Source organism: Pseudomonas sp. S06B 330, from assembly GCF_002845275.2.
GTDB lineage: Bacteria > Pseudomonadota > Gammaproteobacteria > Pseudomonadales > Pseudomonadaceae > Aquipseudomonas.
Genome location: NZ_CP088149.1, coordinates 2860622 through 2975964, shown reverse-complemented (window position 1 = coordinate 2975964; position 115343 = coordinate 2860622). Strand labels below are relative to the sequence as shown.

Below are 115343 nucleotides of genomic sequence, written 5' to 3'. Positions count from 1 at the left end.
TTTATCCAGATGCTGCTGGTGGGTGTCGGCTTCGTGCTCATGGGGGTGCCCGGTGCCGGGCTGCTGGCCATGGTTGCGTTGTTGATGGGGATCATGCAGTTGCCGGTGATTCTCGTGAGTTTGCCGGTAATCGCCTATGTCTTTGCCACTGAAGGCACCACGCTTGCCACCATCATATTCGGTATCTACAGCCTGATTGCTGGCATGGCCGACAATATCCTCAAGCCGTTGATGCTCGGCCGCGGCGTCGATGTGCCGATGCCGGTGATTCTGATTGGCGCCTTGGGCGGTATGGTCAGCGGCGGTTTCATCGGCCTGTTCATCGGGCCGGTGGCACTGGCAGTCGCCTATCAACTGTTCTGGCAATGGGTTGAGGACCAACCGCATATCGAGGTACTGGATGAACTACCGCGCGATGAGCAACCGCGACTTGAGGAAACGAACGAGCATCCACCGGCCTGAGGAGTGTGCGCTTGATGTCGTGTCCTGCTCGCATGAGTCGGCTGCTGCTGTGTGGCGCCCTGGGCCTGGGCGGCTGTGTGCGCCTGGGCCCGGACTTCCAGTCACCGACCCAGCCCTGGGTTGAGCACTGGAACACTCAGGCCCTGGAGCTTGCCAGCCAGCAACATACACAACCCGATAGCCGGCAATGGTGGCAGGTATTCACCGACCCGGTGCTCGACCATCTGATCGCCGAGGCCGACGCTCACAACGCCGACCTGGAAATCGCCGGCCTGCGGGTGATGGAAGCGCGCGCGCAATTGGGCATTGCGCTAAGTAATCGCTACCCGCAGTTCCAACAGGTCAGTGCCGACAGCCTCTACCTCAAGCGTCGCCAATGGGGCGGCGACAATCCGCAGGACAGCCATCTGTGGCAACACAGCGCGGGTTTCGACGTCGGCTGGGAACTGGATTTCTGGGGCCGATTCAGCCGCGCCATCGAGTCGGCCGATGCGTCCTGGTTCGCCGCCCAGAGCAACTATGAAAACGTGCTGGTGCTGCTGCACGCGCAAGTGGCGCAAACCTACTACGCGCTACGCACCGCCGAGGCGCGCCTGCTCATCGCCAAGAACAACGCCAAACTGCAGAAGCGCAGCTATGAGATCACCGAGCGCCTGTTCACCAGCGGTGATAATGCCGAGCTCGATCTGCAACAGGCCAAGACCCAATACCTGGGAACCCTGAGCACCATCCCCGACTTCGAGGCGCAGGTCGCAAGCACACGCAATGCGTTGTCCACCTTGATCGGTCGCCCGCCTGGCGCAATACCGGAACTCCATAACAATACCGGTGTGGTGCCCCTGGTCGACCGTGCCGTACTGCAGGCTGTACCGGTTGACCTGCTGTTGCGCCGCCCGGACGTGCGTACCGCAGAAGCGCAAGTCGCGGCCCAGTCGGCGCTGATCGGTGTCGCCGAGGCCGACCTGTACCCCTCCATCAGCCTGTTGGGCAGCATTGTCTGGTCAGCAAGCTCGCTTGACGGCACGTCCAATACCCTGGACCTGATCGGCGGGCCGAGCCTGCGCTGGGACGTGTTCGATCATGGTCGAATCACCAACAACGTGCGCATCCAGGATGCCCGCCTGCAGCAATTGATCGTGGTCTACCAGGACAGCGTTCGCCAGGCAGCGCGTGAGGCTGACGATGCCGCGACCGGCCTGCTCAAAGCCCTGGAGCGCGACCGTATCCTCAGCGAGGCGTCGATTGCCGCCGAGCGCTCGGTATCCCTGGCCAATACCCAGTACCGTGAAGGTTATTCGGATTTCCAGCGGGTACTCGATGCCCAGGCGTCCCTGTTCGCCCAGCAGGATAACTACCTGGTCAATCGCAATACCGCGGTCAACAGCCTGATCGCGCTGTACAAGGCCCTTGGCGGCGGTTGGTACAGTAACCGTCCGCTGCTCGATCCCGCCACCCGCCAACAGATGCAGCAACGCACCGACTGGGGCGACCTGCTCGATGAAGCGAAGGAAGGTGTCAATTGAGTGACCGCCAACAAGAGATGGAAGAACCCGCGCCTGCGCCCGACCCGGCCAAAAAAGCGGTGAATTGGGTGGCCGTGCTGATCCTTTCGAGCCTGGTTTGGTACCTGCTGGCCGACCGCTATACCCCCTACACGCAACAGGCACGGGTGCAGACGTTTGTCGTTCCGGTGGCGTCGGAGGTCGCCGGCAGGGTGACCAAAGTCAACGTGCGCAACAACCAGGACGTCAAGGCCGGCGAAGTGCTGTTCGAAGTCAACCCACAGCACTACCAGATCGCTGTCGATCGCGCGCGTGCCGACTTGCAGACCACCCGCAAGCAGATCGGCGCCAATACCGCAGGCATTGACTCCAAGGTGGCGTCGCTCAAAGCAGCGCAGGCCAACGAAGTCATGTCCCGTCAGGACCTGCAACGCCTGGAACGCCTGTACAAGGAAGATCCCGGAACCATCTCCCTGCGTCGCCTGGAAGTTTCCCGGTCCACCCTCGATGCGGCCGTCGCCCATGTCGCCGCCGCGCGGGCAGAAGTAGAACGCGCCCGCGAAACCCAAGGTGGCAGTGACGAAAAAAATGCCCAGTTGCTCGCCGCCATCGCCAATGTGGACAAGGCCGAACTGGACTTGGCCAACAGCATCGTACGTGCCCGCTCGGACGGCCTGGTCACCGACCTGCGCACCGATGTCGGCCAGTTCGCCGCAGCCGGTGCGCCCTTGATGACCTTGATCGCCATTCACGATGTGTGGGTCACGGCCGACATGACCGAGAACAACCTGGGCAAGGTCAGACCCGGGACCCCGGTCCGCATCGTGCTGGATACCCTGCCCGGTACGATATTCGAAGGCCATGTGCGCAGCATCGGCTATGGCGTCAGTACCGGCCAGAGCACGCCAGCCGGAACCTTGCCCACGGTGCAGAACAGCCGTGACTGGCTGCGCCCGGCCCAACGTTTTCCAGTGATCATTGAGCTTGTGCCCGGCCAGTTGGCCGACATCAGTGGCATCCGTGTCGGTGGCCAGGCCGAGGTCATGGCGTTCCCCAGCGAAGGTAACCCGCTGAACCTGCTCGGCCGCCTGTTCCTGCGGGTGATGAGCTGGATGTCGTATGTCTACTGAGCAACAAGTCCGTGCCAGGCGAGCCCTGCGCCTGGCCACTGGCACTGCGCTGTGCCTGGCTGCAAGCTTCGGCCTGGCCCTGCCGATCCCCTTCATTGCACCGATGCTGGCGCTGACGATTCTGGCGGCGATGAATCGGCCGCTGCCGTTCAAGGCCACCCTGGGCTTGACCGTGGTGCTGATGGTGACTACCGGCAGCGGCTTGCTGTTGATACCGCTGTTGCACTACTACGCGGCAACCGGCGTGATGCTGGTCGGCCTGTGCCTGTTCCTGGTCTTCCGCTACGGCATGAGTGGAGGCAACTCGCTGGTCGCTACGTTCATGGTGGTTGGCTTGACGATGATCAGCGCGGCCGGCGCTACCGAGTTCGACCTGGCGCTGGAGGTGATCCTATCGCTGGTCAAGGGCTTGCTCCTGGCCGTCACGGCGGTGTCGATCAGCCACTGGCTGTTCCCTGACCCGGTAGGTACCAAGCCGCCCGCCCCCACACCTGCCCTGTCGGCCGATGAAGTCAGCTGGCTGGCATTGCGCGCAGCATTGGTGGTGATGCCTGCCTTCTTGTTAGCGCTGATCGATCCGGCCAGCTACATGCCGATCATCATGAAGTCGGTCAACCTCGGCCAGCAGAGCACCGCCACCAATGCGCGCACTGCCGGGCGGGAGCTGCTCGGCTCGACCCTGCTCGGCGGCCTGATGGCGATTCTGTTTTGGTTCGCCCTGGGCCTGTTCGTCAACCTGTGGATGTTCTTCCTGTGGATGCTGCTGTTCGGCCTGGTGCTGGCCCGAAAACTCTACGGGCTGAGCCCAGGCAACTACAAGCCGGGCTTTTGGCTCAACAGCCTGACGACCATGATCATTTTGCTTGGCCAGTCGGTGCAGGACAGCGCCGCCGGCAAGGATGTCTACACCGCCTTCGCCATCCGCATGGGCCTGTTCATTCTGGTCACCCTGTATGCCTGTGCGATGGTGTATCTGCTTGATAAGCGTCGGCAACGTCGAAATATGTCCAACCCAACCGCTGAAGAGGGTCACCCATGCTGATCAACTTTCTGGTAGGCCTACCGGTGATCGTGCTCTGCGTAGTGTTGCAAGCGTGGTTTTTAGCCCTGTGTGCGCGCCGCTATGTGTCGCTGCGCCGCAAGATGAACGCAAGCCCTTCCTGGAGCGATGACGTGCGTTTGCTGTCGATGGTCATGGTGGTGATGCTCATCGGCAACTATGTGCAAATGGCCCTGTGGGCGGTGCTGTTCCTGCTGCTGGGTGAATTCGAGGACTTCATCACCGCGCTGTATTTTTCTGGCGTGACCTTCGCTACCCTGGGCTATGGCGATGTGGTCCTGAGCCAGCAATGGCGCCTGCTCAGCCCTCTGGAGGCGGCCAATGGCATTCTGATGTTCGGCGTTTCTACCGCAATCATGACTGCTGCGGTAATGGACATCATCAAACAGCACGCGCCGGGTGAGCATGAAGAACGGTAACGGCAAGCGTTAAAGCAGTTTTTCCATCACGATAGTGCGCTCAGTCCCATGAAACGCGTCACGGATTTTCCGATAACCCAACGCAGCGTAAAACTTCTCCGCTGTGACCGACGACGGCACCCGTAAAGCGCCAACACCAGCGCTGGCAGCGGTGGCATGTATGACATCCATCAACTGCCGACCGATACCGCAACCTTGGTATGCAGGATCGACGAATACGCTTCTGACTACATCTCTGTCGAGGCTTGCAGTGCCAGTAATATTTTCGCCTCGCATGGCTACGAAAACCTTGCGCTGATCGAGCAGTGCGCAAACGACTTCCGGCGCAAAACTGCGCTCAACCTGAGCGATAACGTCAGGTGAGTAATCCTGTGAATTTGACTCACGCAGAGCGGCGATCACTACACGGCTAATCGCTGCTGCATCGTGACTAGTTGCGGGGCGAACCCGACCTTCCATGTTGGCAAATCTCAATTTTAACGATCACCGCTTAGCCCATCATAATGTGCTGTCACCGCACGCTTACTCAACGTCGACGCAACGAGCCTCAGCTCAGACGCATCAAAACAGTCTATAGATCTCAGTAATCACCTGCATCGTTGCGTCTTCAATCGTTCCTTCATTGCGGCATAAAACCCAGCCGTGATCTTCAACCGCTCGCTCGAACGCCTTGGTAGAAGCGACATGCTCTTCGAGCTTATGCATCACAGTACTACCCAGCCCACGCGAGCGTGCCGCTGCCCTCGCCCATGAAGTATCTGGGGCGGTGACAACCCCGACATGCAGGTCCGGCGCTCGCACGTTGCGATCAATGTTCATTTGCAGAATCTCTGCAAACGGGATTAACCGGCGAAACGCGGCATCTGAAGGGTACCAGCGATCAATCAAAACGATGCTGCCCGGTGGCTGTTTAGTCAGCACATGCTGGGAAATCCAAGCACGGCTATCAGCAAAACGCTGACAAACCCTCACCTCCAAATCCCGGCTGGGGTTTCTGACGAGCTGATTGACGAGGGCCATTGTTTCACCCCGGTAGGGATCACTTTTTTTCTCGCAAAGGCGAATCACCTTCTTGTTCTCTGCCCTCAGCGCTTTGGTGACGGCCTCCAACAGTGTGGTTTTGCCAGTGCCCTTGGGCCCATCTAGAGAAACAAACAACGGACGATTCATGCTTAAACTAACGATTGATGATTGATGAACACTCTAACCTAGTTTCTGGCTAGCGGCCCCCAAAATCCAGGGAGGCAGCCGCCCTGGCTCACCTGGGCCACGAGGCCCAATTTCCTGTATACAAAAATAAATTATTCTGGTTACATTACCCCACGCCTACGACACCGGTAATCGCCGATGCGTATTGCGACGGTCTCACGCCATGCAACACCCATTGCTGCTCGCCCCCCTCGAGCGTCATTCACGAACGTCCTCCTGCGACGAATTCGTTTATATCCCATTTCCCAACACTTCCTGGACCACCCCCGACTGCCTGCCGATGCGCCAGGGTTCTGCCGGTGGCCTGGATCATGTGCTCATTACCGATAAGCCCAGGACAAGCGCCTCAATGGCGTCCCTGCGTGCGTATCTGCCAGCAAGTAATTGACCCAAGCAGTGCCTGGTTGACAGGGCTTCGCGCAAGCCGCAAACCGTGCCTGCAACACAACCACGTTGAAACCGGACTTCAAGCCGGAGAGGAACATCTATGCCCAAGACATTACTGGTCAAGAACGCCGAACTTGTGGTGACCATGGACGGTGAGCGCCGAGAAATCAGGCGCGGTGGCCTGTACATCGAGGACAACCTGATCAAGCAGGTCGGCCCTAGCGAAACGCTACCGCAAGAGGCCGATGTGGTGCTGGACATGACCGGGAAAGTGGTCATTCCAGGCCTGGTCAACACGCACCACCATATGTACCAGAGCCTCACCCGCGTCGTACCGGCGGCCCAGGATGGCGAGTTGTTCAATTGGCTGACCAACCTGTACCCCATCTGGGCACGCCTGACGCCAGAAATGATCGCGGTGTCGACCCAGACGGCGATGGCTGAACTGATACTCTCCGGCTGCACCACCTCTAGCGACCATCTCTACATCTACCCCAACGGCTGCAAGCTCGATGACAGTATCCATGCCGCCGAGGAAATCGGCATGCGCTTTCACGCTGCACGCGGAAGCATGAGCGTAGGCCAGAGCCAGGGCGGTCTGCCGCCTGACTCAGTGGTAGAGAAAGAAAGCGACATCCTCAAGGAGTCCCAGCGCCTGATCGAGGACTACCATGACGCCCGTCATGGCTCGATGCTGCGCGTGGTCGTGGCACCTTGCTCGCCTTTTTCGGTGAGCCGCGACCTGATGCGCGAAGCCGCGGTGCTGGCGCGCCAGTACGGTGTGTCGATGCACACGCACCTTGCCGAGAACGTCAATGACATCGCCTACAGCCGCGAGAAATTCGGTATGACGCCAGCCGAGTACGCCGAGGACCTGGGCTGGGTCGGCCACGATGTCTGGCATGCCCATTGTGTGCAACTTGACCAGCACGGCATCGAACTGTTCGCCCGTACCGGTACCGGGGTCGCCCACTGCCCGTGCTCGAACATGCGCCTGGCCTCGGGAATCGCGCCAATCCGTAAGATGCGCGACCACGGTGTACCGGTAGGCCTGGGTGTCGACGGTTCGGCCTCCAACGATGGCGCCAGCATGATCGGTGAGGTACGCCAAGCGCTGCTGTTGCAGCGTGTCGGTTTCGGCCCCGATGCGATGACTGCCCGCGAGGCGCTGGAAATCGCCACATTGGGTGGCGCCAAGGTACTCAACCGTAATGACATCGGTGCCCTGGCCCCGGGCATGGTTGCCGACTTCGTCGCTTTCGACCTTGGCCACGTGGCCTATGCTGGCGCCCATCACGACCCACTGGCAGCGCTGGTGTTCTGCACCCCGACCCACGTTGACACCAGCGTGATCAATGGCCGTGTCGTGGTCAAGGACGGCCGTATCACCACCGTCGATCTGCCCCTGGTGCTAGAGCGCCACAATCAGTTGGCCCGCCAGTTGGTCGGCGGCGACTGACCTGTTCAGGTCGTTGCGCTCAACGCTGAGTGCAACGGCCAGACTCTTGTTCCACACCAGAACGCATCCAATGCGACTGAGACCGTGCTGTTAGACGCATCAAAATAACAAAAGCGAGCTACTCACCATGACATCTCCCGCTTCATCTCGCCCAGAGGACGAGAACCTTGGTATTGGCGCCAACCTGGCCTACGGCCTGCAGCATGTGCTGACGATGTACGGAGGCATCATCGCGGTTCCCCTGATCATCGGCCAGGCTGCCGGCCTTTCGTCGACCGAGGTTGGCCTGCTGATCGCCGCATCGCTGTTCGCCGGTGGCCTGGCCACCTTGCTACAGACACTGGGTATTCCCTTCTTCGGCTGCCGCCTGCCCTTGGTCCAGGGGGTGTCCTTCGCCAGCGTCGCGACCATGGTCGCCATTCTTGGCAATGACGGCTCGGGGGGCATGCCTGTGGTGTTCGGGGCGGTGATCGTGTCGTCGTTGGTCGGTTTACTGATCACACCGCTGTTCTCACGCATCATCAAATTCTTTCCACCGCTGGTGACGGGCATCGTTATTACCACCATCGGCCTGACCCTAATGCCCGTCACGGCGCGCTGGGCCATGGGCGGCAACAGCCAGGCCGCCGACTTTGGCAGTACGGCCAACATATCCCTGGCGGCATTCACCCTGGTTACCGTGCTGCTGCTCAGCAAACTGGGAAGTGCCAGTCTCTCGCGCCTATCGATCCTACTAGCAATCGTCATCGGCACTCTGGGCGCGATGGCCTTTGGCATGACCGACTTCTCCCAAGCGCTTGAAGGTCCGCTGGTCGCCTTGCCCGAGGTCCTGCATTACGGCGCTCCGCAGTTCCAGATCGCCGCCATTCTGTCGATGCTGATCGTGATTGTGGTGACCATGGTCGAGACCTCCGCCGACATTCTCGCCGTTGGCGAGATCATCGGCACCAAAGTCGACTCTAAGCGCCTTGGTAACGGCCTGCGCGCAGACATGATCTCCAGCGCCCTGGCGCCATTGTTTGGTTCCTTTACCCAGAGCGCCTTTGCGCAGAACGTTGGCCTGGTCGCCGTGACCGGCGTGAAGAGCCGCTACGTGGTGGCCACCGCAGGCCTGATTTTGGTGACGCTCGGGCTGCTGCCGGTGATGGGACGGGTGGTCGCTGCCGTGCCCACTGCCGTCCTCGGAGGAGCAGGCCTGGTACTGTTCGGCACCGTCGCGGCCAGCGGCATCCGCACCCTGGCCCAAGTGGATTATCGCAACAACATGAACCTGATCATCGTCGCCACATCGATCGGTTTCGGCATGATTCCCATTGCAGCGCCGGGCTTCTACCAACATTTCCCGAGCTGGTTCGAAACTATTTTCCACTCCGGCATCAGCTCGGCAGCGATCATGGCCATCCTGCTCAACCTGCTGTTCAACCATTTACGGGCCGGCAACTCCGACCAACAGTCGGTTTTCGTCGCCGCCAGTGACCGCACCCTGCGCTACCGGGATATCGCCGGGCTCAACGAGGGTGACTTCTTCCGCGATGGCAAGTTGTTCGACTGCGACGGTAACGAAGTGCCGATCATGGAGAGTGACGAGCACCCCGAGCCTGCCCCAGCACGCCGTAAAGCAACCCTCGAGCAGGTGCACTGACCCGGCAATCAGTTAAACAAAGCGGCGCGCCAGCGCCGCTTTCAACGCTTCGTAATTGCTGATGGATCCGGCCCGAACGCAATACCAACAGTGCACGGCGCCTGACACTGGCTGTGCGCTCCCAGTCGGTGCGGTCAATACCGCCAGCATTGCCCATCGGCTATGATGACCGCCCGTCTGACAGCTGGAAGTCCGATCCTCATGCTCAAGCCCCTGGCCGTCCTGGCCCTCGCCAGTGCTGCTGGCTACGCCAACGCTGCGCCCAACGACCTCGCCGGTGTTTGGCAAGGTACCCTCGGCAAGTCCCCGATCACCGCCTGCTTTAACGCCGCCCCCGACAGCAATGGCAGCTACTACTACCAGCGCTTCCTCACGCCGATTCAGCTAAGTCAGGAAAAGGCCGGTGAACCCTGGGCTGAAGACGGCAACACGGGGCTCTGGCAACTGGACGCCCGCCAAGGCGATACGTTGACCGGAACCTGGAGCAAGGCCGCAGGCGGCACGCCGTTGCCCTTGGCCCTGACACGCTCAAGTGCCGAAGGCTGCGGCGGCGATGCCTTTAACGCGCCAATGGAGGCGGCACCCCTGCCCGTCAAGGTTGAGAAAAACACCTTCGGCGAGCGCGCCTATCAGGTCAGGACCCAAGGCGCCCAGGTCACCTTAAAGCTGGAGGGGGATGAGCCGGCTATTCACAAGATCAATCAACACCTGGCACGTCTGGCCATCAGCCCCGAGGGCCAGAACGCGTTCTTCAGCGAGCGACGTGAATACCTGGGCCGCAATGGCTCCGCCTACACCAGCGAGATCAGCGTTGCCCCCACGTACTGGTCGTCTCAGTGGATCACCGTCAGGTTTTACCGCTGGAGCGCAGGCTTTGGTCGCAACGGCATCAGTTGGGGCTTGCACACCTGGAACCTGCAAACCGGTGAAAGCGTCGATCCCTGGACCTGGCTCGGTACGCGTTTTGAGTGGTATAGCCCCTTCTCCGGGTATGTCAATCTGCCGACAAATGTCGCCACCTGGCTCAAGACCCAGGCCACGGCGGACAGCGACTGCCCCGACGTGGCGAGCTACGAGAACTACGACCTGAGTTTCGACACCCAAGGCATGCGCCTGGCCAATCAGCCCACCGGCGATGGCTGTGACGTTGACCTGACCTTCAGTTGGAAACAGCTGGAACCGATGTTCTCGGCACAGGGTCGGGCAGCGCTGCCGAGCTTGCAGGTGCCGTGAGCAACACCTGGATGTAGCCGGTCAGCCGTTCTTCTCGCGAGCCTTGCGAACGATCCTGGCTGTTATGGGCCAGGCGCACGGCCTGTCCCACACAGTGCATCATCTGCTTGGCATCGCCCGCAAACGCAGCGCGCAGCGCCAGGCAGCGCGGCCGGAAGCTTGGCGAGTACCAGTCGGTTTCGGCGTTGAACAGATAGCCCTGCAGCTCGCCGGCATCGCCCTTAAGCATCGCCCGGGAGAAGGTCAGCTCCGCACGCACAATGGCAAGCAGTAGCATGCAGTGCTTCAGCGCCAGGGGGTGCGATGCCAACAGGGCATCCAACTCATCCCCAAGCGCCACGGCACCTGCCCAATCCGCCCGGTTTTGCCGGGCATACACGCGATAACCCAGCGCACTCAACGACGCTGGCAGCGGCTCGGCACCCAGGTAGTCAAGATCGGCACCGGGCAAATCCTCAGCCTGCGTACCCGCAACACTCAGGGCGATCAGACGCACATGGGCCAGCGCCTGGCCCTGTTCATCTGGTTTGTGCAGCCAGGCTAGAAATCCCGCACCATCACTGACCCGCCCCGCCCCGACCGTGGGCACCAGGTTGGCCAACCCTGTGCTCAGATTGCACACCCCGAGCGCCAACACCAGCGCGGCGAACGCGCCGCCAAGCAGCGGATAAAGAACCAGGCACAAGCCTGCGAGCAACAGGTTGAGCAACGGCCCCATCACCGTGAACACCAGCATGGTCCGACGCAATGGCTGGTGCGGCGGATGCGCTGCCATGACATAGCCGCCCAGTGGCTGGCCTTTGGCGCGGCGCGACCAGCGCACCTTCCAACCACGTCGCAGCGGTTGAATCTCCATGGCCAGCACCCGCACCGACAGCACCGTCATGCCACACCATTTGGCGCCCAGATAATGCCCGCCTTCATGCACGCAGAGGCTGACCACCCCGAGGAGGAAGGCCATGAACATGGCTGAAAACGGCTGCAGGCCGATATCAATACTTTCGCCCAAGATGAGCGCTGGCAGAAAAAAGCCTACGGCGCCAATGGCCAGTTGCAGCAGTACCAACAGCCGATGTATCCCTTTGAACAGCATTATCGAGTCCTTTATAAACGGCCACGCCGGCGTGCCGGGTCAAGCGGGCCGCGCATTGAAACACCGGTATTGGAGCCAGATCAATTTTCATTCTCAGACCAATCGACTGGGCGCTGCTTCACCTCACATCAGGCAATAAAAGTCGCTGACTTCTGCAACAATCTCACGCTTGTCGTTGTACAACCGCCCTTCAGGCGTGAACGCCATCGAGCGCCCCTCAAGCACATAACGTTTGCCCGCTTCGAAATGCGCGTAATTGAGGGTCAGGTAACAAAGGCGTACGGACGGGCCGCCCATCAAACCTACGCCCGCGCCGCCGGCCACTTCGAAGTTAAACCGAACGATCAGTTCATGGCTGCCAGGGGTGACTTGGAAAAAGCGCCCGTCGCTCAGCCTCTGCTTATCCAGGCGCTCAGCCAAGAGCAATCGGTCATTAGGGAATGGCGTAGAGAAATCGACCCAGGCCATCTGTGGATTCGCCACCGGCAACGGCGCCTGACAACCTGCGACAACACAGGCAGCGAGTAACAGCATCAAGGTACGCATGTTGAATGTCCAAGGGTTAGGCGCTCAGCATAACGCCGACCAGAAAGGTTGGCAGCCCGTTTGCGGGGGCTTGCTCGTCACTCCCCTGTGACGCTTCGTACAATTGCACAGCCTTGATAAAAATGAGATATTCGCGACTGTGAACCATTCTCATTAAATCAAAGAAATCATGCCCCCTAACCTGCTTTTGGTAGAAGACGACGCTAGGCTGCGCAACGATCTGACCGCGCACTTCCGCCAGCGCAACTTTGTCGTCACCGCCTGCGCAGACGGCTCCCTTGGGCTGGTTGCTGTACAGACCAAGCGCTTCGACCTGGTACTGCTGGATATCATGCTGCCCGGTCTGGACGGGTTATCGCTGCTCGAATCCTTGCGCAGCAACCAGAACATACCGGTGATGCTGATGTCGGCGCTGGGTGCCGAGCAGCACCGGATTACCGGTTTTACCCGGGGCGCCGACGACTACCTGCCCAAGCCGTTCAGCCTGGCTGAACTGGATGCCCGCGTCGATGCGCTGCTGCGGCGCATGGCGATGGTACAACGTGCACCGACGACCCGGCAGGACGGCGCGCTGCGGTTCGACGAACCCGCTCAGGACATCACCCATCAAGGCCGCTACGCTGGCTTGACTGCTTCCGAATACCGTTTGCTGGTCACCCTGTACGAGCACCCGGGTGAGGCATTGAGTAAGGTGTTTCTCTATCAGCACGTGCTGCACCGGATCTACACCCGTCTCGATCGCGGGCTTGATGTGCATGTCTGCAACCTGCGGCGCAAGCTAAGCGCGGTCGGCGCGCACCATGTGCAGATCCAGGCAGTGCGCAGCCAGGGTTATCTGCTGATGGAAACGGAAAACACCTGATGCGCCGTCACCCCCTGCTGTGGAAGCTGGCCCTGTTGCAAGTCTGCTTCTGCCTGTTGCTGACCTGGATCATCTGGATCTGGGGCCTGTCAGCGGAACGCCAGACCTATTTTCTCGACCCCGCTGACCGTGTCTATCTGGCGCGTTACGCGCAGCAGGCACAGGACATCTGGCGCCGTGAAGGCGAAGCCGGAATAGAGCGTTATCGCGCCGAACTGGCGGCCAAAGAAGACACCTGGGTGGCGATCATAGGCCCGCACCTGCAAAGCCTGGGCAGCACACCGCTGAGTGCCGAAGAAGCCGGCCACCTGACCTTTATGCGCAAGCTCGACTGGCCAATGAGCCGTCGCCTGCAGGATGAGTTGCCCTATGTCAGCATTGAGTTTCCGCAGCACCCGGAACAGGGGCGTTTGGTCTTGCAGTTGCCCGAGCACTTGCTGCCCGGTGGCCTCACGCCCTGGACCCACCTGATCAGCCACGGCTTGCTGCCAACCCTGCTGGCCGCCCTCCTCGGCCTGCTGATCTATCGCCACCTGGTGGTACCGCTCAACCGCCTGCGTAACCGCGCCGATGCCCTACGCGCCGACGACCTGGACAGCGACGGGCCGGGTATGCCACTGCTCGACCGACGTGACGAACTCGGTGAGCTGGCGCAGGCCTTCGAGCACATGGCCGAGCGTCTGCGCCAGAGCCTGGGCCAGCAGCGGATGTTGTTGCGCACCCTGTCCCACGAGCTGCGTACGCCATTGGCCCGCCTGCGCATTGCCCATGACAGCGGCCTCGCGCCGGAACAGCTGCGCCAGCGCCTGGACCGCGAAATCGATGATATGCAGCGCCTGCTGGAAAACACCCTGGACCTGGCGTGGATGGACACCGAACGCCCGCAACTGCCTACCGAACCGGTGTTGCTGCTCTCGGTATGGGAAGCGCTTCGCGAAGACGCGTGCTTCGAGAGCGCCTGGGACCCCGCGCGCCTGCCCTGCTCCCTGGGCCTGGACTGTTACGTGCAGGTACACCTCGACAGCCTGGCTCAGGCCTTGGAAAACCTGTTGCGCAACGCCATCCGCCACTCGCCGGTAGACGGCCAGGTAAGCTTGAGCGGACGCCGCGAGGGTGACTGCTGGCACCTGTGCCTGAGGGATCACGGTCCCGGAGTCGACGAGCAGGACCTGGAACGGATCTTCCTGCCCTACCAACGCCTGGCCAACCACAGCAGCGAGGGCTTCGGCCTCGGCCTGGCCATTGCCCGCCGCGCTATCGAGCTGCAGCAGGGCCGTTTATGGGCCAGCAATGGCCAGCCCGGGCTGTGCCTACACCTGTTGTTACCCGCGGCAGGAGGCGAGAAGTGTTTAGAAAGTTAATGCGCTTTACTATCAAATAACAGTCATTATCATTCGTGATCTTCCCGTTCCAAGCTGTCCCCGGAGATCAACGATGTCGTCCCGTTCGCTGCGCCCTTTGGTTCCCTTCCTGCTGTCCAGCTGCTACCTGCTGTCCTGCGCCGTACACGCCGCCACCGAAAGCCCAGAGAACGGCCAACCGCCAGCGTTGGTACTACAGACCCAGACCATCGTCGCCACCGCCAAAGAAGAGACCAAACAGGCCCCAGGCGTGTCGGTGATCACGGCTGAAGACATCCAGAAGCGCCCGCCCGCCAACGACCTGTCGCAAATCATCCGCACCATGCCGGGAGTCAACCTGACCGGCAACTCCACCAGCGGCCAGCGTGGCAACAACCGCCAGATCGACATTCGTGGCATGGGCCCGGAGAACACCCTGATTCTGGTCGACGGCAAGCCGGTCGGCAGCCGCAACTCCGTGCGCTACGGCTGGCGCGGCGAGCGTGACAGCCGTGGCGACACCAACTGGGTGCCGGCCGACCAGGTCGAGCGAATCGAGGTCATCCGTGGCCCCGCTGCTGCCCGTTACGGTAACGGCGCGGCCGGCGGGGTGATCAACATCATCACCAAGCAGGCCGGGACCGAAACCCACGGCAACGCCACGGTGTACACCTCCTTCCCGACGCACAAGGACGAAGGCGCGACCAAGCGCATGAGCTTCGGCCTCAATGGCCCGCTGACCGAGAACCTCAGTTACCGGGTCTATGGCAATGTGGCCAAGACCGACGCCGATGATTGGGACATCAACCAAGGCCACGAATCGGAGCGCACCGGTAATCAGGCTGGAACCCTGCCCGCTGGCCGCGAAGGCGTGCGCAACAAGGACCTCAACGGTTTGCTCAGCTGGCGTTTGACCCCGGAGCAGACGGTGGATATCGAGGCCGGGTTCAGCCGCCAGGGCAACCTCTATACCGGCGATACCCAGAACACCAACAGCAACGCCAATGTAAAGAGCATGCTCGGCCACGAAACCAACCGCACCTACCGTGAAAACTACTCGCTGACCCATCGCGGCGAATGGGACTTCGGCAGCTCCATGGCCTACCTGCAATACGAAAAAACCCGTAACAGCCGCATCAACGAGGGCCTGGCTGGCGGCACCGAGGGCATTTTCAGCGATACCAGCTTCTACACCGCGGTGCTGCGCGACCTCACCGCCCACGGCGAGGTCAATTTGCCCCTGCGCGTCGGCCTTGACCAGACCCTGACCCTGGGCAGCGAGTGGATGCAGCAGAAACTCGACGACCCCAGCGCCAACACCCAGAGCACCAGCGAAGGCGGCGCGGTCGACGGCCTGGCCAGCAGCGGGCGCGACACGTCGTCGGCGGCGCAGATCTTCTCGCTGTTCGCCGAGGACAATATCGAGCTGGCGCCCGGTACCATGCTCACCCCAGGCCTGCGCTTCGACCACCACAGCATCGTCGGCGACAACTGGAGCCCCTCGCTCAACCTGTCCCATGCCCTGAGCCAGACCCTGACCCTCAAGGCGGGTATCGCCCGGGCCTACAAGGCACCGAACCTGTACCAATTGAACCCTGACTACCTGCTCTACAGCCGTGGCCAGGGCTGCTATGGACAAACCACCAGTTGCTACCTGCAGGGCAACGAGAACCTCAAGGCCGAGACCAGCATCAACAAGGAACTGGGGCTGGAGTACAAGGCCAATGGCTGGGTGGCTGGCCTGACGTACTTTCGCAACGACTACAAGAACAAGGTCGAGTCCGGCCTGGCACCCGTAGACCAAGCCTCAGGTGGCAGCGGCAGCAATGCCAACGCAGCGGTGTACCAGTGGGAGAACGTGCCCAAGGCACTGGTCGAAGGCCTGGAAGGCACCTTGACCATTCCACTGGCCACGCAACTGACCTGGAACAACAACTTCACCTACATGCTGCAATCGAAAAACAAGGAGACCGGCGATTATCTCTCGGTGACCCCGCGCTTCACCCTCAATTCAATGCTCGATTGGCAGGCCAGCGAAGACCTGTCACTGCAGGCGAGCGTCGCCTGGTACGGCAAGCAGACGCCGAAAAAATACGACTACCACGGCGACCGCGTGACGGGCAGCGCCAACAACCAACTGTCGCCCTACGCCATTGCCGGCGTCAGTGGCACCTATGCCATTACCCGCAACCTGAGCCTGACCGCCGGGGTCGACAACCTGTTCGACAAACGCCTGTACCGCGAAGGCAACGCCCAAGGCGTGAACAACATCGCAGGCGCTGGCGCAGCGACCTATAACGAACCCGGGCGCACCCTGTACACCAGCCTGACCGCATCGTTCTGAACCTATAACGAGATCGCCTGATGAGACCTTTTACCCGGCCCCTGGCCTGGGCCTTCGCGATGCTGTTGCCTGGGCTTGCGCCCCAGGCGCAGCCGGCGCCGGACCAGCCGATGGACAGCCAACTGCTACAACGCCAGGATCTGTCCTACCGCTTCAGCAGTCTGCAACTGGACTCGGCCGACGGCCAGCGCCATTACCAGCTTTGGATCGGCCAACCGCGCCACCCTGCCCCGAAGGACGGCTACCCGGTGCTGTGGATGCTCGATGGCAACGCTGCGATCGGTGCGCTGGATGCCGAGCAGCTCAAGCGGCTGGAGCCAAGCCGTGCGCCGCTGCTGGTGGCCATCGGTTACCAGACACCGCTGCGCATCGAGCGCAACGCCCGCACCTTCGATTACACCCCACGTGTTGCAGGCGTGGCGACCCAGCAAGACCCACTGACGGGACAACCCAGCGGCGGTGCCGACGCGTTTCTCGACCTCTTGCGCCAACGCATTCGCCCGGCCGTGGCCGCACAGGTGCCGATCAATACCCGCGAGCAAACGCTATGGGGGCACTCCTACGGTGGCCTGTTGGTACTGCAGGCGTTGTTCAAGCAACCGGGAGAGTTCCGTCACTATGCGGCGGCCAGCCCGTCGTTGTGGTGGGGTGAGCAAGCGATCCTCGCGCAAACCAGGGGCCTTGAACAACGCCTGCACGGACAGCAGGCTCAGCTGTTGCTGATGCGCGGCAGCGCCGAGCCGACATCTCCGCGTGGGCCGGCTGACCCGCACGCGGATCGCCTGGCGCGACAGTTGGTGACGGATCTGCAAGGGCTACCTGGTTTGACGCTGAAATATCACAGTTTCGATGGACTGAGCCATGGCCAAACCCTGGCAGCGTCACTGGGGTATGTGCTGAAAACGCTTTACTCGCGGGATACCCCCGCCCCTTGAACAGCGGAACCGTGCAGGCCTCTCAGGCGTGCACAGGTTCAGTATCCTTGCCCAATTGGCGCTGTTCATCGATAACCGGTGTGGGCCGTAGTGCTCAACTGAGCATCAGCAACCTGGACGATTCTCCCTTGATCGCTTGGATGAACAGCGCCAACAATTCGGACTGACTGCCAATACCCAGCTTCTCATATAGATTTTTCCGGTGAACCTTTACCGTCGCCGGGCTGATTCGCAACTTCTGCGCAATGGATTGACTGGAGTGTCCTTGTAACAACAGCCGGACGACTTCACACTCACGCTCAGTCAAAGAGCCACGTCCAAAGTTAGCAAACGCTTCCTGGACCAGATGGTCATGGTCATCCACCGGTCTGGCAGTGGCCTGACTGTTTGCCTCCCACGCTGCGCGCACAGCCGCGCCGACAACCGGGAGAGCGCTTTCCAGTTGTCTTATTTCATCATCATAGAACCTCGTTCGCCCTCGTCGCCGCATCAGCGACAGCACGGCATGGGTGCCAGGGCGCAAGGTGATGAAGAAGCCGACTTCTTCGCACAAGCCCAGATGGTGATAGTAGGTAAGAAAGTATTCGCTGTTGTAGAACTGGTCGGGTGCCAGCTGACGCATGCTGTACACGCCGTCTGCCTGGTCCGGGTGGCTGGCCAGGTAGAACGGATCCAGCAGGTAAGGACCGGTCTGGTACTCATCAATGAAAATACAGCGCTGCTCGGGGGTAAAGGTGTCAAACAGCGCGAGCGGGCGATAGCTGCCTTCATAAATGAAAAGTACGAAGTGATCGGCGATGCTCAATCGCCTCAGCCAGGCGGCTAGCGCCCGCAGCTGATGGCCACCGGGAGGCTGCGTCAGCACATCGACAACGCTACGAGTCCAATCAGTCAGATGCAGTTGCATGACAGCAAACCTCAAAGGATTCGGGAAGACCAGTGGAGTAACACGGTGGCGCTTGAGGGTATCTTCAATGACGCCACCGTTGCATCGGTTTTATTTAAGGTACCAGCCCCAGTCCTGATCACTGTCGTAGCGGGTGATCTGTTTGATTTCCAGGTAGTTGTTCAATCCCCACTCGCCCAACTCGCGACCGATACCACTCTGTTTGTAGCCGCCCCAGGGTGCCTCGGTGAAGGTCGGCTGTGAGCAATTGATCCAGACAATGCCAGCGCGCAGCTTACGCGCCACTCGCTCAGCACGTGCCAGGTCTTTAGACATCACGGCTGCCGCCAGACCGAAACGCGAGCTGTTGGCTGAACGCACCGCCTCAGTTTCATCGTCAAACGGGCGGATGCACACCACCGGACCGAAAATTTCCTCGCGCCAGATCCAGCTGTCTGGCGGCACATCAGCAAAGATGGTCGGTTGCAGGTAAAAGCCTTTGTCGAAGCCGGCCGGACGTGTACCACCATAAACAAGTCGAGCGCCCTCCTCTTTCCCGGCGGCGATGGCGGTCAATACCTTATCGTACTGCCCCTTGCTCACCAGCGGTCCGAGCAACACGCCGCCTTCCAGGCCATTACCGATGCGGACTTTTTCGGCCTCTTGCCGTAAGCGTTCGAGCAATGGTGCGTAGAGATCTCGCTGGACCAGCACCCGAGACGTGGCTGAGCACACCTGCCCCTGATTCCAGAAAATGCCAAACATGATCCACTCGACAGCCGCCTCGATATCGCTGTCTGCAAAAATGATGAATGGCGATTTGCCGCCCAGCTCCAGGCTGATGTTCTTGATGTCGTTCGCGGCCGCCTGCATGATCCTGCTGCCGGTGGGCACGCTGCCGGTGAAGGCCAATTTGTCGATACCCGGATGCTCGGCCAGCGCAGCGCCGGCGTCCTGGCCCAAGCCTGGAAGCACATTCAACACCCCGGCAGGCAGCCCGGCAGCATCAGCGATGCGCGCCAGCTCTAGCGCAGTCAAAGGGGTCAGCTCGGACGGCTTGAGGACCATGCAACAACCGGCGGCCAAGGCCGGAGCCACTTTCCAGGCTGCCATCAGCATGGGGAAGTTCCACGGGATGATCGCACCGGCCACGCCCACCGGCTCCTTGCGCACCACCGAGCTGAAGCGCTCATCGGCCAAGGCCACGGTTTGTTCTTGGTTAGCATCCAGGCCTTCGGCGAGATCGGCATAAAAATCAAAACAGCCAGCGCTGTCACCGATATCCCAAAGGGCCTCGGGCAGCGGTTTGCCGTTGTCGCGCACCTCCAGCTCGGCCAGCGCCTGCTGACGTTCACGGATGCCTTGGGCAATTCGACGCAGTACGGTGGCGCGAGCTGCGCCGTTCATGTGTGGCCAAGGCCCCTCATCGAAGGCGTGGCGTGCAGCCTGCACCGCCAGGTCGACGTCGGCAGCGGTGGCAGCGGCAACCTTGGCGATCGGTGCCTCGCTGCTCGGATCGAACGTATCGAAGGTCCCACCTTCGACCGGATCTACCCATTGGCCATTGATGTAAAGCTGAGTATCGGCATTCATGATTGAGCTCCAAGCAAGCAACGCAGTTGGCGCTTGCGCGCCAACCGGACCCGGTTCAGGAAATTTTCAGCACTTTGCGGCCCACCACCGTTCCTTGGCGAATCTGCGCGAAAATCTCGCCGATCTCTTCCAGGGTGGTCAAGCTCGCCTGAACCGCGACCAAGCCATTGGCGGCGAACTCCACCGCCTCATGCAGGTCTTGCCGGGTGCCGACGTTGGAGCCGCGGATAGTTAGCTCCCAGTTGACGATGCGGTCGATGGAGCTGCGTACCTCATCGGCAGCGCCGCCCGGTTGGCCAATGTAGATCGCGGTACCGCCGGGACGCAGCAGTTTCACTGCCAACTCGAATGCCTTGTTGGACGTGGCCGTCACCAGCACGCCATGCACCCCGCCCAGCTCTGCGTGAATCGCACTTTCAGGGTCTTTCAACACGTTGTAAACGCGCTCGGCGCCCAAGCGGTGGGCCAGTTCCAGTTTTTCATCGCTGACGTCAACGGCGACAACTCTCAGGCCCATGGCCTTGGCATACTGCACCGCCACATGGCCCAGGCCACCAATCCCGATAACAGCCATCCACTGCCCCGGACGGGCTCCCGAACGCTTAAGCCCGCGATAGGTCGTAACCCCGGCGCAGAGAATCGGGGCAAGGGCGTACAAGTCAGCGCCCTCCGGTACTTTTGCCACGAACGCCGCCGGTGCAATCATGTACTCGGCATAGCCTCCCGGTTTGCTGTAGCCGGTGGCCTCGCCTTGTTTGCAAATAGTCTCCATGCCGGCACGGCAATACTCACAAGCGCCGCAGGCGCTGTACATCCATGGCACGCCCACCGTGTCGCCGACCGAATAGCCAGTGACCCCCTCGCCCACCTGGGCAATATGTCCGGTTACTTCATGGCCGGGAATCAACGGCAGATTGGGCGGTGTAGGCCAGTCGCCATCGCAAGCATGCACATCACTGTGGCATACGCCACAGGCCACGACTTTGATCAGTATTTCACCGATGCCTGGCTGTGGAATCGGTACTTGCTCAAGGTTCAGCGGCCCGCCCAACTCACGAAGAATAGCGGCTGTCATGGTTTTCTTGTTTGAGTCCAACATAACTACGTCCTCATGAAGTAACGTTTTTTGGCAACACTGCCCCTCGCGCACGGGTGGAAGCCTGTGCACGGGTGGCTGATTGATGAATACGCTCAGCTTGCTAATGCTAGGGAACTAGTGGCTTGAACAATCAAAGAGATGTGTTGGATGAGCAGCACCGTGCTGTCCACCTCAGCGGGTGTCGGTTGGCGGCCGTATTTCACCGGTGGTATGAGCATCCAGACAAAGTCCCCATAGTTCGGGCTCAACTCCACCTCACAGGTTTTGTCCACCGCGTGGTAACGGATACACAAGCCCCCCAGTTCCATGGCCACACACAGGGGAAGCACAACCGCACTGGCACTCAGTTGATCACGCAAGCCTCTACTGCCCGGATTGCCGACGAAACTCGCTGTTCGGCTTGAAGGCTTCCAACCGCGGTAGCGCAGACGAATCACCATAGAGGCGGCGCCTAAGTCCACCGCAACTTTCCAACGCCAGCGACAGGTGTAAATGCGTCCAATCACCTTGCTGGACAAGCGATGTTCAAGAACCAGATCATTTGCCGCCAGACAATGGTCAAGGGCCGACACGGCGCGTACACCCTCAGCACCGTCATAACCCATGTACTGGTCAAAGCGTGAAACCGTATCCCGAAGCATCTGTTGCGCGCGACGGTCGATGATCGAATAAAGATCCATGCCCTACTCCGATGTCTGGTTACTGGCGTTTCAACTGGGCAAGTAAGGCGCTCTCGGCCCCGTCACCAGGCTCATCGATAGACTCGGAACGATGCACAATCCGGCGCAGCACCTCATCAAGGGGCACCGGCTGGAACAAGGCCTGCCCGGTCTTCTTCAGGTAGATAACGCCAAACGCCAGGATCAACGCCGAGCACACCACGGCAATACCCAGTACCTGGGCATCGGCAACCAGTGAGCCAATCATGTACAGGCATGCCCCGATCCCAATCAATTGGGGTAGCGGGTAAAGCGGCGTACGGAAAGGACGGTGGGCATTGGGGTACTTCACGCGCAGTACCAGCACATTGACCTGAGCGATCAGGTACGACATCAGCCACGTAGTACAGGCCACGCTGATCATCATGGTGATCAGCGCGATGTCAGCATGATTGGCCATGGCGTAGACCAACACGATAAGGATCAGCGCCACAACAAAGAAGATACTGAACCAGGGGGTTCTTGCCGTGGGGTGCAGCCAGGAAAAGATCTTCGGCAGCATGCCTTCCCGTGACAGACCGTAGAGCATGCGCGGCACGGCGATCAGGTAGGTGTCACAGGTAGTGACCGCCGCCAGAATCGAGATACTGCCCATGAGGATCAACCCAGGTTGTCCGAGCATGGCCGCAGCCCCATCAACATGGGGGATTGTCGAGGCCGCCAGTTCTTCCAGCGACAAGTAGCGGGTGATGCTCAAGCCAAACAACAGATCGACCAACCAGATGCTTGCACAGCCGAAAATCATTGCCAGGGGGATGGTTCGACCCGGATTTTTGACTTCCTCGGCCAAGGGCGCTACGAACTCCATTCCGATGAAAAGCCAGATCGCCAGGCTCAAATGGCCGAGTTGATCTTGCCAGGAGGCTACTGAGAAAGCGGGTTGTTCGACCAGCTGCGGGGCCGTTTCGAAGCCGGACAAGCCCCAGGCTCCTACGAGGCCAAGCATCAGCATCATGGCGATGGCCAGCGTCGTTTGTACGCGACCGAACAGGTCCACACCTTTCAGATTGATTGCCACCAGTACTGCCAGGATCCCCAGGGAAAACAGATACCACGGCCACCCGGTCAATCGCTCCAGTGACTGGCCACCGATGATCATGTTGGTGCCGCCGTCGGTGCCGACCAGGACGATGTAGCCAGCCAGTACCGCAAACAGGGCTGGTAGTTTGCCCAGTGCAGGCAGTGTGTACTCGCCCACCATGCCGGCTCCCGGCAGCATCGCAGCCAGTTCGGAATAGGACATGGCAATGCACAGAATCACCACCAGAGCCACCAGCGCTACGATGCTGAAGGCAGGCCCGGAAACACCGTAGCCATTACCCAGCGCCACCATGGCCGTACCCGAAACGACCAAGCCCACCGATGTGGAGTAGGCGGCCCAGAACCCCAGGCTGCGGCTCAACTTCAAACTACTCATAACGCACCTCTCCACTATTGTTTTTTTAATGAAAAGCGGTGTGACGTAAACAGGAAGTGGAGGTAACGCTATCAATGCAGCATTGAGGTTGTACATACACCGCCGGGGGTAGACGGGTGCTTATCGGTTGTTTGCGTATCAGCTGAAGCAACGCGCCATACTGGGTCTTCGTGACAGCACCAGCGTACGGCCACAACTCGCTATCGATGCTTCATGACCAAAGACCTTCGCTATCGGCATCAAGCGCCGCTAAGACGTGTTCTGTATGTTCGCCGCGGGTGGGCGTTGCCCTCGGAGTCAGCACTTGACCGTCGAAGCGTGGTGCAGGGTGAGCCTGTAACATGCCGTCGCGCCTGAAGTACACGTCTCGCGCGGTCATATGCGGATGCTCGGAAGATTCACGCGGGCTGAGCACCGGCGCGAAACACACGTCTGTACCTTCGAACAGCTCGCACCACTGCGCACGGGTACGGCTGCCAAAGATGCTCTCGAATGCCGCGCGCTGTTCGCTCCAGCGATCCGTGTCCCATTGCCGTACGAAGCGGGCGTCTTCACTGAGGTCCAACTTTTCCAGCAGCAACGCATAAAACTGTGGCTCCATCGCCCCCAAGGAAATGTAATGGCCATCGGCACAGCGGTACGTGGCGTAGAAATGCGAGCCATCGTGCATACTCTTGCCGCGCTGCTCTAGAATTGCGCCACGTGACGCCATCGACATCAACAGCTGCATCATGTGCGCCGAGCCGTCGACGATGGCCGCATCGACCACAGTGCCTTTGCCGGTCGTGCGCGCATTGAGGATCCCGGCCAGCAGCCCGACCGCAAGATAAAGCGCCCCACCGCCAATGTCGCCGATCATGGTTATCGGCGAAGATGGCGCTTGGCCCTCGGTACCGCAGTAGTACAGCGCCCCAGACAGGGAAATGTAGTTGTTGTCGTGGCCTGCCGCCTTGGCCAACGGGCCATCCTGGCCCCAACCGGTCATACGCCCGTAGACCAGCTTCGGGTTGCGCGCCAGGAGCACCTCTGGGCCCAGACCCAGCCGTTCCATCACCCCAGGACGCATACCTTCGATCAACGCGTCTGCGCTTTCGATCAGCTTGAGCACGGCCGCGCGCCCCTCGGGTGTTTTCAGGTCGGCAATCACCGAGCGTTTGCCCCGATTCATCGCGTTTTTCGCCGCACTCTGGCCTGTGGCAGAAGACGCTTCGCCGCGCTCAACGGCGATGACCTGGGCGCCCAGATCTGCCAGATGCATGGCGCAGAACGGTCCGGGCCCGATGCCACAGATTTCTACAATCTTGATGTCAGCTAACATGCCTATTCTCTTGCCTCGTTCAGTGGTGTGTTTGCCGAGTAGGGCCAGGCCAACACCGCACGGGTATGCCATGCCCTACTCGAACCCTGATCAGCCACTCACTGATCGAAGACAATCACCGAACGGGCGAGCTCGCCACGGCGCATTTCGTCGAAGGCAACATTGATGTCTTCAAGTTTGATGCGCTGCGAAATCATCTCGTCGAGTTTGAGGCGCCCCTGCATGTAGAAATCGGTCAGGCGTGGCAGGTCCACCGGGAAGCGGTTAGCGCCCATGATCGACCCTTGAATGCGCCGTGCTTGCAGAAGCTGGAACGGGTCGAGCTCAAGTTTGGTGCCCGGTTTCATCATGCCGATGATCGTGGCGCAACCACCGCGCTTGAGCATGCCGAAGGCCTGCTCGGCGGTTTGCTTGAGGCCGATGCATTCGAACGAGTGATCGACCCCGCCTCTGCTCAGTTCTATCACCTGTTGTACGGTATCGCCATCTTTGGCGTTGATCACATCGGTGGCACCAAACTGCCGGGCCAGCTCCAGCTTCGAGTCGAGCATGTCGATGGCGATGATCCGGCCCGCCCCAGCCAGTGCCGCACCGTTGATCGCCGCCAGGCCAATGCCGCCGCACCCCAGAACAGCCACGGTCTCCCCGGGGCGCACGTTGGCACTGTTGAAAACCGCACCGGTCCCGGTGGTGACCGCGCAACCGAGCAAGGCGGCGCGGTCAAGCGGCATGTCACGGCGAATGGCAACCAGCGCATGCTCATGCACCAGCATCTGTTCGGCATAGGCGGACAGGTTGGCAAATTGCGGCATCGGCTTTTGCACGTAGGTCAGGCGTGGTTCGTCACCCTTGGCGCGGCGGGTTTCTGCTGACACGCACAATGACAGGTGGCCGGTGACGCAATGGGCACAATGGCCACAATAGACCGACAGACAGGTAACCACGTGATCGCCAGGCTTGACCGTACGCACGTCCGAGCCCACTTGCTCGACGATACCGGCAGCCTCGTGGCCCAGCACCACAGGGGCTGGATGCGGATACATGCCGTCGACAACATGCAGGTCCGAATGACAGACGCCGACGGCGACGGTGCGCACCAACACTTCACGCGGGCCGGGTTTGCTGATTCCGACTTCTTCGATGACCAGCGGGGAGCCTGGGGTGTGGAATACGGCAGCTTTCATGATTGACCTCGATAAAATTTATTGTTGTCTTGGCGTAGTCGCTCGGGCTGTTCACCTTGGCAATGAACAAGCCAGGCAGTGCTTCACAAGCTTCGTTCAGTTAGACCAGCCCAGAATCCCTCGGAACCTGCGGCAATGGCCGCCTGCCCCAGCACCTTGGCCCAATGCGCATCACTGCCGAACTCGTCACGCCAGGACCACAGGCGTCGCGTGGCAAAATGCAGGGTATGTTCATGGGTAAAGCCAATCGCGCCATGCACCTGATGCGCCACCGACGCAGCCAGCGTCGCGGCTTCGCCGGCACACACCTTGGCCGCCGCGATGTCGAATGCCAACGGGCTTGGGCCGTCGCAGGTGCCAGCAAACACCTCGCTCGCGCTGCGCAAGGCGACCTGCACCGCCATGCGCGCGGCACCGGTGGCGCCGGCAATCTGCGCAAGGTATTGCTGCAGTACCTGCTGCTTGCCAATCGGCTTGCCAAACTGCTCGCGCTCATTGGCATACAGCACTGCCTTGTCGAGTGCGGCTTCCAGTGCGCCAAGCAACATGCAGGCACGTAGCAATGCACCGAGGTGCCACACCGGCTCATGCAGATCGGTCAGTTGCAGCCGACCGACGGCGTGGATGGCCGCGTTGGCAAAAACCAGGGTGTCGCGCTCTTCGCCAGCAAGGTTGCTACCGGCCGCAAGGGTGACAGCTACCTGGCGCAGGTCGACCAACGCCAGGTGCTCGGCACCGGCAACCACAGCCCAGCGGCAGCTGCGTGCCCACGGCACGTTAATGGCTCGACCGTCGAGGCGCTGAGCGTCGTGGTCAAATTGCAGGTCATTGCGACGGCCGGCCTGGATCAGGGTAATCGGCCCTTCTGGCACCTGCATCCCGGCGTGGGCCAGCAATGCTGCGCTGAGCATGGTTTCGGCCAGCGGCAAAGGTGCCTGCCAATAGCCGATGGCATGCAGAACCGCACTGGCATCGAGCCAACTGGCACCACTGCCACCTGCGGCCTCAGGCACCAACGCCCCGGGCAAGCCGTTGTCGACGACCAATTGCCAGAGCGAATCAGCCCCATGGCCGGCATCAAAGCGCTCGAGCACTTCACGGGTGACCTGTTGGGCAAACAGCCGCTCGACGCTGTCGGCGATCATGGTTTGCAGTTCAGAAGGCGTGCCATCGTCCACGCCCTGATAGTTGATTGCAGTATTCATCGCAGTCCCAGCCCCCCAGCAATAATGCCGCGTAGAATTTCACGCGTACCGCCTCGCAGCGAGAAGGACGGCGCGCTCTGGGTCAGGAATCGCATCACCTGGTCGAGATCGGAACCGGGCTCTCGCTGATCGCCGAACAGATCGTGAGCGACGTCCGGAATGGCCTGTTCAAGCAGCGCCCCCTGGTCCTTGACCACCGTCGCCGGAATCGCCGGATTCTCGCCACGGGCGAGCATTCCGGCGATGCCCAGCGACATCTGCCGCAGCGCCGCATAACGTGCCGCCAGACGACCAAGGCTGACCGCATGGCGACTGTCTTGCGGGTCGGCCTCGTCGAGCATTGCCAGGTACAACTGGGTGCTGCTCAGGTAGCGCTCCGGGCCACTGCGCTCCAACGCCAGTTCTGCGGTGACCTGTTGCCAGCCATTACCTACCTGGCCAATGACGTAATCGTCGGCAACAAAGACGTTATCCAAAAACACTTCGTTGAAATCATGCTCGCCGAGCATGTTGTAAATCGGCCGTATGGTCACGCCCGGCGCCTTGAGGTCAATCAGCAGCTGCGACAGCCCGGCGCGGCGATTGCCCTCCTCCTTCGGCCCGGTGCGCAGCAGCGTGATCATGTAGTGCGCCAGGTGCGCTCCGGAGGTCCACACTTTGCTGCCGTTGACGATCCAGCCACCCTCGGTTTTTTCCGCACGAGTGCGCACGGCTGCCAGGTCGGAGCCGACATCAGGCTCGCTCATGCCGATCGCCAGCAGAGTTTCGCCACGGGTGATGCCCGGAACGATCTGCGGGGCCAATACCTGCGCAGAAAACTTGATCAGTAGCGGACCACTCTGACGCTCGGCGACCCAATGCGCGCCCACTGGCGCGCCTGCCGCGAGCAACTCTTCGAGCACCACATAGCGCTCCAGCGCACTACGTTCCTGCCCGCCGTAGCGCTTGGGCCAGGTCATGCCCAGCCAGCCACGCTCACCGAGTTTGCGGGTGAACTGCGGCACCAGGCCGACAAGCCCTTTGGCACGTTCAGCCGGTGAATAGTGTTTGAGCTCTTCGGCAAGAAAAGCACGGACCTCGGCGCGCAGCGTTTGCGTCTTGGCGTCCAGCCTACAAGGCCTGATATCGAGTGCCTGCATGGTTTCTGCTCATTAGATTTTTTAGGGACAGGCGACCAAAGTCACTTGTTGGCCGACCAACAAGTGAATAAGCTAGCAGCATTCCCGTAACCGGATCAAGCGCCATCGATCCCGCCGATTCCGCCCTCCATAAGGAACTTCCAATGACAACCCTCGCCCCCTTCACTCCCGGCCGTGGCTTGACCCTTGAACTGCAAGGGCCTATTGCCACCCTCGAGTTCAGCCGCCCACCCCTGAACTTCTTTGATCAGGAACTGATCATTGATCTGCTGGCGGCGCTGGCGTATCTGGATCAGCTACCGGCATGCCGGGTGGTCATCCTGCAGGCCGAAGGCAAGACGTTCTGTGCGGGCGCTGACTTCAATGGATTGGCGCAGAGCGGGGAGAAAGTTCTGCCCCGCCAGCTGTACAAACACGCCGTAGGCCTGTTGCGCACGGCCAAGCCACTGATCGTTGTGGTAGAAGGCGCCGCCATCGGTGGCGGCCTGGGCCTGGCGCTGGTGGGCGACTATCGGGTGACCAGCGAGAAGGCCCGTTTCTCGGCCAACTTCAACCGCTTGGGCATGCACCAGGGTTTTGGCATTTCTGTTACCCTGCCGCGCGTCGTCGGCCTGCAAATGGCCTCCCTGTTGATCGCCACCGGCCGGCGTATCGATGGCGCACACGCGGTACGCATCGGCCTGGCGGATATTCTTGCCGAGCCGGGTGAAGAACGTCAGGCAGCTCGCGCCCTGGCTGAGGAAATCGCCATCAGTGCCCCTCTTGCTGTCATGTCGAGCCGCCAAACGTTACGTGCTGGCCTTGCCGACGCAGTGGATGCGATCATTGATCGCGAGGCCAGCGAGCAAGAGTGGCAGGTCCTCACCCGCGACTTTGCCGAGGGCAACAAGGCGATGCGTGAGCGTCGCATTCCTCAATTCACCGGTACTTGATCAAACGTCTATGGATACTCCCGAGCCAAGCACAGCCAACAGCCCCCGTCGAACCAAGCTGCAAATGCGCACCCAGGCAGAACACTGCATGCTGGAGGCTGCACGCCAGATCGTCGCGCGCAAAGGCTGGATCGGCATCACCCTGGCCGAGGTAGGGCTGCAGGCGGGTTACAGCCGCGGCCTGGCAGCGCATCACTTCGGGACCAAGGCAGGTTTGCTTCGCGCGTTGGCCGGGTTCGTCAATACCACCTTCATGGACACCGTCGAAGACCAAGCGCCCCAGCGCCAGCCAGGGCTGGAGACCTTGCTCGGCTACATCGATGCGTACTTCCTGCGCGACGATGCCGAATGGACCAACACCCGCGCGTTGCTGGCATTGATGGCTGAGGGCGTGACGGTTGAATCAGAGTCCGCAGCGATTCTGGCCGAGTACAACCAGTCAGTGCGAATGACCCTGGCCAGGCAGGTAGAAATTGGCATCGCCAATGGTGAGATCCATGCCAGCACCGATCCGTTGGAAGCTGCCACCCTGATGCTAGGTACGCTGCGCGGCATGATGATGCAATTGCTGCTCGATCCTGCGGCGGTTGACCCGACGCTGCTGCACAAACAGCTGCGTCGGCTCATCGAGGCCTTGCTGACATTGCCCAGCGCTTGAGCTGAACTAAATAGGCTCTTCGCATGCTCACACACGAAGCGCCTCAGCCCCTTCCCTGAAACGACCTAGCGTTTGATCATCGCATCAACCATCTGCCGTACCTGCTCGGTGAAGGGTGGTCGGGTAATGTCCGGCCCCTCTGCCGCGCGCAATACCGGCTTAGGATGACTGAAGGTGACAAAGCCCTGGTGACCGAGATAGCTGCCCATGCCACTGTTGCCGACCCCGCCAAAAGGCAGGCTGTCGACACTGGCATGCAGCGCCACGTTATTGATCGTCACCCCACCCGACACCGTACGTTCAAGGACAAACTGTTCTTCCGCCGCATCGCTGCCAAAATAGTAAAGCCCCAGCGGACGCGGATGAGCGTTGACATAGGCAACCACCTCCTGCATATCCTTGTAAGGTTTGATCGGCAACAACGGGCCGAAGATCTCATCCTGCATAACCTTCAGTTCATCTCCGGGATTACACAGCAGGGTCGGCACCATTTTGTGATGGGGCTGGTCGCGAAAATCCTCCGCAGCGGGGTTCAGCTCGATCAACTCAACACCCGCCGCCCGGGCCTCGGCGAGGTACCCCAGCAGCCGTTCATGGTGGCGGGCATTGATTACTGAGGTGTAATCCGGATTGTCCTTGAGGCTCGGGTAGAGCTTGGCGACCGCCACTTTGACGTGGGCAATGAAATCCTCCAGCGACTCCTCGGGAACGAATACATGATCCGGCGCCAGGCAGACCTGACCGGCATTCAAAAGCTTGCCGGCCATGATCTTGCTCGCCGCGACCTTCAAGTCGGCAGAGCGCGAGACGATGGTGGGCGACTTCCCGCCCAGCTCCAGGGTTACCGGTACCAGGTTCTCGGCCGCCGCACGCATCACATGCTTGCCAACACTGCTGGCCCCGGTGAACAGCAGGTGGTCGAAAGGCAGGCTGCAGAACGCCTGGCCGACCTCAGGGCCACCGGTCACGATAGCGATCTCGTCTTCGGCGAAGGTGGCGCTGAACATCCGTTGCATCAGCTCGGCACACGAAGGGTTCAACTCAGAAACTTTGACCATCGCCCGGTTGCCGGCTGACAGCGCACTGGCCAGCCCCTGGATAACCATACCCACGGGAAAATTCCAGGCCGTGACGATGCCCACCACACCCAATGGCTGGTACTGGATCCACGCCGCGCCGCGATCGACAGCACGCTGTTCGGGTTTCATCCAGTCGGCAATTCGGGCCCGGGTTTTCTTCAGCGACGATAGCGGGCCGAGCAGATCAATGATGCGCGTGAGGTCATGGCTGCGGTGACCGAAGTCGGCCGCCGTCGCTTCCACGATTTCCTGCTTGTTGTCCACCAGCATGCCGATCAGGCGGTCAAACAATTCGCAGCGCTGCTCGGCGCTCCAGACAGGCTTCGACAGATAAGCCGAACGCTGCCTGGCAAGGATCTCGCGCAGGCGCACTACTTCGGGTAATTCAATCATGTTCATTGCAGGGTTTACCTTGTTTTTGTGGGTCGTTGCGCCCCTAAAAGCTTGCACGGGACATTCATCCCGCGCCGCTGTTGGTCAATCGACTTTCTTCATCTTGCTGATGTCCAGACGAACCAGGCCGAAGGCCATGCCGTATTGAATGGCCCCGGCTTCGTTGACCTTGATTGCCGAGTACATGCCATTGAAGCGCGGGTCGCTGCCGGTATGGATCTTCAGCACCGTGTCGCCACTGTCGAGGTCCATGCCGATGTGGTAGCGGTTGTTCCAGTCGCGGGTGAAGTAGCCGTCAATGATCGCCATGCGCCCGCCACCACTGATCATTGGCACTGTCGATATCGACGACACGTCGTTGCGCATCCACAACTGTTTCCAGCCATCCGCCTTCTGGTCCCACTTGAGCATGGCGACACCCTTGGGCCCGGGACGCGTAGCACCGTTGAGCATGCTCACGTAGTAGTTGTCACGGGCCAAGTAAGGGGCATCCTTGCTGATGATGTTGTTGACCACAAAGGCATAGCCGCCATAGGTCGACACCGACTGCTCGGACTGCACGGTGTCGACATCGCTGCCCATGTCGACTTGCTGCTGGTCAGCGATACGCGCCGACAGCGTGCCGGGTTTCTGCGTCCAACCGGCCGGCAACTGGTCGCGCCAGAAGGCGACCAGACGCATTTTCTGCGCGCCATCCGTGATCACCACCAGCTTGTCCTCGTCCGCCCCGAAGCCCATCAGGGTCGGTGTCGAGCCGGTGCCGTCGGCGACTTTCAACGCGGAGATGCGGATGCCGCGGTCATACGCGGCTTTCCAGGCACCGCTGGCCTCGTCGCTGTGAATCTTGCCCTTGGCATCCACTACCAGGCGGTACATGTTCTGGTTGGAAGCGACGTAGACCGCACCGCCGCCAACCTCATCACCATTGGCAAAGCCGTTGAGGAACAGTTCGTCCGCACCCTCGACGGCATAAGTGTCGATAATCTCCAGGGTTCGCGGATCGAGGGTAATGACCTTGCCGCCGACGGTGTTGAGCACCAGGAAGCCATTGAAGGTCATGCCCATGCCGAAGTTGAAATCGACGGAGAAATCAGTACCGTGCTTGACCTTGTCATTGTCATACAACGCCTCCGGCAGCACCCGGACCAACGGCGTTCCCATCCCTGAAGCAGGGTTTTTCGGGTCGAGTTGATCAACGCGGAAAATCTGCCGGCCACCGGCACCAATGAAGGCATCTTCACGGGTCAACATCGAATAGAGGGCGCCGCCGCGCAGCTGATCATTGATGCTGTTGATCATTCTGTTCGGCTGCGAACGCATGAAATCGAGCAAGCCCTTTTCATCCTTGTTGTCGAGCAATCGCTGGACATCCTCGGTCTGCTTCAGGCGTGCGGCGTCGCTGACCTTCTCAAAGCCGGGCAACTTCAGCGGCATTTCAGTACGCGCCACCTCAACCAACTTACCGTCGACCTGGTTGTATTTGCGCAGGCCAAGGCCAGACCACCACCACGTGACCATAGTGTCACCAACCTTGTCGACGAAATGCGGCATACCGCCGGCATCACTGGGCAGGTAGGTCACCGATTCCGGCGTCAGTTCAAAGGAGCCACGCGGCACCGCAATCTCGGTGCTGTCGGTCTGCGCACTGTTCCAATGTGCCTGGTTGCTGAAGGTCTGGGCCAGATACGGGTTCATCGGCGGCGCGGTAACCTGGGCAGTTGCCGCAGCGGACAAACCTGCCAATGCCAGGCCCGCCCCCAAGTGGGCGATACGACGTGTTGTGCTTGTTATTGTTCTCATCGTGAAACTCCTTGAAGAAATGAGTTCAGTGCCTGGGCGCTCGCAGCGCGGGAGCAACACCAACCCCCAGAGCCTACGAAGTCGCTCTTGCTCACTCCCCCCCCCATGATGAGTAGGCTGGCTGCCAGCGCATTGCGCTAAAGAACAGCCGCGCATGCCCGGCAAAAACCTCCCCCCCCACTGCGGGGAGGGATGCTGCGCCAAGCACCCCTTCAGCATTCCTCCAGTCCCTCGGACACCGGCTCCGCTGTTGAGCCACTTGCCGATTCTTTTACAGACACTGGAGTCCGTAATGCACATTCAACGAACTGTCTTTCGCGAAGACCATGAAATGCTCCGCGAAACCGCCCGGCGCTTTTTCGAACGCGAATGCGTGCCACGTCAGGCCGAATGGGATCAGGCCGGTAAGGTCGATCGCCAAACCTGGCTCAAGGCCGGCCGCGAAGGCCTGCTGTGCACGATGATTCCGGCGGAATATGGCGGGGGTGGCGGCGACTTTGGCCACGGCACGGTCATCAATGAGGAAATGCACCGCGCCGGTGTTTCCGGCGTCAGCTTCGGCCTGCACTCGGACATCATTGCCCCGTACATCGTGCGCTTTGGCACCGAAGAGCAAAAACACCGCTGGCTGCCGAGCATCTGCAGCGGCGAAACCATCCTCGCCCTGGGCATGACCGAGCCGGGCAGCGGCAGTGACCTGAAAGCCGCACGCACCACCGCGATCCGCGATGGCGACGAATACGTCATCAACGGCAGCAAGACCTTCATCAGCAATGGCCTGAACTGCGACATGGTCCTGGTGGCCTGCCGGACCGACCTGACGGCGGGCTCCAAAGGCATCAGCCTGATCATGGTTGAGGCCACCCGCGACGGCTTCCGCCGCGGCCGCAAGCTCGACAAGGTCGGACAGCGCGCCTCCGACACTGCCGAACTGTTCTTCGATGACGTGCGGGTACCCGTCAGCAACCTGCTGGGTGAAGAAGGCAAAGGCTTTGCCTACATGATGCAGGAGCTGCCGCAGGAGCGCCTGGGCATCGCCATCTATGCCGCTATTCGCCTGGAGCGCCTGCTTGAGCAAACCATCGACTACGTCAAGGAACGCAAGGCCTTCAACCAGACGGTGTGGGACTTCCAGAACACCAAGTTCAAGCTCGCCGATGCCAAGGCCGCGTCGGTGGCGGTACGCACCATGGTCGATTACTACATCGGCGAGCACATGCGGCGCAAGTTGACCGTGGAAGAGGCTGCCATCGCCAAGTTGTTCGCCACCGAAACCCTGTGGAAACACCTGGACGACATGGTCCAGCTGCACGGGGGGTATGGCTACATGCTCGAGTACCCAGTGGCCCGCGCCTTTGTTGACCTGCGCGTGTCGCGTGTCTTTGGCGGCACCAACGAAGTCCAGCGCGAACTGATCGCTCGCAAGCTGTAATCCCCCTCCTCTGCTACCGAGACCCACGACATGAGCGAAAAAGTTATCGTTGCCGGCGTCGGCATGATCCCCTTCAGCAAGCCGGGCGCAAGCCCAAGCTATACCGAAATGGGCGCAGAGGCCTTGCGCCTGGCGCTGAAAGACGCCGGCCTTGGCTACGACAAAATCCAGATGGCCTTCACCGGTTACGTGTTCGGTGATTCCACCAGCGGCCAGACTGCCCTGTACGAGGTGGGCCTGACCGGTATTCCGGTGGTCAACGTCAACAACAACTGCTCTACCGGGTCGACGGCCCTGTATCTGGCCCGTGCCGCCGTGGCCAGCGGCCAGGTTGATTGCGCCCTGGCCCTGGGATTCGAGCAGATGCAGGCCGGCGCGCTGCGCTCGCACTGGGATGACCGCCCACGCCCACGTGCACGCTTCATGCACGTACTGGAGTCGCTCACCGCAGATGCTGCGGATGTACCGCAAGCCCTGCGTGGTTTCGGCGGCGCGGGTCGCGAGCACATGCAACGTTACGGCACCAGCATGGAAGCCTTTGCGATGATCCGTGCCAAGGCCAGCCGTCACGCTGCCAATAACCCGTTGGCGTTGTTCAAGAACGTGGTGAGCAGCGAAGAGGTATTGAACGACAAGCTCATCTGGCCCGGCGTCATGACCCGCTTGATGGCCTGCCCGCCGACCTGCGGGGGCGCTGCGGCGATCGTTTGCAGTGAAGCCTTTGCCAGAAAGCATGGGCTGCGCACCGACGTGGCGATTCTTGCCCAGTCGATGACCACCGACGTGGTGGAGTCTTTCGATCCGCCTTCGATGATCAGCTTCGCCGGCTTTCACATGGCCCAGGCTGCCGCCAGCCAAGTCTACGAACAAGCCGGCATCGGTCCTGAAGACATCCGCGTGGTTGAGCTGCACGACTGCTTCGCCCACAACGAACTGCTGACCTATGAAGCCCTGGGCTTTTGCCCGGTCGGCGGTGCCGAACGCTTTATTCGTGATGGCGACAACACCTACGGTGGGCAAGTGGTGACCAACCCGTCCGGCGGCCTGCTTTCCAAGGGCCATCCATTGGGTGCAACCGGCCTTGCCCAATGTTACGAGCTGACCCATCAGCTGCGCGGCACAGCCGACAAGCGCCAGGTGGACGGTGTGCAGATCGCCCTGCAACACAACCTTGGCCTGGGTGGCGCCTGCGTCGTCACGCTGTTTGGCAAGAACTGAATACCAGGAGCCAGGTGAAATGGCAGACAAAAGTCTGATCGGACACAAAACCGGCGTGTTCAGTGTCGAGGTGGAAAAAGGCCGCCTGCGCTTCTTCGCCAAGGCCATTGGTGAAACCGATCCGGTCTACACCGACGAAGCCGCCGCGCGAGCCGCCGGGTACAAATCGTTGCCGGTCCCACCGACCTTCCTCAAGTGCCTGGAAAGCGATGGCCGCGACCTGGTGGAGCTGCTCAAACTGGTCGATTTCGACCTGAGCCGGGTCCTTCACGCCGAGCAGTCCTTCGTCTACCACGCGATGGCCTATGCCGGGGATGTGCTGACCTTCGACAGCTTCATTTCCGACATCTACGAAAAGAAAGGTGGCGCCCTGCAGTTCGTGGTCATGGAGGCCCGGGTGACCAACCAGCACGGCGAGCACATCGCCGATATCCGCTCTGCCCTCGTGCAGCGCTAAGGAGACGTCATGAGCGTTGTTTTTTCCGATCTCCAGGTGGGTGAGCAAATCCCGCTGCTGACATTGCAGCCGGTCAACCGCACCACCCTGGCCCTGTATTGCGGGGCCTCGGGCGACCACAACCCGATTCACGTCGACATCGATTTCGCCCGTAAGGCACGGATGCCCGATGTGTTCGCCCACGGCATGTTGTCGGCGGCCTACCTGGGCCGCCTGTTGACCGCCTGGGTGCCGCAACGCCAGGTGCGCAGCCTGTCGGTCCGTTTCACCGGAATCACCCAGCTAGGCCATGTACCGACCTGCACCGGCACCCTCATCGAGAAGTTCGAAGACGCCGGCGAGCAGCGTGTGCGCCTAGCCATTCGCTGTGCCAACCAGCACGGCGAAGAGAAGCTGGTCGGCGAAGCCATCGTCGCGCTGGCTTGATCGTTCACCCCATCATCGTTCAGGAACCCAACAATGAAAAAGCTCGAAGGTAAAGTCGCCCTGGTCACCGGCTCCGGCCGTGGTATCGGTCGGAGCGTCGCCCTGCAACTGGCCGCTTACGGCGCCAAAGTAGTGGTCAATGATCTGGACGCGGCCCCGGCCGAAGAAGTCGTAGCGCAAATCCGCGAAGCCGGTGGCGAAGCCGTCGCCTGTGTGGGTAGCGTGACCGCCGCCGATTTCGCAGAACGTTTCGTGCAGACTGCAGTACAGAACTACGGCGCTATCGACATCATCATCAACAACGCCGGCTACACCTGGGACAACGTCATCCAGAAAATGACCGACGAACAGTGGTATGCGATCATCGACTGCCACCTGACCGCACCGTTTCGCATTCTGCGCGCCGCGCAGCCGATCATCAGCGCCCAGGCCAAGAAAGACGCCGCCGAAGGCCGCGAAGTGTTGCGCAAAGTGGTCAACATCTCCTCGGTGGCCGCAGGCGGCAACGCCGGCCAATCCAACTACTCCTCTGCCAAGGCCGGCATCATCGGCATGACCAAGACCCTGGCCAAGGAATGGGGGCGCTTGAAGGTCAACGTCAACGCCGTGGCCTTCGGTTTCATTGATACCCGTCTGACCCAGGCGCTGGCAGGCGACGAGAGCAAGACGGTCAATATTGAAGGCCGCGAAATCAAGGTCGGTGTGCAGCAAGAACGCATCGATACCGCCAGTGCTGCGATTCCCTTGGGGCGCCCAGGCACTCCCGAAGAGGCTGCGGGTGCGGTGGTGATGCTGTGCCTGCCGGAAGCCAACTACGTGACCGGGCAAGCCCTGGTCTGTGGTGGTGGCTACGGCAACCTCTAAGCGGCCGTTTGTCTCCCCGGGCATTCTCCCCCGTCACGGTGGGAAGAATGCCCGGACAATGTGAGATCACGGCCTGCAAGACACCTCGCAAGTGCACACTACAAAAACAAGATGGGAGGTTTCGATGTACATGACCCAAGGGCTGCAGCGCCATATGCAGCAGCGTCCCAATGCCACGGCCATTCGTTATCAGGGCCGCAGCCTGACTTTTGCCCAGTTGGGTGATCGCGTCGCTCGCCTGGCTGGCGCACTCAAAGGCCTGGGCGTGACCAGTGGAGAGCGTGTGGCGATGCTCTCACTCAACTCGCAGCGCTACATCGAGTATTACCAGGCGGTGCCCTGGGCCGATGCGGTGCTCAATCCAGTGAACATCCGCTGGAGCGCGGCAGAGATCATCTATTCCCTGGATGATTCGCAAACCTGCGTATTGATCGTTGATGACGCCTTTCAAAAGTTGGGCGCTCAGGTCGCCGTCGAGGCGCAAAGCATTCGGCTGGTGATCTATGCCGGTGACGGCGAAACCCCCGAGAGCATGCTCAATTACGAGACACTGCTCGCCACCCATGAGCCGGTGGCAGACGCGCACCGCTGTGGCGACGCGCTGCTGGGTATCTTCTATACCGGCGGCACCACCGGCTTTCCCAAAGGGGTGATGCTCAGCCATAACAATATGGGTATTTCCGCCCTGGCCAACCAAGACCGGGTGGGCTATGGCGCACACACCCGCTACCTGCATGCCATGCCGATGTTCCACCTGGCGGACCTTGCCGCGATGGTCGTGCTGTTCATCAGCGGTGGCATGCATATCGTGCTGCCCAGCTTCAAACCGCAGGAGGTGCTTGAACAGATCAGCCAGGAGCGTGCCAGCGACACCCTGCTGGCGCCGACCATGCTGCAGATGCTGCTCGACTGGCGCCAGGCGAAGCTGGCCAGCGCAGCACTGGACCTGAGCTCGTTGCGGGAAATCACCTACGGCGCCTCGGCCATCACCCCGGCCTTGCTCGACCGCGCCCGCCAGACCTTTCCAATGGCCCAGTTCGCCCAAGGCTATGGCATGACCGAAATGGCCCCTGGGATCACCATGCTCGGCGCCGAATACCACTGCGAAGAACATCAGCGCAGCGGCAAGATGTATTCGGCCGGGCTGCCGATCAGTTGCGTGGAAATCCGTATTGCCGATGCCGAGGACCGCGAAGTGCCGCGTGGCACGGTCGGCGAAATTCTCGTGCGGGGACCGAACGTGATGCTGGGCTACTGGAAAAAACCGGAAGCTACTGCCGAGGCCTTGCGCGGCGGCTGGATGCATACCGGTGACGGCGGCTACATGGACGAAGACGGTTTCATTTACATCTGCGACCGCCTGAAAGACATGATCGTCAGCGGCGGCGAAAACATCTTCACCGCCGAAGTCGAGAACGCCATCGTCAACCTGACGGGCGTCGCCCAGGCCGCGGTAATTGGTATTCCCAGTGACAAATGGGGGGAAACGGTGCACGCGGTGATCATCCTCAAGCCCGGCGCCAGCGTTAGCGCAGACGATGTGGTCGCCCACTGCCGGGAGCGGATTGCCGGGTACAAGGTGCCGCGCAGCATCGAGTTTCGCGATGCGCTGCCGATGTCCAGCGTCGGCAAGGTGCTGAAGAATGAGCTGCGCAAACCGTTCTGGGAGAATCGTCTGAGCAACGTCAACTGAAGGTCGCAACGCCGCAAGCACAAAGGCCGGTATCGCTGCCGGCCTTTGTTTTCAACTAGCTGATATGCAGGTCGCGCCATTTGGCAATCGCTTCGACCCTGCCGGCCACACCCAGCTTGGCGAAGAGATTCTTGATGTGCCATTTCACCGTTTCCGGCGACACCCCGAGGGTACGGGCAATCTTCTTGTTGGTCATCGCTTGTGCCATCAGTTGCAGCACCTCGGTTTCTCGCTCACTCAAGCTTGCCAGCGGCGAAGCTGCCTTGCGCTCGGGGTTCACTGTCGGCCTGGTGGCAGTGATCAATCGCTGCGCGTAAAAGGCCAGTACCGGGCCAAGTACGTTGGCTTGCAGCAGTTGACTGAGTAGCAAGGGCAACTGCGGCGCGACATCGAGCAGGCTGCGTACCAGGCCTAGCCGATGCCCCTGACGCAAGACTTCGGTCAATTGCTGCTGAGCTTGCTCGTCGTGCCCACGCCCTGCTTCGGCAATCGACAGTTGCAGGCGTGCAATGGTAGCTAGCTGCCAGTGCCGAGCCGATTCACACAGGTTGATCAGCGCGGTGATTTGCTCGATTGCCTGATTGAATTCGCGCTGATACAGACTCAACTCGACAGCGGCGCGCATTGCCAGCAAATGGATGATCAACGGCGTGCCGCGCTGAATACCAGCATTTTTGTCGGCCAGCGCCTTAAGCGCTGCCAACTGCACCTCGGCCTGTGAGGACTGGAATTTTTCCAGGTGCCAACGCATGCGCACGTACAGCACCCAGGCGAGCAGTCGGCCCAGGTCGTAGCGCTGGGCATAGTCCTTCAGGCGCTCCAGATAGGCCAGCGCCTGGCTTGATTCGCCCTTGAGCCAATAAGCCCGGCTCAGCGCCAACAGACTGTGCAGAACGATGTTGGGCAGGGATATCCGCTCAAGAATGTCCAGGCGTGGTTCCAGCAGTTGGCAGACCTCGGCCAGGTTGCTCTGTTCGTACAGCAAACTGGCCAGGAACGCAGCGGCGGCATGCCCGGCAACCGCTGCACTGTTGCCGTGCGGCTTGGCCTCTTCGAGGGTGTTGCGAAAGATATTTTCCGCTTCGCTGATACGCCCTTCATGAACCAGACTGACGCCGTAGATGCAGCGCCCGATCAGGGTCCGGCGCGGTGAGGTATTGGGACGGTCGCTGTGCTGGATGATAGCGCGTACACGCGAGTGATCACCGCTGAACAAATACAGCCAGGCCAGAATGGAAGCGCGGCCGGTCAAGATTAAATCGTCGGCATCGTCAGGTATCGCTTCCAACTCCGGGGCAAGCGACCAAGCCGCTTCCGTCTGGTCGCGCTGCATGGCCAGCGTGCCACGGGTGACCAGCAGGCCTTGGCGTTGAACCGCGCTAAGCCGGTGCTGTTGCGCCTCCAGGTGATCGAGGATCTGTTGCCCTTCGGCAAAGTTGTGCGCATGCAATTGCAACTGCGCCATCACCAATTGCAGGCTGTAGCGCTCGCGCATCTGCTCCATGGGCAACTTGCGCAGCAGGTTGGGTAACTGGCTCAAGGAGCCACGCGCCATTAACTCGTGTGCGCAGGCTTCGACAATGTCGGCGGCGATCTGGAAGTCGCCGGCCAGCACCGCGTGGCGAACCGCCTCGTCGATGTAACCTTGTTCGAAGAGCCAGTCCCGGGCGATCGCATGGAGTTTGCTTTGCTGTTCCTGGGACTGACGGCTCAGGTGGTCGCGCAGGACTTCGCGCAACAGCGGATGGAGGCGGTACCAGGTTTCCCTGTCGTGGCTCTTGATCTGAGTAATGAACAGGTTCTCGCTGTCCAGGCGGGTCAGCTGGCTCATCATCCCGGCAATGGCATGAGGCTTGCCGACCAGCCTGGCACACAGGGGCGCGGTAAAGCGGTTGCAAAGCGAAGCGCAGGTCAGCAACTGCAGGTCAGCCGCGGGCAAGTGCTGCAGCACTTCCTGCTCGAAGTACTGTGCAAATGCACCCGCACCACGAACCTGCATGCGGTTAAAGCCACTGCCGTGCTTGGACTTCAAGTCGATCGCGAACAGTTGCAGGCCGGCCACCCAGCCATCGGTCAGGTCGTGCAGGACCTCGGCGTCGTGCTGGCTGATCTGACCAAACTGTTGGCGTAGGTACTGCGCTGACTCTTCAGCACTAAACCGCAGATCACGCAGGTCAAACTCGCTCAGTTGGCCCTGGGTGCGCAGGCGGGCGAGCGGCAATGCGCTGGGTAATGCGCTGCGTGTACCAAACACCAGGTGCAGGTTCGTCGGCGCGTAGTCGAGCAGCCAGCCTAGCACGTTGAACAAGTCCGGATCGTTGAGGTGATGCAGGTCATCGATCATCAGCACCAGGTCATTGCCGTGTTGGGCGATATTCTGCAGCAGCACGATGATCCAGTGTTCCAGCGCCAGCTCACCGCCCTCCTCACCGAGTAGCTGGGTGGCCTCCCGGGTTATTGCGCTGTCTACTTCAGCCACGCTCGCCAACAAGCAGTTGGCCAGTCGCGCGGGCTCATTGTCTTCACCGGTCAACGACAGCCAGGCCACATCGAAATCAATCGCCACCAGTTCTCGACGCCAGGCCAGCAAGGTGCTGGTCTTGCCACTGCCCGCAGGCCCCTGTATGGCCACGCAGCGCTGCCGGCGCGCCTCCATCAGACGGCTCATCAATACCGCGCGCGGCATCAGTTGGCGAGCCCCGCGTGGGGGGATGACCTTGGTGTCGGGGATCAGCTGAAGCGCGCGGTCGGCTGACAGGTGAAGTTTCGGGCCAGGAGGTGGTATAGGCATCGACAGAATTCCAGAGACGATCTTCTGCGGGTGCAGACCGACAGTTTAATACACAGGCTACGCCACGCGCCTTCGCTTCATTCGCAATAAGCGCGTGCGCCGGTCAAAGCGCACGCGAGCGTTCAGGCCCGCCCGTACAGGGTAACGACGCAGGCACCGCCCAGGCCGAGATTGTGCTGCAGGGCCAGACTCACGCCTTCGACCTGACGCTTGTCGGCCGTGCCGCGCAATTGATGGGTCAGTTCGTAGCACTGGGCAAGGCCGGTGGCGCCCAATGGATGGCCCTTGGAAAGCAGGCCGCCGGATGGGTTGGTGACCACGCGACCGCCGTAGGTGTTGTCGCCGTCGAGCACGAACTTCTCGGCGCCGCCCACCGGGCACAGCCCGAGGGCTTCATAGGTCAACAGCTCGTTCTGGGCAAAGCAGTCATGCATCTCGGCGACCAGAATGTCCTGTGGACCAACGCCGGCCTTCTCGTACACTTCGCGGGCGGCGCGCTGGGTCATGTCGAAACCGACGGTCTGGATCATCGATGCCGGCTCGAAGGAAATCCCGCGATCACTGGTCATCGACTGCGCCACAATCACCACATCAGTGCGCAGACCGTGCTTTTTGGCGAACGCTTCGCTGCAAATGATCGCCGCCGCCGCGCCACAGGTGGGTGGGCAGGCCATCAGGCGTGTCATCACCCCAGGCCAGAGTACTTGATCGTTCATCACGTCTTCGGTGGTGACGATTTTGCGGAACAGCGCCAGCGGGTTGTTAGCGGCATGACGACTGGCCTTGGCGCGGATCGCGGCAAAGGTACTAAGCTCGGTGCCATAACGTTGCATGTGCTCACGTCCGGCGCCACCGAACTGACGCAGTGTCAACGGCACACCGATCGCGGCGGCATCAGCGGTCAGTTCATTGGCCACCCCCAGGTGCTTGCCCATACAGGCCGGACGGTCGGTGAACACCGCCCCCAGAGCCCCGGGCTGCATCTGTTCAAAGCCCAGCGCCAGCGCGCATTCGACGGCCCCGCTCTCCACCGCTTGACGCGCCAGGTACAAGGCTGTGGACCCGGTGGAGCAATTGTTGTTGACGTTCACTACCGGCACGCCACTCATCCCCACTTCGTAGAGTGCCGATTGACCGCAAGTGGAGTCGCCGTAGACGTATCCAACGTAAGCCTGCTGAACCAGACGGTAGTCCAGCCCCGCGTCTCTCAATGCCTGGCGAGTGGCTTCAGCGCCCATCTCGATATAGGACTCACTAGCGCCGGGCTTGAGGAACGGGATCATGCCAACCCCGGCAACATATGGTTTGTGCGACATCACCTTCTCCCTAAAAAATTAAGCACTCTGCGGCTTCTCACTGCTACTGCCCGATATTCGGAACAACACCAGCGGCCATCGTTGCCAAGCAGCGCCGGGCTGTACCCGCACCCTGCGGGGGGGATAAGGGGTGGCCCCCCCAATCTGGCGAGGCATTGCGCCTGCTCCTCACGATAATTTAGGCATTGCATAAACCAGCAGTAATCGGCCTAAAATCTTCCAACGCAAAATAACAACAACACCGCGCTGACGGGCCCGGCAAAATGATCTCGAAAGGACAGCAGTAGCGCCTATCGAGGACGCGACATGGCTACGGGAGGCAGCCCAGCCTTTATGCGCCCTTCAAGCAGCCTTTAAAAGCCGTTGCAGACTGGATTAGCCATGCTTGCGAATTCTCCACCGCTCTCCACCCGTTTTTCGCCGCCGCGCATCAGCAGTCACGCCGTGTTGCGGGAAATGCTGCTGGCTCGCCTACACGTCGCTCGAGATTGCCGTCTGACCTTGATCAATGGCAGTGCGGGTTTCGGCAAAACCACGCTTCTGGCGCAATGGCGGCAAAGCCTGATCAAGGACGGCAACAGCGTGGTATGGCTGTCGCTGGCCCAAGAGGACGGTGCGCTGGAATCGTTCTGCGCCAACCTCATCTGCACCCTGCAAAATGCGGGTGTGCCCCTTGAGGATGACCTGCTGCTGTTGATTGAGCGCGAGTCACTGGACGGTTTGTTGGCCTTGGCCTCGGTGATGATCAACACCTTGGCGCGGGTCAGCAGCCCCCTCTACTTGATGATCGATGACTTCCATTTCGCCACCGATCCACGCATTTCACGCCTGATACAACTGTTGGTGGATGGCGCGCCAGCCCAGCTTCACATCGTGCTGGCCTCACGTGTGAACCCCAACCTGAAACTCGGCCGGCTACGGGCGATGGCCGAACTCTGCGAAATCAGCGCTGCCGAGCTTGGCTTTGATTTCAACGAATCCCTGGCCTTCCTCAGGGCCTATCTGGACGATGGCATCGATATGCAACTGGCGCACGCCATCCATGCCAACACCGATGGTTGGCCTATTGGTCTGCAATTGATGTCCATCTCGCTCAAAGCCAACCCGCGCAAGGAAGCCAGGATCCATCGGTTGCTGCCCGGCAATAGCGACCTGCGGGACTACCTAGCCGAAGACGTGATGGATGGGTTACCTGCAGAAATCATCGGTTTTCTTGAGAAAATCTCGATTCTGCGCCGCTTCAATGCGCATGTGGCCGAACAGGTCAGCCAAGCCCCGCACGCCGCTGCCCTGATCGCCAGCATCGAGGCCCACAACCTGTTTATCCTGCCCGTTGACCTGGAGAGCCAGCAACAGTGGTATCGCTTGCATCCGCTGTTCTCCGAGTTTCTGCAACAACGCTTGGCCGCATCAGGCGCGGACCTGCCCAGGCTGCACCTGCGTGCGGCACAGTGGTTCGAACAGGCCGGTATGGTGAGCGAGGCGACCCGCCATGCGGTGCTCAGTGAAAACCTCGAGGAATTGGTCCGCCTGCTGGAGCGCAAGCAGCCGACCTATCATGGCCTGAGCCATCTGGGTCAATTCATGCGCTGGCTCGATTGCGTGCCCCTGGAACAACTGACACAGCACCCCAAGGTACTGCTTCAAGGTGCTTGGGGCTGCCTGTTGACGATGTTGACCAGCAAAGCGGAAACCTGGATCGAGGTACTCGAAAACAACAGCGCGACCAAGGCCACCTGGGGCTCGCAGATCGATCTGGTAAGGGCGGCGATCGCACTGCAACACGATGACCTGGCACGCTGCAACCAGCTAGTTCAGGGGTTGTCCGAACGCAGCTTTAGCCACACATTCAATGAGCGGATGCGCGTTTGCCTGTACATCAACTGCCTGGTCTACCTTGGCCAGCAACACCAAGCCTGGCAGTACCTCAATAGCCCCGAATGCGCAACGCTGCGCACCAGTCATGACGAACTGGCATTGATGATCGTCGCCACCGTCGCCCATGGCGTGATGCTGGGTGGCAATGTCATCGAAGCCTCACGGCAGCTGATCGATGTATTACTCCTGGCTGAAAGCAACCACGGTCGGCGCTCGGTCAGCGCGTGTACCTGCGCGGTAGCAGTCGCCGAAGCGCACTACGAGATGGATCGCATCGATGACGTAAGCGAAGTCTTGAGCAATCGCCTGGACCTTTTGCGCTTCGCCCCACCATCAGTGACCATCTCGGCGATGATCAGTGTCGCCCGCGTGCATTACCTGCAGGAGTCTACTGCCAGTGCATTGGCCTATCTGGCCAAGATGGCCATGGAGTTTCGGGCCAGAGGTTTTGATCGCGCGCTGGCCCATAACTTGACCGAGCAAGTGCGGATCCTGCTCGGTAACGGCGACTGGCGCCAGTGCGAAAGCCAACGAGCGGGCCTCGACGCGCTGACCCACCGACATTCGGGGGACACACCGCTTGCCAGCGAAATAGGCGCGCTGGCGGCCCTGTCCCGCGCGCGCATCTGCCTGGCCAGGCAAGAGCCGGATCGCGTGCTTCTGGCCCTGGACATCGTCGAGCAGTTCGCCAATCGTTACAGCCGCGGCAAATGGCGCGTCCAGGCGGGCCTGCTGCGTGCCGTTGCCCTGCATGCGTTGGGACGCGAGGCAGAATCCTCGGCGTTACTGCGTACGGTCGTGGAGCAAAGCTATCGATTCGGCCTGGTACGCACCCTGCTGGATGAAGGCCCTGCCTTGCTGTGCCTGCTGGCGAAACTCGATTGCCGGGATGATCCGGTACTGGACAGCTACCGCAGCCGCTTGGCGGCCATCCCGTTGAACTGCTCCAGCACCGGTCCCGCCTCGGTTCGCGCGATAAAGGATTCGGCAAGCGGTGAACCCGCGCTGTTTACCAAGCGCGAACTGGAAATCATCAGCCTGCTTGAACAGTCGATGCCCAACAAACGCATCGCCCAGACCTTGAATCTCAGTCAGGAAACCATCAAGTGGAACTTCAAGAACATCTATACCAAGCTGGGCGTTTCATCCCGCTATGAGGCGCTCATTGCACTGCGCCAACGGGCTGAGCAATAGGCCATAGTGAAAAGCGCCCCCCGCTGAATACGGGGGGGCCTCGAGGATCAGCGAATGCCCGCGTTGCGCAACGCCGCCGGGGTGAATTCAGCCAGTTTCGGTTTCACCCCGTACTCGACACCTTGCTTGTACTCGTTGCCCAGCCCCATGACCAGGTAGCGGCCGGCAATCAGGTCATAGAGCACTTGGCCAGCATAGGTCCCGACACCTTGTTCGTAGTCGTTGATCGCCATCCCTTCACCGACACGCCAGAGCTGGCCACGACCGTCGTAATGGTCGACTTCCGCCAACTGCCAGGTGTCTTCATCGAAGTACATGTGGCGTTTGGCATAGATGTGACGCTGGCCCGGTTTCAAAGTACCTTCCACTTCCCATACACGGTGCAGCTCGTAGCGGGTCAGGTCCTGATTGATGTGCCCGGCCTTGAGAATATCGGCGTATTTGAGCGTGGGCGATGCCAGCCGATAGTTGTTGTAAGGAATGTACATTTCCTTCTTGCCGATCAGCTTCCAGTCATAGCGGTCCGGGGCGCCGTTGAACAAGTCGCCGTTGTCCGATGTGCGCATGCCGTCCGAGGCGGTGCCCGGCCCATCGTAGGCAATCTGCGGCGCACGCCGTACACGGCGCTGACCGGCATTGTAGACCCAGGCCAGGCGCGGTTCCTTGACCTGATCGATGGTCTCGTGCAGCAGCACCACGTTACCGGCCAGACGCGCCGGCGCCGTTACGCGTTGCTTGTAGTAGGCAAAAATATTGGCGCTGCCGGCCTTGTCGTCACCACTCATGTACTGCGGAAAGGCCATTTCGTCTTCGAACTCAACGATCGTGAAAGCGCCATCGACCTGCGGCGTCGCCTGCACCATCTGCCGCCGTTGGTTGAAGCCACGGTAGCGGGTCAAATGGTTCCACAGCACTTCGACACCGTTCTTCGGGATCGGGAAGGCGAAGCTGCGAGAATCACTGAAATTGCTCAAACCATTGCCGCCATCGACCGGCTGGGTGTTCAACGCACTCTTTTTCGCAGCATCGTAAATCTCTTGGGGGGCTGCAGCTGTCCGGTGTGTGGCGTAGACCGGAATCTTGTAGGTGTTGGGGTAGCGCTTGAACATCGCCAGTTGTCCGGCGCTGAGTTTGTCTTTGTACTGCTCAGCGTTGGCCGGGGTAATGACAAATAATGGTTTTTCACTCTCAAAAGGATTGCCCAGAAAGCGGTTGCTCACCGGTGCCGCGCCCGGCTTCAACCCCCCTGTCCAGGCTGGAATACTGCCCTCGGCGTTGCCTTCTTTCTGCGCCCCGAGCGGGGTCAGGCTGGTACCGAGCTTTGCTGCCTCTTCTGGAGAAACGGCTGCCATCACCTGGCCAGCAAGCAAGGTGAGTGCTAGCGCGCTGATATGCATCATTGTTGTTGTTTTCATGCCTGGGTCCTCTGCACTGTGTGCTTTTAGAAGTTCACGCCAAAACTGAGCGCGACGAAGTCACGGTCACCGTTGGTATTGAAATCGCCACCAAAGAAATCGGTGTAGCTAAGGCTCGCGGTGTAGGTGTTCGTGTAATCGGCATCCACACCGAGGCTAATGGCCTTGAGCCCTTCCTCGAAGTTCGGGCCATTGCCATCCACGTCATGCGACCACGCCAGGTTCGGCGCCAGGTTGATGCCGGCGATCACATTCGGGTAGTCCAAACGGGCACGGGCGCGGTACCCCCAGGAATCGGTGGTATAGAAGCCCTTGTCGTTGCATTCCTGTTGCGGGTTATTGACGGTGTTCAAACACGCGGCGTTGGCCCGTCCAGGTTGCACCCCGACGCCAAAAATCCCGCTGCGCCCAAAGCGCACATCACTGCCATCGGCCTCGCCCAGCCCATTGATGCGGTTGTAGCCCACCTCCCCCACCAGGGTCAGACGACTGGCGCCCATGACCTGCTCGAAAAACTGGGTAGCGGACACCTGCGTCTGCAGCACCGGCATGCGCTTGTAACCGTTGATCTCGCCGCCCAAGGCGGTGGTGGCATAGCCAATACGGTTCAACAGCGCGGAGGGGTTACCCGTGGTGGCACCCGCCAGGTCGGTGTTGTTGAGCTGCAGGGGCATGTTTGGCCGGTAACTGATCTCACCCCCCAGCGAGGTGCCACCAACGTTGGTCTGGAAGCTCAGGCCATACAGGCGGATGTCTTCGGGGTAATCGACGAAATAGCGCGAAGCGCGCAGCGCCGGGATCGGGTTGGCAGCGTTGAACGCCACGGTTGAACGCAAGGTGCTCAGATACGGGCTGCGGCTGTGATAGTTCATCACGTAGGCACCGAACTCGGTGTCGTGGAGCTCTGGCACAAACCAGCGCAGGGCCAGGCCGTACTGGCCGCCGTCACGGGCCTCGTTGTCCTTCACCCGCGGGGTGTAGGCGTTGTCAGTGTTGTTGTTGAAACCGGGCGGATTGGCCGTGTTCTCAGAGAGCCCCGGTGCCAGATCCGGCCCGGCGCCCACTTGACGGTCGTAGCACCCTTTGGCCAGAGGATCGGCGCCGAAGAAAGTTCCGCAGTTATCAACGACTGTGCTTTCCCACTCCAACTGATAAAAGGCTTCGGCACTGACGTTCTCAGTGATGTTCTGCGACAGGTAGAACATGTTGACCGGGATCAGCCCTTCCTTGACCTCCGCCCCTGGGCGACGCAAGGCGGCCACATCGATCGGGTTGATCGAGTTGATACTGTTGCCAATAAAGGTGCTTTCGCCCCAGCTCACCACCTGCTTGCCCACACGTACGTTACCCGGCAGCTCGCCGAGGGTGTAGTTGTGGTAAACGAAGGCATCGAGGAATTCGGCAGCGGACGCCTTGGCCATGTCCTGGCGGCCGCGGTCGTCGATGTCGTAGAACAGCCGGTGTTCATCCTTCAGTTCGAAGTCGTACCAGTATTTGCCGCGCACAAAGATACCGCTGTCGCCATATTTCAGTTCCAGGTCATGAATGCCCTTGAATATCTTCGAGAAGGTTTCACCCTTCTTGAAGTTCAGGCGGTTATCGTCCGACAGCCGCGACGACGAATTACCCCGCACACCTTGCGCGTTAAACGGGGAAATGAAATCAGGGTCGGCCCCGCGCAGCGCCCAGCTGGCGCCCATGGACAGCGATGTATCGAATTGCCCTTCGATTTCGCCAATCGTGAAATTGACGGCGTAAGCCTGGGTGCTCATGCCAATGGCAACTGCAGCTGTCAGCAGATGGGTGCGAAAGCCGGCCTGTTTTATTGTTGTTCTCATGCGGCACTCCAATTGTGCGAAAAAGTACGACGCGAGCGGGCTTCTGCTACAAAGCGCAAAGGCAGCAGAAGCGAACTGAAGGTCGCGCTGATGGCGATATTCACGTGCAGGTCTTCCTCGGTGTTTTCTTGTAGTTTTTGATTAGAGCGGTTCGATCCTAAGAGCCGGGCCGGTCATCACTCCCACCCGCTGGAGGGGGAAATAGGGGGGGATTGTTGAATAAGCGATGAGGGGCTGCAGGTGGAGTAACGCCGAGCGATCTCACCCTTGGACGCAGATCAACGAACGTGTCCCCGGTGCGATACACGGACCGCCCCATGACGGGAAATTTTCCCGAAAAAAAAGGGCCCGCAGGCCCTTAAAGGGGATGTTCGATCCAGGCCGCTATCAATGAACCTGCAGTAACCGGCTGTAAGTCTTGAGGTGATGGTCGTCGTTACCGAATTGATGACTGATCATCAGCAAATGCTTGGCGTGATGTGACAACGCGTATTCCCAGGTCAGGCCAATACCACCGTGCAACTGCACACCCTGATCGGCGATGAAGCGCGCAGCGCGTACGACCAGCACCTTGGCTGCAGCCAGCGTGCGGCTGCGCTCGTCGCTGTCAGGCGCATCGGCAACACAAGCGGCGAGGATGGCCATGGAGGTGGCCTGGTCCAGTTCGATGCGCATGTCCACCATGCGATGCTGAAGGGCCTGGAACTTGCCGATCACCTGGCCAAACTGCTGGCGCGTCTTCAGGTAGTCCAGGGTCAGGCTGCAGACCGTCTCCATGCTACCCACCGCTTCGGCACATTGTGCCGCCAGTGCACGGCCTTGCTGATAACGCAGCGCAGCCAAGGCCTGGCCGGGTTCGCCGAGAACATTGGTGGAACTGACGAAAACGTCGTCCAGGTACAGCTCGCACGCCTTACGGCCATCCATGGTCGGGTAGACGCGACGACTGACGCCCGGTGCCTGCGGATTGAGCAGAAACAAACTGATGCCGGTTTCATCACGATCACTGCCGGAGGTACGTGCCGACAGCAGAATCATCCCGGCACTGTGCCCGGCGACGACCACCGATTTACGCCCGTTGAGCCTCCAGCCGCCCTCCACCGCTTCGGCACGAGTGCGTACGTCGTGCAATTGGTAGTGGCTGGTCGGTTCGTCGACAGCCACGGTCATTTGCAACTGCCCGCTGGCAACAGACGCCAGCCACTGACTACGCTGCTCATCACTACCGGTTTGGGCCAACAAGCCACCGGCAAAGATCACCGAATGCAGGTAGGGCTCCAGGCACAGGCCACGTCCCAACTCGGTCATGATCAGCATCGTTTCCACGCCACTGCCAGCGAATCCACCAAGTTCTTCGGCAAATGGCACAGCGGTCAGCCCCAGGTCTCCCATCTGCTGCCAGAAGTCCACGCTATAGCCCAGATCGCTTTCGGCGAACTGCTCGCGTGCTTCGAATCCATAATTGTCACGCACCAGACGGGCTACGGTGTCTTGCAGCATTTGCTGCTCTTGAGAAAGTGTGAAGTCCATGATCGGTATACCCCTTACAGCTCAAGAATCATCTTGGCGATGATGTTCTTCTGGATTTCGTTGGAACCGCCGTACACCGAAGTCTTGCGCATATCCAGGTATTGGCTGGCCGGCGTGGTGCTGTAGTCGCGGTACACATCCGCTTGTTTGACATAGCCCAGTTCTTCTTCGACGTACGGCATGGCGTAGGGGCCCAGGGTTTTACTCATCAGGTAGGTGATGGCCTGGCGGATTTCACTGCCCTTTATCTTCAGAAACGAGCTTTCAGTGCCCGGAACACCGCCATCGCGGGCGGCGGCGACAATGCGCAAGTTGCTCATTTCAATAGCCATTAACTGGATCTCCAGCTCGACGATTTGCATGCGCAACTGGATGTCATCGATCAAGGGCAGGCCGTCGCACTGCTCCTGGCTGGCAATGTGTTTGAGCCGGGCGAGCATCTGCTTGGCCTGGCCGATTCCGGCAATGCTCGTGCGTTCGTGGGTCAGCAAATACTTGGCGCAGGTCCAGCCCTTGTTCTCTTCACCGACCAGGTTGTCCACCGGCACGCGCACGTTGTCGAAGAACACTTCGTTGACTTCATGCTCACCATCGAGGGTGATGATCGGGCGCACCGTGATGCCCGGGGTTTTCATGTCGATCAGCAGAAAGCTGATGCCACGCTGCTGTTGCGCTTCGGGGTCGGTGCGCACCAGGCAGAAAATCCAGTCGGCATAATGCGCCAAGGTGGTCCAGGTCTTCTGGCCGTTGACCACGTAGTGATCACCTTCACGAACTGCGCGGGTCTTGATCGCGGCCAGATCAGAACCGGCGCCCGGCTCGGAATAACCCTGGCACCACCAGTCTTCGCTGCTGAGAATGCGCGGCAGAAAACGCGCCTGTTGTTCGGGGGTGCCAAACTTGATGATCACCGGGGCGACCATGTTGACCCCAAACGGCACGACCCAGGGAGCGCCGAACGCCGCACACTCTTCCTCGAAAATGTGTTTCTCCACCGCGCCCCAGCCAGTACCGCCAAACGCTACCGGCCAACTGGCCGCCAGCCATCCGCGTTCATTGAGCAGACGCATCCAGGTGACCTGGTCCTCTTTGTTGAAACGCTTGCCATGGCGACCGCGCGCGGCGATATCGGTAGGCAATCTGTCACGCAAAAACGCCCTGACTTCCTCTCGGAAGGCCAACTCGGCAGGGGTGAATTGGATATCCACTGAACGACTCCTCAGATTCGGCTGAAAGTGGGCAAGGACAGCGTCACTGGCCCACTGACAGTCACGGTAGAAGATTGCTCAGCGGCATCTCCCCCCCCACGGAAGGGGGGGGCTGGGTGGGCGATCGGCGGTCCCGCTCAGACAATCGCGCCACCTTTGCGCAGGGCATCGATCTGCGCAGCGCTTAAGCCCAGTTGCTCAAGGATTTCCAGGGTGTGTTCGCCGTTTTTCACCAAGGCACCGGCCTTGACCGGCGTGCGACTCAGGCGTGGCGCCGGTGCCGGGTGCAACACGCCTGCGGTTTCCATGAACAGGCCACGGGCCTGGTTGTGCGGGTGCTCAGGTGCTTCGTTGAAGTCCAGCACCGGGGCGAAACAGGCATCCGTGCCTTCCAGCAATGCCACCCAGGCATCACGCGAGCGCGACAGAAACACGGCCGCGAGCTTTTCCCGCAACGCAGGCCATGCTTGCCGCTGCCATTGCTCCGTGAAGTCCGGGTCGTCGATTTCGCACAGTTCGAGCAGCCGTTGGTAGAACTGCGGCTCGATCGCACCAACCGTCACCAACTTGCCATCGGCGCAGGCGTAGCAACCATAGAACGGTGCACCGCCGTCGAGCATGTTGCTCTGGCGCTGATCTGTCCATTGGCCTTGCTGACGCAGGTCGTAGTACATGCTGCCGAGCAGGGTCGTGCCGTCACATATAGCCGCGTCCACCACTTGCCCCAGGCCGGATTTTTGTGCCTCGAACAGCGCCGCAAGAATGCCCGTCAGGAGAAACATCGCCCCGCCGCCCATGTCACCCACCAGGTGCAGGGGTGGGGTTGGCGGCCGGTCGGCATGGCCCATGGCATTGAGCAGCCCCGACAAGGCGATGTAGTTGATATCGTGACCCGCGGCATGGGCCAGCGGCCCGCTCTGGCCCCAACCAGTCATGCGCCCGTAGATCAGTTTGCGATTGCGCTGCAAGCAGACGTCCGGCCCCAGCCCCAGCCGCTCCATCACGCCGGGCCGAAACCCTTCAATCAACACGTCAGCGTCATCGATCAGCTTGAGCAGCACTTCATCGGCGCCAGGTTTGCGAGGGTCGATGGCGATGCTACGTCGCCCGCGCTTGAGCAAACTGCCATCGGCATTGAGAAAGCCCGGCACGTGACGGTCCACGCAGGTGACCTGCGCGCCCATGTCTGCCAGCATCATTGCCGCAAACGGCACAGGGCCGATGGCGTTCATTTCCAGTACTTTCACACCTGCCAGAGGTCCGGGCATCGTAGGGTTCTCTTTCGTTTCAGGGAGATTGCTCGTTGCAGCACCAGGTGCGTGCTGCCGTGTTTACATGGACCGTGCGCCCAGCCATTGATCAAGCTTAGGCCACATCCGCTTGACCGCCGCCGGCCCCGCCACCAGGCTGACATGGCCGCCCGCAAGCAGCAGCTCCTCCTTGTCTGGTGAATTCACGCGAGCCACCAAGGGTTGCGCGCACGCCGGTGGCACCAGCGAGTCGTATTGGGCGATGATGTGCAGCAGCGAGACTTCGATATTCTTCAGTTCCACTGCCCTCCCCCCGATACGCAAGCCACCTTCATAAAGCGCGTTGTTTTGCCCCAACTCCTGATGAATCTGACGGAAATAGTCGCCGGGAAGCGGTAAAGTTTCATCACTGAACCGCGCCATCACGCGAAATCCCCTGACGTAATCGTCATTCCACATGTTGTCCCACAGTCGTGCCTTGCCGACCAAGCGGCTGGCCGGACGGTGCAATTCAATGGCCTTGACGATGGTCTGCGGCGCTACCAGCCCGCTTGCTTCGATGAGGCGCTCGGCCTTGAAGTGACGCTGTTTGGCCAGGGGCATCTTTGTCCAATCGACCGGAGTGGTGAAACACACCAGATTCTTCAGCGGGCCATCGGGGTGCAATGCGGCGTACAGCGTCGCCAGGACACCGCCCATGCAGTAGCCAATCAGGGTGACGTCTTGCTCGCCGGATCGTTGTTGCACCCGGCGAATGCAATCGGGAATGAAGTCGAGTACGTAGTGTTCAAGCTTCAGGTGCGACTCTTCGCGGCTCGGCGCATGCCAGTCCATGACATAGACGTCGTAACCGCGCGCAAGCAGAAACTCGATCAGGCTCTGCCCCTTCACCAGATCGAAGATCGCCGCTTTGCTGGTCGTCGCCATCACGAACAACAGCGGCACGCGGTAAATTTCGTCCGATGTCGGATGATAGTGGTATAGGCACAAAGTACCGCGACGATGCACCAGGGTTTTGGGCGTCATGCCAACGGCTGGCGGTGGCGTGCTGAGGTACTCGAGCCCCTTGAGGCCACGCTGAACCATCATGCTGATTTCCGTGCGCAGCCTGTCAGTCAACGAAAAGTCGACCGCTTTGTTGTCATGCAGTCGCGTCATCGTCATTTCCTGCCTTGCGTTTACGTTTGGTTGCCGCTTTGAGCGGCGTCGCCTGCACCTCAACCAGCGGACGCCGGGTGCGCGGAGGGCTAGGTGCAACCGCCGCACTGGTGAACACTGGAAGCAATTGATCGAGTTTGTCCTCTACACGCCGCAAGGCAGCGGCAAGGGCGTCTACTTCTCCTCGGCTGGGCAAGTCCAGGCCCTTGTGCAAACGCTGCAGCGAGGTCTGCGACAGGTGCTGCAGGCCAAACGAGACGCTCGTGTACTGGTCAATCACCCGACCCACCTCTTTGGCATCGATGTGACGGGCGGCCAGGGCATTGATGCCGTTCTCGAACCGGGTAATAGCCTCGCGATACAGTTTCAACGGATCAGGTAATGCCATGGCGTATTCCTCGCTCAAGGTTTCATGGGGCAGTTTTTTTCTGTCGGCCAGGTTTGACGTGCAGCCAGCCGGTCAAGGCCGGAAATGGCTTTGCGCCGGATGGTTACGGTGGGTATGAGCAAAGGTTTGATGAGCAGTCGGCAGGCGCTGGCGGTCTTTGGCGCCAGCAGGCGCAACAAGGCGACACCCCAGCGCTCGGTGACCACCCAGGTAGTCAAGGTAGAAGTCGCCAGTTCACCGACGGTGGCGCGCAGGCGCGAATGCTTGCGTGGCTGTCTGTCGGCGATCTCGATCGTCCTGTCCGCCGCCGGCTGACCGGCGAACCCCCTGATCAGCGCCTCACCGATGCGTTGCAGGGCATCACGGCTGGCGCCGTTGACGGAATCGAAATTGAGAAATCCATGAAATTGACCCCGGTAGTGCAACAGCTCTACCGGCACCTCGGCAGCGCGCAGACGCGCGGCATAATCCAGCCCGTCATCGCGGATCGGATCGAAACCGGCACTGACGATAACGGCCGGCGCCAGACCACGCATATCGGGGCTGCGCCGAGGCGAGTACCAGGGGTCGAGCAGGTCCAGTGTGGCGAGCGAAGGCGCCAGGGTCTGTTCGATCCATTGCACGGCATGATCGGTCAACAAAGTCCGACCGTAGGCATTCTGCGCATAGGAGGGAAACTTCTCCACCAGCTCGGTTGCCGGGTACACCAGCACTTGCAGGCGCAGCGCAGGGCCGCCACGGCGCACGCTTTCCTGGGCAACGGCAGCACAGAGATTGCCACCCGCCGAATCGCCGCCGATCGCCAGCAGTGTGGTGTCGATACCTAACTGCGCTCCATTTTCTGCCACCCACTCAAGTGCCGTGATGGCGTCGGCGCGGCCTGCAGACAGATCATGCTCTGGCGCCAGACGATAACGTACGGCAATCACGATGCAATTGGCCGCCAGGCCAATGCTGCGGCAAATACCGTCAGCGGTATCCAGATCACCGATGATGAAGCCGCCGCCGAAAAACCACATGAAAGCAGGCCGCGTCGCCTGTGCATTGTCAGGCTTGAAGATGCGTAACGCGATTGCGCCATCCGGCCCGTCGATCAGTTGTTCGGTCACCGAAGCCACCTGCGGATTGCGCCCCAGAGCCAGCGCTGTCAAGCGCCAGCCCTGGCGCAACCTGGGCAGCGAGTAGTCTTCGGCAGGTCGCAGACTCGTGGAGAAGTTCGCCAGGCGCAGAAAAGCTCGAGCCTCTCGATCAGGCTGGTGTGCGCGCAACACGCGAGGCATACCGATAGCCTGTGGCTGAAGGTGCGTCTCTGGTTCTTTGTTGTTGTTCATTGCCGCTCCATTCACAGAAATCCATAATCCACGCTCAGTAATAGCCTACTGAGCACCTAGGTTTTCTGTGGCTACCCTCGATGGGGGGGTAGGCCTGGAGCTGCCACCCGCTGAAGTTCGGGGTATGGCGGTCGGCTTAGGCCGTTGCTAGGCAGGCTCGTGGAGAGCGGAGAAGAATACAGGGGCAGTCTGCGTCTGCACGACTTCAGATGAGTGGTCGGCAAAGGGACAGCAGGCAAAAGGTTATGCAACTAACGTTATAGATCCGCACTGCCACTTCGGCACTCTTAAAGCGGTGACCCCGATGGAAAAGATCGCCAAAACGTTGATCGGATCCTCTGTTGCCCGCATCAGCCAAGCGGGTCTGCTATTGATCATTGGATTTGCCACGGCAACCACTGCACATGCCGATGAGGCGTACGCTAAAACCCAACTCAAGAACATGTCCGACTATATGTCGGCGCAAAAGCGCTTGTCGTTCAACTATGACACCCTCCTTGAAGTCATCACCCAAGATCAACAGCGCCTCGCCCTGGCCGGTTCCGGTACGGTGGTGATCAACCGCCCCGACAAGATACGCACAACGCGATACAGTGGTTTTGCCGACGTTGAGATGCTGTTTGACGGCAAAACGCTGACCTTGTTCGGCAAGGGCAAAAACATTTATTCGCAGCTGGAAGTTCCGGGCGACCTTGATCATCTACTGGATGTACTGCGGGATAAGTACAACCGGCCGCTGCCCGGTGCCGATTTGTTCATGTCCAACCCCCAAGAACAGTTGATGGCCGGGGTCAGCGACATAAAAGATCTCGGCAGTGGCGTTATTGGCGGAGTTGAATGCGACCACCTGGCCTTCCGAAAAAAAGAAGTGGATTGGCAGATATGGATCGCCCAAGGCGAGCACCCCTACCCGTGCCGCTATGTGATCACCTCCAAGCAAATTGCCGGAGGGCCGCAGTACAGCATTCAGCTGAGTGACTGGAAATCGGCTGAGGCGGTCGCGGCAGATGACTTCATGTTCAACAATTCAACCCAGGCGAAAAAAATCGACCTCAAAGACCTGCCAAACACCGAGGACTTGCCGAGCAACTTTGTGCGAGGAAAAACACAATGAACCTGTTGCTGAAATCGACTGGCTTGCTTGCCATCGGATTGGTACTGCTGTGTGCCCTCGAGGTTGGCCAAAGCCTGTCGATTCCGGGTGTCCACAGTTGGGTTCCTGAAGCCAATGCAGTCGTTGGCCGCCCTCTCACACCGGTGAGCGTTGCCGGGGTAGCCAGACGCACATCGCGACGCGACTAGGTCAGTTCAGCCGATGAATTGACCGGCTTTCCGGGTCAGGCACTGGTTGTGGGCACGCCCTCCATCAACTTTTCAAGGCTGATCGGCAAATCGCGCACGCGCTTGCCGGTGGCGTGGTACACCGCATTGGCCACCGCTGCGGCCAAGCCGGTGACGCCGATTTCACCAATGCCGCGAGCACCGAACTCATTGAGGTGGTAATCGGGATAGTCGAGCAGGATCACCTCAATCTCCGGCTGATCGGCATGCACCGGCACCACATACTCGGCATAGTTGTTGTTCACCGGCATCGCGTTTCTTTCGTCGTAATCGGTGGCTTCGAACAGCGCCATACCTATCGCCATGACAATTGCACCTTCAACCTGGTTTCGCGCGGTCTTGGCGTTGACGATCTTGCCTACGTCGATCGCACTGACCACCCGCGCCACCCGCAACCGGGAGATTCCCGGGTCCCAGCGCACCTCGACAAAATGCGCGCCAAAGGAGCTGAAGGCATGTTTGGGGTTCTCGACCATGCCAGTGCTGGCCTCACCTTCGGCACTGGCGATCTTCAGGCGCTTGAGTACGTTGGCAAAATCTTCGCGCTTATCACCCGCTGATAACGTGCCGTTGCTCACCTTGATGGCTTCGGGTTTGACGTTGGCCATGCCGCCCTGCTCGCTCGCGGCAAACCCTTTAAGCTGCTCAAGTGCCTTGCGTGTGGCTTCGGCGACCGCAGGCAACACACTGGCGGTGAGCCACGACCCTCCAGAAACAGGCGCCGGGGGAAACGATGAGTTGCCCAACTCCACATCGATCTTGTCCATCGACAAACCGGTCAGTTCACTGACGCATTGGGCAATGACCGTATAGGTACCGGTGCCGATATCCTGGGCTGCACAAAACACGTGGGCACGGCCATCGGACTTGATCGCCACCCGCGCCTGGGCGGGAGTGCGGAAGGCATCCCAGTTGCACTGGGCCATACCGTAACCGATGACTTCATGGCCATCGCGCATGCTGCCAATGTCAGCCTTACGTGTGGCCCAGCCAAAACGCTGAGCGCCCTGCTCCAACGCTTCTCGCAGATGATTGCTCGACCAGGGCAGGTTGTCCTGCTCATTGTGTTCGGCGTAGTTGAGCTGTCTGAACGTCAGGGGATCCATCTGGCATTTCTCGGCCAATTCATCGATGGCCGATTCAAGGGCAAACAGGCCGGGGGCGGCGCCCGGTGCGCGCATCGAGGTGGGAGCACCGCGGTTGACCTGGACGATGCCATGGCTGATTTCAACATTGGCACAGGCATAAAGGCTGGCGCTCATGCCACCGCAATTCTCGACATATTTGTCACCAAAGCCTGCGGTATTGAGCGACTCATGTCGCAACGACACCAGCTTGCCCTCGGCATCCGCCGCCAAGCGCATGCGCTGGCGCGTTTGCGGACGGTGCCCAACGGTGGTGAACATCTGCGCCCGTGGCACCACCAACTGGACCGGGCGCCCAACTTTTTTCGCAGCGGCGCACGCGGCGATACAGTGCGGCCAAACCCACAGTTTGCTGCCAAAGCCTGAACCTATGAACGGTGCTCGCACCTCCACCTTTTCAGGTGGCAGGCCAAATACCTGCGCCAGGGTGTTGCGCTGAACCACCACCGATTGCGTGGCTTCGTACACCACCAGGCGGTCGCCCTCCCACATCGCGACCGTCGCGTGCATTTCCATGGGGTTATGGGTTTGCACCGGGGTGCTGTAGGTCTGATCGACTTGCTGTACGCCATTATCGAAGGCTGCCACCGGATCGCCGCGTTTGTGGCCCTGACCGCCATCGGCCGGCGCTTTGTGTTTCAAACCTTGGGCAAGGTTGGCAATCGTCGCACTGGCGTTGTAGCTGACCTTGACCTTAAGTGCCGCTTCGCGGACATGCTCGAAGGTATCGGCAATGACCAGCGCGACAAATTGCCCGGCATAGAGGATGCGTTCATCCTCGAACGGCAAACGTTTCTCGTCGGTGCGAGTGCCGGTGAGTACCCCAGCCAGCGAAAATGGCACCGGTGAGGTGTGAAAAGCCTCAGGGAAGTTACCGTGGTGCAGAATGTCGATCACGCCGGTGCTGCGCCGGGCCGCTTCGCTGTCCAGGGACTTGATCGAACCACTGGCCACCGTGCTGAACACGCCATAGGCGAACAGCATGCCTGGTGGATGTTGATCTGCGGTATACAGGGCCTGCCCGGTTACCTTCAGGCGGCCGTCAATGCGCCGGGGCGATCCGCCGATGATGGATTCGCTCATGCTGCACCTCCGCGGCTCAAGGTCATGAGATTGCGTACGATGGCCTGCTGGCCAAGCGCAATCTTGTAAGCGTTATGAGTAAAAGGTACAGCGCCTTGCAGGGCCATCGCGGCAATCTTGGCAAATTGTGCCGGGTCAGCGGTTACACCGCGCAGCGCCTGTTCGGCCTCCAGTGCCCGCCAGGGCTTGGTGGCAACGCCTCCCAGGGCAATTCGCGCTTCTTTGATCACCTGGCCCTGCATCACCAGAATGATTGCACTGGACGCCAGGGCAAACTGATAAGAGGCCCGGTCACGTAACTTCTGGTAAGCGGATGTATTGCCCGCCAGTGGCGCAGCCAGCGTCACGTGGGTGATCAGTTCATCTTTAGCCAGTGCATGCTCTTTCCAGGGTGTATTGCCAGGTAACAGGTGAAAATCCAGAAAATCGATTGCCCGCGTCCCTGAAGGCCCCAGCACTTCTATCGTGGCGCCAATCGCTGCCATGGCAACGCACATGTCCGAGGGATGGCAGGCAATGCACTGGTCGCTGGTCCCCAGCACCGCATGCACACTGCGATTATGGCCGCCGATCGCAGCGCACCCAGAACCCGGGTCGCGCTTGTTGCAGGCCGATACACCATCGCGAAAGTAGTTGCAGCGTACCCGCTGCATCACATTGCCAGCGGTGGTGGCCTTATTGCGCAATTGGGTGGTGGCACCGCTGAGCAGCGCCTGGGACAGTACGGCGTAGGCCTGCTTGATTCGCGGGTCATGGGCAAGCTGGGTATTGGTGACCATGGCGCCAATCCGTGTGCGGCCATCGTTCAACACCTCAATCCGGTTCAATCCCAGAGTATGCACGTCGATAACATGATCAGGCTGCATAACGTCGAGTTTGACCAGATCCAGCAGTGTGGTGCCACCTGCCAGGTAGGCACTGGCCGGGTTACGCGCATGCAGTGAAATCGCCTGTTCAGGGCTGGTGGCACGCAGGTAGTCCAAGGTTCTCATCAGCTGGCCCCCTGCATCTTGCCCCGCGCGTCCTGGATGGCAGCGAGGATGTTCTTATAGGCGCCACAGCGACAGATGTTGCCGCTCATGGCCTCACGCACGCTGGCGTCATCCGCACCGATGTTCGGGTCGTTGAGGATGGCGACTGCCGTCATGATTTGCCCCGAGGTGCAGTAACCGCACTGAAACGCATCGTGGGCCCAGAACGCTTCTTGCAGCGGGTGCAGCTGACCATTGCGCTCCAGCCCTTCAATGGTGGTGATGTCGTCGTCCTGGTGCATGGCCGCCAGTGACAGGCAACTGTTCACCGGCTGGCCATTGACGTGCAAGGTACAAGCGCCGCACTGGCCATGGTCGCAACCTTTTTTGCTGCCGGTCAGTTGCAGGCGATCACGCAACACATCCAACAGCACAGCATTGCCGGGGACATTGAGGGTATGTGGCTGACCATTGACCTTGAGGGTGATGCGCTGCTCACCTTTGACCAAAGGTTTATCGCTGTCGTTGATGGGTGTTTCTGCTTGCCTGGATTGTGCCCATACCGGTGCTGTAGCCGCAGCCATGCCGGAAATCCCGAGGGTGCGCAAGAAGTTGCGCCTCGAAGGCGTGGCCAAGGCGTTGAGCACTAACAGCGGATTGTCGGGATCGGTAACAGGCTTGTCAGTAGGATCGGTCATGGCGGCGGTCCTCATTGGCTATTCATGGGATCAGCTCACGGGTTCAGTTCCTTTGCGTTCATAAGGCGAACTGGCTTCAAGGCTAGCCGACAAATGCGCTGTAGTGCGTCCACTACAGCATTTTCATGTCTCCCTGATGCTACGTGGCTGTCGCTGTGCGTCAGTATCGCGCCAGTACACAGTCTGCAGAGGAGATAGCTGATGAACATGGCCTTTGCGCGATTTCGGTCCAGGGTCCATCAGGCCTGGATCATCGCTTACGCGTTTACCCATCGCGGGCATCCTTGCATGGCCTTGGAGCGTAACCCCACCACCCGGCGGCCAGTACCGTGTAACCCCGTGGCAGCCCTGATGGCAGCCCAAGAAGCTGAAGAAGCAAAGAGCTTGGCATGGGTGATGCACAGGCAAAGTCAGAGGGTTCAGCCGAAATAGCAATAGCCCGCTACGCTGAGGATGCTTGCCTGTCTTATAAATGAAACCTTTCGGTCATATTATCGCCGTTGCTCCTGATTTTTTATTCGGCCGCAGGACTTACAAGGATCTTAGCCGCATGCGTCGCGTCGTATTCAATCAGAAAGGTGGCGTTGGCAAATCCAGCATCGCCTGCAACCTTGCTGCCGTCAGTGCTGCCGAAGGGTATCGCACACTGCTGGTGGACCTTGATCCCCAGGCAAACTCCACGCACTACCTTACTGGCCTGAGCAACAACGATATTCCACCGGGTATCGCCGACTTCTTCAAGCAGACCTTATCCAACGGCCCGGCCAGTAAAAAGTGCCGTGTGGTGATCACCGAGACGGCTTATGACAATTTACATCTGGTGACAGCAAGCCCGGAACTCACCGATTTACAGCCAAAGCTTGAGAGCAAATTCAAGGTCAACAAACTGCGCAAGCTGTTGGTTGAGCTCTGCGAAGACTACGATCGCATCTACATCGATACGCCTCCCTCGCTCAACTTCTACACCTTCAGCGCCCTGGTCGCGGCAGACAGGCTGCTGATTCCGTTTGACTGTGACAGCTTTTCGCGTCAGGCGCTGTATAGCGTGGTTGCGCAAGTGAATGATTTGCGTGACGACTATAACCAGACGCTGGTGGTGGAAGGTGTGGTAGTCAATCAGTTCACTGCGCGCACCGTCTTGCACCAGACACTGATTAACGAACTACTAGCCGAGGGCTTGCCAGTGCTGCCGGTTTATCTCAGCAGCTCGATTAAAATGCGCGAGTCCCACCGGGCGTCAGTGCCTATCGTGCATATGGCGCCCACTCATAAACTGGCGAAGGAATTTACCAGCTTGTTGGGTGCTCTGGAGCGCGCAGCCTAGCCGTATTGCAGTGGCGCAACAGTGACGCCAACAGCCAAGGGCGAGCACCAGGCTCGCCCCTCGCTACTGCCGCCGTCAATTGCTGCCTTCTTTGCCCACGCCTGTGCAAGCGCCGCCATTCAGCTCGGCATCTTCGCGTAGCGCGCCAATTGCGGGTCGCTGCTCATGACATTCAATGTATTGCTCAGCACCTGTTCCCCGGTCACATCCGGCGTAGTGAAGATTGTGGCGAAGTTCTGGTGAGTGACTTGGGCGAAATGGGCGCGATCAGCCGGTTCGATGCCCAACAGCGTGGCGTAGGCGTTCAAGGCCTCACCCTGGCCCTGGGCCATGTCCTCGGCGATGGTATCGAGCATATTGTTCATCGCCAGCCATGAGCGGCCACCGTAACCCAAGTGTGCTTTTGAATCGCACCCATTGGTCCCGGAGGTCAGGCCGAAGGTGGCGTTACCCGACGTGCCATTGGTGGTTGTCGCCAACAGGTGCGGGAACAGGCCGTTTTTGCCTTCGAACAGCATGTTGCCCCAGCCGCAGCCATTGCCACCAGCCTGGTCAGCATGCGCCAACGCCCCGGCGGTGCTCAACAGACCGATAACAAACGCGTTTCGAACAAGTTTGTGTGTCATGAGCGGTGTTCCTCTGTGATGAGATGTGCCTTTACAGACATCAGGTAGCCTAGCTGCAGGATCTGCATCATTCCAACTTCGGCCGGATGCCGCAGCGCCCTACCCGCATGCCGAAGGCCGCCGCCTGGCGCTGAGTTATGCCGTGGACTGGTGATCCGCATCAGGCATGCACACTCCATTGGCAGGCATCGGCGGCGATAGGGGCGTCGTCGATAGCCTGAATCATGCCGGTCTGCAGCGCCTCTTGGGGTGTGAGGATGCGTGGGTAGGCCATCAGGTAGCGGGGTATGTCCAGCGATTCTGCTGCCCCCTGGGTGCGCTCGGCGACAATCTCGGCATACAGGCGCAGGTCGTAGTCCAGGCTCATGGCATATTCGGCCATACGGGCATGGTCTACCGAGCCGTGCAAGGTCCAATGAAAAGGGTGAAACAGGAACTTGCTGTGCGCACAGGCCGTGCGCTGCTCGCCAGCCAGAAACAGGATATTGCCCATCGATTCCACCGTGCCCAGGTTGTGGGTATGCACCGGAACTGGCAATGCGCGCAGGAAGTTGTACAAGGTAAAGCCATAGCTGCACTCGCCGCCCATGGTGGCGATGTTTATCTGCAATGCATCAGCACCTTCGCGCTGAGCACGCGAACAGGTGGTGATGAAGTTGCCGCAGGTGGATGAATTGATCGGGCCGGTGAAGTGGATGATGTGTCTGGCCATGGTGTCCTCCTGTCAGGACGGGGTATTGCAGTGAGCGCGCTAAGCGGTGGAAACGTGGTGGCGGGCAAAGTTCAACGCATTCGCCCCTGTAACCACCACTCGTCATTCCTGCTGAACCGTAGCGCCAGGCGTCGGTCGTTAGCGTATGGCCCCATACGGTGATAATGATTGTGACCAAGACCTCGCCAGCGCCCACCCGTGTGATCGACCGAGTCACCGCTGTGCACCGCTTGAAGCTGCTGACGATCAATGTGCACAAGGGCTTCACCGCCCTCAATCGGCGCTTCATCCTGCCAGAGCTGCGCGATGCGGTGCGAACTACCGGGGCCGACCTGGTGTTCCTACAGGAAGTGCATGGTAGCCACGCCCAGCATGCTCGGCGCCATCCGGCCTGGCCGGACACACCGCAGTACGAATTTCTCGCCGACAGCATGTGGCCGCAGTTCGCCTACGGCCGCAATGCGGTCTATCCCCATGGCGATCATGGTAATGCGCTGCTGTCGAAGTTCCCGATCCTTGAATATCGCAACCTTGATGTATCAATCGACGGCAACGAACAGCGCGGCTTGTTGCACTGTCGGCTTGATGTGCCCGGCCACGACCAGGTCCATGCGATCTGTGTCCACCTTGGCCTGCGTGAAGCCCATCGCCAACAGCAGGTGCAGCTGCTGCTGAAGTTACTCGATGGCCTGCCGGTCGATGCTCCGGCGATCGTCGCGGGTGATTTCAATGACTGGCGCCTGAAAGCGGACAGTGTGCTCGGTGAGCGTCTGCTCGAAGCCTTCGGCAAGATCCGCGGCGCGTTGGCGCGCAGCTTTCCAGCCCGCTTGCCGCTGCTGCGCCTGGACCGTATTTACCTGCACAACGCCTTGCCCATAGACGTTCAGGTGCTGTCCAGTTGGCCGTGGTCGCACCTCTCCGATCATGCCCCGCTGGCGGCGGAGGTGAGCCTGTGAACAGACCCTGGGTAGACGGCAACAGTGTGCAGTTGCTGATCAATGGTGAGGACTACTACCCCCGCGTTTTCGCCGCGATTGCAAACGCCCAAGAAGAAGTGTTGCTGGAGACCTTTATCCTCTTTGATGACAAGGTGGGCCAGGAACTGCAGCAGGTGCTGATCGAAGCGGCGCAACGCGGTGTACGGGTCGAGGTCGTGGTCGATGGTTATGGCACCGCTGACTTGCCGCAACCCTTCATCAGCGCCATGACTGAAGTCGGCATCAACTTTCACGTGTTCGATCCGCAGCCGCGGCTGATCGGTATGCGGACCAACCTTTTCCGGCGCCTGCACCGCAAGATTGTGGTGGTCGATGGCGAGCAGGCCTTCATTGGTGGCATCAATTATAGCGCTGACCACCTGGGTGATTATGGGCCAATGGCCAAGCAAGACTATGCGGTGGAGGTTACCGGGCCGGTGGTTGCCCAGTTGCATGCTTCGAGCCGCCGCCTGTTGGCACCAGTGCTGGAACCACCGAGTCAAGTCCGGCCGGTGCGCGAGCCGACCGGCAAGGTCAGCGCCGTATTGGTTGAACGTGACAACCAGCGTCAGCGCAATGCCATCGAAGAGCAATATCTGCTGGCCTTTCGTTCGGCGCGCAAGCGCCTGGTGGTGGCCAACGCTTACTTCTTCCCCGGCTATCGCCTGCTGCGAGAACTGCGCAACGCCGCTCGCCGGGGTGTGCAAGTGACCCTAATCCTCCAGGGGCAACCGGACATGCGCTGGGTCCGCGCCCTCTCCCGCCTGCTGTACAACTATTTGCTGCGCGACGGCGTAACGATCTATGAGTACTGCCAGCGTCCTTTGCACGGCAAGGTCGCGCTGGTTGACGACGAGTGGTCCACGGTGGGCTCAAGCAATCTCGACCCGCTGAGCCTGGCCTTCAACCTTGAGGCGAACCTGCTGATTCGTGACCGCGCGTTCAATCAACATCTGTACGAACATTTAAGTGAGCTCGGGGCCCAGCACTGCAAACCGGTGACTCTGGAACGCATGGTCCATGGCTATTGGTGGCGCGCGCCCTTGATTTTCATGTGTTTTCACATCATTCGGCGTTTTCCGGTGATCGCCGGCTGGTTTCCCGCGCACCGACAGACCTTGCAATCCTTACAGCCGGATGCCGAAGTCGATGGCAATCTCCATGAGGGCAAGACCTGATGGCGCAGCAACGCTGGCTTCGCTGGGGTAAGCGGCTATTCACGCTGTTGTTCCTGTTGCTGATCCCCGTGCTGCTCTATTTTCTGGCCCGCAATCTGGACTGGAATGAGGTCAAACAGTCATTGCAAGCCTACAGCCCGGCATCCCTGACGGTGGGCTTGGGTCTGGCGCTGTGCAGTTTCATGCTGTTCAGCTGCTATGACCTGCTTGGGCGCGCCTACACCGGCCACCACCTGCCGGTACGCCAAGTGCTGCCGGTAGCCTTCGTCTGTTATGCCTTTAACCTCAACTTCACCACCTGGGTTGGCGGCGTGGCTTTGCGTTATCGGCTGTATGGCCGCTTGGGGCTGGACACTGCAACCATCACCCGCATCATCAGCCTGGGCATCCTTACCAACTGGGTCGGCTACCTGGCCCTGGCGGGCACCGTGTTTGCCCTGCGCCTGGTCAAATTGCCGGCCAACTGGGCGGTGGGGACTACCGGCCTGCAACTGATCGGCGTATTGATGGTGCTGCTGGCCCTCACTTACTTGCTGGCCTGTGCTTTCGCCCGACGCCGTACCTGGCGCTGGCGCGACCATGAGATCACCTTACCGTCGTGGCGCCTGGCCTTGCTCCAGGTAGGCATGGGCGCGAGCAACTGGGCGTTGATGGCGGCGCTGATCTACTGGCTGCTGCCCGATGAGCTGTTCTACCCCTCGATCCTGGGGATTTTGCTGATCAGTTGCGTGGCCGGGGTGATAGCCCACGTACCCGCCGGCCTGGGTGTACTGGAGACGGTATTCCTGGCCCTGCTGCACGGCCAGCTTGGTCAAGGCACGCTGGTCGCGGCACTGCTGGGCTATCGCACGCTGTACTACCTGATCCCGCTGCTGTTGGCGCTGGTCGCCTATCTGGTTCTGGAGAAACGCGCCAAGGCCATGCGCCAGCAAGTCAAGACAGATACTGGCCCCTTGTAGCCGCTGCCGTGAGGCTGCGATCGGGCGTGAAACGCCCGCAAAACCAGGCCACCGCGATTCTTCAGGTCCAACGTGGTGCCCGCATTGCGACTGCTCTGCAGTCGATCGCAGCCTCGTCCCTCGGCAGCGGCTACAGCCTATTGTTGGGGGTATGCAGTTAGATTGAACTCTCCCACTCGCAGCGCCCTCCCAGCTCTAGAGACTCGCCAATTGTCCTGGAGTCGCCATGGCCAAGCTCCTGCAGGAATACCAGCGCAAACGTGACTTCAACGCCACATCCGAACCCCTGGGCAAAACGCCCCGCGGCAAACACGCGCACGCCTTGCAGTACTGCATCCAGAAACACGACGCCAGCCACCTGCACTATGACTTTCGCCTGGAACTCGATGGCACCCTGAAAAGCTGGGCAATCCCCAAGGGGCCCTCGCTTGACCCTAAGGTCCGGCGCCTGGCGGTGCATGTTGAAGATCACCCTCTCGACTACGCCAACTTCGAGGGCGCCATACCCCAAGGGCATTACGGCGCCGGTGATGTGATCGTCTGGGACCGTGGTATCTGGCAGCCAGAAGGAGATCCTCGCCAGGCCTACGCCAAGGGCAAGCTGCGCTTTCGTCTGCAAGGCGAGAAGCTGGCCGGGGTGTGGAACCTGTTTCGCACCCACCTGGATGGCAAAAAAGAGCAATGGATGCTGGTCAAGTCCAACGATGGCGAAGCTCGCAGCGCCAGTGACTACGATATTGTCCAGGCGCAGCCGGACAGCGTGCTCAGCGATCGTACCTTGCTTGCGCGCCCCGCCACCTCAGCTGCCGGCCAACGCGCAGCCCCTGCCAAACGCCTGCGGACCAGCGCAGGACGTAAAGCCGAGCTGCCAGCGCAATTGCAACCGCAGCTGGCGACGTTGGTCGAGTCCCCACCCAGTGGCGAATGGCGCTACGAAGTCAAGTTCGACGGTTACCGGATCCTCGCGCGCATTGAGGGTGATGAGGTACGCCTGTTCACCCGCAACGGCCACGACTGGAGCGCCAAAATGCCTCATCAGCTCGCGGCGTTGCGCACCCTGAAGCTGAAGTCGGCGTGGCTCGATGGTGAGATGGTGGTTGCCGGCGAACAGGGCATTGCTGATTTCCAAGCCCTGCAGAACGCTTTTGACAGCAATAGCGACGAGCACATCAGCTATTACCTGTTCGATTTGCTCTACCTCAATGGCAAGGATCTACGCGAATGTCCGCTGCAAGAACGGCGCGTCCGCCTGCAGGCGCTGCTGGAGCACAACACGGCCGCCGAGCTCGCATTTTCTGCCGACTTCGATGAACCAGTCGAGTCGCTGCTCGACAGCGCCTGCCGTATGGAGCTCGAAGGCCTGATCGGCAAGCGTTTGGACAGCATCTACGTGGGTCGACGCAGCAGTGACTGGATCAAACTCAAATGCAAGCAACGACAGGAATTCATCATCGTCGGCTACACCGACCCCAAAGGCAGCCGCAACGGTTTCGGCGCGCTGTTGCTGGCCTTGCATGACAAAGACAAAGGCCAGTTGCGTTACGCCGGCAAGGTGGGCACCGGCTTCAGTACAACCACCCTCGACAGCCTCCATGCCCGGCTCAAGCCATTGGCGGCGCAGCGCCCACCACTGCTCAATGCCCCCGGTGGAGCCGAGGCACGCGGTGTGCACTGGCTGCAACCGCGCCTGCTGGCGGAAGTCGCCTATGCCCAAATGACTCGTGAAGGCATTGTTCGCCATGCGGTGTTCCACGGGCTACGCGATGACAAGCCAGCGACGGCGATCGACCTGGAGCGCCCCATGCCGAACACACCCATTGCCCTGCCCAACGACCTGGGCGAATTGCGTCTGACCCATCCAGACCGCCTGATCGACCCCACAAGCGGTGCAACCAAACGGCAAGTCGCCGAGTACTACGCCTCGGTAGCGCCGTGGATGCTGCCACACCTCAAGCAGCGCCCGGTGGCCTTGGTTCGAGCACCGGACGGTTTGGGCGGTGAACTGTTCTTTCAGAAAAACGCCGCTGGTCTGGGTATTCCTCATATCGTCACCTACGACAAGGACCAGGCCGGTCAGGCGGCGATGGTCATCAATCGTCCGGACACCCTGCTCGGTGCGGTACAGATGAACATGCTTGAACTGCATACCTGGAACGCCACCGACAAACAGTTCGACAAACCCGACCGCTTTGTTCTCGACCTCGACCCAGACCCGGCGTTGCCGTGGAAAGCCATGCAGGAAGCCACGCACCTGACCCTGACCCTGCTCGACGAACTGGGCTTGCGCACGTTCCTCAAGACCAGTGGCGGCAAAGGCATGCACTTGGTGGTGCCACTCACCCGGCGCGCTGGTTGGGATGACGTCAAAGACTTCAGCCACGCCATTGTGAATCACTTGGCCGGGCTGTTTCCTGATCGCCTTTCTTCGGTGTCAGGGCCCAAGAACCGGGTCGGTCGGATCTTCATCGACTACCTGCGCAACGGCAAGGGCGCGACCACCGTCTGCGCCTACTCGCTGCGTGCCCGAGAGGGGCTGCCGGTTTCGGTGCCGATCTGGCGCGAGGAGCTGGTTCAACTCAAAGGCGCCAACCAATGGAACCTGTTCAACCTGGGCGAGCGCCTGGCGCAAATCAATGACCCCTGGGCCGAATATGCCACCACCCGCCAATCCATAACCGCCGCCATGCGCAAACAGCTAGGGCTCTGCTAGTGCCCCGTGGGTTGACCTGTTGCAGGTGCCATGAACCTGCGTGGTGGGTAGAAAAACGCCAATATGGCCCAGGCTGGGCCAAAGGAGCCCCTCTCATGAGCATCATTCAGGATTCCGATCTGGGCAGCCTGGACCGCCTTTTGCACAGCTTCACCGAGCGTCCACAGGCACTTAACCTCGATACTCAACTGCCAGCGGTGCTGCACGCCCTACAGGCCGATCATCTCGATCTGCTGCCGCTACCCGGTCAAGGGCACACCTTGCAGCGTTGGCAGACGCTGGCACGGGTCGCCGGTTGCGACCTGGCCCTGGCAAAATTGTACGAAGGCCACACTGACGCCTTGGCGATCCTCTCTGAATGTTCGGCAGCGCATCTGGTCGGTAATGGAATCTGGGGCGTCTGGGCAGCCGAGCCACCCTCTGCCCGCACGCGGATCGTCGCTCGCGAGGGCAATCTAGTGCGTTTGGGAGGCCGCAAAGCATGGTGTTCCGGGGCGCTGCAGATTGACCGCGCACTGCTCACCGCCTGGGACGATCAGGACCAGCCGCAACTGGTCGCCATCGAGCTTTCGCACCCCAACCAGCATATTGATGTTGAGCAATGGCAAGCCGTTGGCATGGGCATCACCACCAGTGTCGACATTGCCTTCAATGAAGCGCCGGGCATCGCCGTCGGCCATCCCGGGCAGTACCTGACACGCCCCGGCTTCTGGCAGGGAGGGGCCGGCATTGCAGCCTGTTGGTATGGGGCAGCGCAAGCCTTGGCCGACTATTTGCGTGAACACTGTCGTCAACCTCGCCAGGATCCACACGCCGACGCGCACCTGGGAGCGGTCGATGCCGCTTTGCTCGGTGCCCGCGCGGCCCTGCGCGAGTGCGCCGCCTGGATCGATCTCCAACCGGTGGCAGATGCCAGCGTTGAGGTACGCCGTGTCCGCGCCCAGGTTGAGCACGCCGTCGAGCAGGTTATCCACCATGTCGGCCGAGCCCTCGGTGCCACACCGTTCTGCCGCAACAGCCATTTCGCCCGGCTCAGTGCCGATCTGCCGGTGTTCCTGCGGCAGAGTCACGCCGAAAAAGACCTGGCGGCCTTGGGGCAACAGGTGGCGCACGTCCCTGCTGGGGCGTGGCAGCTATGACCGACAACCTTATTGCCGCGAGCCAAGGCACGCCCTGGGCGCACTGGCAGCAGTCGGCCCATCTGGCCCGCGCCACCTGGATCACCCCCGCACAGTTGTGCCCCCCTGGCCATCGTCTGGTTGTGGTCGCGCCACACCCTGACGATGAAGTGCTCGCCTGCGGCGGGCTGCTGTGTAGCTTTCACGGTCGTGAGCAAGCGTTACTGCTGGTTTCGGTGACCGATGGTGAAGCGAGCCATCGACATTCCCGGCATTGGACCGAGCACCGTTTGCGTCATGACCGGCCAATGGAGAGCCGTCACGCCCTGCGGTGTCTGGATCTGGCCGTCAATGACCTCGACTGGCGCAGGCTAAGCCTCAAGGACGGCGCCGTGGCTCGGGACGAAGCCTACCTGGTCAACTACCTCACCCAATTGCTCACCGCGGATGACGTGGTACTCACCACCTGGCGGCGCGATGGCCATACCGATCATGAGGCCGTCGGCAGAGCCTGCGCGCAGGCAGCCCGGACGCGTGGTGCGCGCCTGGTGGAAGTGCCGGTCTGGGCCTGGCACTGGGCCACGCCTGAAGATTCCAGATTGCCGTGGCCACAGGCCCACCGGATTCAACTCGACGAGCAAAGCCTGGCGCGCAAACGCCAGGCCATTGCCGCACATGTCAGTCAGACCCATTCAGACAATGGCCAAGATCCGGTGCTGCCCCACGCGCTGCGGGAGTGTCTGCTGCAACCCTTTGAACTGGTGTTTCTATGAGCCTCGATGCGTGTTACTTCGCCGACCTGTACAAAAACGATGATGACCCCTGGGCTTTCCGCACCCGCTGGTATGAACGGCGCAAGCGCGAACTGTTATTGGCCAGCCTCCCACGCCAGCATTACGCACGAATTTTTGAGCCCGCTTGCGCTAATGGCGAACTCAGTGCCGCGCTGGGCGAACGTTGCGCCGAACTGTGGTGTCAGGACCTTGACCCGACGGCGGTGACACTCGCTCGCAAGCGGCTACTCAAGGTTGCACACGCGCGGGTTGACCAGGGCCGTCTACCGGGCGACTGGCCAAGTGGGCGCTTTGATTTGATCGTGCTCAGTGAGATCGGCTACTACCTGGACCCGAGCCAGTGGTTACAGGTGATCGAGCAATCGCTTGCCAGCCTGGGTGATGACGGTGGCGTGCTGGCCTGCCATTGGCTGCACCCCATCGACGGCTGCCCGCAGACCGGACGCCAGGTACATACACTACTGGCCCGACATCTACCCTTGTATCCGGTTTTTCGTCATGAGGAAGCAGATTTTCTCCTGGAATACTGGACATGCCAGCCCAACGTCATCGACCTCAGTGAGACCTGTGCATGATTGCCGTCATCATTCCCGCCCACAATGAGGCTCGGCGCCTGGGTCGCTGTCTATCGGCTGTCCGACTTGCTGCCCATGAGGTTGAGCAAACGGGTCAGCAGGTGCAGGTGCTGGTAGTGCTCGACCGCTGCAGCGATGGCAGTGCGGCGGTTGCGCAGCGCCATGGTGTGCAGACCTTGCGGGTGGATGCCGGCAACGTCGGCATCGCTCGACGTCTCGGCGCGGCCTTGATGCTGGAGCGTGGCGCACGCTGGCTGGCTTGTACCGATGCCGATAGTCGGGTTCCGGCGCACTGGCTGACGTGGCAACTGCAGTGTGCGGCGGATGCTGTGTGCGGCACCGTGCACGTCGAGCGCTGGCAACCCTGGCAGGATGCCGAATTACGCCGGCGATATCGCAACAGCTACCAGGCCTGTGAGAATCATCGGCATATCCATGGCGCCAACCTTGGCGTGTGCGCCCAGGCCTACCAGCGTGTAGGCGGCTTTGCCCCGTTGCCGGCCCATGAAGATGTGCACTTGGTCAAGGCCCTGCTGGCCAGCGGCGCGCGAATCGTTTGGACGGCGCGCCATAGTGTGGCGACCAGCAGTCGCGGTGATAGTCGGGCAGCGCACGGATTTGGTGACGCTCTCAAGCGCCTGGCGCTGTGCTGTTCGCCTGATCCCGCGGAAAACGCCCCCCGCTTGTAATGCTGTCCTGCCCTTGTGGGAGCCGGTCTTGCTGGCGATGGGATCGGCGCAGCATCAGCTAGTCTGCATCGATGGCAAGGCCAGCGCTCACAGGTTCGGTGGGCACAGGTCCATGATGGACTTCAGTTACCCCTCGGGGGGAGTCAGGACGCTTTCTTGCTGATCTTTTTGGTTGCCTTGCCTTTGCCACCCAGGCTGCGCTTGAGCAGCTCGGTCAGATCGATGATATCCGCGCCCTTCTCAGCCTCTCCTTCCTTGGCCGCTTCGACCACGCTGACCTTGCCCTTGCTGGCTTTCTCTTCCACCAGGTCCATGATGGTCTGCCTGAACGCATTGTGGTATTCATCCGGCGTCCAGCTGCCACTCATGTCCTCGACCAGACGCGTGGCCATTTGCAGTTCGCGCTTGTCGACCTTGGCGTCGGTCACGCTCTTGTCCAACGCCAGGCTGTCCAACCCGCGCACTTCCTCCGGCCAACGCAAGGTAATCATCACCAGCACCTCTTCGAGCGGGCGCAACAATGCCAGGTGCTGCTGGGTATGCAACACCACGGTAGCCAAGGCCACTTTGCCAGTACTTTCCAACGTCTCACGCAATAACGCATACACCTTGCCGCCGCCGCGGTCCGGGCTCAGGTAATAGGGGGTATTAAAGTGTTGCAAAGGAATTTCCCCTGAATCGACGAAGGAGAAGATATCGATAGTCTGGGTGGCTTGCGGGCGGGCCTTGCGGATCTCATCTTCGCTGATGACGACGTAGCGGCCTTTTTCAAACTCCACGCCCTTGACGATATCGTCCTTGTTGACATCCTTGCCGGTGACTTTGTTGATGCGCTTGTAGCCCACCGGATCCATGCTGCGTTTGTCCAGCCAGTCGAAGTCGATGCGCTCACTGCGTACGGCAGTGCTGAGGCTGACGGGAATGTGCACCAGACCAAAGCTGATCGCACCCTTCCAGATGGCTCTAGCCATGTTTCGCTCCTCAAGCCCGAAAATAGTGGGCCTCTACTGTCACTGACTGCTGCGCGCAGCGAAGGTTTACTCACCCTGCCCTATGGCAATGGGTTGCTCCCGCAACCACGGGTTTCCTCCAGGACCAGATCAACGACTGCACGCAGTGCCTGGCGATTATCCAGCCCGTTGCGCCGGGCCTGTGCATGGCAGGCCAGTTGGCGCTCGGCGCTGGTACCCTCAAGCAAGATCCGCTGGGCGTGGCGCAAGGCGCGTTCGGCGTCCAGGCTTTCACCGCCAAACTGCGCCCGCAGTTGGCCCAGCCAAGCAAGCGCGTCGACCTGCTGTTGCGTACGGTAACCGATGAACTGCCCCTGGCGCCCATAGCGCAAGGCGCGCCAGTAGTTTTCCTCAAGCACCCAGCGCGCCTCGCGACTCAAAAAAGCAGGCTGGTAATGGCTGACCGTGCACGACTCAACCAGGTGGCGAAACAGACCGGCAATGCACAGCACGTCTTCGAGCCGCGGACAGGCATCACAGATGCGTAGCTCTACCGTGGGAAAGCGCTGTGACGGTCTGATCGCCCACCAAAGGTCAGCGTCTTCAGCCAGTGACCCCGTGCGCTGCAACAGCGCTCGGTAACGCTGGTAAGCGCGCCAGTCGGCCAACGGTTCGGGCAGCCCCATGTGTGGCCATTGCGCGCAGATCACCCGTCGGTAGCTCATGTAGCCCGTCATGTTGCCGGCCCAAAAGGGAGAGGAGCTGCTGAGCACCAACAACAGTGGAATCCACGGCAGCACACGATTGATCAGTTGCATGCGGTCGCAGCCCGCTGGTACGCCCACATGCACATGCAGCCCTGAAAGCAGGCTACAGCGGGCAACCTGCTGGAAAGCCTCGAACACTTGCTGATAGTGCTGGCCAGGCCGCTGGCGTTGGCCTTGCCAGCGGGCGCCAGGGTGACTGGCGGCGCCGTACAGGCCTACACCTTCCTGCGCCAATGCACAGTTCAAGCGTTCGCGGCTTTCACTGAAGAAGGCTTGAGCCTGGCACAAACTGGAAAACACGGGCGACGCAATTTCGATCTGACTGCAGAACATCTCCTCGGCGAAGTAGCGGCCCACCACCTCACGGCACAATCGGTTGATCGCCGCCGACGGTGCAGTCAACACTGCGCCGCTGGACAAGCTGACCAGCAAATACTCCTCCTCGATCCCGAAATCACACGACGCGTTCATCGTCAGCCCCGGTGTGTGGGGTGTAGGTCACGCTTAGCGCTACGGCGGCGATGCGCTCGACCTGATCGTAACCCGGCTCAAGCAGTTGTTCGCCAAACACGTCAGGGTCCAGCTCGCGATAGTGCCACTGCCACTGCGGGCCTTGCAGGCTTGAGCGGCACGCCTCCAGAAAGCGATCGTGGCCTTCGACGATGGCCACGCCGGTGTACAGCAACAAGGTGCCGCCCACGGACAGGCGTCGTAACGATTGCTCAAGAATACGCAACGACAGCGCCGCGCCCAGCGCACCACCCCCGTGGCGATAAGTACGCTCGCGGGCATCAAGCATGTACGGTGGATTGGCGACTATCAGATCGAAATTGCCGGTGATGCCCGCCAAAACGTCACTGTGTTCGATGGCGATATTGTCGATCCCCGCCAATGCCGCATTGATGGCGGTGTAACGCAAAGCCTTGGGATTGATATCGACGGCAGTGACCTGTGCATGGCGCGCGGCCCGGGCGATGAGCAAGGCGCCAATGCCGCTACCACACCCAATGTCCACCGCCTGCTGAACCGGCAGGTAACGGTGCTGCAGATGGTCACGTATAAGCTGGGCAAATCGATAGCTGTCAGGCCCGAAGAACACCGCATCGCTGTCCTCGGTGGGATAGCCGCTGTGCAGTAAGAGCAGGTCATCCAAGGTAGACCAGCGCACGCGACTACGCATCCCTGCCCCGTCGCGGGTGAGGATCGCTGCGACGTCCATCTGCGCCAGTTCATCAGCGGACAGCACCTGTTCGGCGAACGGCCTGTTCCAGCCAAATACGTCGCGCATCGAATGTGCCTGTTGTGCGTCGGACCGGGCATTGTTGCGTGCCTGGGTGGCTGGCGTCACGCAGGTAAACCGGTAGCCATCAGCCTGCAGCCGACGGCCCAGATGTAGCAATGCCAGATCGGCAGCACGTTGCCCTGCGCTCAATAGCATCAACGGGCACTCCCTTGGCCAAGGCCGGTCAGGCGGATATAGGCACGCGTCGCGGCGAGCCCCTCGGGTAAGGCATGATCGGCGCCGGCCATCTTACCGATAAGCGCTTCAATGGCCGTTGGCACCGGCATCGCAGACTCACTCTCCAGGCCGTTGGGCGCTGGCGAGTAACGGCCGCTACGTGCGACCGGTGCTTGCCATTGGCCGGCGATCCAATCGTGGATCAACTGCTTCTCATAAGGGCTGAATACGCCAAACATGGCGGCCTTGGGGCCCTCGACCAGGTGCCAGAAACGACTGCCTGTCGGGTCCTGATTGCGTTTGATCCAGCCCTGGCCCTCAAGGGCCTGGAGAAACGCCAACATACTGCCCGGCTGAGCAAGCCATTGGTTGACGGTACGTCCCTGCAGGCGGCAGTAATCCGAGTGCAGGTACTGACCGAAACTGCGTTTGCGCTCCAGGGCTGCAAGCAGCTCACGCTCAAGGTCGAAGCTGGCAATCACACTTGGCGTGTCTGCGCCCAGCTCGTTGAGCCGGTAGCCACGTGCCAGACGACGATAGAATACAGCCCCCCCGCTGGCGGGCCACATCTGCTGCACCGCTTGCACGGCCTTCTGCGCGTGACCGCTGGCAGGGTTATCAATGGTCACGTGGAGACTGAAGTAATGACTGTCGATACCCAGCTCTGCCAGTTCGTAGGCGCTGATCAACAGGTGCAAGGGCAATTGCTCGTATCCGAGGTTATAACCGAGTACCTCCGGGAGAAAATCATCGGCGTGAAAGCCCAACGCCAGCTGCAACGTACCTTGTAGATAACGCTCATCGGCCAGCGGCACCGGTTCCAGGCATCCCAGCTGACTGAGCAGACGCTGGTAGATCAACACATGATTACAGGCGGCGACACCGTCACCCAATTCTTCAAGGTAGGTGCGGATAAGCCCGTGGTAGCGCGGATCCTGCCAATGCTTGAGCATGCCATACAGCCAGGCACCGTCGACCTTCTTGGTCGGTGCCACGTGCTGGAGGAAATACAACGCCTGGGACCGGTTCAGGAAATAGCGCCGAGGTTCCCCGTTACGTCTGCCTTGTAAATAGACAGCGTACGCCTTGGCCACCTGGGCGGCGCGTTGGCAGCTCCAGCGTGCCAGCGATTCGGCGGTTGCAGGCAAATCATCCGCTCGTGTGGCGACTCGCGCCAGTTGCTCACGCAACCATGGCGCGCTGTCATGCTGCTCAGCTGACAACAACGCGTGATAACGAAGGGCAAGCCCTGAACCGGCTGTGGGTTCAAGGGCAGGCACTATTCCAGAAGGCGTCATGACGGACATGTGGCAGCTCCCGGTAATTGGCTATTGCCGACGGTGCGGCGCCGGGCGCACTGCAGCTTATGCGCGCCCGGCACCGTTATGGCACCAGGGCCAACAGCGGCCCTTTACTTCTGAGTGCGACCGCCGCCAGCGCCTGGCTGTTGACCCTTGCCTGCACCCTGACCGCCCTTGCGGCCCGCTTCCGACGCTTTGTCCCGGTCATTGGCAGCATTGCCTTGATTGCCCTGACCGCCTTTTGCGCCGCCTTGGTTGCCCATTTTGTCTTGATTGTGAGCCATGATCTTTCACCTCTTACTGGATGACACGCTACACAGCAGGTGCCGTGTATAGGTAGGAGTTCGGCCAGTGCGGTGGATTCGTTTCAATTGCTTAAACGGCGGACGAGTGGCGTTAAATACTCAAATCCGGATGTCTGCGGCGACAGCTATTGGCGCGTCCTTGCGCCCACCACGGCGAAGCGGATAAGGCGCTAGCGGCCGCCCCAGAGCCCGGTAAGGTCACGAGCCTCTATAGCGCTCAGCACCTGGTCGGTGTGTGCGCCACGGGTGGGGATGGCACCAGGAGTCACCACTTGACCGTCGAACCGTGGCGCCGGATGGGCCTGGAGCAGGCCGTCACGTTCGAAGTACACATTGCGTTCGACCATATGCGGGTGCTGGGCGGCTTCGCGGGGGCTGAGTACCGGAGCAAAGCAGGCATCGCTGCCTTCGAGCAGATCGCTCCAGTGTTGGCGAGGCTGGCTGGCAAACAGTTCGGCAAACGCCTCGCGCATTGCTGGCCAGGCGTTGCTGTCCCATTGCCGCGCAAAGCGTGGATCGGCCTGCAGGCCGAGCTTGTCCAGCAGCAGTGCGTAGAATTGCGGTTCCATTGAGCCCAGCGCGACGTAACGATCGTCGGCACAGCGATAGGTCGCGTAAAAATGCGAACCGTCATGAACACTTTTGCCGCGTTGTTCGTCGAGCAGCCCGCGCTTGGCCAGGGACATCATCAGCTGCATCATGTGCGCCGATCCATCAACGATCGCGGCATCGACCACACTGCCCTGCCCGCTTTGACGCGCCTTGAGCACGCCAGCGAGCACACCGATTGCCAAATACAACGCGCCACCACCGATATCACCGATCAGGGTAATCGGCGAAGACGGCGCTTCGCCCGCGGTGCCGCTGTGGTACAGCGCACCGGACAAGGCGATGTAGTTGTTGTCGTGGCCGGCGGCATTGGCCATCGGCCCGTGTTGACCCCAGCCAGTCATGCGTCCATAGACCAGCGCCGGGTTACGCGCCTGGCACTGTTCCGGGCCCAGGCCCAGGCGTTCCATCACACCCGGGCGCATGCCTTCGATCAGCACATCGGCGCTTTCGATCAGTTTGAGCACCAGCGCTCGGCCTTCAGCGCTTTTGAGGTCCGCCACCACCGAGCGCTTGCCGCGATTGAGCGGGTTGCTCGGGGCATTTTTGTCGCCGGTGATCGACGTGGATTCGGCGCGTTCAACCGCAATCACATCGGCACCCAGATCCGCCAGGTGCATGGCGCAGAACGGCCCGGGACCGATACCGCAGATTTCGACAATCTTGATACCTGACAGCATGTGCTCTCCTAAAACAGTGGACTTGTTGTTATGCGGGCACGCTAGCAGAGGACAACCGTGCAATCCTGCCCCCCGCCACGGGGGGCTTTAGCCACCCATGGTGCTGGCTACTCTGGACCTGGCAACCGCTGGCAATAACAACAAAAGGATAAGAGCGTATGTTTGAGTTACCTCCTCACTGGGCCCTCTGGGCCGCCTGCTGCCTCAGCGTTCCTGCAGTGGCTTCGGCGCAACCCCAGATCGCCCCACCCAACCCGTACCTGGCGCAGTCGTACAACAACCAGACGCACTGGAACGATGGTGCTTCGGACAGCACCGCCATCAGCGTCGCACGCGGTTCGTACAAGATGACCCCAGACGCTTACCGGGTGGTGCCCAACGAGTCGGGCAGCCTGATGCAATACACCGACAAGGTGAACGGGACCGACGTGTACTGGTACTGGGCTGGTTTTTCCCTGCGCAAACTGAAGATCAATGATGACTTCACCTTCAGCGAAATCGCCCGTGTCGATCTGCCAGTGAAACTGCCTAACTTCAAGGCGATTACGCCTGAGCAGCGTCTTGATCAAGCCGCCCAGACCCAGAGGTTTCTCGACGCCAAGGACGAGAAAGGTCTGCTTGACTACATGCAGGCCCAACCCAACCGCATGCTCACGGCCACCACTGATCAGTTACTGGGTGGCGCTATCTATTCGGTCCTGACCCGCGATAACGCCTTTATCGGCGCCAGTGCCCGTCGTGTGTTCCGCATCGACCAGAACGACTCCAAAGACCCTACTTCCGGGATGAAACTGACCCAAGAAGTGCAACTGCCAGATGCGTTGTTCGATAACGAACGGACCAAGCGCGGAGTCGGTATGCCGATGGACACCACCTTCGGCATGGGCATGACCCTCAATGGCTACTTGGTGATCAACACCATGGGTGGCACCGTCGCCACCCTCGATCGCAACACCCTGAAACTGATCGACAGCTACCGCCTTGAAGGCAATGACGAGGTGTTCCTCAACTCCTTCTCCACCGGCCCTGAAGTCAATGGTGGCGCGGTGTATGTCGCCTCCAACCAGAACATGTACCGTCTGGTTGTCGACAAAGATGGCAAGCTCCATGCTGACGAAGCCAGCGGTGCCTGGAAAGCGCCCTACGAGCGTGGTGTACGCTTCTCTTCGGTGAAAATCGCCGATGGTACTGGAGCCACGCCGACCCTGATGGGGTACGGGCCGGACGAAGACAAGCTGGTGGTGTTCACTGACGGTTCGAAGAGAATGAACCTGGTCGCCATGTGGCGTGACCAGATCCCGGCTGGCTGGAAACAAAAGCCAGGCACCCTGACGCCGCGGATTGCCGACCAGCGTGCCGTGGACTTGGGCGATGCGATCCCGACGGTGCAATCGGAGCAATCAGTCGCTGTGTATGACGGCCATGCGTTCGTGGTCAACAACATCCCTGCCGAAGACAAGCCAGCGCTGGCCAAGTCTGGCTACTACGTCACCATGCTCAACGGCATGACCCGCCCGGCCGCCAAGGGTGTGGCGATGCTCAAGTGGGACAGTGCCAAGGATCAATGGAACACCTTGTGGACCCGGACCGACGTCGGTTCGGTTTCGGTGGTACCGATGATCAGTGGCGGTAGCCGTATGGCCTTGATCAACGGCGTTTACACGGCGCGTCAAGGTGAGGGTTACCACATCGGTATGGACCTGGACACAGGTAAGACCGTGCTGGAAATCGCTACGGGTAGCGACCCGGTGTTCAACGGCATGTATGCGCCGATCAAGGTCGATGCTCAGGGACGGCTGATGTATGGCATGGCCTTCGGTTTGGTACTGATGGACACCAGCCGGATGCAAAAGGTTGAGCAGGTTGCCAAGAGCCAATAAGGTCTGATCGTTGCAAACAAACGCCTGGTGCTCTGCACCGGGCGTTTTTGCTTTGTCGTGTAGCGTTGGGGCTCGCTTGGATTGTGTGTGTGGAACTGTCCCCTGACGTCGGGGCCCCTTGTGGGCCGGTCTTGCCGGCGATGGTATCGACGCAGTGCCAGTTTCTGCGCGGAGTCTGCATCGCTGGCAAGACCAGCTCCCACAAAGTCAGTGCCGCACCTCGCTCTGCTGTTGCTGTTGCTGTTGCTGTTGCTGTTGATCTTGCTTTTGCTCTTTATACGCGCAAGTTCAGACGCCGCGGTTCTGCGACTTCAGGAGGCCGAGTGGAGGTGCCTGTAGGGGCAGTGCGCAGCACCTTCGGCGATAGCCGAAGGCGCGAGACGGAGACTTGGCGAAGCGAGTCGTAGGCCGCGTGGCCCCGGAAGGTGCCGTAGCGAGGGGACCCGGAGCGCAGCGTAGGGCCGCATGCAGGAGCAAGCGGTTTTGCTGGAACTGTCCCGTGACAACGGACGCCAAGAAGCGATACTTAAATCGCTCTCTTGGAGGTTGCCATGTACCCAAGCACTCGCCGTAACTATACCGATGAGTTCAAGGCTCAAGCCGTCGCATTAGCTGAAAGCGTTGGCAGAACCGAAGCTGCCCGCCAGCTAGAGATGTCCGTGAAAACGCTGGATAACTGGGTTGATGCCACGCGCAGAGGCCAGCCGTTGAGTTCACCTGAACGCAAGCCCATCACCAAGGAAGACAGTGAGCTCGCTCGCCTGCGGGCCGAGATTGCCGAGCTAAAAATGGAGCGTGAAATCCTAAAAAAGGCGGCGGTATTCTTTGCCAAAGAGTCCAGGTGAGATACGCCTTCGTCGCTACTGAGCGGACTCAATACCCCGTACGTGTGTTGTGTCGGGTGATGGATGTCTCGGTTTCAGGTTTCTACGATTACACGCACCGTCAGTCTCGCCCTGACCCTGACGCTCAAATTCGCATTGAGTTGCGTAAGGCCTATGCGGCCAGTCGAAACACCTACGGCCGGCCACGGCTAGTGGCAGCCTTGCGCCAGAAATTGCACGCGGTGGGCCACAAACGGGTTAGGCGGTTGATGCAGGAGGAGCAGATACGGGGCAAGTCCAAAGGCAGTTTCAGGCCCTGCACCACGGACAGCCACCATTACTTGCCGGTTGCAAGTAATGTGCTGGCGCGTCAGTTTTCCATCGATAACCTCACGCCAACCTGGGTCAGTGATATCACCTATCTCCCAACCAAGGAAGGTTGGTTGTATCTGGCCATAGTGTTGAGTATCCAAACCCGCCAGATACTGGGTTACAGCTTGTCTGATCGAATGCCTGACGACTTGGTCGAACGCGCGTTTCTGAACGCCTGGAGCGCCTGCTCTGGCGCCAACGGAGCGGTATTTCACTCCGATCAGGGCCGTCAGTACGCGAGCAGTAAGTTTCGCCTGACACTGGCCAAGAAGGACTTCACACAGAGCATGAGCCGAAGGGGAAACTGTTGGGACAACGCGGTGGCCGAGAGCTTTTTCGCTACGCTGAAAAGAGAGGAGGCTTGCGGGATCTACCCCACGAAAAAACAGGCGCAGTTATCAATCGCCAGTTACATCCATGGGTTTTACAACAGCAGCCGACTGCACTCTGCGCTGGGCTACCGTTCTCCGAACGAATATGCCAAAGGCTTGAGGCAGAGGGCTGGATAACCAGCTTCTTGGCGTCCGCTACCTGGGGGCAGACCCATGCCTACTTTTTCCAAGAAAAAAGTAGGCCGCCGTAAAGGCGGAAAGGGTCGGCAGCATCGCCGCCTTGAATGGATAAGCTCTAGCCCTAAGCCAGTCCCTGTCCCTGCCCCTGCCTCTTTCCCGATAATCCGTGAATAACCAAAAAAAAGCCGGACACCAGGCCCGGCCAAACCTGCGCGTTGGATCAGCTGCGACCGTACAAGGTCACCACACAAGCGCCCCCCAACCCCAGGTTATGCTGCAGGGCCAGGCTGGCCCCTTCAACCTGGCGCTTATCGGCGGTACCGCGCAACTGGTGAGTCAGCTCATAGCACTGAGCAAGACCGGTGGCCCCCAACGGATGCCCCTTGGACAACAGTCCACCCGACGGGTTGGTCACCACCTGACCGCCATAGCTGTTGTCACCATCCAGCACAAAACGCTCAGCGCCACCCACTGCACACAGCCCCAGGGACTCGTACGTCAGCAGCTCGTTATGAGCAAAGCAGTCGTGCAGTTCGACCACACGAATGTCCTGCGGATCAACGCCGGCCTTCTCGTACACGGCCTGCGCAGCCCGTTGCGCCATGTCAAAACCCACCACCTCAATCATCGACATCGCTTCATGACAAACCGCCGTATCGGTAGTCAACGACTGCGCCAGGATCACCACATCGGTGTTCAGGCCATGTTTCTTGGCAAACGCTTCGGAGCAAATGATCGCCGCCGCCGCACCGCAGGTTGGCGGGCAGGCCATCAGACGGGTCATGACACCCGGCCAGATCACTTGATCGTTCATCACGTCTTCGGTCGTCACAACCTTGCGGAACAGGGCCAGCGGGTTGTTGCTCGCATGACGGCTGGCCTTGGCGCGAATAGCGGCAAAGGTACTCATCTGCGTACCGTACTTTTGCATGTGCTCACGGCCAGCACCGCCAAACATCTGCAAAGCACTCGGGATACCGGCGACATCGGCGCACAGCTCATCTATCACCGACTGGGTCATGTGCGTGGTGGCACGCGGGCGGTCATCCCAGACACTCTTCAGCGCCCCGGGCTGCATCTGCTCGAAGCCAAAGGCCAGGGCACAGTCCACCGCCCCGCTCTCCACCGCCTGACGTGCCAGGAACAAGGCACTGGAGCCGGTGGAACAGTTGTTGTTGACGTTGACCAACGGGATACCGCTCATGCCGACTTCATACAACGCTGCCTGGCCACAGGTGGAATCACCGTAGACATAACCGGCGTAGGCTTGCTGGATGAAGGTGTAATCCAAGCCAGCGTCTTCCAGGGCCAGGCGCACCGCCTGCGAACCCATCTCAATATAGGTACCGCTGGTGCCTGGCTTGACGAACGGAATCATACCAACGCCGACAACGTAAGGTTTCTGCGACATTACAGTGCTCCTGAATCAGGGAGTTACAGGGTTCATTAAAGGAGTAATTGCCCAACGCGGCGCTGTCCGCCCGGCGTGACGAGCGAACAGCGGATGCTCAGAAACTCAGCGGATACCGGCGTTGCGCAGCGCTGCCGGAGTAAAGTCGTTGACGCTCGGCTGATAGGCGTAGTTGATGCCTTGCTTGTTCTCGTTGCCCAGGTTCGCCACCACATAACGACCGGCCATCAGGTCATAGGTGCCGATGCCAGCGAACGCCGTCAGCTTTTGCACGTAGTCGGTGTAGGTGTGCCCTTCACTGACCCGCCACAGCTGGCCACGACCGTCGTAGTGGTCGATCTCCACAGCGGTCCAGGTGTCTTCATCGAAGAACATGGTGCGTTTGGCGTAGATATGCCGTGAGCCGGGCTTGAGCGTGCCAACCACTTCCCATACCCGGTGCAGCTCATAACGGGTCAGGTCCTGGTTGATATGACCGGGCTGGATGATGTCCTTGTACTTGAGCGTTGGCGATTGCAGCACATAGCTGTTGTAGGGGATGTAGATTTCCTTCTTGCCCACCAGCTTCCAGTCGTAACGGTCCGGTGCGCCGTTGTACATGTCGGCGTTGTCCGCTACGCGCAAGCCATCAGCGGCGGTGCCTGGGCCGTCATAGGCCACCTGCGGGGCGCGGCGCACACGCCGTTGACCGGCGTTGTAAGCCCAGGCCATGCGCGGCTCGGCCACTTGGTCAAGGGTTTCGTGGATCAACGTCACGTTACCGGCCATGCGCGCCGGTGAAGTAACCGTCTGCTTGGCGAAGAACAAGATGTTGTTGATGTCCTTGGGTTTGGCGTCTGCCATGATCCACGGAAAGCCGCTGGCGATTTCGATGTGCACCGGCGTGAAGTCGCCGTTGACCTGCGGGGTCGCCTGAACCTGGACGTTGATGTAGTTGTGCCCGCGATAGCGCGTCAGGTGATTCCACACCACTTCCAGACCGTTTTTCGGGATCGGGAAGGCAAAGTAATGCGACTGCTCAAAGTTCTTCAGCGAGTAGCCGTCGTTGACCGCTTCGGTAGTCACCGCGCTTTTTTTCGCCGCGTCATAGGCCGCTTGCGGCATGGTCGCGCTGCGTTGAGTCTTGTACACCGGCATGCGGTAGGTTTCAGGGTAACGCTTGAACATTGCCAACTGACCTGGGGTCAGTTTGTCCTTGTACTGCTCGGCGTTGGCTGCGGTAATCACAAACAGAGGTTTTTCACCGGCATAAGGGTTACCCATGAAGCCATTGCTAACCGGTGCTGCGTCGGTTTTCAGGCCACCGGTCCAGGCCGGGATGCTGCCATCGGCGTTGCCTGCCTTTTCTGCGCCCACGGGCGTGAGACTGGTGCCCAGCTTGGCGGCTTCCTGTTCAGAAACCGCAGCCATGACACTGCTGGCAACGAGGGACAGGGTGCAGGCGGTGAGTAGAAAACGTAAAGGTTTCATTGTTGTTGTTCCTCTCGCTGATGGGTGTCAGAAGTTCACGCCGAAACTGAGGGCGACGTAGTCGCGATCAGTGTTGGTGTTCCACTTGCCGCCGAAGTAGTCGGTGTAGCTGAGGCTGGCGGTGTAGGTGTTCAGGTAGTCGGCATCCACACCGAGGCTAACGGCCTTGGTGCCCTCTTCGAAGTTCGGCCCGACGCCATCGACGTCGTGCGACCACGCCACGTTGGGCGACAGGTTGATGCCGGCAATCACGTTGGGGTAATCGAACTTGGCACGCATCCGGTAGCCCCAGGAGCTGCTGGTGTAGAAGCCATGGCTGTTGCATTCCTGCTGCGGGTTGCTGCGGGTGGTGACACCAGGTTGCCCGGGCACCGGTTGAACCGCGCCGATGCAGACCGCCTGGTTGACCAGTTCACCGGCGCCGAACACGGTGTTGCGGCCAAAGCGCAGGTCGCTGCCGTCACTGGAACCCAGGCCGTTGATGTGGTTGTAGCCAACCTCGCCGACCAGGGTCAGACGATCACTGCCCAGCACCTGGTCGAAGAAGTGCGTCGCACTGACCTGAGCCTGCAGCACCGGCATGCGTTTGTAACCATCAAGGCCGGCACCGGCGACGTTGTCGGAATTACCACTTTGAAACAGCGGCGACGTCGCATTGCCCAAGGCGGCCAGGTTGATGTCGGCGCCATTGAGGTTGAGCGGCATGTTCGGCCGGTAGCTGACCTCGCCACCGATCGCGGTGCCCTCAACGTTGGTGGCGAAACTCACGCCGTACAGGCGCACGTCTTCGGGGTAGACCACGTTGTAGCTGGCACTGCGAATGGCAGCGACCGCGTTGGCGGTATTGGTGGCGCGGGTGAAGTTCAGGCTCGGGTTACGGCTGTGGTAGTTCATGGCGTAGAAGCCGAACTCGGTATCGTTCATCTCCGGCACAAACCAGCGCAGCGCCAGGCCATACTGGCCGCTGTCACGGGCATCCTTGGTCTTGGTGCGGGCGACGTAGGCATCATCATTGACCCCAGGGACGCCGGTGTTGCTGGCGGCGCCTGGCGGCAAGTCGAGGCCGGCCAGCACGGCACGGTCGGTACAGCCTTCAGGGGTGACATCGTTGCCGAAGAAGGTGCCGCAGTTATCGATGACCGAGCTTTCCCACTCGATCTGGTAGAACATCTCGGCGGTCAGGCTATCGCTCAAGCCCTGGGACAGGTAGAACATGTTGACCGGAATCAGGCCTTCCTTGACCTCGGCACCGGGGCGACGCAAGGCCGCAACGTCAATCGGGTTGATCGTGTTGATCGAGTTGCCGATGAAGGTGCTCTCCCCCCAGCTGACGACCTGTTTGCCGACCCGAACGTTGCCCGGCAGGGCGCCGAGGTTGTAGTTGTGGTACACGAAGCTGTCGAGGAACATTGCTCCGGACGATTTGGCGGCGCGGTCACGGCCACTGTCGTCGATGTCGTAGAACAGACGACTTTCATCCTTGAGCTCAAAGTCATACCAATACTTACCACGGACAAATACGCCGGTCTCACCATACTTGAGCTCCAGATCGTGCACGCCCTTGAAGATCTTCGAGAACGTCTCCCCCTTCTTGAAATTCAGCCGGTTGTCGTCGTTGGTACGCGACGCCGCGTTGCCCCTGACACCTTGTGAATTGAAGTTGGAGATAAAGTCTGGATCCGGGCCACGCACGGCCCAGCTGGCACCAATCGACAGCGAGGAATCGAAGCTGCCTTCAAGTTCACCAATGCTGAAGTCCTTGGCGTGGGCCTGGGATTGAACGGCGATAGCAACAGCGACGGCCAACAGATGCGGAGCGCGAGCTGCGCGCAAAGTCGTCATGTTCATGGGTACTCCGGTGTATTCGGGCGCTAGGAAGGCGTGCCACACTCAAAGTGCGGTTCTTGTCTCTGCGGTAACAAAAGAAACGCGCGGCCTCCCTGGCCGCGCGGGCCAACACTCAGGCGATGCCACGCGTGTGGTTTTCCCAGAACGGCTTGCGCAGTTCGGTCTTCAACACCTTGCCAACGCTGGTCAGCGGCAGCGTTTCGCGGAACTCGATACTGCGCGGCACCTTGTAGCCCGCAATGCGCTCGCGGCAATGACCGATAATGTCTTCAGGGCTGGCAGCGATGCCCGGCTTGAGAATGATCACCGCATGCACGGTCTCACCCCACTTTTTGCACGGAATGCCGATCACTGCGCTTTGCGCCACGGCCGGGTGGCTGGCAATGGCGGTTTCGACTTCAGCGCTGTAGATGTTCTCGCCGCCGCTGACCACCATGTCCTTGAGCCGGTCACAGATATAGATGAAACCGTCCTTGTCCATATACCCGCCGTCACCGGTGTGCATCCAGCCGCCTCGCAAGGCCTCGGCGGTGGCTTCTGGTTTTTTCCAGTAACCCAGCATCACATTCGGGCCGCGAACGGTAATCTCACCCACGGTGCCGCGCGGCACTTCGTTGTCTTGGGCATCGACCACCCGCACTTCGACGCAGATCCCCGGCAGACCGGCCGAGTACATCTTGCCGCTGGCCTGGTGCTCGGACGTGTGGTACTCAGGCCCCAGGGTGGTGGCCACAGGGGCCAGTTCGGTCATGCCGTAACCTTGGGAGAATTCGGCATTGGTGAACATCGCCTGGGCACGGTCGAGCAAGGATGGGGTGATGGTCGAAGCGCCGTAACCAACACGCTTGAGCGAACTGACGTCAAGGTGCTGACCTTGGCTCTGGTACCAGTCCAGGAGCATCTGGATCATGGTCGGTGCCAACAGCACTTCGTTGACCTGCTCCTGATCGATGGCTTCAAGCGCGCTCTGCGCAGTGAAAGACGGCAGGACGATATGCGTGCCGCCGGTGATGAAAAGCGCGACCATGGCGGCAAAATCAGCCAGGTGAAACATCGGCATCGAGTGCAGGAAGCGCGCATCGCTGCCGCACTTGCCGGTATTGACCGAGTTCATCGCCGAGAAGGCCACATTAGTGTGGCTGAGCATCACACCCTTGGGAAAACCGGTGGTGCCGCCGGTGTAGAAGATCCCCAGCAACGCGTCACCGCCGCGTCGTGCGTCCTCGACCGGGGCGCTGTTGGCAATCAGGGTTTCATAGTTGAGCATTCCCGCTGGGGTCGGGCCATCGCCGGCGTAGATCACCTGGCGCAACGTGCTGGCTTGCTCGATGACCTTTTGCACGATGTCCTTGTGGCGGTCGTCGACAATCAACACGGTGGTTTCTGAATCATCCAGCGAGTAGACGATTTCCGCCACGCTCCACCGGAAGTTCACCGGGTTAACAACGGCATCGGCCCACGGTACGGCCAAGTAGTACTCCAGGTAGTACTGGCAGTTGAAGGCAAGCATGGCCACGCGGTCGCCGCTGGCTACACCCAACCCTTTCAGTGCACCGGCAAGCCGAGCCACCCGGTCGCCGTATTCGGCATAGGTGGTGCTACGGCCCTGGGCGCGGATGGCCACCGCTTGCGGTCGGCTCTGCAGTTGACGATGCAGTCCTTGAGTGATGTACATACTGAACTCCAAATAACTTTTTATTCTTGGATTGATTTGGATCGAGTCGCGCTGTGCGGCGGGCTGACGTGGCGCCAGTCCTGCCTGTGTCGAGGATTACAGGGAGCGGGCCACCACCTCGCGCTGGATCTCATTGGAGCCGCCATAGATCCGTGCGACCCGGGCATCGGCCCACATCCGCCCGATCGGGTACTCGTTCATGTAGCCGTAGCCGCCGAACAGTTGCAGGCAACGGTCGAGTACTTCGCCCTGGCGTTCGGTCAGCCAGAACTTGCCCATCGACGCCAGGGTGGTATCCAGGCTGCCGTCGATCCAGCGTTGGACGATCAGGTCGACAAAGGTCTTGGCAGCGAGCACCGTGGCCTTGACGTCAGCGAGGACGAAGCGACTGTTCTGGAAATCGATGACTGGCTTGCCGAAGGCTTTGCGGTCTTTGGTGTATTCCACGGTCAAGCGCAAGGCGCGCTCCATCACCGCGACAGCGCCAACACCGATCTGCGCGCGCTCGTACGGGAGCTGGCTCATCAGGGTGTAGAAACCACGGCCTTCGACTTCGCCAAGCAGGCAGTCAGCCGGCACTTTGACGTCGTCAAAGAACATCTCCGAGGTGTCCTGGGCGTGCATGCCGACTTTGCTCAATAGCTTGCCGCGGCGAAAACCCGGGTTAGTGGTATCGACCATGAACAGCGAGACGCCTTTGGCACCCTGGCTGATGTCGGTCTTGGCAATCACCAGGACCATGTCGCAGGTCTGGCCATTGCTGATGAAGGTCTTGGCACCATTGATGACGTAGTGATCGCCCTCCTTCACCGCGCGGGTACGCACCGACTGCAGGTCGGAACCGGCACCTGGCTCTGTCATGGCAATGGCGCAGATGACTTCGCCGGAACCAATCTTCGGCAGCCAGTGTTTCTTCTGCGCTTCGGTACCGGATTCGAGAATGTAATGGGCGACGATGTGGCTCAAGCCGATCCCCAGGCCACCGCCGAACGCACTCATGGTTTGCACGACACAGGCATAGTGGGCAATGCTGCCACCAGCGCCGCCGTACTCCTCGGACACATCCGGCAGGATCAGCCCCAACTCACCGGCCTTGAGCCACGCTGAGCGGTCAGCATAGTGTTGCTCACGCCAGTGCAGTTCATTGGGTTCCATGTACTCCTTGGCGAAGCGCTGGACCATGTCGCTGAACTGTTCCAGGTCTTCGTTCATCCAGGGTGAGCTGTAGTTTTCCAGCATTGCACAGACCTCTTGTTCGATACGCCCTGGCGCCGCAACGGCACCAGGAGCTGCAGGGCAAAGGAGCAATCAGAAGTTCGAGCCTGGGCCACCGCCGCAGTAGATCACCTGACCGGAGCAGTAATCGGACTCGGGCAGGCAGAACATCACCACCGCACCGGCAGCCTCTTCGGGCTTGCCCGGGCGACCGAGGGGGATGGTCTGGCTGGCGCTGTCCAGACGCGACTGCTGGACACCGACCTTGATTTCACGCCCTTCGATATTCACCGTCTTGCTGTCTTCACCGGCAAGGGCCTGGGTCAGACGGGTTTCGACCAGGCCGAACGCCACAGCATTGACGTTGACCTTCAGGCGCCCCCACTCCTTGGCCAGGGTTTTAGTCAGCCCCAGCATGCCGGCCTTGGCCGAGGAGTAGTTGCTCTGACCGACGTTGCCACCGGCGGCACCGGAGGAGATGTTGACGACCTTGCGCAGTACTTCGCGGCCTTCGGCGGCTTCTTTCTTGGCTGCGGCGCTGATCACTGGCTGGGCGGCACGGAGGATGCGAAACGGCGCCGTCAAGTGACAATCCATGATCGCGTACCACTGCTCGTCACTCATCTTCTGGATCACGTTGTCCCAGGTGAAACCGGCGTTGTTGATGATGATGTCGATGGCGCCGTAGTTATCGACCGCGGTTTTGACCAGACGCTCGGCGAAGTCCGGTGCCGTGACGCTGCCCACGCAGGCAACCGCTTCGCCACCGGCATTGCGGATGGTGGTGACCACGTCTTCGGCAGGCTCAGCGTCCAGATCGTTAATCACCAACTTGGCACCGTAAGCCGCTAACTGCAGCGCGACTTCACGGCCGATACCACGACCGGAGCCGGTCACCAGGGCAACTTTGCCTTCAAGCTTTTTCATCAATCGATTCCTTATGTGCGTTGGATGAGGGGATCAGGCCAGAGCGACAACGGCTTCGCCGAGCAACTTGTCTTCGCCGTACTGGTTGGCACAGCGAATGGCCAGACGTACGCGTTTCTCGCCGTTCTCTTCGAACTTTTCGGTGACCTTGCCGCTGCACGTCGGGATATGCCCCAGCTGGGTAATGCCAGTAAAACGAACGGACAGCGCACGCACCTGTTGCTGCGGCACCCATTGGGTCAGCAGGCGGCCCAGGTAAGCGGCCGAGAGCATGCCGTGGGCAAACACATCGGGCATGCGCGACTTACGGGCGAAATCGATATCGACGTGGATCGGGTTGTGGTCACCCGAGGCGCCGCAGTACAGGGCCAGGGTGGTGCGGTTAACTGGCTGCAGCTTGAGTAGCGGCACTTCGTCGCCGACCTGGATATCGGAAAACTGAACGTGATTGGCAAGAGACATCGGCAACTCCTCAGCGCTGGACAAGAGACGAGCGGACATCGGCGATGTGCTCGCCATCCTGGTTGGTCACACGTGACTCGGTGACCACGAACTGCAGGGCACCGCCCTTCTTCTCATAAACCTGCGAGATCACTGCATCGAAGGTCAGCACGTCGCCGGCATAGGCCATCTTGTGGTACACAAACGACTGTTCGGCGTGCAGAATCCGCCCGAGGTCGAAGTCCACCAGCTTGAGGAAGGTATTGAGGTCACGGCCCTCACCTTCCAGGCATTTGAGAAAGGTCGGTGGCACGGGCAGCGCCTTGTGTCCTGCAGCCTTGGCGGCGGCTTCGTCGGTGTAGACCGGATCGGTTTCACCAATTGCCTTGGCGAAGAAGCGCAGGCGCCCCCTTTCTACCTCGGTGGCGAATGTCCCGAGCTTGTGCCCGATCAGATTCTTGTCAGCCATGCGTCTTATTCCTCTTGTTGTTGTAAGGGACAGCGAACCGGCTCAGTTACGGCCGTACATGGTCACTACACAGGCGCCGCCCAGGCCAAGGTTGTGCTGCAGGGCGATGTTCAGCTCATCGACCTGACGCTTGTCGGCGGTACCGCGTAGTTGGTGGGTCAACTCATAGCATTGGGCCAGGCCCGTGGCGCCCAAGGGGTGCCCCTTGGAAAGCAGGCCACCGGAGGGATTGGTCACCACCTGGCCGCCGTAGGTGTTGTCGCCATCGAGGACGAACTGTTCACCGCCGCCGACCTGGCACAGGCCCAGGGCTTCATAGGTCAGCAGCTCGTTGTGGGCGAAGCAGTCATGCAACTCGACGGCACGTATGTCCTGAGGGCCGAAACCGGATTGTTCGTAGACCAGGTTGGCGGCGCGTTGGGCCATGTGAAAGCCGGCGTAGGCAATCATCGACGGTGGATCGAAGGACTCCACAGGGTCGGTGACCATCGACTGGGCCAGTATCACCACATCGCTGCGCAGGCCATGCTTTTTGGCAAACGCTGGCGAGCAGATGATCGCCGCCGCGGCGCCACAGGTGGGTGGGCAGGCCATCAGGCGGGTCATGACCCCAGGCCACATGACCTTGTCGTTCATCACCTCTTCGGTGCTGACAATGGTCTTGAACAGCGCCAGGGGATTGTTGGCCGCGTGGCGACTGGCTTTGGCGCGAATGGCGGCAAAGGTTTCCATGCGCGTACCGTACTTCTGCATGTGTTCACGGCCGGCGCCACCAAAGGTCTTCAAGGCGCGTGGCAAGTCAACATCGCGGGTCAGGTCTTCCATCACATGGACGACACTGGCGCGGGTAATCGGACGATCGTCCCAGTGCGACTTCAACGCACCAGCCTGCATCTGCTCGAAGCCCAACGCCAGCACACACTCGGCCTGGCCGCTCTGCACGGCAGCACGGGCCAGGTACAACGCGGTGGAGCCAGTGGAGCAATTGTTGTTGACGTTGACGATCGGGATACCGGTGCGACCGACTTCATACAGGGCGGTCTGACCGCAGGTGGAGTCACCGTAGACATAGCCGGTGAATGCCATCTGCACCTTGGCATAGTCAATGCCAGCATCCTTGAGCGCCAAGCGCGTTGCCTGCGCCCCCATGTCGGTGTAACTCGGGCTCGCACCGGGCTTGGAGAAAGGGATCATGCCGACCCCGGCTACCACCACTTTGTCGCTCATCGTTTGATGTCCTTTGCAATGCTCACTCAGTTGGGTAACCGCCGGCCGGCCGGTGGTCATGGGTACCCATCCTAGAAGTGGCAATACCGGTGCTACGACCGTCGAAGGGATGAAGTTGCGGATTAACCGGGAGGCGTCCAAAGGAACGTGGCAAGGGAGTAGCCACTACCGCCCGACTGCGATCGACCGCAGCGCAGTCGCCACCCAGGCCTGGCGTCGAATGCGCAGCAGCCACTCCTCCCTTACTACGCCCATTCGAACGATGCGCCGCATACGCCGCAGCATCATCCCTTCGGCGCTCCCAAGTGCTGTGCCCGGTTCCCTAGGATGGCGATACCGACCCTCCCCCTTAAGGATTCCAATGAGCGACTACAGACCATCGTGGCTTACCGAAGACATGGCCATCTTCCAGCAATCGGTACGCCGCTTTGCCGCCGAAGAGCTGGTACCCCATGAAGAACGCTGGGCCAAGCAGCAGCACGTCGACCGCCAGACCTGGTTCAAGGCCGGTGAAATGGGCATGCTTTGCCCCGGTATCCCGGAGGAATACGGCGGTGGCGGCGGCAGTCATGCGCACAACGCCATCATCGGTTACGAGCTGGCACGCGCTGTGGCCACCAGCCTGGGTACCAACGTTCACAGTGCGATCAGTGCGCATTACATCCTGCGTTACGCCAGCGAAGCGCAGAAGCAGCGCTGGTTGCCGCGGATGGCCAGCGGCGAGTTGGTCGCGGCCATCGCCATGACCGAGCCTGGCGCCGGTACCGACCTGCAGAACGTCAAGACCAAAGCCATCCGTGACGGCGACCACTACGTCGTCAACGGTTCCAAGACCTTTATCACCAATGGCTACCTGGCCGACCTGGTCCTGTTAGTGTGCAAGACCGACCCGAGCCTGGGCGCCAAGGGCATTTCCATCATCGTTCTGGAAACCAAGGACCTGCCGGGCTTTCGCCGCGGTCGTATCCTCGACAAGCTGGGCCAAAAAGGCCAGGACACCTCCGAGCTGTTCTTCGACGACGTCCGCGTGCCAGTAGACAACCTGCTCGGCCCGCAGGAAGGCCAGGGTTTTTTCCAGCTGATGCAGCAACTGCCTGAAGAACGCATGTTCATCGCCATGAACGCGCTGGGTTCGATGGAACGCGCCGTGGAAGAAACCATCAGGTACACCCAGGACCGCAACGTCTTCGGCAAACCACTGATGGACATGCAGAACACTCGATTCAAGCTGGCGGAAATGCAGACCACCGTCACCATCGCGCAAACCTTCATCGATGCGTGCATGAACAAGATGGTCAAGCACGAACTCGACGCGACCACTGCAGCCAAGGCCAAGTGGTGGACCTCGACCCAGGCCTGCCAAATCATCGATGAGTGCCTGCAGCTGCACGGCGGCTACGGCTACATGCTCGAATACCCGATCGCCCGCTTGTACATCAACACCCGGCCAATGCGCATTTACGGTGGTTCCAACGAAGTCATGAAAGAGCTGATCGCGCGAACTTTCTAGGCTCTGTATGAAAAGTTTTGAGACGAAGGTCAGGCAAGGTTGTTTTCAACGCAGCATCACCGAGTATCAAGGCTTTTCGTACAGGGCCTAAGGCATACATCGCGCCCCGGTCGCTGATAGCCGGGGCATTTGTGACGCTGGAACGGAGAGGTCTGATGTCAACACTTGAATTTTCCAGGCACGAAGGCGTGGCCACCCTGGTGATGTCGCGCCCGGCCGTCAAGAATGCCTACAACGCTGAAATGGGCGCCGCCCTGCTCGATGCTCTAGAGGAGATCCGTCGCGACCCGCAGGTACGCGCGGTGGTGCTGACCGGCGCTGGCGAGGACTTTTGCGCTGGCGGCGATGTCGGTGGGATGTCGCGCATGGCCTTTACCGCCGCTGAACTGCGGGCACGAATGGAAGTCGCCAACCGCGCGGTCATCGCTTTGGCAGCACTGCCCTGCCCGGTTATCGCTGCGGTGGAGGGCGTAGCCATGGGGGCAGGGTTCAGCCTGGCGCTGGCGGCAGACTTTATCGTGGCGTCTGAGCGGGCGCGGTTTTGCATGGCATTCGCGCGTATTGGCGCCGTGCCCGACATGGGGGCCACCTATATGCTCCCGCGCCTGGTGGGCCTGCAAAAGGCCCGTGAGCTGATCTATTCAGCACGCGAAATCGATGCCACTCAAGCCTTGGAAATAGGCATCCTGCTGGAGGTGGTGGGCAACGGCAAAGTCCAGGCGCGGGCCCAGGAACTGGCGCGCAGCATGACGGCCCTGTCGCCTGCAGCCTTTGCAATGACCAAGCGCCTGCTCGACCATTCGCTGAACAACGACTGGAGTAGCCAGCTAGCGGATGAAGCCAGCGCTCAGGCCATTGCCATGACGTGCGACTATTTCAAGGAAGCGACCGCGCGGTTTATGCGCAAAGAGCCGTTTCTCTACCGTTGGCCGCGACCGGCAAGGAGTGAACGCACATGACCACGTCGATACCCGAAAGCGTCGCGCTGATTGTCGACGACGCACCGCCTGCTGGTTTCATACCATTGCTGCGGGCCGGTTTCGTTGCCCAGTGCACCGGCCTGTACTACCACCCACAGCGTACCGTAATGGCGGCACGGATCCGCGCAGAACACCTCAACCCATTGGGAATCGCCCATGGTGGTTTTCTCGCCACTCTGGCCGACACGGCCTTCGGTCGGGTGCTCAAGGATGCAGTTGATAGCGAAATACCACCGGCGACCATCAACTTGAGCATCGACTACTTGAGCCCGGCACAGTTGGGCGCTTGGGTCGAGGCGCATGTCCAGGTCCACCGATTGGGCCGGACCCTCTACCACGCCAGCCTCGACCTGCTCGACGGTGAACGTCTGGTCGCCCGTGGCAAGGCGACCTTTATCGGTAACGCCTTGCGTCAACGCTGATCACAACGTGGTGTTGTCGGGCAGTTTCAGGTCCAGGTCGCGGGCCTTGGCGATAGCCTCGTCGCGGCCTGTCACCCCCAGCTTGTAAAAAATGTTCTTCATGTGCCACTTCACCGTTTCCGGTGACAGGTTCAACACCCGCGCAATTTTCTTGTTCGGCAGTGTCCTGGCCACCAGGCTGAGCACATCGAGCTCACGGGCACTGAGCAGTTTCGGCGCACGCTCGTCATCGGCAAGATGGACACTGGCCGCACTGTTGCGAGCAACCTCAAGCAGCCGGCGCGTGTAGAACGCCAGGACCGGATCGAGCACCTGTTCCTGCTGCAGCGCTTCGAGCAAGGCTGGAGTACCTGGCCAGGCATCGAGCAGGCTGCGCACCAGGCCAAGCCGATGGCCTTGGCGCAGGGCTTCGATCACCTGCTCACGGGCCAGCTGCGCTCGCCCACACCCTTGCTCGCTCACCGCCCGCTGCAGCAGCATCGGCACCACCCGCCGCCAGCGGCGCTCACGCACCGATGTGTCGATCAAGGCCTGCAGGCAAGCACTGGCGCCAATAAAGTCACCGCGGTAAAGCAAGCGCTCAGCGCTGGCACGGCGGCATACAGTCAGGGTATCCAAGAGGGTGCCTGGCCCCTGTGGCGCGAGGCGCAGCGCAATCTGTTCGAGTTGCTGCTGGGCCATATCGGCCTGTTGCGCCTGCCCGCTTTGTTGCGACCAGCGCATGCGCAGGACCAATGCCGACGCCTGCAAACGATCCAGTTCATAGCGTTCGGCATGCTGCTCCAAACGCTCCACCCAGTGCCAGGCTTGAGTGTGACGACCGGCCAACCAATGGGCCATGGCCAGGGTTTGCATCGCCTGCAAAACGCTGTCGGGTATCGCTACCCGCTCCAACAGCCGCATCCGCGGCTCCAACAACTGGCAGGCCGCTTCATAGTCACCCTGCTCATAGAGCGCAGTGCCGAGCAGACTGGCAGCCATGCTGCTGACGATCAGATAGGCCACACCATGACGCTCGGTTTCATCGAGCACCTCGCGGTACAGGTGCTCGGCCTCGCCGATACGGCCTTCAAGTGCCAGGCTCATGCCGCTCAGGCAGCGGCCCATAAGACTGCGGCGCGACGAACCCTGCTGGCGCTCAGCGCCTTCAAGCACTGCCCTGGCCTGCTCGAATTCGCCCTGATACATGTATAACCAGGCCAAGGTGTTGCTGCGTCCGGAGTAGGCGAAATCATCGGCATCGGCGGGAACGGCGAGCAGCTCGGGCAGTACCTCGAGCATTGCGTCACTGTTGTCGCGGCATAGGGCCAGGCTCGCTTTGAGCACCGTAAAGACATGCTGTTGGTTACGGTCCAGGGCCGCGTATTGGCGTTGCAGCAACGCCATACTTTGCTGCACCACAGGAAAATTGCGCGCATACAGTGACAGGTGGGCCATCACCAGTTGCAAGCCGATGCGCGCATCGGTCTGTTCCTTGGGCAGGCGACGCAGCAACGCCGAAACCTGGCTGAGGTCGCCGCGGCTGAGCAGGTCGTAGGCGCAGGCCTCGACAATATCAGCCGCCGCTTCAGCGTCGCCAGCCTGTACCGCATGGCGCACGGCCTCATCGAGGTGGCCATGCTCGCTGAACCAGGCACGGGCGCTGGCATGCAGGCCCACCAGGCTCTCCTGCGGCTGTGCTTCCAGGCGTGCGCGCAACACCTTGCCCAGCAACGGATGCAGGCGGTACCAGGTTTCACTGTCGTGACTCTTGACCTGAGTGATGAACAGGTTGTCGCTGTCCAGGCGGGTCAACTGGGTGAGCATCCGCGCAATGGCATGGGGCTGGCCGAGCAGCGTGGCGCACAATGACGCGCAGAAGCGTTCACAGATCGACACCCGCGTCAGCAGGCGCAGGTCTTCTGCTTGCAGTCGCACCAATACTTCACGTTCGAAATAACTGGCGAAGGCACCGGGGTCACGCACCTGGACACGATCAAAGCGCCCGCCTTGCTTTGCCTTGAGGTCCACCGCAAACAATTGCAGGCCAGCAACCCAGCCATCGGTCAGCTCATGCAGCACAGCAGCGTCGCGCGGGTCGATGCTGCCGAGCTGTTCGCGCAGAAAACGTTCCGACTCTTCAGCGCTGAAGCGTAGATCGCGCAGGTCGAAATCACTGACGTGCCCGCGCGCGCGCAGGCGCGCTAGGCCGAGCGGCGTGGCCATGCGCGAGCAGAACACCAAATGCAACGTGGCCGGGGCGTAATCGAGCAGCCACTGCAGCGCCTGCACGATACGCGGGTCCTGCACATGGTGCAGGTCATCAAGCATCAATACCAGCTCACGCCCATGCTGCTCGATACTTTGCACCAGGGTGATGACCCAATGCTCCAGCGCCATGTCGCCGGTATCGCGGCCAAGCAAGAAGCCGGCATCACGGACAAGCTCGGGGTTGATCTCGGCAAGGCTTGCCTGCAGGCAGTGACAAAATCGCTCCAGGTTGTTGTCTTCGGCTGCCAACGACAGCCAGGCGACATCGAAATTCAACGCCAGCAACTCGCGCCGCCAGCCAAGCAAGGTGCTGGTCTTGCCTGACCCTGCCGGCCCCTGGATCACCACGCAGCGCTGGCGTCGGGCGTCCAGCAAGCGTCCCAGCAAACCCTCACGAGCCACCAGGCGGCGCGCACCACGGGGCGGCACGACTTTGGTGTCGACGCTGTAGTGATCGGCATGCCCAAGGTGAGTCGAGGCGCTCGGAGCAGTGCTTGAATCGGGCGGTAACGACATGATCGAAAACTTCCAGGAAGGCGGCCAACGCGACGCTACAGTGTAAGGGGTAAAGCGGCGCTTGCCGATACAGGATTGCTATCCGTTCAGACACTTATCGTAGGGTTTCGCCCCCCGCACAATGGCGTGCTGAACCCCGTGCTGTAGGCGCTGTAGAGGCACGAGGTTGCGATCGACTGCATAGCCATAGCCGCCATGGGTCATCACCGCGGTTTCACAAGCGTGGTAGTCCGCCGGGTGCTTGATTGCCTGGTTCAGGCCGATGCGGAGTTTACGGGTTGTAAATGAGCATTCTGAGGCTGTTTTCAACGCAGCATCACCGAGTATCAAGGCTTTTCGTACAGAGCCTAAGTAACAGAATCAGGCTTTCGGCAGCCCTTGCGGCCACAGCAGTCGAACCGCATCGCCGTCTTCTCGGTAGGCGTGGCAGGTGCCGATAACCCAGGGTCGCACCGCCACTTGCCGCTGCTGACCATTGGCCGCGCGCTGGCTGGCGTGCGCCCGATAGGTGGAAAATAGGGTTTGCATGGCGGTGGTGGCCATGCGCTCAAGCAATTCAGTCAGGTGCGTACAGCCCTGCGCGCCGCCGACAATGTCCTTCATTTTGCGTTTGAAACCCGCAGCGATCTTTACCCCTTGCAGACGCGAATAGGCGCTACTGATCTCGGCACAAAACGGACTGGCGCCCACGGCTGTGGTAGCGACGATGTGCTGAATAACCATGTCGGCATCAATGGTCATGACCAGGCGCATGTCGTGAATGGTGCCGCCCTCGCCCACCGAGTGGAACGGCAGGTCGGTGGGCGCGTTGGTCAGGTCTTGCAGCCGCCCTTCGATATCAAAGAGGCCGTCGCTACGCTGGTAGCCCTGGCATAAAATCTCACGGGTATGCAGCAAGGTACGGGTGAGTACTGGCGTGGTAGTCGTCATGGGACTGCTTCTCTATATAACCGGTTCGCACAATGGGCAAGCAGGCCGGGAACCCAAAGCGTTCCCGGCACAACAGCGCGTGGGCTTAGAAGCCGCCGCGACCGCCGCCACAGATGATGGTCTGGCCAGTGACATAGTCCGATTCAGGAATGCAGAACATGTACACCGAACCGGCCGCCTCTTCGGCAGTTCCTGGTCGGCCGAGCGCGATTTCACGGCTGGCGGCGGCGATGCGGTCCGGATTTACGCCGACCTTGATGTCGCGGCCTTCGACCTGCACGGTCTTTTCTTCAGTGGTCGATTGGGTCAGGCGTGTTTCGATAAAGCCGAACGCCACGCAGTTGACGTTGACCTTCATTCGCCCCCACTCCTTGGCCAGGGTCTTGGTCATGCCCATGATCCCGGCTTTGGCCGAGGAATAGTTGACCTGGCCCGCATTACCTTGGGTGCCCGACACCGAGGAGATGTTGACCACTTTGCGGAACACTTCCTGGCCCGCTTCAGCTTCGGCCTTGCTGGCTTCGCGAAAGTACGGGTAGGCCGCACGCAGGATGCGGAACGGCGCCTTGAGGTGGCAGTCGAGAATCGCATCCCATTGTTCATCGCCCATCTTCTGGATGACGTTGTCCCAGGTGAAGCCGGCATTGTTGACGATAATGTCGATACGCCCGAACGCCTGCAGCGCGGTCTGCACGATGCGCTCGCCAAAGTCCGGTGCCGATACGTTGCCGATACAGGCGACAGCGTCGCTGCCCAGTGCGCGGATTTCGGCGATCACTTCTTCAGCGGGCGCCTGGTCCAGGTCATTGATGATCACCCGGGCGCCCTTTTCGGCGAACTTCAGTGCTACACAGCGGCCGATACCTCGGCCAGAGCCGGTGACGATGGCAACTTTTCCTGCAAGTGTCTTGTCCATGGGGTCGTTCTCTTGTTGTTGTTCAAAGGGCGTTACTGCTTGCCGTAGAGGGTCACCACGCAGGCGCCACCCAGGCCGAGGTTGTGTTGCAAGCCGTGCTGCAGGCCTTCGACCTGGCGGGCACCGGCGCTGCCGCGCAGTTGATGGGTCAGTTCATAGCACTGGGCCAGGCCCGTGGCACCCAGGGGGTGGCCTTTGCACAACAGCCCGCCCGAGGGGTTGGTGACCACGCGGCCACCGTAGGTGTTGTCGCCGTCGAGAATGAACTGTTCGGCGCCACCCTGCGGGCACAGGCCCAGGGCCTCGTAGGTCAGCAGTTCGTTGTGAGCGAAGCAGTCGTGCAACTCGACCGCGCGGATATCCTGGGGACCAACACCGGCCTGCTCATACACCGCACCTGCGGCACGCTCGGTCATGTAGGCACCGACAAAGCCGGTCATGGTCTTGGGCTCGAACGATTCCACCGGGTCGGTCACAAGCGACTGCCCGAGGATCGCCACGTCGCGGCGCAGGCCATGTTTGCGTGCAAAGGCCGGCGAACAAATGATCGCTGCCGCCGCACCGCAGGTCGGTGGGCAGGCCATCATGCGGGTCATCACCCCTTCCCACATCACTTGGTCGTTCATCACCTCTTCGGTGGTCACCACCTTCTTGAACAGCGCCAGCGGGTTGTTGGCGGCATGGCGGCTGGCCTTGGCGCGGATGGCAGCGAACGTGCTCATCTGCGTACCGTACTTGCGCATGTGCTCGCGCCCGGCACCGCCGAAGGTGATCAGGTTGCGCGGGATTTCACCGGCATCGCTGCACAACTCATCCTGGATCGGCAGGTATTCGCCACGCGGCAGCGGACGGTCGTCGAAATTGGAGCGGGTCGGGCCTGGACGCATCTGTTCAAACCCTACCGCCAGGGCGCACTCGACCTGACCGCTTTGCACCGCGGCACGGGCCAGGTAAAGGGCGCTCGAGCCGGTGGCGCAGGCGTTGTTGACGTTGAACACCGGAATCGCAGTGCGCCCGACCCGGTACAGCGCCGCTTGACCGCAGGTGGTATCGCCATAGACGTAACCGGCGAAGGCCATCTGCACCTGGTGGTAGTCAAGGCCGGCATCGGCCAACGCCAGGCGCACGGCCTCGGCCCCCATGTCGATGTAGCTGGGACTGTTGCCTGGTTTACTGAAAGGGATCATGCCGACCCCGGCTACGAGTACATGTTCACTCATGGTGATGTCCTGAATGGTGGGTCAATCGAGGGGGTGTCACATCGCGTCAGCGATGAATTCATGCAAGGGCCATTGCGCAGGGCCTGGCATCAGGCCTGCTGCGAATGGCTTGTCGTCAATCTGTGGGCGCAAGTGCCCCACGCAACTGTTCAAGGTTTGGCGGGCAAACACCGCGGCAATAGCCACCTGTCCAGGTGTCAGCGCTCGACCCAGCTGTGCGCCAAGGTAATGGTCGACCATCAGGCGCAAGGCCACCGCGCGTGCTTTGATGTCAGCCAGTTGATGACGGGTGTCCTGACGGTCCCAAGACCGTTGGCCTTGATCGTCGGCCCACTTGGCCTGGTCAAGGCTCAGGTCCACTAAGCGTTCCAGATAAGCGGCGGAAAAAATCGCCGACAGCAAGTGCTCCTGACTCAAGGCTGCATCCAGGTAGGCTTGGCCGCCACCGACATCGCCAAGCAGATGACTAAACGGCACGCGCACGTCGGCCAGGCTCAACGCCACACCCTCGGCGTCGCCGCAGGCCGGAGCATCAGGCGTACGGTGCACACCGGCACAGGTACGCTCAACCATGATCAGGCTCAAGCCCGTGCTACCGTCGACATTGACGGTCTGGCAGGCCAGCAGCAGAAGGTCGAAGTCACCGCCATTGCCCACCGCGCAGGTACTGCCGTTGATCAGCCAGTCATTACCGTCACGCACCGCCAGCGGCGGCCATGCCCCCTCGCCATGAGCACTGGAAACGGCCAAGGCAAGAAGGGTCTGGCCGCTGCAAATCCCGGGAAGCCAGCGTTGCTGCTGTTGTTCATCGGCCAAGCTGGCAATGCATGGGGCGATGGTCTGCGAATGCAGGGCCATCACTCGCTCATGGATACCGGCACGGGCAAACTCCTCGCAGATGATCGCGGCGTGGCCGAAGTCGCCACCTCCCCCGAACTGTGCAGGCAAGGTCACGCACAGCAAACCTTCACGCCCAGCCTTCAGCCACAGCTGACGCTCAAGGGGTGCATGCGCCTCCTGGCGCGGCAAATAATCGCGTTCCAGAAAGCGCCGCACTGCCGTGCGGAACAACTCATGATCTTCGCGGTAAAACGTGCGTTGAACGTCCATCCAGGAACCTTTTGCGCCGCAGCCCGATGTCCAGGCGACAACGGGCCAACCCCGTTGCATCGTGTCCTGATCATCGTTGCATGGGCAGCCACCGCACGAGAGCCACCCCCACCGGGTGGGCCTGTTTCAATGCAGGGCGGTTGTGCCCAATAATCGGACACCGCCACCGGGATGCCTGTCATACCATTGTCGGGTGCAGTCCCCGCTGATCGACGGCGCATGGCAAAATGCGCTGATCGCAGAATAATAATTCGATCCCCTGCGCCAGCCGCATCGGCTGCAGGGGACGCCAGTGGAGTGTTTGCAATGCCAGAAGCACATGACGGGGTTCCCACCGCCAGAACCTCCACCAAATATGCCTGCCCGAAATCCGCCGACAGTCACCTGCAGCGTTCGCGTCTGCTGCAGCAGATGGCCCAGGGTGACACCACCCGGCTGATCCTGATTCGCGCGGCAGCAGGGTTCGGTAAGACCACCCTGTTGCAGCAATACCGTGACCACTGCCTGACGACCGGTAAACAGGTGCTGTGGATCAACCTTGAGCCCGCCGACAATGACCTGCCGCGTTTCTTGCGCCTGTTGGCCCATGGGCTGCAGCCTTATCTGCCGGTGACCGTGGAACCCGGTTCGTCACCACGGGTAGAGGACCTGCTGGAGTTGATCGCCGCCAGCCCTCGGCCCTTTGCCATCCTCTTGGATGAAGTCGAAGTGATTCACAACACCGAGGTGCTGGAATTGCTCCAGCAACTGGTCGAGCTGTTGCCCGCCGGGTGCGTCCTGGCCATGGCCTCCCGGGCTTCGCCAGCCATCGGCCTGGGCCGTATCCGCGCCCGTGGCCAGCTATTGGAGATCAGGCCGGGCGACTTGCGCTTCACCCCTGAAGAATCGATGGCCTTTATCCGCGACAAACGCCAGATTCCCTTGCGCGACAATGAGCTGGCAACGCTCTACCGCTGCACGGAAGGCTGGATCGCCGGGCTTTACCTGGCCAGCCTCTCGCTCAAAGACCGCGATGACCACGCGGCCTTTATTGCCTCATTCTCAGGCTCAAACCTGGAGTTGGCCGAGTACCTGACTGAAGATATCCTCATGCGTCAGAGCGAAGCGTGCCGCCTGTTCCTGATGCAAACCAGCATCCTCGAGCAGTTCTGCGTGCCGCTGTGCCAGGCCGTGACGGGCCGCAGCGACAGCGCGACCATGCTTGAGCACCTGGACCGTACCAACCTGTTCCTGGTGCCGGTGGACAGTCAGCAACAGTGGTTCCGTTACCACCATTTGTTCGCCAGTTTCTTGCGCCACGCACTGGAGCGCATACACTCGGACATGGCCAAGCACCTGCACGAAACGGCGGCCAACTGGTTCTTCAACGCCGCGCAACCGATCCCGGCCATCGAGCACCTGTTCAGCGCCGGCCTGCACGACGAAGCCGCCCGACGGATTAACCAGCACCTGGACACCCTGATCGACAGCGGCCGTACCCGGCTATTGCTGCGCTGGCTGGATCGCATCGCCCAGGAAACCCGCGACGCCTACCCTTACCTGTGCAAGTCCTACGCTTGGCTACTGGCCACTACCACGCGAATGAAGGACGCCTTGCAGGTCGCCCAACGCCTGGAGCAGGTCAACGGTCCCGAGTACGCCTACGTCGGTCAGGTATTGCACTGCCTGCAACTGGGCGCCATCGACCAGGCCGAGGAATGTTGCAGCCTGGGCCTGGCATTGCTCGCCAGCATGCCCGTCGATGAAGTGCACCTGTACATGGTGCTAGCCAGCTCGGTGGCGATGAATCTGGTCGCCAACGGCCGCTACGATGAAGCCCGCAGTCTGCTGTCGACGGCGCTGCAACGTAATCCGCGGATCAACGTCAGCTTTTTGCGCCACACCTTTAGCGTCAACGAAAGCATCCTTGACCTGATCCAGGGGCGCCTGAGCAATGCGCTGGTCCGAATGCAGAGCGCGGTGGAAACCCCGCACGGCAGCGGTCAGCTCAAACCCCATGAGGCAAAGCTGTCGCTGGATATTTTTCATGGTTTGCTGATGTATGAAAGCGCCGCCTTCGATGAGGCGCACACGTGCCTGTCGCGCTGCCTGTACTTTGCCAAACAGGTCATCTCACCGGAAAACCAGATCGTCACCCATGTGCTCACCGCCCGCATCGCCTACAACAAGGGCGACCGCACCACCTGGATGCGCTGCCTGGTCGAGTTGGAGCAGATCGGCCAGCAAGTCGGCTCACGCCGCCTGCAATGCTCGGCCTGGCTGGAACGAATGCGCGTGGCGATTCTCGAACAGCGCCTGGATGTGGCCAGCCAGGCGCTGCATTCGGCTGAATTGAACGGCGACTGGGACCGTCCGGACTTCATCCGCTTTGCCAACGAGGTCGACACCCCGAGCATCGCCCGCCAACGCTTGCGCATTGCCCAGGGTGAAGGCGCGCTCGCAGCCAAGTCCCTGCGCCAGGCCATCGAACAAGCCCGGCACTGGCAGCATGTGCGTCGCGAGTTGAAGCTGCACATACTCCTGGCCATGGCCCTGGACAGCCAGCAGCAATCCCAGGAGGCATTCCAGGCACTCAATGACGCCTTGCGCCTGGCCAGCCATGAGGGTTTTCTCGGCACCTTCATCGAAGAAGGCGAACGCCTGGCAGGCCTGGTGCAGCGCTGGGCCGTGGTGGGCAAGCCGCGTTGCAAGGAACTGGGCATCGAGCCTGGTTTCGTTGATGACCTGCTGCAACATCTGGGGCGGCATGCAGACGTCAATCCGGGCGAACAGGACGATAACGGCGCCCAGCAGGTACTGACCGGGCGCGAGTATCAGATCCTTCAGCTATTGGCAGTGGGCCTGAAGAACCGCGATATTGCCGAGAAGGTGTTTCTCTCCGAATTTACCGTCAAATCGCACCTGCAGAAGATCTACGCCAAGCTCGACACCAACGGTCGCACTGAAACACTGGCCATCGCCCGCGCGCGCGGCTGGATTGCCTGAACGGTGCCTATTGGCCCGTAGCCGCTGCCGTGAGGCTGCGATCGGGCGTGAAACGGCCGCAAAACCTACCACCGCGACTCGTCAGGCCCAGCGCGGTGCCCCCTTTGCGACTGCTCTGCAGTCGATCGCAGCCTCGTGCCTCGGCAGCGGCTACGGCACGTGCTTGTTCCCTCGTAACCGCTGCCGTGAGGCTGCGATCGGGCGTGAAACGGCCGCAAAACCTACCACTGCGATTCGTCAGGCCCAACGCGGTGCCCCCATTGCGACTGCTCTGCAGCCGATCGCAGCCTCGTGCCTCGGCAGCGGCTACGGCACGTGGTTGTTCCCTCGTAGCCGCTGCCGTGAGGCTGCGATCGGGCGTGAAACGGCCGCAAAACCTACCACTGCGATTCGTCAGGCCCAACGCGGTGCCCCCTTTGCGACTGCTCTGCAGTCGATCGCAGCCTCGTGCCTCGGCAGCGGCTACGGCACGTGGTTGTTCCCTCGTAACCGCTGCCGTGAGGCTGCGATCGGGCGTGAAACGGCCGCAAAACCTACCACTGCGATTCGTCAGGCCCAACGCGGTGCCCCCTTTGCGACTGCTCTGCAGTCGATCGCAGCCTCGTGCCTCGGCAGCGGCTACGGCACGTGGTTGTTCCCTCGTAACCGCTGCCGTGAGGCTGCGATCGGCCGTGAAACGGCCGCAAAACCTACCACTGCGATTCGTCAGGCCCAACGCGGCGCCCCCTTTGCGACTGCTCTGCAGTCGATCGCAGCCTCGTGCCTCGGCAGCGGCTACGGCACTTGGTTGTTCCCTCGTAGCCGCTGCCGTGAGGCTGCGATCGGGCGTGAAACGGCCGCAAAACCTACCACCGCGACTTGTCAGGCCCAACGCGGTGCCCCCTTTGCGACTGCTCTGCAGCCGATCGCAGCCTCGTGCCTCGGCAGCGGCTACGGCACGTGGTTGTTCCCTCGTAGCCGCTGCCGTGAGGCTGCGATCGGGCGTGAAACGGCCGCAAAACCTACCACTGCGATTCGTCAGGCCCAACGCGGTGCCCCCTTTGCGACTGCTCGTGCTGCTGGAGCGCTCAGCTGTGTGAGCGCTCCTTCAACTGCTTCGCTGGGATGGCCACCAACAGAAGCACTGCCCCCACCACCAGCACCACGGCGATGACGTCAAAGGCCAGGTATAAGCTGCCGGTTGCAGTTTTGATCGCGCCGACTACCACCTGGCTGATGACCCCAGCCATACCGCCAATGCAACTGATCACGGCAATCCCCACCGCCGCTGCCGAGGGGCTCAGCAACGCCGGCGGGATGGTCCAGAACAACGACAAGGATGCCAGCGCCGCTGCAGCCCCCACGGTCATCAGCATGACTGAAAACACCAGGTGTTCTTGCGCGGGCCCTAACAACGCAAAACACCCTGCACTGACCAGGACGGTCAGCGCCACATGCCAACGCCGTTCCAAGCGCTTGTCCGAACTGCGTGCCAGCAGGTACATGCCAACCAGCGCCACCAGGTACGGCAGGCTGGCCAACAGACCAATGGTTTTGAGGTCCTGCACGCCGAACCCGCGGATCAACGTCGGCATCCAGTACGACACGGTGTTCGAACCGCTGTACAGACAAAAGAACACCAGACCTGCGATATACACCTGCCGATTGCGCAGCACTTGACCCAGGCTGGCGCTGGTGGTTTCTGCGCCCTTCCCCTGTGCCAGTGCAGTGGCCAGCAGTTGCTTCTGTCGGGCCGTCAACCAGTGGGCATCGTCCGGCTTATCCACCAGCCAGAACCAGCCGAACACCCCCAGCACCATCGCCGGAATGCCTTCAACCACGAACAGCACCTGCCAGTCGCGCAGGCCCATCCAGCCATGCAGGTGCGTCATGATCCAACCGGCCAACGGCCCACTGACAATGCCGGCAATCATCGCCGCCATCAAAAACACCGCGGTGATCCGCGCGCGCAATGCCGGCGGGAACCAGTACGTCAGGTACAGAATCACCCCCGGAAAAAAGCCAGCCTCGGCCACACCGAGAAAGAACCGCGCCACGATCAGTTGGTTGGCGCTGGTGACAAAGGCCGTCGCCACGGTGACGATGCCCCACAGCACCATGATCCGCGTCAATGTCGCCCGCGCGCCGATCCGTTGCAGGTACAGGTTGCTCGGCACCTCAAAGAGGATGTAGCCCAGGTAGAAAATCCCCGCACCGATACCATACGCAGCATCGCTCAAGGCAATGTCTTCGGCCATGCGCAGCTTGGCAAAAGACACGTTGAGGCGATCGATGGTGTTCAAGGCATAGGCCAGGAACAGATAGGGCAACAAGCGCAGGATCACCTTGCGAAACACCTCGCGGGTTTCCAGGCTCTCTGCATCGGTTACGGCGGGCAGTGCAACGGCGTCGTTCATGGAGCTCTCCTTGGCACGCGTTGGGCCCGCCAAGCGGGCACAACGCTGCGCGGTAGCGAATCAGAGTGCCGCTTGCAGTTCAGGCACCGCCTCGAACAGGTCGGCGACCAGGCCGTAATCGGCGACCTGGAAAATCGGTGCCTCGTCGTCCTTGTTGATCGCAACGATGACCTTGGAGTCTTTCATCCCGGCCAAGTGCTGGATCGCACCGGAGATGCCCACCGCAATGTACAACTGTGGGGCAACGATCTTGCCGGTCTGGCCGACCTGCATGTCGTTGGCGACATAACCGGCATCGACCGCCGCCCGAGAGGCGCCGACCCCAGCGCCGAGCTTGTCGGCCAGGCTGTACAGGTGCTTGAAGTTGTCGCCGTTCTGCATGCCACGCCCACCGGAGACGACGATCTTGGCGGCGGTCAGTTCGGGACGGTCGGATCTGGCCAGTTGCTCGTCGATAAAACGCGAAACACCGGCGTCATGGCTAACGCCTAGTTGCTCAATCGCCGCACAGTGAGCGCCCGCATTGCCGGTGATCGACTGCGCAGCAGGCGCAAACCCGGTTGCCCGAACCGTAATAACTTTCACCGCCGCACTCGATTGCACCGTGGCAATGGCGTTACCGGCATAGATTGGCCGTTTGAAGGTGTCGGACGACTCCACCGCGATGATCTCGGAGATCTGGTCAACATCCAGTGCCGCAGCCACCCGTGGCAGGATGTTCTTGCCGTTGGCGGTGGCTGGCGCCAGCACGTGGGTGTAGATCACCGTTTGTTCGATCACCAGACCCGTTACCAGCGGTGCGATGTTTTCCGGCAGTTGATGGGCATAGGCAATATCGTCGGCCACCAGTACCTTGGTCACCCCGGCGATGGCGGCGGCCGCTTCAGCCACGGCAGCCACTGCCTGGCCCGCAACCAGCACATGAATATCGCCCCCTATCTGCGTCGCTGCGGTCACAGTGTTCAGGGTTGCCGAGACGACGGCGCCGCCTTGGTGTTCTGCAATAACTAGGATTGCCATCAGATTACCTTCGCCTCGTTCTTGAGTTTTTCAACCAGTTCAGGCACCGACTTGACCTTGATGCCGGCGCTGCGTGCAGCGGGTGCTTCGACCTTCAGGACCTTGTTGCTGGAGGCCGTGGAAACCCCCAATGCTTCTGGCGTGACGACATCCAGCGGCTTTTTCTTGGCCTTCATGATGTTCGGTAGCGACGCATAACGCGGCTCGTTCAAACGCAGGTCGGTGGTAACAATGGCGGGCAGGTTCAGGGCAACCGTCTGCAGACCGCCGTCGATTTCACGAGTGACCTTGACCTGCGCACCGGCGATCTCGACGTTAGAAGCAAAGGTGCCTTGAGCAAAGCCGCTCAGCGCCGCAAGCATCTGCCCGGTCTGGTTGTTGTCACTGTCGATCGCTTGCTTACCGAGGATCACCAGCTGCGGCTGCTCTTTGTCGACCACGGCTTTGAGCAGCTTGGCCACCGCCAGGGCGTTGAGCTCATCGAGGGTTTCCACCAGCACGGCGCGATCTGCGCCCAGGGCCAGAGCGGTTCGCAACTGTTCCTGGGCGGCGCCAGGGCCGACACTGACCACAACCACTTCACTGGCGATGCCTTGCTCTTTGAGGCGCACCGCCTCTTCCACGGCAATTTCGCAGAACGGATTCATGGCCATTTTCACGTTGGCCAGATCAACGCCACTGTGGTCCGTCTTGACGCGCACCTTGACGTTGAAATCGACCACGCGTTTGACTGCTACGAGGACTTTCATCAGCTAACTCCACTCTTCGGGGACGGTTTACACAACGGCCATCAGTTCGCTGTACACCTGCAGGTGATAGTCGTCATCGCCTAACTGCCGGGCGACCATCAACAGGTGCTTGGCGTGGTGCGACAGCACGTATTCCCAAGTCAGGCCAATACCGCCGTGCAGTTGAATCCCCTGGTCGGCGATGTAGCGCGCGGCCCGGCAGACGATGAATTTCGCTGCGCACAGGGTGCGGGTGCGTTCATCACTGTCGGGCTGATCGGCGACGCAAGCGGCGAGCATCGCCATGGATGTGGCCTGGTCCAGTTCGATGTGCATATCGACCATGCGGTGCTGCAGCACTTGAAACTTGCCGATCGGCTGGCCGAACTGCTTGCGCGTCTTCAGGTAATCCAGGGTCAGCTCGCAGGTGGCAGTCATGCTGCCCACCGCTTCCGCACACTGCGCGGCAATGGCGCGGCCTTGCTGGTAGCGCAGTGCCGGCAGCGCCGCGCCGGGCGCGCCAAGCATGGCACCGGCGCTGACCGATACCTGATCCAGAAGCACATCGCAGGCCATTCGGCCATCCAGGCTCGGATACGCGCGCAGGCTTACACCCGGGCTTTTCGGATCGACCAGAAACAGGCTGATACCGGCCTGATCACGGCTATCGCCGCTGTTGCGCGCCGACACCAGCAACACGTCGGCGCAGTGACCAGCGACCACCACCGACTTGCGTCCACTCAGACGCCAGCCACCCTGCACCGCCTCCGCGCGCGTCTGCACGTCATGCAGTTGATAGTGGCTTTGTGGCTCCTGCAAGGCCACGGCCAGTTGCAGCGTAGCGCCGACTACCTGCGGCAACAGCTCGCTTTTCTGCTCCTGGCTGCCCAACTGCTCGATCAGACCGCCAGCGAAAATGACTGAATGCAGGAACGGCTCCAGGCACAGGCCACGGCCCAGCTCCTGAGCAACCAACATCACGTCAACGCCGTTGCCGCCAAAGCCGCCATAGGCCGGGTCGAACGGCACCGAGGTCAGGCCCAGTTCGCCCAGTTGCTGCCAGAACGCATAGCTGAAGCCGCGCGGGCTTTGCCGGTGTTCTTCGCGCTGTTCAAAGCTATAGGTGTCGCGCACCAGGCGTGCAGCGGTGTCTTGCAGCATGTGCTGCTCTTGGGTCAATTTGAAGTCCATGGCCTGCCCCTTAGAGTTCGAGAATCATCTTGGCGATGATGTTCTTCTGGATTTCGTTGGAACCGCCGTAGACCGAAGCCTTGCGCATTTCCAGGTACTGGCAGGTGGCGGTGGCACTGAAGTCGTTGTGCAGCTGTTCCTCGCCGTGCCCGTAGCCCAGTTCGCTTTCCAGGTACGGCAGCGCATAGTTGCCCACCACTTTGGACTGCAGGTAGGTAATGGCCTGACGGATCTCGGTGCCTTTGATCTTCAGGATCGAGCTTTCCGCACCGGGCACACCGCCATCGCGGGCGGCGGCGAGGATGCGCAAGTTACTCATGTCGATGGCCATCAGTTGCATCTCGACCTCGGCAACCTGAGCGCGGAAATGCGCGTCCTCGATCATCGGTTTGCCGTTGCGCAGCTCGATCTGCGCCGCCTGTTTCAGGCGTTGGAGCATGGCCTTGGCCATACCGATGCCAGCAATGGTGGTGCGCTCATGGGTCAGCAGGTACTTGGCACAGGTCCAGCCTTCATGCTCGCGGCCGACCAGGTTACGCACCGGCACCCGCACGTTGTCGAGGAACACTTCGTTGACGTGGTGACCGCCATCAAGGGTGATGATCGGACGCACGCTGACCCCGGGGCTCTTCATGTCGATCAGCAGGAACGAGATACCGCGCTGAGCCTGGGCCTGGGCGTCGGTACGCACCAGACAGAACATCCAGTCGGCCAGATGCGCTGTGGAGGTCCAGGTTTTCTGGCCGTTTACCACATAAAATTCACCCTCGCGCACCGCGCGAGTATTGAGGCTGGCCAGGTCAGAACCGGCACCCGGCTCGGAATAGCCCTGGCACCACCAGTCTTCGCAGGCCAGGATGCGCGGCAAGAAGTGGGCTTGTTGCTCGGGCGTACCAAACTTGCAGATCACCGGCCCGACCATGTTGATGCCGAACGGGATGATCCGCGGCGCCCCGGCCCGGCTGTATTCTTCATCGAAAATATGCTTCTGCACGGCTGTCCAGCCGGTGCCGCCGTGCTCTACTGGCCAACTGGCCGCCAGCCACCCCTTGTTATTGAGAGTGCGCATCCAGGCAACGTTGTCGGCCTTGGAGATGCTTTTGCCGTGGCGAACCCGCTCGGCCAGTGTCTTGGACAGGTTTTGCTCAAGAAACGCGCGCACTTCGTCGCGAAACGCGAGCTCATCGCGAGTGAAATGGATATCCATCTGAAACCTCGATAGGGGGATTTACCCGCCAGCTACCTGTGTCGATACCGGCAAGGCTTGGCCGCCGCAGGCCTGGGCACTGCGACGGCCAGGGACGGTTACTGGTCGAAGACGATGACCGAGCGCGCCAGTTCGCCGCGACGCAGCTCATCGAAGGCGTCGTTGATCTGCTCGAGCTTGATTCGCTGGGAGATCATTTCGTCGAGCTTCAGTCGGCCCTGCATATAGAAATCGGTCAGCCGTGGCAGGTCGACCGGAAAGCGGTTCGAGCCCATGAACGAGCCCTGGATACGGCGTTCGTGCAGGAGCATCAGCGGATCAATATCCAGCTTCAGGCCCGGCTTGATCATGCCGATGATGGTTGCGCAGCCGCCACGGGCGAGCATGGTGAAGGCCTGCTCGGCGGTTTGCTTGAGGCCGATGCACTCGAAGGAATGGTGCACACCGCCACGGGTCAGTTCCTGCACCTGCTGCACCGGGTCGCCATTTTTGGGGTTGATCACGTCGGTGGCGCCGAATTGCCGGGCCAGTTCCAACTTGGAATCCTGCATGTCGATGGCAATGATCCGCCCTGCCCCCGCCAGTGCCGCACCGTTGATGGTGGCCAGGCCGATACCGCCACAGCCGATCACCGCCACCGTCTCACCAGGACGCACCTTGGCAGTGTTGAATACCGCCCCCGTGCCGGTGGTTACCGCGCAACCGAGCAAGGCCGCACGGTCCAGCGGCATGTCGCGGCGGATCGCAACCAGGGCATGCTCGTGCACCAGCATCTGTTCGGCGTAAGCCGACAGGTTGATGAACTGGGTCATCGGCTTTTGCACGTAGGTCAGGCGCGGCTCTTCGTCCTTACCACGCTTGGTGTCTGGCGACACGCACAGCGACAGGTGACCGGTCACGCAGTGTTCGCAATGGCCGCAGTAGGCCGACAGGCAGGTGACGACATGGTCACCCGGCTTGACCGTGCGCACCAGTTCGCCGACTTGCTCGACAATCCCCGAAGCCTCGTGGCCGAGCACCACCGGTGCCGGGTGTGGATAGTGACCGTCGACAAAGTGCAGGTCGGAGTGGCAAACACCGACGGCGACAGTACGCACCAGCACTTCGTGAGGGCCGGGTTTGCTGATCCCCACCTCTTCGATGGTCAAGGGTGAGCCAGGGGTATGGAATACGGCAGCTTTCATAGTCTTGTTCTCTTTATTAGCGAAGCTGGACAGTGGCGAAGGCGGTTCAGCGCTTGATCAGCGAACCCACCAGTTGTCGCACTTGATCGGTATAGGGTGGGCGCATAAGGTCCGGCCCATCGGCCGCGCGCAGCACCGCCTTGGCGTGACTGAAGGTGCGAAAGCCATCGAAACCGTGGTAAGCGCCCATACCGCTGGCCCCGACGCCACCAAATGGCAAGGTTTCGACACCGGCATGACGCAGCACATCGTTGACGCAAACGCCGCCGGAGGTGGTTCGGCTGAGAACGAAAGATTCTTCGGCGGCATGGTTGCCGAAGTAGTACAGGCCCAGAGGTCGCGGGTGACTGTTGATGTAGGCAACCACTTCCTGGATGTCGCTGTAGGGCTTGATCGGCAGCAACGGCCCAAAGATCTCGTCCTGCATGACCTTGAGGCTGTCATCGGGATTGATCAGCAAGGTCGGGACAATCTTGTGATGTGGCTGGTCGGCGAAGTTCTCTTGTGCCGGATTCAGCTCCAGGACCTGCACACCCGCGGCTCGGGCCTCGCTGAGATAGCCTTGCAGGCGCTGGAAATGCCGGGCGTTGATCACCGAGGTATAGTCAGGGTTGTTCTTCAGTGTCGGGTACAGTTTGGCCACTTCGGCTTTGGCCAGGCTGATAAACTCCGCGACCTTTTCCTCGGCGACAAAGACATAGTCCGGGGCCAGGCAGATCTGTCCGGCATTGTGCAGTTTACCGGTGATGATTTTTTTCACTGCTGCCGCCAGGTCAGCCGAGCGCGAGATGATCGTTGGCGACTTGCCGCCCAGTTCCAGGGTCACCGGCACCAGATTCTCGGCCGCCGCGCGCATCACCTGCTTGCCGATGCTGCTGGCGCCGGTGAACAGCAGGTGGTCGAACGCCAGGGCACAGAACGCCTGACCGACCTCGGCACCGCCGGTGACGATGGCCACTTCATCCTCGGCGTACACCGTCGGGAAAATCCGCGCGATCAGCGCGCTGGTGCTGGGGTTGAATTCCGACAGCTTGATCATGACCCGGTTACCTGCCGCCAAGGCACCTGCCAGGCCATTGAAGATCATGTTCCCGGGGAAGTTCC

General features: G+C 60.6%; 95 protein-coding genes (2 of these 95 running past the window's edge). 38 read left to right on the top strand and 57 right to left on the bottom strand.

The annotated features are described in order from the left end of the window. The 5 genes in view from CX511_RS13255 to CX511_RS13235 are tightly spaced (at most 17 nt apart) and all read left to right on the top strand, a layout consistent with a single transcriptional unit that may run on beyond the window. A protein-coding gene (locus CX511_RS13255) for an AI-2E family transporter (RefSeq protein ID WP_045185122.1) crosses the window boundary here: on the top strand, window positions 1-462 show its end. 684 nt of this gene lie to the left of the window's left edge; the window shows 462 of its 1146 coding nt (coding positions 685-1146); its start codon lies off the left edge, out of view; the stop codon is at window positions 460-462. A gap of 14 nt (window positions 463-476) precedes the next feature. After that, the gene (locus CX511_RS13250) at window positions 477-1985 is read left to right on the top strand and encodes an efflux transporter outer membrane subunit (protein ID WP_045185120.1); all 1509 of its coding nucleotides are present in this window, start codon (window positions 477-479) and stop codon (window positions 1983-1985) included. Window positions 1986-2002: 17 nt separating this feature from the next. Continuing rightward, window positions 2003-3094, top strand: coding sequence for an HlyD family secretion protein (locus CX511_RS13245; RefSeq protein WP_045185436.1), 1092 nt, complete (start codon window positions 2003-2005; stop codon window positions 3092-3094). Next, window positions 3084-4136: a DUF2955 domain-containing protein gene (locus tag CX511_RS13240; protein WP_045185117.1), complete on the top strand. Its 1053-nt coding sequence runs from the start codon at window positions 3084-3086 to the stop codon at window positions 4134-4136. The genes CX511_RS13245 and CX511_RS13240 overlap by 11 nt, the downstream gene beginning before the upstream one ends. Beyond that, window positions 4130-4573: a potassium channel family protein gene (locus CX511_RS13235; protein WP_045185114.1), complete on the top strand. Its 444-nt coding sequence runs from the start codon at window positions 4130-4132 to the stop codon at window positions 4571-4573. The genes CX511_RS13240 and CX511_RS13235 overlap by 7 nt, the downstream gene beginning before the upstream one ends. A 9-nt stretch (window positions 4574-4582) precedes the next feature. Here the strand turns inward: CX511_RS13235 and CX511_RS13230 are convergent, their stop codons facing one another. Together CX511_RS13230 and CX511_RS13225 are read right to left on the bottom strand one after the other, a co-directional pair. Then, window positions 4583-5032, bottom strand: coding sequence for a GNAT family N-acetyltransferase (locus tag CX511_RS13230; RefSeq protein WP_082071355.1), 450 nt, complete (start codon window positions 5030-5032; stop codon window positions 4583-4585). Between the two features lie 102 nt (window positions 5033-5134). After that, window positions 5135-5743 carry a dTMP kinase gene (locus CX511_RS13225; protein ID WP_101293624.1) on the bottom strand — a complete coding sequence of 203 codons (609 nt, stop codon included), beginning with the start codon at window positions 5741-5743 and terminating at the stop codon, window positions 5135-5137. Window positions 5744-6269: 526 nt separating this feature from the next. Here CX511_RS13225 and CX511_RS13220 point away from each other — a divergent pair. The 3 genes from CX511_RS13220 (at window position 6270) to CX511_RS13210 (ending at window position 10503) form a co-directional block, all read left to right on the top strand. Continuing rightward, window positions 6270-7628, top strand: a complete 1359-nt coding sequence (locus tag CX511_RS13220) for an 8-oxoguanine deaminase (protein ID WP_045185111.1) — start codon at window positions 6270-6272, stop codon at window positions 7626-7628. Between the two features lie 127 nt (window positions 7629-7755). Next, window positions 7756-9270, top strand: coding sequence for a nucleobase:cation symporter-2 family protein (locus CX511_RS13215; protein ID WP_101293625.1), 1515 nt, complete (start codon window positions 7756-7758; stop codon window positions 9268-9270). Window positions 9271-9471: 201 nt separating this feature from the next. Next, the gene (locus tag CX511_RS13210; RefSeq protein WP_101293626.1) at window positions 9472-10503 is read left to right on the top strand and encodes a hypothetical protein; all 1032 of its coding nucleotides are present in this window, start codon (window positions 9472-9474) and stop codon (window positions 10501-10503) included. Here the strand turns inward: CX511_RS13210 and CX511_RS13205 are convergent. Both CX511_RS13205 and CX511_RS13200 read right to left on the bottom strand, forming a co-directional pair. Next, a complete protein-coding gene (locus CX511_RS13205; RefSeq protein ID WP_101293627.1) occupies window positions 10430-11596 on the bottom strand; it encodes a site-2 protease family protein in 1167 nt (388 codons plus the stop codon). The two genes, CX511_RS13210 and CX511_RS13205, sit on opposite strands and share 74 nt — an antisense overlap. 123 nt (window positions 11597-11719) lie before the next feature. Then, window positions 11720-12142, bottom strand: coding sequence for a PA0061/PA0062 family lipoprotein (locus tag CX511_RS13200; protein WP_101293628.1), 423 nt, complete (start codon window positions 12140-12142; stop codon window positions 11720-11722). 169 nt (window positions 12143-12311) lie between these two features. Between CX511_RS13200 and CX511_RS13195 the strand changes: the two genes are divergently transcribed. The 4 genes from CX511_RS13195 to CX511_RS13180 all read left to right on the top strand — a co-directional run bounded on the left by CX511_RS13195 (window position 12312) and on the right by CX511_RS13180 (window position 17623). Then, the gene (locus CX511_RS13195; RefSeq protein ID WP_101293629.1) at window positions 12312-13004 is read left to right on the top strand and encodes a response regulator transcription factor; all 693 of its coding nucleotides are present in this window, start codon (window positions 12312-12314) and stop codon (window positions 13002-13004) included. Beyond that, window positions 13004-14365: a HAMP domain-containing sensor histidine kinase gene (locus CX511_RS13190; protein ID WP_045185096.1), complete on the top strand. Its 1362-nt coding sequence runs from the start codon at window positions 13004-13006 to the stop codon at window positions 14363-14365. The genes CX511_RS13195 and CX511_RS13190 overlap by 1 nt, the downstream gene beginning before the upstream one ends. 73 nt (window positions 14366-14438) lie before the next feature. After that, window positions 14439-16688, top strand: coding sequence for a TonB-dependent siderophore receptor (locus tag CX511_RS13185; protein ID WP_101293630.1), 2250 nt, complete (start codon window positions 14439-14441; stop codon window positions 16686-16688). Between the two features lie 20 nt (window positions 16689-16708). After that, on the top strand, window positions 16709-17623 hold the full coding sequence (locus CX511_RS13180) for an alpha/beta hydrolase (RefSeq protein WP_101293631.1): 915 nt from the start codon (window positions 16709-16711) through the stop codon (window positions 17621-17623). Window positions 17624-17717: 94 nt separating this feature from the next. Here the strand turns inward: CX511_RS13180 and CX511_RS13175 are convergent, their stop codons facing one another. The 9 genes from CX511_RS13175 to CX511_RS13135 all read right to left on the bottom strand — a co-directional run bounded on the left by CX511_RS13175 (window position 17718) and on the right by CX511_RS13135 (window position 28183). Next, window positions 17718-18530: a LuxR C-terminal-related transcriptional regulator gene (locus CX511_RS13175; protein WP_101293632.1), complete on the bottom strand. Its 813-nt coding sequence runs from the start codon at window positions 18528-18530 to the stop codon at window positions 17718-17720. Window positions 18531-18620: 90 nt separating this feature from the next. Beyond that, the gene (locus CX511_RS13170; protein ID WP_101293633.1) at window positions 18621-20102 is read right to left on the bottom strand and encodes an aldehyde dehydrogenase family protein; all 1482 of its coding nucleotides are present in this window, start codon (window positions 20100-20102) and stop codon (window positions 18621-18623) included. A gap of 55 nt (window positions 20103-20157) precedes the next feature. Beyond that, entirely contained in the window at window positions 20158-21201 is a 1044-nt protein-coding gene (locus tag CX511_RS13165) for an alcohol dehydrogenase catalytic domain-containing protein (protein WP_231353295.1), read from the bottom strand. 92 nt (window positions 21202-21293) lie between these two features. Beyond that, entirely contained in the window at window positions 21294-21881 is a 588-nt protein-coding gene (locus tag CX511_RS13160; RefSeq protein ID WP_101293634.1) for a DUF3156 family protein, read from the bottom strand. A gap of 19 nt (window positions 21882-21900) precedes the next feature. After that, window positions 21901-23337 carry an APC family permease gene (locus CX511_RS13155; RefSeq protein WP_101293635.1) on the bottom strand — a complete coding sequence of 479 codons (1437 nt, stop codon included), beginning with the start codon at window positions 23335-23337 and terminating at the stop codon, window positions 21901-21903. 211 nt (window positions 23338-23548) lie between these two features. After that, complete coding sequence (locus CX511_RS13150; RefSeq protein WP_101293636.1) at window positions 23549-24655, bottom strand: CaiB/BaiF CoA transferase family protein; 1107 nt, start codon at window positions 24653-24655, stop codon at window positions 23549-23551. A gap of 98 nt (window positions 24656-24753) precedes the next feature. Next, on the bottom strand, window positions 24754-25839 hold the full coding sequence (locus tag CX511_RS13145) for a Zn-dependent alcohol dehydrogenase (RefSeq protein ID WP_101293637.1): 1086 nt from the start codon (window positions 25837-25839) through the stop codon (window positions 24754-24756). Window positions 25840-25922: 83 nt separating this feature from the next. Next, window positions 25923-27044, bottom strand: coding sequence for an acyl-CoA dehydrogenase family protein (locus CX511_RS13140; protein ID WP_101293638.1), 1122 nt, complete (start codon window positions 27042-27044; stop codon window positions 25923-25925). Further along, window positions 27041-28183, bottom strand: a complete 1143-nt coding sequence (locus CX511_RS13135; protein ID WP_101293639.1) for an acyl-CoA dehydrogenase family protein — start codon at window positions 28181-28183, stop codon at window positions 27041-27043. The genes CX511_RS13140 and CX511_RS13135 overlap by 4 nt, the downstream gene beginning before the upstream one ends. A gap of 143 nt (window positions 28184-28326) precedes the next feature. Between CX511_RS13135 and CX511_RS13130 the strand changes: the two genes are divergently transcribed. Beyond that, window positions 28327-29115, top strand: coding sequence for an enoyl-CoA hydratase/isomerase family protein (locus CX511_RS13130; RefSeq protein ID WP_101293640.1), 789 nt, complete (start codon window positions 28327-28329; stop codon window positions 29113-29115). Next, window positions 29081-29773: a TetR/AcrR family transcriptional regulator gene (locus CX511_RS13125; protein ID WP_231353294.1), complete on the top strand. Its 693-nt coding sequence runs from the start codon at window positions 29081-29083 to the stop codon at window positions 29771-29773. The genes CX511_RS13130 and CX511_RS13125 overlap by 35 nt, the downstream gene beginning before the upstream one ends. Before the next feature lie 65 nt (window positions 29774-29838). On the opposite strand, the gene CX511_RS13120 is transcribed toward CX511_RS13125, so the two are convergent. Together CX511_RS13120 and CX511_RS13115 are read right to left on the bottom strand one after the other, a co-directional pair. Next, complete coding sequence (locus CX511_RS13120; RefSeq protein WP_231353293.1) at window positions 29839-31251, bottom strand: coniferyl aldehyde dehydrogenase; 1413 nt, start codon at window positions 31249-31251, stop codon at window positions 29839-29841. Between the two features lie 78 nt (window positions 31252-31329). After that, the gene (locus tag CX511_RS13115; protein WP_231353292.1) at window positions 31330-33045 is read right to left on the bottom strand and encodes a hypothetical protein; all 1716 of its coding nucleotides are present in this window, start codon (window positions 33043-33045) and stop codon (window positions 31330-31332) included. A gap of 292 nt (window positions 33046-33337) precedes the next feature. Here CX511_RS13115 and CX511_RS13110 point away from each other — a divergent pair, with 292 nt between their 5' ends. The 6 genes from CX511_RS13110 to CX511_RS13085 all read left to right on the top strand — a co-directional run bounded on the left by CX511_RS13110 (window position 33338) and on the right by CX511_RS13085 (window position 39135). After that, window positions 33338-34477, top strand: a complete 1140-nt coding sequence (locus CX511_RS13110; protein ID WP_101293642.1) for an acyl-CoA dehydrogenase family protein — start codon at window positions 33338-33340, stop codon at window positions 34475-34477. A gap of 30 nt (window positions 34478-34507) precedes the next feature. Further along, complete coding sequence (locus tag CX511_RS13105) at window positions 34508-35695, top strand: lipid-transfer protein (RefSeq protein WP_101293643.1); 1188 nt, start codon at window positions 34508-34510, stop codon at window positions 35693-35695. Between the two features lie 19 nt (window positions 35696-35714). Then, window positions 35715-36152, top strand: a complete 438-nt coding sequence (locus CX511_RS13100; protein ID WP_101293644.1) for a MaoC family dehydratase N-terminal domain-containing protein — start codon at window positions 35715-35717, stop codon at window positions 36150-36152. A 9-nt stretch (window positions 36153-36161) separates the two neighbouring features. Then, complete coding sequence (locus CX511_RS13095) at window positions 36162-36578, top strand: MaoC family dehydratase (protein WP_101293645.1); 417 nt, start codon at window positions 36162-36164, stop codon at window positions 36576-36578. A gap of 33 nt (window positions 36579-36611) precedes the next feature. Then, a complete protein-coding gene (locus CX511_RS13090) occupies window positions 36612-37442 on the top strand; it encodes an SDR family NAD(P)-dependent oxidoreductase (RefSeq protein WP_101293646.1) in 831 nt (276 codons plus the stop codon). Between the two features lie 124 nt (window positions 37443-37566). Further along, on the top strand, window positions 37567-39135 hold the full coding sequence (locus CX511_RS13085) for a long-chain-fatty-acid--CoA ligase (protein ID WP_101293647.1): 1569 nt from the start codon (window positions 37567-37569) through the stop codon (window positions 39133-39135). Between the two features lie 55 nt (window positions 39136-39190). On the opposite strand, the gene CX511_RS13080 is transcribed toward CX511_RS13085, so the two are convergent. Next, window positions 39191-41926 (bottom strand): winged helix-turn-helix domain-containing protein, encoded by a 2736-nt coding sequence (locus CX511_RS13080; RefSeq protein ID WP_101293648.1) that lies wholly within the window; start codon window positions 41924-41926, stop codon window positions 39191-39193. A gap of 122 nt (window positions 41927-42048) precedes the next feature. Continuing rightward, window positions 42049-43242, bottom strand: coding sequence for a lipid-transfer protein (locus CX511_RS13075; RefSeq protein WP_101293649.1), 1194 nt, complete (start codon window positions 43240-43242; stop codon window positions 42049-42051). 381 nt (window positions 43243-43623) lie between these two features. On the opposite strand from CX511_RS13075, the gene CX511_RS13070 reads away from it, so the two are divergent. Then, window positions 43624-46314 (top strand): winged helix-turn-helix domain-containing protein, encoded by a 2691-nt coding sequence (locus CX511_RS13070; RefSeq protein ID WP_101293650.1) that lies wholly within the window; start codon window positions 43624-43626, stop codon window positions 46312-46314. Between the two features lie 47 nt (window positions 46315-46361). Here CX511_RS13070 and CX511_RS13065 read toward each other — a convergent pair whose 3' ends face one another. The 8 genes from CX511_RS13065 to CX511_RS13030 form a co-directional block, all read right to left on the bottom strand. Further along, window positions 46362-47729: a DUF1329 domain-containing protein gene (locus CX511_RS13065; RefSeq protein WP_101293651.1), complete on the bottom strand. Its 1368-nt coding sequence runs from the start codon at window positions 47727-47729 to the stop codon at window positions 46362-46364. 26 nt (window positions 47730-47755) lie between these two features. Continuing rightward, entirely contained in the window at window positions 47756-49567 is a 1812-nt protein-coding gene (locus tag CX511_RS13060; RefSeq protein WP_101293652.1) for a DUF1302 domain-containing protein, read from the bottom strand. 387 nt (window positions 49568-49954) lie between these two features. After that, window positions 49955-51097 carry an acyl-CoA dehydrogenase family protein gene (locus CX511_RS13055; RefSeq protein ID WP_101293653.1) on the bottom strand — a complete coding sequence of 381 codons (1143 nt, stop codon included), beginning with the start codon at window positions 51095-51097 and terminating at the stop codon, window positions 49955-49957. 14 nt (window positions 51098-51111) lie between these two features. Further along, window positions 51112-52305, bottom strand: a complete 1194-nt coding sequence (locus CX511_RS13050) for an acyl-CoA dehydrogenase family protein (protein WP_101293654.1) — start codon at window positions 52303-52305, stop codon at window positions 51112-51114. 137 nt (window positions 52306-52442) lie between these two features. Then, on the bottom strand, window positions 52443-53573 hold the full coding sequence (locus tag CX511_RS13045) for a CaiB/BaiF CoA transferase family protein (RefSeq protein WP_101293655.1): 1131 nt from the start codon (window positions 53571-53573) through the stop codon (window positions 52443-52445). Window positions 53574-53636: 63 nt separating this feature from the next. Then, on the bottom strand, window positions 53637-54713 hold the full coding sequence (locus CX511_RS13040; RefSeq protein WP_231353289.1) for an alpha/beta fold hydrolase: 1077 nt from the start codon (window positions 54711-54713) through the stop codon (window positions 53637-53639). Beyond that, window positions 54697-55101: a hypothetical protein gene (locus CX511_RS13035; RefSeq protein ID WP_101293656.1), complete on the bottom strand. Its 405-nt coding sequence runs from the start codon at window positions 55099-55101 to the stop codon at window positions 54697-54699. Before CX511_RS13035 ends, CX511_RS13040 begins: the two co-directional genes overlap by 17 nt. 14 nt (window positions 55102-55115) lie before the next feature. Beyond that, the gene (locus CX511_RS13030) at window positions 55116-56432 is read right to left on the bottom strand and encodes an alpha/beta hydrolase (protein ID WP_101293657.1); all 1317 of its coding nucleotides are present in this window, start codon (window positions 56430-56432) and stop codon (window positions 55116-55118) included. A 304-nt stretch (window positions 56433-56736) separates the two neighbouring features. Here CX511_RS13030 and CX511_RS13025 point away from each other — a divergent pair, with 304 nt between their 5' ends. Then, a complete protein-coding gene (locus CX511_RS13025) occupies window positions 56737-57546 on the top strand; it encodes a DUF2092 domain-containing protein (RefSeq protein ID WP_101293658.1) in 810 nt (269 codons plus the stop codon). 223 nt (window positions 57547-57769) lie between these two features. Here CX511_RS13025 and CX511_RS13020 read toward each other — a convergent pair whose 3' ends face one another. From CX511_RS13020 to CX511_RS13010, 3 genes are read right to left on the bottom strand one after another with little or no spacing between them, the layout of a single operon-like run. Then, on the bottom strand, window positions 57770-60001 hold the full coding sequence (locus CX511_RS13020; protein ID WP_101293660.1) for a xanthine dehydrogenase family protein molybdopterin-binding subunit: 2232 nt from the start codon (window positions 59999-60001) through the stop codon (window positions 57770-57772). Beyond that, window positions 59998-60993: an FAD binding domain-containing protein gene (locus CX511_RS13015; protein WP_101293661.1), complete on the bottom strand. Its 996-nt coding sequence runs from the start codon at window positions 60991-60993 to the stop codon at window positions 59998-60000. The genes CX511_RS13020 and CX511_RS13015 overlap by 4 nt, the downstream gene beginning before the upstream one ends. Continuing rightward, window positions 60993-61670 (bottom strand): (2Fe-2S)-binding protein, encoded by a 678-nt coding sequence (locus tag CX511_RS13010; RefSeq protein WP_101293662.1) that lies wholly within the window; start codon window positions 61668-61670, stop codon window positions 60993-60995. Before CX511_RS13010 ends, CX511_RS13015 begins: the two co-directional genes overlap by 1 nt. A 550-nt stretch (window positions 61671-62220) precedes the next feature. Between CX511_RS13010 and CX511_RS13005 the strand changes: the two genes are divergently transcribed. Further along, on the top strand, window positions 62221-62994 hold the full coding sequence (locus CX511_RS13005; RefSeq protein WP_101293664.1) for a ParA family protein: 774 nt from the start codon (window positions 62221-62223) through the stop codon (window positions 62992-62994). A gap of 119 nt (window positions 62995-63113) precedes the next feature. On the opposite strand, the gene CX511_RS13000 is transcribed toward CX511_RS13005, so the two are convergent. Both CX511_RS13000 and CX511_RS12995 read right to left on the bottom strand, forming a co-directional pair. Continuing rightward, window positions 63114-63620: a DUF3015 domain-containing protein gene (locus CX511_RS13000; RefSeq protein ID WP_101293665.1), complete on the bottom strand. Its 507-nt coding sequence runs from the start codon at window positions 63618-63620 to the stop codon at window positions 63114-63116. 160 nt (window positions 63621-63780) lie between these two features. Then, window positions 63781-64332, bottom strand: coding sequence for an ATP-dependent Clp protease proteolytic subunit (locus CX511_RS12995; protein ID WP_101293666.1), 552 nt, complete (start codon window positions 64330-64332; stop codon window positions 63781-63783). Between the two features lie 170 nt (window positions 64333-64502). Between CX511_RS12995 and CX511_RS12990 the strand changes: the two genes are divergently transcribed. From CX511_RS12990 to CX511_RS12955, 8 genes are all read left to right on the top strand, one after another. Further along, window positions 64503-65288, top strand: coding sequence for an endonuclease/exonuclease/phosphatase family protein (locus CX511_RS12990; RefSeq protein ID WP_101293684.1), 786 nt, complete (start codon window positions 64503-64505; stop codon window positions 65286-65288). Beyond that, the gene (gene clsB, locus CX511_RS12985; protein WP_101293667.1) at window positions 65285-66487 is read left to right on the top strand and encodes a cardiolipin synthase ClsB; all 1203 of its coding nucleotides are present in this window, start codon (window positions 65285-65287) and stop codon (window positions 66485-66487) included. The genes CX511_RS12990 and clsB overlap by 4 nt, the downstream gene beginning before the upstream one ends. Then, window positions 66487-67446 (top strand): lysylphosphatidylglycerol synthase domain-containing protein, encoded by a 960-nt coding sequence (locus tag CX511_RS12980; RefSeq protein WP_101293668.1) that lies wholly within the window; start codon window positions 66487-66489, stop codon window positions 67444-67446. Before clsB ends, CX511_RS12980 begins: the two co-directional genes overlap by 1 nt. Before the next feature lie 226 nt (window positions 67447-67672). Further along, entirely contained in the window at window positions 67673-70156 is a 2484-nt protein-coding gene (gene ligD, locus CX511_RS12975; RefSeq protein ID WP_101293669.1) for a DNA ligase D, read from the top strand. A gap of 95 nt (window positions 70157-70251) precedes the next feature. Further along, window positions 70252-71295 carry an acyl-CoA dehydrogenase family protein gene (locus CX511_RS12970; RefSeq protein ID WP_101293670.1) on the top strand — a complete coding sequence of 348 codons (1044 nt, stop codon included), beginning with the start codon at window positions 70252-70254 and terminating at the stop codon, window positions 71293-71295. Next, a complete protein-coding gene (locus tag CX511_RS12965) occupies window positions 71292-72047 on the top strand; it encodes a PIG-L deacetylase family protein (RefSeq protein WP_101293671.1) in 756 nt (251 codons plus the stop codon). Before CX511_RS12970 ends, CX511_RS12965 begins: the two co-directional genes overlap by 4 nt. Beyond that, window positions 72044-72643 carry a class I SAM-dependent methyltransferase gene (locus tag CX511_RS12960; RefSeq protein WP_045185059.1) on the top strand — a complete coding sequence of 200 codons (600 nt, stop codon included), beginning with the start codon at window positions 72044-72046 and terminating at the stop codon, window positions 72641-72643. Before CX511_RS12965 ends, CX511_RS12960 begins: the two co-directional genes overlap by 4 nt. Beyond that, window positions 72640-73332: a glycosyltransferase family 2 protein gene (locus CX511_RS12955; protein ID WP_045185058.1), complete on the top strand. Its 693-nt coding sequence runs from the start codon at window positions 72640-72642 to the stop codon at window positions 73330-73332. The genes CX511_RS12960 and CX511_RS12955 overlap by 4 nt, the downstream gene beginning before the upstream one ends. Window positions 73333-73475: 143 nt before the next feature. On the opposite strand, the gene ku is transcribed toward CX511_RS12955, so the two are convergent. The 6 genes from ku to CX511_RS12925 form a co-directional block, all read right to left on the bottom strand. Then, complete coding sequence (ku, locus tag CX511_RS12950; RefSeq protein WP_045185057.1) at window positions 73476-74303, bottom strand: non-homologous end joining protein Ku; 828 nt, start codon at window positions 74301-74303, stop codon at window positions 73476-73478. Window positions 74304-74383: 80 nt separating this feature from the next. Continuing rightward, window positions 74384-75520 (bottom strand): carboxylate-amine ligase, encoded by a 1137-nt coding sequence (locus CX511_RS12945; protein WP_101293672.1) that lies wholly within the window; start codon window positions 75518-75520, stop codon window positions 74384-74386. After that, window positions 75504-76487 carry a methyltransferase gene (locus CX511_RS12940; RefSeq protein WP_101293673.1) on the bottom strand — a complete coding sequence of 328 codons (984 nt, stop codon included), beginning with the start codon at window positions 76485-76487 and terminating at the stop codon, window positions 75504-75506. The genes CX511_RS12945 and CX511_RS12940 overlap by 17 nt, the downstream gene beginning before the upstream one ends. Continuing rightward, a complete protein-coding gene (locus CX511_RS12935; RefSeq protein WP_101293674.1) occupies window positions 76487-77815 on the bottom strand; it encodes an iron-containing redox enzyme family protein in 1329 nt (442 codons plus the stop codon). The genes CX511_RS12940 and CX511_RS12935 overlap by 1 nt, the downstream gene beginning before the upstream one ends. 104 nt (window positions 77816-77919) lie before the next feature. Beyond that, window positions 77920-78093: a KGG domain-containing protein gene (locus CX511_RS12930; RefSeq protein ID WP_082071354.1), complete on the bottom strand. Its 174-nt coding sequence runs from the start codon at window positions 78091-78093 to the stop codon at window positions 77920-77922. A gap of 191 nt (window positions 78094-78284) precedes the next feature. Then, complete coding sequence (locus CX511_RS12925; protein ID WP_101293675.1) at window positions 78285-79403, bottom strand: CaiB/BaiF CoA transferase family protein; 1119 nt, start codon at window positions 79401-79403, stop codon at window positions 78285-78287. A 158-nt stretch (window positions 79404-79561) separates the two neighbouring features. Between CX511_RS12925 and CX511_RS12920 the strand changes: the two genes are divergently transcribed. From CX511_RS12920 to CX511_RS12910, 3 genes are all read left to right on the top strand, one after another. Further along, a complete protein-coding gene (locus CX511_RS12920; RefSeq protein WP_101293676.1) occupies window positions 79562-81283 on the top strand; it encodes a hypothetical protein in 1722 nt (573 codons plus the stop codon). A 551-nt stretch (window positions 81284-81834) separates the two neighbouring features. After that, window positions 81835-82128 carry a transposase gene (locus CX511_RS12915; RefSeq protein ID WP_220639103.1) on the top strand — a complete coding sequence of 98 codons (294 nt, stop codon included), beginning with the start codon at window positions 81835-81837 and terminating at the stop codon, window positions 82126-82128. After that, window positions 82125-82988: an IS3 family transposase gene (locus CX511_RS12910; protein ID WP_220639111.1), complete on the top strand. Its 864-nt coding sequence runs from the start codon at window positions 82125-82127 to the stop codon at window positions 82986-82988. The genes CX511_RS12915 and CX511_RS12910 overlap by 4 nt, the downstream gene beginning before the upstream one ends. Before the next feature lie 223 nt (window positions 82989-83211). Here the strand turns inward: CX511_RS12910 and CX511_RS12905 are convergent, their stop codons facing one another. The 9 genes from CX511_RS12905 to CX511_RS12865 form a co-directional block, all read right to left on the bottom strand. Further along, on the bottom strand, window positions 83212-84402 hold the full coding sequence (locus CX511_RS12905; RefSeq protein WP_045185045.1) for a lipid-transfer protein: 1191 nt from the start codon (window positions 84400-84402) through the stop codon (window positions 83212-83214). A gap of 105 nt (window positions 84403-84507) precedes the next feature. Continuing rightward, complete coding sequence (locus tag CX511_RS12900) at window positions 84508-85872, bottom strand: DUF1329 domain-containing protein (RefSeq protein WP_045185043.1); 1365 nt, start codon at window positions 85870-85872, stop codon at window positions 84508-84510. A gap of 27 nt (window positions 85873-85899) precedes the next feature. Beyond that, the gene (locus CX511_RS12895) at window positions 85900-87720 is read right to left on the bottom strand and encodes a DUF1302 domain-containing protein (RefSeq protein WP_045185041.1); all 1821 of its coding nucleotides are present in this window, start codon (window positions 87718-87720) and stop codon (window positions 85900-85902) included. Between the two features lie 112 nt (window positions 87721-87832). Beyond that, window positions 87833-89395, bottom strand: coding sequence for a long-chain-fatty-acid--CoA ligase (locus tag CX511_RS12890; RefSeq protein WP_045185039.1), 1563 nt, complete (start codon window positions 89393-89395; stop codon window positions 87833-87835). A gap of 96 nt (window positions 89396-89491) precedes the next feature. Then, window positions 89492-90634 (bottom strand): acyl-CoA dehydrogenase family protein, encoded by a 1143-nt coding sequence (locus tag CX511_RS12885; protein WP_101291843.1) that lies wholly within the window; start codon window positions 90632-90634, stop codon window positions 89492-89494. Window positions 90635-90703: 69 nt separating this feature from the next. After that, a complete protein-coding gene (locus tag CX511_RS12880) occupies window positions 90704-91537 on the bottom strand; it encodes an SDR family NAD(P)-dependent oxidoreductase (protein ID WP_045185035.1) in 834 nt (277 codons plus the stop codon). A gap of 33 nt (window positions 91538-91570) precedes the next feature. Continuing rightward, window positions 91571-91999, bottom strand: a complete 429-nt coding sequence (locus CX511_RS12875) for a MaoC family dehydratase (RefSeq protein WP_045185033.1) — start codon at window positions 91997-91999, stop codon at window positions 91571-91573. A gap of 10 nt (window positions 92000-92009) precedes the next feature. Beyond that, the gene (locus tag CX511_RS12870) at window positions 92010-92447 is read right to left on the bottom strand and encodes a MaoC family dehydratase N-terminal domain-containing protein (protein WP_045185029.1); all 438 of its coding nucleotides are present in this window, start codon (window positions 92445-92447) and stop codon (window positions 92010-92012) included. A gap of 42 nt (window positions 92448-92489) precedes the next feature. Then, the gene (locus CX511_RS12865; protein ID WP_045185026.1) at window positions 92490-93674 is read right to left on the bottom strand and encodes a lipid-transfer protein; all 1185 of its coding nucleotides are present in this window, start codon (window positions 93672-93674) and stop codon (window positions 92490-92492) included. Between the two features lie 361 nt (window positions 93675-94035). Here CX511_RS12865 and CX511_RS12860 point away from each other — a divergent pair, with 361 nt between their 5' ends. From CX511_RS12860 to CX511_RS12850, 3 genes are all read left to right on the top strand, one after another. Further along, complete coding sequence (locus CX511_RS12860) at window positions 94036-95184, top strand: acyl-CoA dehydrogenase family protein (protein WP_045185023.1); 1149 nt, start codon at window positions 94036-94038, stop codon at window positions 95182-95184. Window positions 95185-95339: 155 nt separating this feature from the next. Beyond that, the gene (locus CX511_RS12855; protein ID WP_045185017.1) at window positions 95340-96143 is read left to right on the top strand and encodes an enoyl-CoA hydratase/isomerase family protein; all 804 of its coding nucleotides are present in this window, start codon (window positions 95340-95342) and stop codon (window positions 96141-96143) included. After that, the gene (locus CX511_RS12850) at window positions 96140-96586 is read left to right on the top strand and encodes a PaaI family thioesterase (protein WP_101291842.1); all 447 of its coding nucleotides are present in this window, start codon (window positions 96140-96142) and stop codon (window positions 96584-96586) included. The genes CX511_RS12855 and CX511_RS12850 overlap by 4 nt, the downstream gene beginning before the upstream one ends. Here the strand turns inward: CX511_RS12850 and CX511_RS12845 are convergent, their stop codons facing one another. The 5 genes from CX511_RS12845 to CX511_RS12825 all read right to left on the bottom strand — a co-directional run bounded on the left by CX511_RS12845 (window position 96587) and on the right by CX511_RS12825 (window position 103528). Beyond that, complete coding sequence (locus tag CX511_RS12845; protein ID WP_101291841.1) at window positions 96587-99352, bottom strand: winged helix-turn-helix domain-containing protein; 2766 nt, start codon at window positions 99350-99352, stop codon at window positions 96587-96589. It abuts the gene before it with no gap. A 360-nt stretch (window positions 99353-99712) separates the two neighbouring features. Next, window positions 99713-100282 carry a DUF2889 domain-containing protein gene (locus CX511_RS12840; RefSeq protein WP_045185012.1) on the bottom strand — a complete coding sequence of 190 codons (570 nt, stop codon included), beginning with the start codon at window positions 100280-100282 and terminating at the stop codon, window positions 99713-99715. An 85-nt stretch (window positions 100283-100367) separates the two neighbouring features. Continuing rightward, complete coding sequence (locus CX511_RS12835) at window positions 100368-101198, bottom strand: SDR family NAD(P)-dependent oxidoreductase (protein ID WP_101291816.1); 831 nt, start codon at window positions 101196-101198, stop codon at window positions 100368-100370. Window positions 101199-101230: 32 nt separating this feature from the next. Beyond that, entirely contained in the window at window positions 101231-102418 is a 1188-nt protein-coding gene (locus CX511_RS12830; protein ID WP_101291815.1) for a lipid-transfer protein, read from the bottom strand. A gap of 36 nt (window positions 102419-102454) precedes the next feature. Next, window positions 102455-103528 (bottom strand): acyl-CoA dehydrogenase family protein, encoded by a 1074-nt coding sequence (locus tag CX511_RS12825; RefSeq protein ID WP_158239986.1) that lies wholly within the window; start codon window positions 103526-103528, stop codon window positions 102455-102457. A 306-nt stretch (window positions 103529-103834) separates the two neighbouring features. On the opposite strand from CX511_RS12825, the gene CX511_RS12820 reads away from it, so the two are divergent. Continuing rightward, complete coding sequence (locus CX511_RS12820; protein ID WP_101291813.1) at window positions 103835-106513, top strand: winged helix-turn-helix domain-containing protein; 2679 nt, start codon at window positions 103835-103837, stop codon at window positions 106511-106513. A gap of 1067 nt (window positions 106514-107580) precedes the next feature. Here CX511_RS12820 and CX511_RS12815 read toward each other — a convergent pair. From CX511_RS12815 to CX511_RS12785, 7 genes are all read right to left on the bottom strand, one after another. After that, complete coding sequence (locus tag CX511_RS12815) at window positions 107581-108909, bottom strand: MFS transporter (protein WP_101291911.1); 1329 nt, start codon at window positions 108907-108909, stop codon at window positions 107581-107583. A gap of 60 nt (window positions 108910-108969) precedes the next feature. After that, on the bottom strand, window positions 108970-109929 hold the full coding sequence (locus CX511_RS12810; RefSeq protein WP_101291910.1) for an electron transfer flavoprotein subunit alpha/FixB family protein: 960 nt from the start codon (window positions 109927-109929) through the stop codon (window positions 108970-108972). Next, window positions 109929-110678 carry an electron transfer flavoprotein subunit beta/FixA family protein gene (locus CX511_RS12805; protein WP_101291909.1) on the bottom strand — a complete coding sequence of 250 codons (750 nt, stop codon included), beginning with the start codon at window positions 110676-110678 and terminating at the stop codon, window positions 109929-109931. The genes CX511_RS12810 and CX511_RS12805 overlap by 1 nt, the downstream gene beginning before the upstream one ends. 27 nt (window positions 110679-110705) lie before the next feature. Continuing rightward, on the bottom strand, window positions 110706-111848 hold the full coding sequence (locus CX511_RS12800; protein ID WP_045184996.1) for an acyl-CoA dehydrogenase family protein: 1143 nt from the start codon (window positions 111846-111848) through the stop codon (window positions 110706-110708). Between the two features lie 10 nt (window positions 111849-111858). Continuing rightward, window positions 111859-113055, bottom strand: a complete 1197-nt coding sequence (locus tag CX511_RS12795; protein WP_045184993.1) for an acyl-CoA dehydrogenase family protein — start codon at window positions 113053-113055, stop codon at window positions 111859-111861. Between the two features lie 98 nt (window positions 113056-113153). Beyond that, a complete protein-coding gene (locus CX511_RS12790) occupies window positions 113154-114239 on the bottom strand; it encodes a Zn-dependent alcohol dehydrogenase (protein WP_045184990.1) in 1086 nt (361 codons plus the stop codon). 46 nt (window positions 114240-114285) lie between these two features. Continuing rightward, window positions 114286-115343 carry the 3' portion of a coniferyl aldehyde dehydrogenase gene (locus CX511_RS12785; RefSeq protein WP_101291908.1) on the bottom strand. It continues 355 nt past the right edge of the window, so only the last 1058 of its 1413 coding nucleotides appear in the window; its start codon lies beyond the right edge, outside the window — the gene reads right to left on this strand; it ends in the stop codon at window positions 114286-114288.

What these genes read in the sequence shown, in the direction of transcription:
- CX511_RS12885 (WP_101291843.1), bottom strand. Translation starts at nt 90,634, where the DNA reads ATGCTGGAAAACTACAGCTCACCCTGGATGAACGAAGACCTGGAACAG.
- CX511_RS12900 (WP_045185043.1), bottom strand. Translation starts at nt 85,872, where the DNA reads ATGAAACCTTTACGTTTTCTACTCACCGCCTGCACCCTGTCCCTCGTT.
- CX511_RS12970 (WP_101293670.1), top strand. Translation starts at nt 70,252, where the DNA reads ATGAGCATCATTCAGGATTCCGATCTGGGCAGCCTGGACCGCCTTTTG.
- CX511_RS12860 (WP_045185023.1), top strand. Translation starts at nt 94,036, where the DNA reads ATGAGCGACTACAGACCATCGTGGCTTACCGAAGACATGGCCATCTTC.
- CX511_RS12805 (WP_101291909.1), bottom strand. Translation starts at nt 110,678, where the DNA reads ATGAAAGTCCTCGTAGCAGTCAAACGCGTGGTCGATTTCAACGTCAAG.
- CX511_RS12955 (WP_045185058.1), top strand. Translation starts at nt 72,640, where the DNA reads ATGATTGCCGTCATCATTCCCGCCCACAATGAGGCTCGGCGCCTGGGT.
- CX511_RS12965 (WP_101293671.1), top strand. Translation starts at nt 71,292, where the DNA reads ATGACCGACAACCTTATTGCCGCGAGCCAAGGCACGCCCTGGGCGCAC.
- CX511_RS13180 (WP_101293631.1), top strand. Translation starts at nt 16,709, where the DNA reads ATGAGACCTTTTACCCGGCCCCTGGCCTGGGCCTTCGCGATGCTGTTG.
- CX511_RS12940 (WP_101293673.1), bottom strand. Translation starts at nt 76,487, where the DNA reads ATGCTATTGAGCGCAGGGCAACGTGCTGCCGATCTGGCATTGCTACAT.
- CX511_RS13225 (WP_101293624.1), bottom strand. Translation starts at nt 5,743, where the DNA reads ATGAATCGTCCGTTGTTTGTTTCTCTAGATGGGCCCAAGGGCACTGGC.
- CX511_RS12845 (WP_101291841.1), bottom strand. Translation starts at nt 99,352, where the DNA reads ATGTCGTTACCGCCCGATTCAAGCACTGCTCCGAGCGCCTCGACTCAC.
- CX511_RS13220 (WP_045185111.1), top strand. Translation starts at nt 6,270, where the DNA reads ATGCCCAAGACATTACTGGTCAAGAACGCCGAACTTGTGGTGACCATG.
- CX511_RS13130 (WP_101293640.1), top strand. Translation starts at nt 28,327, where the DNA reads ATGACAACCCTCGCCCCCTTCACTCCCGGCCGTGGCTTGACCCTTGAA.
- CX511_RS12815 (WP_101291911.1), bottom strand. Translation starts at nt 108,909, where the DNA reads ATGAACGACGCCGTTGCACTGCCCGCCGTAACCGATGCAGAGAGCCTG.
- CX511_RS13195 (WP_101293629.1), top strand. Translation starts at nt 12,312, where the DNA reads ATGCCCCCTAACCTGCTTTTGGTAGAAGACGACGCTAGGCTGCGCAAC.
- CX511_RS13090 (WP_101293646.1), top strand. Translation starts at nt 36,612, where the DNA reads ATGAAAAAGCTCGAAGGTAAAGTCGCCCTGGTCACCGGCTCCGGCCGT.
- CX511_RS13185 (WP_101293630.1), top strand. Translation starts at nt 14,439, where the DNA reads ATGTCGTCCCGTTCGCTGCGCCCTTTGGTTCCCTTCCTGCTGTCCAGC.
- CX511_RS13200 (WP_101293628.1), bottom strand. Translation starts at nt 12,142, where the DNA reads ATGCGTACCTTGATGCTGTTACTCGCTGCCTGTGTTGTCGCAGGTTGT.
- CX511_RS12865 (WP_045185026.1), bottom strand. Translation starts at nt 93,674, where the DNA reads ATGAGCGACAAAGTGGTGGTAGCCGGGGTCGGCATGATCCCTTTCTCC.
- CX511_RS13240 (WP_045185117.1), top strand. Translation starts at nt 3,084, where the DNA reads ATGTCTACTGAGCAACAAGTCCGTGCCAGGCGAGCCCTGCGCCTGGCC.
- CX511_RS12995 (WP_101293666.1), bottom strand. Translation starts at nt 64,332, where the DNA reads ATGGCCAGACACATCATCCACTTCACCGGCCCGATCAATTCATCCACC.
- CX511_RS12840 (WP_045185012.1), bottom strand. Translation starts at nt 100,282, where the DNA reads ATGACGACTACCACGCCAGTACTCACCCGTACCTTGCTGCATACCCGT.
- CX511_RS12850 (WP_101291842.1), top strand. Translation starts at nt 96,140, where the DNA reads ATGACCACGTCGATACCCGAAAGCGTCGCGCTGATTGTCGACGACGCA.
- CX511_RS12945 (WP_101293672.1), bottom strand. Translation starts at nt 75,520, where the DNA reads ATGAACGCGTCGTGTGATTTCGGGATCGAGGAGGAGTATTTGCTGGTC.
- CX511_RS13245 (WP_045185436.1), top strand. Translation starts at nt 2,003, where the DNA reads ATGGAAGAACCCGCGCCTGCGCCCGACCCGGCCAAAAAAGCGGTGAAT.
- CX511_RS13205 (WP_101293627.1), bottom strand. Translation starts at nt 11,596, where the DNA reads ATGCTGTTCAAAGGGATACATCGGCTGTTGGTACTGCTGCAACTGGCC.
- CX511_RS13070 (WP_101293650.1), top strand. Translation starts at nt 43,624, where the DNA reads ATGCTTGCGAATTCTCCACCGCTCTCCACCCGTTTTTCGCCGCCGCGC.
- CX511_RS13025 (WP_101293658.1), top strand. Translation starts at nt 56,737, where the DNA reads ATGGAAAAGATCGCCAAAACGTTGATCGGATCCTCTGTTGCCCGCATC.
- CX511_RS12835 (WP_101291816.1), bottom strand. Translation starts at nt 101,198, where the DNA reads ATGGACAAGACACTTGCAGGAAAAGTTGCCATCGTCACCGGCTCTGGC.
- CX511_RS13135 (WP_101293639.1), bottom strand. Translation starts at nt 28,183, where the DNA reads ATGCAGGCACTCGATATCAGGCCTTGTAGGCTGGACGCCAAGACGCAA.
- CX511_RS12820 (WP_101291813.1), top strand. Translation starts at nt 103,835, where the DNA reads ATGCCAGAAGCACATGACGGGGTTCCCACCGCCAGAACCTCCACCAAA.
- CX511_RS13150 (WP_101293636.1), bottom strand. Translation starts at nt 24,655, where the DNA reads ATGTTAGCTGACATCAAGATTGTAGAAATCTGTGGCATCGGGCCCGGA.
- CX511_RS13215 (WP_101293625.1), top strand. Translation starts at nt 7,756, where the DNA reads ATGACATCTCCCGCTTCATCTCGCCCAGAGGACGAGAACCTTGGTATT.
- CX511_RS13155 (WP_101293635.1), bottom strand. Translation starts at nt 23,337, where the DNA reads ATGAGTAGTTTGAAGTTGAGCCGCAGCCTGGGGTTCTGGGCCGCCTAC.
- CX511_RS12870 (WP_045185029.1), bottom strand. Translation starts at nt 92,447, where the DNA reads ATGGCTGACAAGAATCTGATCGGGCACAAGCTCGGGACATTCGCCACC.
- CX511_RS13045 (WP_101293655.1), bottom strand. Translation starts at nt 53,573, where the DNA reads ATGCCCGGACCTCTGGCAGGTGTGAAAGTACTGGAAATGAACGCCATC.
- CX511_RS13020 (WP_101293660.1), bottom strand. Translation starts at nt 60,001, where the DNA reads ATGAGCGAATCCATCATCGGCGGATCGCCCCGGCGCATTGACGGCCGC.
- ligD (WP_101293669.1), top strand. Translation starts at nt 67,673, where the DNA reads ATGGCCAAGCTCCTGCAGGAATACCAGCGCAAACGTGACTTCAACGCC.
- CX511_RS13190 (WP_045185096.1), top strand. Translation starts at nt 13,004, where the DNA reads ATGCGCCGTCACCCCCTGCTGTGGAAGCTGGCCCTGTTGCAAGTCTGC.
- CX511_RS13145 (WP_101293637.1), bottom strand. Translation starts at nt 25,839, where the DNA reads ATGAAAGCTGCCGTATTCCACACCCCAGGCTCCCCGCTGGTCATCGAA.
- CX511_RS12920 (WP_101293676.1), top strand. Translation starts at nt 79,562, where the DNA reads ATGTTTGAGTTACCTCCTCACTGGGCCCTCTGGGCCGCCTGCTGCCTC.
- CX511_RS12895 (WP_045185041.1), bottom strand. Translation starts at nt 87,720, where the DNA reads ATGAACATGACGACTTTGCGCGCAGCTCGCGCTCCGCATCTGTTGGCC.
- CX511_RS12925 (WP_101293675.1), bottom strand. Translation starts at nt 79,403, where the DNA reads ATGCTGTCAGGTATCAAGATTGTCGAAATCTGCGGTATCGGTCCCGGG.
- CX511_RS13210 (WP_101293626.1), top strand. Translation starts at nt 9,472, where the DNA reads ATGCTCAAGCCCCTGGCCGTCCTGGCCCTCGCCAGTGCTGCTGGCTAC.
- CX511_RS12855 (WP_045185017.1), top strand. Translation starts at nt 95,340, where the DNA reads ATGTCAACACTTGAATTTTCCAGGCACGAAGGCGTGGCCACCCTGGTG.
- CX511_RS13120 (WP_231353293.1), bottom strand. Translation starts at nt 31,251, where the DNA reads ATGAACATGATTGAATTACCCGAAGTAGTGCGCCTGCGCGAGATCCTT.
- CX511_RS12880 (WP_045185035.1), bottom strand. Translation starts at nt 91,537, where the DNA reads ATGAAAAAGCTTGAAGGCAAAGTTGCCCTGGTGACCGGCTCCGGTCGT.
- CX511_RS12915 (WP_220639103.1), top strand. Translation starts at nt 81,835, where the DNA reads ATGTACCCAAGCACTCGCCGTAACTATACCGATGAGTTCAAGGCTCAA.
- CX511_RS12960 (WP_045185059.1), top strand. Translation starts at nt 72,044, where the DNA reads ATGAGCCTCGATGCGTGTTACTTCGCCGACCTGTACAAAAACGATGAT.
- CX511_RS13095 (WP_101293645.1), top strand. Translation starts at nt 36,162, where the DNA reads ATGAGCGTTGTTTTTTCCGATCTCCAGGTGGGTGAGCAAATCCCGCTG.
- CX511_RS12980 (WP_101293668.1), top strand. Translation starts at nt 66,487, where the DNA reads ATGGCGCAGCAACGCTGGCTTCGCTGGGGTAAGCGGCTATTCACGCTG.
- CX511_RS12830 (WP_101291815.1), bottom strand. Translation starts at nt 102,418, where the DNA reads ATGAGTGAACATGTACTCGTAGCCGGGGTCGGCATGATCCCTTTCAGT.
- CX511_RS13055 (WP_101293653.1), bottom strand. Translation starts at nt 51,097, where the DNA reads ATGGACTTCACACTTTCTCAAGAGCAGCAAATGCTGCAAGACACCGTA.
- CX511_RS12930 (WP_082071354.1), bottom strand. Translation starts at nt 78,093, where the DNA reads ATGGCTCACAATCAAGACAAAATGGGCAACCAAGGCGGCGCAAAAGGC.
- CX511_RS13015 (WP_101293661.1), bottom strand. Translation starts at nt 60,993, where the DNA reads ATGAGAACCTTGGACTACCTGCGTGCCACCAGCCCTGAACAGGCGATT.
- CX511_RS13010 (WP_101293662.1), bottom strand. Translation starts at nt 61,670, where the DNA reads ATGACCGATCCTACTGACAAGCCTGTTACCGATCCCGACAATCCGCTG.
- CX511_RS13250 (WP_045185120.1), top strand. Translation starts at nt 477, where the DNA reads ATGTCGTGTCCTGCTCGCATGAGTCGGCTGCTGCTGTGTGGCGCCCTG.
- CX511_RS13040 (WP_231353289.1), bottom strand. Translation starts at nt 54,713, where the DNA reads ATGACGCGACTGCATGACAACAAAGCGGTCGACTTTTCGTTGACTGAC.
- ku (WP_045185057.1), bottom strand. Translation starts at nt 74,303, where the DNA reads ATGGCTAGAGCCATCTGGAAGGGTGCGATCAGCTTTGGTCTGGTGCAC.
- CX511_RS12890 (WP_045185039.1), bottom strand. Translation starts at nt 89,395, where the DNA reads ATGTACATCACTCAAGGACTGCATCGTCAACTGCAGAGCCGACCGCAA.
- CX511_RS13115 (WP_231353292.1), bottom strand. Translation starts at nt 33,045, where the DNA reads ATGAGAACAATAACAAGCACAACACGTCGTATCGCCCACTTGGGGGCG.
- CX511_RS13075 (WP_101293649.1), bottom strand. Translation starts at nt 43,242, where the DNA reads ATGTCGCACAAACCATATGTTGCCGGGGTTGGCATGATCCCGTTCCTC.
- CX511_RS12875 (WP_045185033.1), bottom strand. Translation starts at nt 91,999, where the DNA reads ATGTCTCTTGCCAATCACGTTCAGTTTTCCGATATCCAGGTCGGCGAC.
- CX511_RS13080 (WP_101293648.1), bottom strand. Translation starts at nt 41,926, where the DNA reads ATGCCTATACCACCTCCTGGCCCGAAACTTCACCTGTCAGCCGACCGC.
- CX511_RS13100 (WP_101293644.1), top strand. Translation starts at nt 35,715, where the DNA reads ATGGCAGACAAAAGTCTGATCGGACACAAAACCGGCGTGTTCAGTGTC.
- CX511_RS13000 (WP_101293665.1), bottom strand. Translation starts at nt 63,620, where the DNA reads ATGACACACAAACTTGTTCGAAACGCGTTTGTTATCGGTCTGTTGAGC.
- CX511_RS13170 (WP_101293633.1), bottom strand. Translation starts at nt 20,102, where the DNA reads ATGAATGCCGATACTCAGCTTTACATCAATGGCCAATGGGTAGATCCG.
- CX511_RS13005 (WP_101293664.1), top strand. Translation starts at nt 62,221, where the DNA reads ATGCGTCGCGTCGTATTCAATCAGAAAGGTGGCGTTGGCAAATCCAGC.
- CX511_RS13065 (WP_101293651.1), bottom strand. Translation starts at nt 47,729, where the DNA reads ATGAAAACAACAACAATGATGCATATCAGCGCGCTAGCACTCACCTTG.
- CX511_RS13175 (WP_101293632.1), bottom strand. Translation starts at nt 18,530, where the DNA reads ATGCAACTGCATCTGACTGATTGGACTCGTAGCGTTGTCGATGTGCTG.
- CX511_RS12800 (WP_045184996.1), bottom strand. Translation starts at nt 111,848, where the DNA reads ATGGACTTCAAATTGACCCAAGAGCAGCACATGCTGCAAGACACCGCT.
- CX511_RS13235 (WP_045185114.1), top strand. Translation starts at nt 4,130, where the DNA reads ATGCTGATCAACTTTCTGGTAGGCCTACCGGTGATCGTGCTCTGCGTA.
- CX511_RS13030 (WP_101293657.1), bottom strand. Translation starts at nt 56,432, where the DNA reads ATGAACAACAACAAAGAACCAGAGACGCACCTTCAGCCACAGGCTATC.
- CX511_RS13160 (WP_101293634.1), bottom strand. Translation starts at nt 21,881, where the DNA reads ATGGATCTTTATTCGATCATCGACCGTCGCGCGCAACAGATGCTTCGG.
- CX511_RS12935 (WP_101293674.1), bottom strand. Translation starts at nt 77,815, where the DNA reads ATGTCCGTCATGACGCCTTCTGGAATAGTGCCTGCCCTTGAACCCACA.
- CX511_RS13035 (WP_101293656.1), bottom strand. Translation starts at nt 55,101, where the DNA reads ATGGCATTACCTGATCCGTTGAAACTGTATCGCGAGGCTATTACCCGG.
- CX511_RS13085 (WP_101293647.1), top strand. Translation starts at nt 37,567, where the DNA reads ATGTACATGACCCAAGGGCTGCAGCGCCATATGCAGCAGCGTCCCAAT.
- CX511_RS13165 (WP_231353295.1), bottom strand. Translation starts at nt 21,201, where the DNA reads ATGTTGGACTCAAACAAGAAAACCATGACAGCCGCTATTCTTCGTGAG.
- CX511_RS13110 (WP_101293642.1), top strand. Translation starts at nt 33,338, where the DNA reads ATGCACATTCAACGAACTGTCTTTCGCGAAGACCATGAAATGCTCCGC.
- CX511_RS12810 (WP_101291910.1), bottom strand. Translation starts at nt 109,929, where the DNA reads ATGGCAATCCTAGTTATTGCAGAACACCAAGGCGGCGCCGTCGTCTCG.
- CX511_RS13105 (WP_101293643.1), top strand. Translation starts at nt 34,508, where the DNA reads ATGAGCGAAAAAGTTATCGTTGCCGGCGTCGGCATGATCCCCTTCAGC.
- CX511_RS13060 (WP_101293652.1), bottom strand. Translation starts at nt 49,567, where the DNA reads ATGAGAACAACAATAAAACAGGCCGGCTTTCGCACCCATCTGCTGACA.
- CX511_RS12825 (WP_158239986.1), bottom strand. Translation starts at nt 103,528, where the DNA reads ATGGACGTTCAACGCACGTTTTACCGCGAAGATCATGAGTTGTTCCGC.
- CX511_RS13140 (WP_101293638.1), bottom strand. Translation starts at nt 27,044, where the DNA reads ATGAATACTGCAATCAACTATCAGGGCGTGGACGATGGCACGCCTTCT.
- CX511_RS12795 (WP_045184993.1), bottom strand. Translation starts at nt 113,055, where the DNA reads ATGGATATCCATTTCACTCGCGATGAGCTCGCGTTTCGCGACGAAGTG.
- CX511_RS13230 (WP_082071355.1), bottom strand. Translation starts at nt 5,032, where the DNA reads ATGGAAGGTCGGGTTCGCCCCGCAACTAGTCACGATGCAGCAGCGATT.
- CX511_RS12905 (WP_045185045.1), bottom strand. Translation starts at nt 84,402, where the DNA reads ATGTCGCAGAAACCTTACGTTGTCGGCGTTGGTATGATTCCGTTCGTC.
- CX511_RS12790 (WP_045184990.1), bottom strand. Translation starts at nt 114,239, where the DNA reads ATGAAAGCTGCCGTATTCCATACCCCTGGCTCACCCTTGACCATCGAA.